Origin of the sequence: Pseudomonas sp. IAC-BECa141 (assembly GCF_020544405.1) — a bacterium.
GTDB lineage: Bacteria > Pseudomonadota > Gammaproteobacteria > Pseudomonadales > Pseudomonadaceae > Aquipseudomonas.
The window spans coordinates 1,778,720-1,891,100 of sequence record NZ_CP065410.1; the positions used below are offsets into that span (position 1 = coordinate 1,778,720).

The 112,381-nt window shown below is 59.8% G+C and carries 102 protein-coding genes, 4 tRNA genes, 4 pseudogenes and 1 riboswitch (2 of these 111 cut by a window edge); of the genes and pseudogenes, 68 read left to right on the forward strand and 42 right to left on the reverse strand.

Annotation, left to right across the window (positions count from 1 at the left end):
* The 3 genes from I5961_RS08080 to gcl all read right to left on the reverse strand — a co-directional run.
* On the reverse strand, window positions 1–477 hold the 5' portion of the coding sequence (locus I5961_RS08080; RefSeq protein WP_227234870.1) for a 2-hydroxy-3-oxopropionate reductase. It extends 417 nt beyond the left edge of the window; only the first 477 of its 894 coding nucleotides appear in the window; its start codon is at window positions 475–477; the stop codon falls past the left edge of the window.
* A 43-nt stretch (window positions 478–520) separates the two neighbouring features.
* The gene (gene hyi, locus I5961_RS08085; protein ID WP_025111893.1) at window positions 521–1,303 is read right to left on the reverse strand and encodes a hydroxypyruvate isomerase; all 783 of its coding nucleotides are present in this window, start codon (window positions 1,301–1,303) and stop codon (window positions 521–523) included.
* 138 nt (window positions 1,304–1,441) lie between these two features.
* Complete coding sequence (gcl, locus tag I5961_RS08090; RefSeq protein WP_085699394.1) at window positions 1,442–3,217, reverse strand: glyoxylate carboligase; 1,776 nt, start codon at window positions 3,215–3,217, stop codon at window positions 1,442–1,444.
* A gap of 268 nt (window positions 3,218–3,485) precedes the next feature.
* Between gcl and I5961_RS08095 the strand changes: the two genes are divergently transcribed.
* Together I5961_RS08095 and I5961_RS08100 are read left to right on the forward strand one after the other, a co-directional pair.
* Complete coding sequence (locus I5961_RS08095; protein ID WP_227234872.1) at window positions 3,486–3,926, forward strand: GlcG/HbpS family heme-binding protein; 441 nt, start codon at window positions 3,486–3,488, stop codon at window positions 3,924–3,926.
* A gap of 210 nt (window positions 3,927–4,136) precedes the next feature.
* On the forward strand, window positions 4,137–4,601 hold the full coding sequence (locus tag I5961_RS08100) for an REP-associated tyrosine transposase (RefSeq protein WP_227234874.1): 465 nt from the start codon (window positions 4,137–4,139) through the stop codon (window positions 4,599–4,601).
* A 107-nt stretch (window positions 4,602–4,708) separates the two neighbouring features.
* On the opposite strand, the gene I5961_RS08105 is transcribed toward I5961_RS08100, so the two are convergent.
* Entirely contained in the window at window positions 4,709–5,314 is a 606-nt protein-coding gene (locus tag I5961_RS08105; protein WP_085699390.1) for a TetR/AcrR family transcriptional regulator, read from the reverse strand.
* A gap of 134 nt (window positions 5,315–5,448) precedes the next feature.
* Between I5961_RS08105 and I5961_RS08110 the strand changes: the two genes are divergently transcribed.
* A complete protein-coding gene (locus I5961_RS08110; RefSeq protein ID WP_085703361.1) occupies window positions 5,449–6,363 on the forward strand; it encodes a DUF808 domain-containing protein in 915 nt (304 codons plus the stop codon).
* A 65-nt stretch (window positions 6,364–6,428) separates the two neighbouring features.
* Here the strand turns inward: I5961_RS08110 and I5961_RS08115 are convergent, their stop codons facing one another.
* Both I5961_RS08115 and I5961_RS08120 read right to left on the reverse strand, forming a co-directional pair.
* The gene (locus I5961_RS08115; RefSeq protein ID WP_085699386.1) at window positions 6,429–7,217 is read right to left on the reverse strand and encodes a VacJ family lipoprotein; all 789 of its coding nucleotides are present in this window, start codon (window positions 7,215–7,217) and stop codon (window positions 6,429–6,431) included.
* On the reverse strand, window positions 7,210–8,508 hold the full coding sequence (locus I5961_RS08120) for a serine protein kinase PrkA (protein ID WP_007959293.1): 1,299 nt from the start codon (window positions 8,506–8,508) through the stop codon (window positions 7,210–7,212). The genes I5961_RS08115 and I5961_RS08120 overlap by 8 nt, the downstream gene beginning before the upstream one ends.
* Before the next feature lie 223 nt (window positions 8,509–8,731).
* Here I5961_RS08120 and I5961_RS08125 point away from each other — a divergent pair, with 223 nt between their 5' ends.
* A complete protein-coding gene (locus I5961_RS08125; RefSeq protein ID WP_227234875.1) occupies window positions 8,732–9,100 on the forward strand; it encodes a hypothetical protein in 369 nt (122 codons plus the stop codon).
* A gap of 101 nt (window positions 9,101–9,201) precedes the next feature.
* Window positions 9,202–11,913 (forward strand): RHS repeat-associated core domain-containing protein, encoded by a 2,712-nt coding sequence (locus I5961_RS08130; protein ID WP_227234877.1) that lies wholly within the window; start codon window positions 9,202–9,204, stop codon window positions 11,911–11,913.
* 99 nt (window positions 11,914–12,012) lie between these two features.
* Here I5961_RS08130 and I5961_RS08135 read toward each other — a convergent pair whose 3' ends face one another.
* Window positions 12,013–13,608 (reverse strand): beta (1-6) glucans synthase, encoded by a 1,596-nt coding sequence (locus tag I5961_RS08135; RefSeq protein WP_227234879.1) that lies wholly within the window; start codon window positions 13,606–13,608, stop codon window positions 12,013–12,015.
* Window positions 13,609–13,895: 287 nt separating this feature from the next.
* Here I5961_RS08135 and I5961_RS08140 point away from each other — a divergent pair, with 287 nt between their 5' ends.
* The 3 genes from I5961_RS08140 to I5961_RS08150 all read left to right on the forward strand — a co-directional run bounded on the left by I5961_RS08140 (window position 13,896) and on the right by I5961_RS08150 (window position 16,944).
* Window positions 13,896–14,747, forward strand: a complete 852-nt coding sequence (locus tag I5961_RS08140) for a glycine betaine ABC transporter substrate-binding protein (protein ID WP_085699378.1) — start codon at window positions 13,896–13,898, stop codon at window positions 14,745–14,747.
* A 230-nt stretch (window positions 14,748–14,977) separates the two neighbouring features.
* Complete coding sequence (locus I5961_RS08145; RefSeq protein ID WP_085682951.1) at window positions 14,978–15,289, forward strand: DUF485 domain-containing protein; 312 nt, start codon at window positions 14,978–14,980, stop codon at window positions 15,287–15,289.
* Window positions 15,286–16,944, forward strand: a complete 1,659-nt coding sequence (locus I5961_RS08150) for a cation acetate symporter (RefSeq protein WP_085699376.1) — start codon at window positions 15,286–15,288, stop codon at window positions 16,942–16,944. Before I5961_RS08145 ends, I5961_RS08150 begins: the two co-directional genes overlap by 4 nt.
* 270 nt (window positions 16,945–17,214) lie before the next feature.
* On the opposite strand, the gene gltA is transcribed toward I5961_RS08150, so the two are convergent.
* Window positions 17,215–18,504, reverse strand: a complete 1,290-nt coding sequence (gene gltA, locus I5961_RS08155) for a citrate synthase (RefSeq protein WP_007959044.1) — start codon at window positions 18,502–18,504, stop codon at window positions 17,215–17,217.
* 364 nt (window positions 18,505–18,868) lie between these two features.
* On the opposite strand from gltA, the gene sdhC reads away from it, so the two are divergent.
* The 12 genes and pseudogenes from sdhC (at window position 18,869) to I5961_RS08215 (ending at window position 33,169) form a co-directional block, all read left to right on the forward strand.
* A complete protein-coding gene (gene sdhC, locus I5961_RS08160; protein ID WP_011333113.1) occupies window positions 18,869–19,243 on the forward strand; it encodes a succinate dehydrogenase, cytochrome b556 subunit in 375 nt (124 codons plus the stop codon).
* Window positions 19,237–19,605 carry a succinate dehydrogenase, hydrophobic membrane anchor protein gene (gene sdhD / locus I5961_RS08165; RefSeq protein WP_007977503.1) on the forward strand — a complete coding sequence of 123 codons (369 nt, stop codon included), beginning with the start codon at window positions 19,237–19,239 and terminating at the stop codon, window positions 19,603–19,605. Before sdhC ends, sdhD begins: the two co-directional genes overlap by 7 nt.
* Window positions 19,606–19,608: 3 nt before the next feature.
* On the forward strand, window positions 19,609–21,381 hold the full coding sequence (sdhA, locus tag I5961_RS08170) for a succinate dehydrogenase flavoprotein subunit (protein ID WP_085682949.1): 1,773 nt from the start codon (window positions 19,609–19,611) through the stop codon (window positions 21,379–21,381).
* Window positions 21,382–21,446: 65 nt separating this feature from the next.
* Window positions 21,447–22,009: pseudogene (locus tag I5961_RS08175) on the forward strand (succinate dehydrogenase iron-sulfur subunit); the annotation flags it as partial.
* A 340-nt stretch (window positions 22,010–22,349) separates the two neighbouring features.
* On the forward strand, window positions 22,350–25,181 hold the full coding sequence (locus tag I5961_RS08180; RefSeq protein WP_085699374.1) for a 2-oxoglutarate dehydrogenase E1 component: 2,832 nt from the start codon (window positions 22,350–22,352) through the stop codon (window positions 25,179–25,181).
* Between the two features lie 42 nt (window positions 25,182–25,223).
* The gene (gene odhB, locus I5961_RS08185) at window positions 25,224–26,450 is read left to right on the forward strand and encodes a 2-oxoglutarate dehydrogenase complex dihydrolipoyllysine-residue succinyltransferase (protein ID WP_085699372.1); all 1,227 of its coding nucleotides are present in this window, start codon (window positions 25,224–25,226) and stop codon (window positions 26,448–26,450) included.
* Window positions 26,451–26,547: 97 nt separating this feature from the next.
* Window positions 26,548–27,984, forward strand: coding sequence for a dihydrolipoyl dehydrogenase (gene lpdA, locus I5961_RS08190; protein ID WP_085682946.1), 1,437 nt, complete (start codon window positions 26,548–26,550; stop codon window positions 27,982–27,984).
* Between the two features lie 201 nt (window positions 27,985–28,185).
* Entirely contained in the window at window positions 28,186–29,352 is a 1,167-nt protein-coding gene (gene sucC, locus I5961_RS08195) for an ADP-forming succinate--CoA ligase subunit beta (protein WP_007959029.1), read from the forward strand.
* Entirely contained in the window at window positions 29,352–30,236 is an 885-nt protein-coding gene (gene sucD, locus I5961_RS08200; protein WP_011333119.1) for a succinate--CoA ligase subunit alpha, read from the forward strand. The genes sucC and sucD overlap by 1 nt, the downstream gene beginning before the upstream one ends.
* A gap of 329 nt (window positions 30,237–30,565) precedes the next feature.
* The gene (gene brnQ, locus I5961_RS08205) at window positions 30,566–31,879 is read left to right on the forward strand and encodes a branched-chain amino acid transport system II carrier protein (protein ID WP_227234881.1); all 1,314 of its coding nucleotides are present in this window, start codon (window positions 30,566–30,568) and stop codon (window positions 31,877–31,879) included.
* Window positions 31,880–32,030: 151 nt separating this feature from the next.
* Window positions 32,031–32,768, forward strand: coding sequence for a DUF599 domain-containing protein (locus I5961_RS08210; RefSeq protein WP_085699368.1), 738 nt, complete (start codon window positions 32,031–32,033; stop codon window positions 32,766–32,768).
* Window positions 32,768–33,169 (forward strand): MAPEG family protein, encoded by a 402-nt coding sequence (locus I5961_RS08215; RefSeq protein WP_085699366.1) that lies wholly within the window; start codon window positions 32,768–32,770, stop codon window positions 33,167–33,169. The genes I5961_RS08210 and I5961_RS08215 overlap by 1 nt, the downstream gene beginning before the upstream one ends.
* Window positions 33,170–33,246: 77 nt before the next feature.
* Here the strand turns inward: I5961_RS08215 and I5961_RS08220 are convergent, their stop codons facing one another.
* Complete coding sequence (locus I5961_RS08220; RefSeq protein WP_011333123.1) at window positions 33,247–33,483, reverse strand: hypothetical protein; 237 nt, start codon at window positions 33,481–33,483, stop codon at window positions 33,247–33,249.
* Window positions 33,484–33,641: 158 nt separating this feature from the next.
* On the opposite strand from I5961_RS08220, the gene I5961_RS08225 reads away from it, so the two are divergent.
* The 4 genes from I5961_RS08225 to I5961_RS08240 all read left to right on the forward strand — a co-directional run bounded on the left by I5961_RS08225 (window position 33,642) and on the right by I5961_RS08240 (window position 37,350).
* Window positions 33,642–34,118 carry a PaaI family thioesterase gene (locus I5961_RS08225; RefSeq protein ID WP_085703368.1) on the forward strand — a complete coding sequence of 159 codons (477 nt, stop codon included), beginning with the start codon at window positions 33,642–33,644 and terminating at the stop codon, window positions 34,116–34,118.
* A complete protein-coding gene (locus I5961_RS08230) occupies window positions 34,115–34,567 on the forward strand; it encodes a PaaI family thioesterase (protein WP_007959014.1) in 453 nt (150 codons plus the stop codon). The genes I5961_RS08225 and I5961_RS08230 overlap by 4 nt, the downstream gene beginning before the upstream one ends.
* 81 nt (window positions 34,568–34,648) lie before the next feature.
* A complete protein-coding gene (gene htpG, locus I5961_RS08235) occupies window positions 34,649–36,553 on the forward strand; it encodes a molecular chaperone HtpG (protein ID WP_085703395.1) in 1,905 nt (634 codons plus the stop codon).
* 68 nt (window positions 36,554–36,621) lie between these two features.
* Window positions 36,622–37,350 (forward strand): dienelactone hydrolase family protein, encoded by a 729-nt coding sequence (locus tag I5961_RS08240; protein WP_085703369.1) that lies wholly within the window; start codon window positions 36,622–36,624, stop codon window positions 37,348–37,350.
* Between the two features lie 42 nt (window positions 37,351–37,392).
* Here the strand turns inward: I5961_RS08240 and I5961_RS08245 are convergent, their stop codons facing one another.
* Window positions 37,393–38,283, reverse strand: a complete 891-nt coding sequence (locus I5961_RS08245; protein ID WP_085703370.1) for a pirin family protein — start codon at window positions 38,281–38,283, stop codon at window positions 37,393–37,395.
* A 60-nt stretch (window positions 38,284–38,343) separates the two neighbouring features.
* A complete protein-coding gene (locus tag I5961_RS08250) occupies window positions 38,344–38,760 on the reverse strand; it encodes an OsmC family protein (protein WP_085703371.1) in 417 nt (138 codons plus the stop codon).
* A 148-nt stretch (window positions 38,761–38,908) separates the two neighbouring features.
* Between I5961_RS08250 and I5961_RS08255 the strand changes: the two genes are divergently transcribed.
* Both I5961_RS08255 and I5961_RS08260 read left to right on the forward strand, forming a co-directional pair.
* Window positions 38,909–39,946 (forward strand): amidohydrolase family protein, encoded by a 1,038-nt coding sequence (locus I5961_RS08255; RefSeq protein WP_371918975.1) that lies wholly within the window; start codon window positions 38,909–38,911, stop codon window positions 39,944–39,946.
* 130 nt (window positions 39,947–40,076) lie between these two features.
* Entirely contained in the window at window positions 40,077–41,702 is a 1,626-nt protein-coding gene (locus I5961_RS08260; protein WP_227234883.1) for a methyl-accepting chemotaxis protein, read from the forward strand.
* 61 nt (window positions 41,703–41,763) lie between these two features.
* Here I5961_RS08260 and I5961_RS08265 read toward each other — a convergent pair whose 3' ends face one another.
* Genes I5961_RS08265 through purM form a run of 3 tightly spaced genes read right to left on the reverse strand, consistent with a single transcriptional unit; the run spans window position 41,764 to window position 44,194 of the window.
* Complete coding sequence (locus I5961_RS08265; protein WP_085699349.1) at window positions 41,764–42,477, reverse strand: DUF3108 domain-containing protein; 714 nt, start codon at window positions 42,475–42,477, stop codon at window positions 41,764–41,766.
* Between the two features lie 8 nt (window positions 42,478–42,485).
* Window positions 42,486–43,136, reverse strand: a complete 651-nt coding sequence (gene purN, locus I5961_RS08270; RefSeq protein WP_085703373.1) for a phosphoribosylglycinamide formyltransferase — start codon at window positions 43,134–43,136, stop codon at window positions 42,486–42,488.
* A complete protein-coding gene (gene purM, locus I5961_RS08275; RefSeq protein WP_085703374.1) occupies window positions 43,136–44,194 on the reverse strand; it encodes a phosphoribosylformylglycinamidine cyclo-ligase in 1,059 nt (352 codons plus the stop codon). Before purM ends, purN begins: the two co-directional genes overlap by 1 nt.
* A gap of 374 nt (window positions 44,195–44,568) precedes the next feature.
* On the opposite strand from purM, the gene I5961_RS08280 reads away from it, so the two are divergent.
* The 5 genes from I5961_RS08280 (at window position 44,569) to I5961_RS08300 (ending at window position 49,242) form a co-directional block, all read left to right on the forward strand.
* Complete coding sequence (locus I5961_RS08280; protein ID WP_085699342.1) at window positions 44,569–45,627, forward strand: DUF2066 domain-containing protein; 1,059 nt, start codon at window positions 44,569–44,571, stop codon at window positions 45,625–45,627.
* A 35-nt stretch (window positions 45,628–45,662) separates the two neighbouring features.
* Window positions 45,663–46,736, forward strand: coding sequence for an AI-2E family transporter (locus I5961_RS08285; protein ID WP_085699340.1), 1,074 nt, complete (start codon window positions 45,663–45,665; stop codon window positions 46,734–46,736).
* 210 nt (window positions 46,737–46,946) lie between these two features.
* Window positions 46,947–47,651: a DnaA regulatory inactivator Hda gene (hda, locus tag I5961_RS08290; RefSeq protein WP_007950396.1), complete on the forward strand. Its 705-nt coding sequence runs from the start codon at window positions 46,947–46,949 to the stop codon at window positions 47,649–47,651.
* A 214-nt stretch (window positions 47,652–47,865) separates the two neighbouring features.
* A complete protein-coding gene (locus I5961_RS08295) occupies window positions 47,866–48,486 on the forward strand; it encodes a C40 family peptidase (RefSeq protein WP_007950397.1) in 621 nt (206 codons plus the stop codon).
* A 219-nt stretch (window positions 48,487–48,705) separates the two neighbouring features.
* The gene (locus I5961_RS08300; protein ID WP_011333136.1) at window positions 48,706–49,242 is read left to right on the forward strand and encodes a C40 family peptidase; all 537 of its coding nucleotides are present in this window, start codon (window positions 48,706–48,708) and stop codon (window positions 49,240–49,242) included.
* A gap of 65 nt (window positions 49,243–49,307) precedes the next feature.
* Here I5961_RS08300 and I5961_RS08305 read toward each other — a convergent pair whose 3' ends face one another.
* The gene (locus I5961_RS08305) at window positions 49,308–50,621 is read right to left on the reverse strand and encodes a PQQ-dependent sugar dehydrogenase (protein WP_085699336.1); all 1,314 of its coding nucleotides are present in this window, start codon (window positions 50,619–50,621) and stop codon (window positions 49,308–49,310) included.
* Between the two features lie 65 nt (window positions 50,622–50,686).
* Window positions 50,687–51,271 carry a hypothetical protein gene (locus I5961_RS08310; RefSeq protein WP_085699334.1) on the reverse strand — a complete coding sequence of 195 codons (585 nt, stop codon included), beginning with the start codon at window positions 51,269–51,271 and terminating at the stop codon, window positions 50,687–50,689.
* 166 nt (window positions 51,272–51,437) lie between these two features.
* A riboswitch (cobalamin riboswitch) is annotated at window positions 51,438–51,664 on the forward strand.
* Window positions 51,665–51,744: 80 nt separating this feature from the next.
* Between I5961_RS08310 and cobO the strand changes: the two genes are divergently transcribed.
* The 14 genes from cobO to I5961_RS08375 all read left to right on the forward strand — a co-directional run bounded on the left by cobO (window position 51,745) and on the right by I5961_RS08375 (window position 63,197).
* Window positions 51,745–52,356 carry a cob(I)yrinic acid a,c-diamide adenosyltransferase gene (cobO, locus tag I5961_RS08315; RefSeq protein WP_085699332.1) on the forward strand — a complete coding sequence of 204 codons (612 nt, stop codon included), beginning with the start codon at window positions 51,745–51,747 and terminating at the stop codon, window positions 52,354–52,356.
* Entirely contained in the window at window positions 52,353–53,753 is a 1,401-nt protein-coding gene (locus tag I5961_RS08320) for a cobyrinate a,c-diamide synthase (protein WP_085699330.1), read from the forward strand. The genes cobO and I5961_RS08320 overlap by 4 nt, the downstream gene beginning before the upstream one ends.
* Window positions 53,750–54,400, forward strand: a complete 651-nt coding sequence (bluB, locus tag I5961_RS08325) for a 5,6-dimethylbenzimidazole synthase (RefSeq protein ID WP_227234885.1) — start codon at window positions 53,750–53,752, stop codon at window positions 54,398–54,400. Before I5961_RS08320 ends, bluB begins: the two co-directional genes overlap by 4 nt.
* Complete coding sequence (gene cbiB / locus I5961_RS08330; RefSeq protein ID WP_227234887.1) at window positions 54,397–55,305, forward strand: adenosylcobinamide-phosphate synthase CbiB; 909 nt, start codon at window positions 54,397–54,399, stop codon at window positions 55,303–55,305. Before bluB ends, cbiB begins: the two co-directional genes overlap by 4 nt.
* Window positions 55,298–56,305: a threonine-phosphate decarboxylase CobD gene (gene cobD, locus I5961_RS08335; RefSeq protein ID WP_085699324.1), complete on the forward strand. Its 1,008-nt coding sequence runs from the start codon at window positions 55,298–55,300 to the stop codon at window positions 56,303–56,305. The genes cbiB and cobD overlap by 8 nt, the downstream gene beginning before the upstream one ends.
* On the forward strand, window positions 56,302–57,753 hold the full coding sequence (locus I5961_RS08340; protein ID WP_227234888.1) for a cobyric acid synthase: 1,452 nt from the start codon (window positions 56,302–56,304) through the stop codon (window positions 57,751–57,753). The genes cobD and I5961_RS08340 overlap by 4 nt, the downstream gene beginning before the upstream one ends.
* A 120-nt stretch (window positions 57,754–57,873) precedes the next feature.
* A complete protein-coding gene (gene cobU, locus I5961_RS08345) occupies window positions 57,874–58,395 on the forward strand; it encodes a bifunctional adenosylcobinamide kinase/adenosylcobinamide-phosphate guanylyltransferase (RefSeq protein WP_227234889.1) in 522 nt (173 codons plus the stop codon).
* Window positions 58,392–59,447 carry a nicotinate-nucleotide--dimethylbenzimidazole phosphoribosyltransferase gene (gene cobT / locus I5961_RS08350; RefSeq protein WP_227234891.1) on the forward strand — a complete coding sequence of 352 codons (1,056 nt, stop codon included), beginning with the start codon at window positions 58,392–58,394 and terminating at the stop codon, window positions 59,445–59,447. Before cobU ends, cobT begins: the two co-directional genes overlap by 4 nt.
* Window positions 59,444–60,019, forward strand: a complete 576-nt coding sequence (gene cobC / locus I5961_RS08355) for an alpha-ribazole phosphatase family protein (protein WP_227234893.1) — start codon at window positions 59,444–59,446, stop codon at window positions 60,017–60,019. Before cobT ends, cobC begins: the two co-directional genes overlap by 4 nt.
* A 1-nt stretch (window position 60,020) precedes the next feature.
* Window positions 60,021–60,752 (forward strand): adenosylcobinamide-GDP ribazoletransferase, encoded by a 732-nt coding sequence (locus I5961_RS08360; RefSeq protein ID WP_227234895.1) that lies wholly within the window; start codon window positions 60,021–60,023, stop codon window positions 60,750–60,752.
* Window positions 60,753–60,795: 43 nt separating this feature from the next.
* On the forward strand, window positions 60,796–61,200 hold the full coding sequence (locus I5961_RS08365; protein WP_007950413.1) for a MarR family winged helix-turn-helix transcriptional regulator: 405 nt from the start codon (window positions 60,796–60,798) through the stop codon (window positions 61,198–61,200).
* Between the two features lie 53 nt (window positions 61,201–61,253).
* Window positions 61,254–62,462 carry an MFS transporter gene (locus I5961_RS08370; RefSeq protein ID WP_085699312.1) on the forward strand — a complete coding sequence of 403 codons (1,209 nt, stop codon included), beginning with the start codon at window positions 61,254–61,256 and terminating at the stop codon, window positions 62,460–62,462.
* A complete protein-coding gene (locus I5961_RS28605; protein WP_256574712.1) occupies window positions 62,459–62,581 on the forward strand; it encodes a hypothetical protein in 123 nt (40 codons plus the stop codon). Before I5961_RS08370 ends, I5961_RS28605 begins: the two co-directional genes overlap by 4 nt.
* Before the next feature lie 55 nt (window positions 62,582–62,636).
* Window positions 62,637–63,197, forward strand: coding sequence for a glutathione peroxidase (locus I5961_RS08375; protein WP_085699310.1), 561 nt, complete (start codon window positions 62,637–62,639; stop codon window positions 63,195–63,197).
* Window positions 63,198–63,294: 97 nt separating this feature from the next.
* On the opposite strand, the gene I5961_RS08380 is transcribed toward I5961_RS08375, so the two are convergent.
* The 3 genes from I5961_RS08380 to I5961_RS08390 form a co-directional block, all read right to left on the reverse strand.
* Window positions 63,295–64,566 (reverse strand): OmpP1/FadL family transporter, encoded by a 1,272-nt coding sequence (locus I5961_RS08380; protein ID WP_085703382.1) that lies wholly within the window; start codon window positions 64,564–64,566, stop codon window positions 63,295–63,297.
* Between the two features lie 146 nt (window positions 64,567–64,712).
* Entirely contained in the window at window positions 64,713–65,195 is a 483-nt protein-coding gene (locus I5961_RS08385) for a hypothetical protein (protein ID WP_085699307.1), read from the reverse strand.
* Between the two features lie 276 nt (window positions 65,196–65,471).
* Complete coding sequence (locus I5961_RS08390) at window positions 65,472–65,696, reverse strand: hypothetical protein (RefSeq protein ID WP_007950419.1); 225 nt, start codon at window positions 65,694–65,696, stop codon at window positions 65,472–65,474.
* 953 nt (window positions 65,697–66,649) lie between these two features.
* On the opposite strand from I5961_RS08390, the gene I5961_RS08395 reads away from it, so the two are divergent.
* Window positions 66,650–66,973, forward strand: coding sequence for a hypothetical protein (locus I5961_RS08395; RefSeq protein ID WP_081493545.1), 324 nt, complete (start codon window positions 66,650–66,652; stop codon window positions 66,971–66,973).
* 175 nt (window positions 66,974–67,148) lie between these two features.
* Window positions 67,149–68,513: a DNA recombination protein RmuC gene (gene rmuC / locus I5961_RS08400; RefSeq protein ID WP_170929749.1), complete on the forward strand. Its 1,365-nt coding sequence runs from the start codon at window positions 67,149–67,151 to the stop codon at window positions 68,511–68,513.
* A gap of 9 nt (window positions 68,514–68,522) precedes the next feature.
* Here the strand turns inward: rmuC and I5961_RS08405 are convergent, their stop codons facing one another.
* Together I5961_RS08405 and I5961_RS08410 are read right to left on the reverse strand one after the other, a co-directional pair.
* Window positions 68,523–71,993, reverse strand: a complete 3,471-nt coding sequence (locus tag I5961_RS08405) for a hybrid sensor histidine kinase/response regulator (protein ID WP_227234897.1) — start codon at window positions 71,991–71,993, stop codon at window positions 68,523–68,525.
* A 134-nt stretch (window positions 71,994–72,127) separates the two neighbouring features.
* Window positions 72,128–72,670 (reverse strand): TetR/AcrR family transcriptional regulator, encoded by a 543-nt coding sequence (locus I5961_RS08410; RefSeq protein ID WP_085699301.1) that lies wholly within the window; start codon window positions 72,668–72,670, stop codon window positions 72,128–72,130.
* Window positions 72,671–72,761: 91 nt separating this feature from the next.
* Between I5961_RS08410 and I5961_RS08415 the strand changes: the two genes are divergently transcribed.
* The 4 genes from I5961_RS08415 (at window position 72,762) to I5961_RS08430 (ending at window position 77,544) form a co-directional block, all read left to right on the forward strand.
* Window positions 72,762–73,949, forward strand: coding sequence for an MFS transporter (locus tag I5961_RS08415; protein WP_085699299.1), 1,188 nt, complete (start codon window positions 72,762–72,764; stop codon window positions 73,947–73,949).
* Between the two features lie 53 nt (window positions 73,950–74,002).
* On the forward strand, window positions 74,003–74,314 hold the full coding sequence (locus tag I5961_RS08420; protein WP_085699297.1) for a cupin domain-containing protein: 312 nt from the start codon (window positions 74,003–74,005) through the stop codon (window positions 74,312–74,314).
* A gap of 105 nt (window positions 74,315–74,419) precedes the next feature.
* Window positions 74,420–75,571, forward strand: a complete 1,152-nt coding sequence (locus I5961_RS08425) for a TDT family transporter (RefSeq protein ID WP_085703386.1) — start codon at window positions 74,420–74,422, stop codon at window positions 75,569–75,571.
* A gap of 98 nt (window positions 75,572–75,669) precedes the next feature.
* Complete coding sequence (locus I5961_RS08430; protein WP_085699293.1) at window positions 75,670–77,544, forward strand: MFS transporter; 1,875 nt, start codon at window positions 75,670–75,672, stop codon at window positions 77,542–77,544.
* A 42-nt stretch (window positions 77,545–77,586) separates the two neighbouring features.
* Here I5961_RS08430 and sugE read toward each other — a convergent pair whose 3' ends face one another.
* The 3 genes from sugE to rdgC form a co-directional block, all read right to left on the reverse strand.
* Window positions 77,587–77,901, reverse strand: a complete 315-nt coding sequence (gene sugE / locus I5961_RS08435; protein WP_011333160.1) for a quaternary ammonium compound efflux SMR transporter SugE — start codon at window positions 77,899–77,901, stop codon at window positions 77,587–77,589.
* 118 nt (window positions 77,902–78,019) lie between these two features.
* Complete coding sequence (locus I5961_RS08440; RefSeq protein ID WP_085699291.1) at window positions 78,020–78,985, reverse strand: bile acid:sodium symporter family protein; 966 nt, start codon at window positions 78,983–78,985, stop codon at window positions 78,020–78,022.
* Window positions 78,986–79,059: 74 nt separating this feature from the next.
* Window positions 79,060–79,980 (reverse strand): recombination-associated protein RdgC, encoded by a 921-nt coding sequence (rdgC, locus tag I5961_RS08445; RefSeq protein ID WP_085703388.1) that lies wholly within the window; start codon window positions 79,978–79,980, stop codon window positions 79,060–79,062.
* 158 nt (window positions 79,981–80,138) lie between these two features.
* On the opposite strand from rdgC, the gene I5961_RS08450 reads away from it, so the two are divergent.
* The 4 genes from I5961_RS08450 to I5961_RS08465 all read left to right on the forward strand — a co-directional run bounded on the left by I5961_RS08450 (window position 80,139) and on the right by I5961_RS08465 (window position 80,672).
* Window positions 80,139–80,214: transfer RNA gene (locus I5961_RS08450), tRNA-Val, on the forward strand.
* Window positions 80,215–80,233: 19 nt separating this feature from the next.
* Window positions 80,234–80,310 (forward strand) — tRNA-Asp (locus tag I5961_RS08455).
* A 190-nt stretch (window positions 80,311–80,500) separates the two neighbouring features.
* A tRNA-Val gene (locus I5961_RS08460) sits at window positions 80,501–80,576 on the forward strand.
* 19 nt (window positions 80,577–80,595) lie between these two features.
* A tRNA-Asp gene (locus I5961_RS08465) sits at window positions 80,596–80,672 on the forward strand.
* A 145-nt stretch (window positions 80,673–80,817) separates the two neighbouring features.
* Here the strand turns inward: I5961_RS08465 and I5961_RS08470 are convergent.
* Window positions 80,818–81,954, reverse strand: a complete 1,137-nt coding sequence (locus I5961_RS08470) for a catalase family protein (protein WP_227235568.1) — start codon at window positions 81,952–81,954, stop codon at window positions 80,818–80,820.
* A 26-nt stretch (window positions 81,955–81,980) separates the two neighbouring features.
* Window positions 81,981–83,789 carry a di-heme-cytochrome C peroxidase gene (locus I5961_RS08475; RefSeq protein WP_227234899.1) on the reverse strand — a complete coding sequence of 603 codons (1,809 nt, stop codon included), beginning with the start codon at window positions 83,787–83,789 and terminating at the stop codon, window positions 81,981–81,983.
* A 270-nt stretch (window positions 83,790–84,059) separates the two neighbouring features.
* On the opposite strand from I5961_RS08475, the gene I5961_RS08480 reads away from it, so the two are divergent.
* The 9 genes and pseudogenes from I5961_RS08480 to I5961_RS08520 all read left to right on the forward strand — a co-directional run bounded on the left by I5961_RS08480 (window position 84,060) and on the right by I5961_RS08520 (window position 92,857).
* Window positions 84,060–84,773: an FKBP-type peptidyl-prolyl cis-trans isomerase gene (locus I5961_RS08480; protein ID WP_085699285.1), complete on the forward strand. Its 714-nt coding sequence runs from the start codon at window positions 84,060–84,062 to the stop codon at window positions 84,771–84,773.
* 293 nt (window positions 84,774–85,066) lie between these two features.
* Complete coding sequence (locus I5961_RS08485) at window positions 85,067–85,522, forward strand: YkvA family protein (RefSeq protein WP_085699283.1); 456 nt, start codon at window positions 85,067–85,069, stop codon at window positions 85,520–85,522.
* 114 nt (window positions 85,523–85,636) lie between these two features.
* Window positions 85,637–85,978 (forward strand): helix-turn-helix domain-containing protein, encoded by a 342-nt coding sequence (locus tag I5961_RS08490; protein ID WP_007950435.1) that lies wholly within the window; start codon window positions 85,637–85,639, stop codon window positions 85,976–85,978.
* Window positions 85,975–86,346, forward strand: a complete 372-nt coding sequence (locus I5961_RS08495; RefSeq protein ID WP_003223109.1) for a hypothetical protein — start codon at window positions 85,975–85,977, stop codon at window positions 86,344–86,346. The genes I5961_RS08490 and I5961_RS08495 overlap by 4 nt, the downstream gene beginning before the upstream one ends.
* On the forward strand, window positions 86,347–86,754 hold the full coding sequence (locus I5961_RS08500; protein WP_085699281.1) for an SEL1-like repeat protein: 408 nt from the start codon (window positions 86,347–86,349) through the stop codon (window positions 86,752–86,754).
* A 226-nt stretch (window positions 86,755–86,980) separates the two neighbouring features.
* Window positions 86,981–91,617, forward strand: a pseudogene (locus I5961_RS08505) (RHS repeat-associated core domain-containing protein).
* Window positions 91,607–91,921 (forward strand): contact-dependent growth inhibition system immunity protein, encoded by a 315-nt coding sequence (locus I5961_RS08510; protein ID WP_085701111.1) that lies wholly within the window; start codon window positions 91,607–91,609, stop codon window positions 91,919–91,921. Before I5961_RS08505 ends, I5961_RS08510 begins: the two are co-directional and overlap by 11 nt.
* A 67-nt stretch (window positions 91,922–91,988) precedes the next feature.
* Window positions 91,989–92,441, forward strand: a complete 453-nt coding sequence (locus I5961_RS08515; RefSeq protein WP_227234901.1) for a hypothetical protein — start codon at window positions 91,989–91,991, stop codon at window positions 92,439–92,441.
* The gene (locus I5961_RS08520; protein WP_227234903.1) at window positions 92,441–92,857 is read left to right on the forward strand and encodes a hypothetical protein; all 417 of its coding nucleotides are present in this window, start codon (window positions 92,441–92,443) and stop codon (window positions 92,855–92,857) included. The genes I5961_RS08515 and I5961_RS08520 overlap by 1 nt, the downstream gene beginning before the upstream one ends.
* Window positions 92,858–92,945: 88 nt before the next feature.
* Here I5961_RS08520 and I5961_RS08525 read toward each other — a convergent pair whose 3' ends face one another.
* On the reverse strand, window positions 92,946–94,736 hold the full coding sequence (locus I5961_RS08525; RefSeq protein WP_227234905.1) for a bifunctional diguanylate cyclase/phosphodiesterase: 1,791 nt from the start codon (window positions 94,734–94,736) through the stop codon (window positions 92,946–92,948).
* Window positions 94,737–94,869: 133 nt separating this feature from the next.
* Window positions 94,870–96,954 carry a carboxy terminal-processing peptidase gene (locus I5961_RS08530; protein WP_176247780.1) on the reverse strand — a complete coding sequence of 695 codons (2,085 nt, stop codon included), beginning with the start codon at window positions 96,952–96,954 and terminating at the stop codon, window positions 94,870–94,872.
* Window positions 96,955–97,135: 181 nt separating this feature from the next.
* Between I5961_RS08530 and I5961_RS08535 the strand changes: the two genes are divergently transcribed.
* The gene (locus tag I5961_RS08535; RefSeq protein WP_085705337.1) at window positions 97,136–98,098 is read left to right on the forward strand and encodes a zinc-binding dehydrogenase; all 963 of its coding nucleotides are present in this window, start codon (window positions 97,136–97,138) and stop codon (window positions 98,096–98,098) included.
* Between the two features lie 45 nt (window positions 98,099–98,143).
* On the opposite strand, the gene I5961_RS08540 is transcribed toward I5961_RS08535, so the two are convergent.
* Genes I5961_RS08540 through I5961_RS08560 form a run of 5 tightly spaced genes read right to left on the reverse strand, consistent with a single transcriptional unit; the run spans window position 98,144 to window position 102,253 of the window.
* Window positions 98,144–98,797 carry an HAD family hydrolase gene (locus I5961_RS08540; RefSeq protein WP_085705335.1) on the reverse strand — a complete coding sequence of 218 codons (654 nt, stop codon included), beginning with the start codon at window positions 98,795–98,797 and terminating at the stop codon, window positions 98,144–98,146.
* A 34-nt stretch (window positions 98,798–98,831) separates the two neighbouring features.
* A complete protein-coding gene (locus I5961_RS08545) occupies window positions 98,832–99,821 on the reverse strand; it encodes an ABC transporter ATP-binding protein (protein ID WP_011333173.1) in 990 nt (329 codons plus the stop codon).
* Window positions 99,818–100,618, reverse strand: coding sequence for an ABC transporter permease (locus I5961_RS08550; RefSeq protein WP_085690467.1), 801 nt, complete (start codon window positions 100,616–100,618; stop codon window positions 99,818–99,820). Before I5961_RS08550 ends, I5961_RS08545 begins: the two co-directional genes overlap by 4 nt.
* Window positions 100,605–101,441 carry an ABC transporter permease gene (locus I5961_RS08555; RefSeq protein WP_170929806.1) on the reverse strand — a complete coding sequence of 279 codons (837 nt, stop codon included), beginning with the start codon at window positions 101,439–101,441 and terminating at the stop codon, window positions 100,605–100,607. The genes I5961_RS08550 and I5961_RS08555 overlap by 14 nt, the downstream gene beginning before the upstream one ends.
* A gap of 5 nt (window positions 101,442–101,446) precedes the next feature.
* Complete coding sequence (locus tag I5961_RS08560) at window positions 101,447–102,253, reverse strand: alkaline phosphatase family protein (RefSeq protein WP_085701119.1); 807 nt, start codon at window positions 102,251–102,253, stop codon at window positions 101,447–101,449.
* A 27-nt stretch (window positions 102,254–102,280) separates the two neighbouring features.
* Here I5961_RS08560 and I5961_RS28785 point away from each other — a divergent pair.
* Window positions 102,281–102,398, forward strand: a pseudogene (locus I5961_RS28785) (metal ABC transporter ATP-binding protein); the annotation flags it as partial.
* 33 nt (window positions 102,399–102,431) lie between these two features.
* Here I5961_RS28785 and I5961_RS08565 read toward each other — a convergent pair.
* Window positions 102,432–103,496, reverse strand: coding sequence for an ABC transporter substrate-binding protein (locus I5961_RS08565; RefSeq protein ID WP_227234907.1), 1,065 nt, complete (start codon window positions 103,494–103,496; stop codon window positions 102,432–102,434).
* Window positions 103,497–103,847: 351 nt separating this feature from the next.
* Here I5961_RS08565 and I5961_RS08570 point away from each other — a divergent pair, with 351 nt between their 5' ends.
* A complete protein-coding gene (locus I5961_RS08570; protein ID WP_085701120.1) occupies window positions 103,848–104,561 on the forward strand; it encodes a UTRA domain-containing protein in 714 nt (237 codons plus the stop codon).
* A gap of 409 nt (window positions 104,562–104,970) precedes the next feature.
* Here I5961_RS08570 and I5961_RS08575 read toward each other — a convergent pair whose 3' ends face one another.
* The 8 genes and pseudogenes from I5961_RS08575 to minC form a co-directional block, all read right to left on the reverse strand.
* Complete coding sequence (locus I5961_RS08575) at window positions 104,971–107,130, reverse strand: mechanosensitive ion channel family protein (RefSeq protein ID WP_227234909.1); 2,160 nt, start codon at window positions 107,128–107,130, stop codon at window positions 104,971–104,973.
* Window positions 107,131–107,206: 76 nt separating this feature from the next.
* Window positions 107,207–107,383 carry a hypothetical protein gene (locus I5961_RS08580; RefSeq protein WP_007960078.1) on the reverse strand — a complete coding sequence of 59 codons (177 nt, stop codon included), beginning with the start codon at window positions 107,381–107,383 and terminating at the stop codon, window positions 107,207–107,209.
* A 132-nt stretch (window positions 107,384–107,515) separates the two neighbouring features.
* Window positions 107,516–108,805, reverse strand: coding sequence for a M18 family aminopeptidase (locus tag I5961_RS08585; protein WP_007960074.1), 1,290 nt, complete (start codon window positions 108,803–108,805; stop codon window positions 107,516–107,518).
* A gap of 76 nt (window positions 108,806–108,881) precedes the next feature.
* Window positions 108,882–109,476: pseudogene (locus I5961_RS08595) on the reverse strand (hypothetical protein).
* 46 nt (window positions 109,477–109,522) lie between these two features.
* Complete coding sequence (locus I5961_RS08600; RefSeq protein WP_007960072.1) at window positions 109,523–110,158, reverse strand: RluA family pseudouridine synthase; 636 nt, start codon at window positions 110,156–110,158, stop codon at window positions 109,523–109,525.
* Window positions 110,159–110,249: 91 nt separating this feature from the next.
* Complete coding sequence (gene minE / locus I5961_RS08605) at window positions 110,250–110,504, reverse strand: cell division topological specificity factor MinE (RefSeq protein ID WP_007960071.1); 255 nt, start codon at window positions 110,502–110,504, stop codon at window positions 110,250–110,252.
* The gene (gene minD / locus I5961_RS08610) at window positions 110,504–111,316 is read right to left on the reverse strand and encodes a septum site-determining protein MinD (RefSeq protein ID WP_085690474.1); all 813 of its coding nucleotides are present in this window, start codon (window positions 111,314–111,316) and stop codon (window positions 110,504–110,506) included. The genes minE and minD overlap by 1 nt, the downstream gene beginning before the upstream one ends.
* A 169-nt stretch (window positions 111,317–111,485) precedes the next feature.
* On the reverse strand, window positions 111,486–112,223 hold the full coding sequence (gene minC / locus I5961_RS08615; protein ID WP_085701203.1) for a septum site-determining protein MinC: 738 nt from the start codon (window positions 112,221–112,223) through the stop codon (window positions 111,486–111,488).
* A gap of 117 nt (window positions 112,224–112,340) precedes the next feature.
* On the opposite strand from minC, the gene I5961_RS08620 reads away from it, so the two are divergent.
* On the forward strand, window positions 112,341–112,381 hold the start of the coding sequence (locus tag I5961_RS08620; RefSeq protein WP_085701123.1) for a lipid A biosynthesis lauroyl acyltransferase. The gene runs 892 nt beyond the window's last position; the window shows 41 of its 933 coding nt (coding positions 1–41); its start codon is at window positions 112,341–112,343; its stop codon lies off the right edge, out of view.

The following is a 112,381-nucleotide window of genomic DNA, read 5'->3' on the forward strand; positions in this document are numbered from 1 at the left end:
GGTGATGTTCTTGCCCATGGCCTGGAACAGCGGCAGTGCGCGTTCGAAGGCATCGGCGTCGCCACCGACCATGATGCTCAGGGTCGCAGCCTTGGCGCCGACTTCACCACCGGACACCGGGGCGTCGAGGTATTGTGCGCCTTTCTCGTTGATCTTCGCGGCGAAAGCCTTGGTGGCGGTCGGCGAGATCGAGCTCATGTCGATCACGACCTTGCCTTTGCCGATGCCGGCCGCAACGCCGTCGGCGCGGAACAGCACGTCTTCGACCTGCGGGGTATCCGGCACCATGACGATGATGAATTCGGCTTCCTGGGCCACTTCTTTCGGGTTGGCCAGAGCGACGGCGCCATTAGCGACCAGGTCGTCAGGGGCCGCGTCGTGGTGCGCCGACAGGAACAGGCTGTGACCGGCTTTCTGCAGGTTCGCCGCCATTGGGTGGCCCATGATGCCGGTGCCGATGAATCCGATTTTAGCCATGAGAAAATCCTCTTGTTTTTGTCTTGCTCAAGCAAATAGGGGGTCAGATCGCGTTGTGGGTCTTCAGCCAGCCGAGGCCTGCTTCAGTGGTGGTCAGCGGTTTGTACTCGCAGCCGACCCAGCCCTGATAACCGATGCGATCGAGGTGTTCGAACAGGAAGCGGTAGTTGATCTCGCCAGTGCCCGGCTCGTTGCGGCCCGGGTTGTCGGCCAACTGCACATGGTTGATCTCGCCCAGGTGCGATTGCAGGGTGCGGGCCAGATCGCCTTCCATGATTTGCATGTGATAGATGTCGTATTGCAGGAACAGATTGGCGCTGCCGACCTGCTCGCGAATCGACAGGGCCTGCGCCGTGTTGTTCAGGTAGAAGCCCGGGATGTCGCGGGTGTTGATCGCTTCCATCACCAGTTTGATGCCGGCGGCTTGCAGCTTGTCGGCGGCGTATTTGAGGTTGGCGACGAAGGTCTTTTCAACGGTGGCGTCGTCCACGCCCTGCGGGCGGATGCCGGCCAGGCAGTTGACCTGGGTATTGCCCAGGACCTGTGCGTAGGCGATGGCCAGATCGACCCCGGCGCGGAACTCTTCGACCCGGTCCGGCAGGCACGCGATACCGCGCTCGCCCTTGGCCCAGTCACCCGCCGGCAGGTTGAACAGCACTTGGGTCAGACCGTTGGCGTCGAGTTTGGCCTTGATCTCGGCAGAGCTGAAATCGTACGGGAACAGGTACTCGACACCGCTGAAGCCGGCCTTGGCGGCGGCATCGAAACGGGCAAGGAAATCCTGTTCGGTGAACAGCATGGACAGGTTGGCTGCGAAACGCGGCATGGTGGTCTCCCGTTCTAGATTCTCGTTCCCACGCTCTGCGTGGGAATGCCTCTATGGACGCTCTGCGTCCGCTTTGGGACGCGGAGCGTCCCTGGCTGCATTCCCACGCAAAGCGTGGGAACGATCAAGCAAAAGCAATCAATCGAGCAGCGAAATCGCGGTAGGCGCATCGTTGCCGACCAGCGCCAGGTCTTCGAATTCGTTGACGGCGTTGATCTCGGTGCCCATGGAGATGTTGGTCACACGCTCCAGAATGATCTCGACGATCACCGGCACCTTGAACTCTTCGATCAGCTCTTCGGCCTTGCGCAGGGCAGGGGCGATGTCAGCCGGTTCGAACACACGCAGTGCCTTGCAGCCCAGGCCTTCGGCGACTGCGACGTGGTCGACACCGTAACCGTTGAGTTCCGGCGCGTTCAGGTTATCGAAGGACAGCTGCACGCAGTAGTCCATTTCGAACCCGCGCTGGGCCTGACGGATCAGCCCCAGGTACGAGTTGTTCACCACGACGTGGATGTACGGCAGATTGAACTGAGCGCCGACCGCCAGTTCTTCGATCATGAACTGGAAGTCATAGTCCCCCGACAGGGCCACGACTTTCCGGTTCGGATCGGCCTTCACCACACCCAGCGCTGCCGGAATGGTCCAGCCCAACGGGCCGGCCTGGCCGCAGTTGATCCAGTGACGCGGCTTGTAGACGTGCAGGAACTGCGCGCCGGCAATCTGCGACAGACCAATGGTGCTGACGTAGCAGGTGTCTTTGCCGAACACCTGGTTCATTTCTTCGTAAACGCGCTGCGGTTTGACCGGCACGTTGTCGAAGTGGGTCTTGCGTTGCAGGCTGGACTTGCGCTGCTGGCAGTCCTGCAGCCATGCGCTGCGGTTTTTCAACTTGCCGGCGGCTTGCCATTCACGGGCGACTTCGATGAACACGGTCAGCGCGGCAGCGGCGTCGGACACGATGCCCAGGTCCGGGGTGAACACGCGGCCGATCTGGGTCGGTTCGATGTCGACGTGAATGAACTTGCGGCCTTCGGTGTAAACGTCGACCGAGCCGGTGTGACGGTTGGCCCAGCGGTTGCCGACGCCCAGTACCACATCGGATTTGAGCAGGGTGGCGTTGCCGTAGCGGTGCGAAGTCTGCAGACCGACCATGCCGACCATCAGCGGGTGATCGTCCGGGATGGTGCCCCAGCCCATCAGGGTCGGGATGACTGGAATACCTGTCAGCTCGGCGAACTCGACCAGCAGCTCGCTGGCGTCAGCGTTGATGATGCCGCCACCGGCGACCAGCAACGGACGTTCGGCCTGATCCAGCATCGCCAGGGCTTTTTCGACTTGCACGCGGGTCGCGCTCGGCTTGGCCAGCGGCAGTGGCTGATAGGCGTCGATGTCGAATTCGATTTCAGCCATCTGCACGTCGAACGGCAGGTCAATCAGCACCGGGCCCGGACGGCCGGAACGCATTTCATAGAAGGCTTTCTGGAAGGCGTAAGGCACTTGGCCCGGCTCCAGAACAGTGGTCGCCCACTTGGTCACCGGCTTGACGATGCTGGTGATGTCGACGGCCTGGAAGTCTTCCTTGTGCATACGGGCGCGGGGTGCCTGGCCGGTAATGCAGAGGATCGGGATCGAGTCTGCGGAGGCGCTGTACAGACCGGTGACCATGTCGGTACCGGCCGGGCCGGAAGTGCCGATGCACACGCCGATGTTGCCGGCCTTGGTGCGGGTGTAGCCCTCGGCCATGTGCGAGGCGCCTTCAACGTGGCGAGCGAGGACGTGATCGATGCCACCGACTTTCTTCAGGGCGGAATACAGCGGGTTGATCGCAGCACCCGGAATGCCAAAAGCGGTATCGACCCCTTCACGGCGCATCACCAGAACGGCGGCTTCGATTGCTCTCATTTTGCTCATGGTTTTGTGCCTCTTTACGTTTTGTAATTGTATACAAGTGGCTTTGCGCAGAGTGTATTCACGGCGGACGGCGCAGGTCAATCCATTTTCTCAAGCACCTGTTTCATTCGTCGGAAGCCGATTCTGCTGTGGCTTTTCGTCGCATGAGGCGCTTTTCGGCGATTATTGTATACAAAAAAATAATTCATTGTGTTCTATTTGTTGCATCGGGCTGCGACGCAAGCGCGCAGCCCAACGACTTTCCCAATAACAAAATGAGGACGGCACCATGAGCGCTTTAACCTTGAAAGTCGCAGTCAAGCTGGTCAACGAAGCCATCAGTGCAGGGCGGGCCATTTGCGCTGCACCGCTGACCATCGCGGTACTGGATACCGGCGGCCATCTGGTCACCCTGCAACGCGAAGACGGCGCCAGCCTGCTGCGTCCGAACATCGCCATCGGCAAAGCCTGGGGCGCCATCGCCCTGGGCAAGGGCTCACGCCTGCTGGCGCTGGACGCGCAACAACGCCCGGCGTTCATCGCCGCGCTCAACAGCATGGGACAGGGCAGTGTCGTGCCGGCACCGGGCGGTGTGCTGATTCGTGATCAGGCGGGCAACGTGCTGGGTGCGATCGGCATCAGCGGCGATCTGTCGGACATCGATGAGCAGGTCGCGATCAAGGCCGTAGAGGCCCTGGACCTGCGGGCGGATGCGGGGGTGGCTGCGTGATTTGCGGCGTTTGAACTGACGCCATCGCTGACTGGCTCGCTCCCCATTGATTCGAAGTGTCGGACACAAAATGTCTAACACTGCGAGCCCACTGTGGGAGCGAGCTTGCTCGCGAAGGCGATTCAACAGACACATCCTGCCAAAGTCATCCGCAGTCTAATTCTGTTCGCGGATCTAACCTTTCAAATCTTCTATTGAAATGGCAACGGAATGCCAAAATCATCAGCCTCACATCGACTGCGCTTGGGGCGTTATGACGAACCCAATCGCATTTATCTGCTGACTGCCAATACGTTGAGACGTGCTCCTTTTTTCAGGGGCTACATGTTGGGTAGATTGGTCGCAGATCAGTTTCAAAGTGCTCAGGAGCAAGGCTTGGTTGATTCATTGGCCTGGGTGGTCATGCCTGATCACTTGCACTGGTTGATCAATCTGAAGCAGGGATCGCTCCGTGAGCTGATGCAGAAAACCAAATCCTTGAGTGCGCGGGCTGTGAATCTAAGCGCCGGGAGAAGCGGAAGTATTTGGCAGCCGGGGTTTCATGATCACGCGCTGCGTCGGGACGAGGATTTGGTGAAAATGGCCCGGTATGTGGTGGCCAACCCATTGCGGGCCGGTTTGGTGAAAAAGCTGGCTCAGTACCCGTTGTGGGATGCGGTCTGGGCCTGTCGGTAAGACTGAGTCGCCCCGTTCGCGAGCAAGCTCGCTCCCACACTGGATCTGTGGCGTTCACAAATCTTCTGTGGGAGCGAGCTTGCTCGCGAACGGGGCATCGCAGTATTTCAGTCCGGCTCGCAGCCTTTGAGCACCAACCGGATGATGGTTTGTGCTGCCGCTTCATAGTCGGCTTCGTCGAGCTTTTCCTTGCCGGTCACGGCGGAGATCTGCCAGTCGAAGTCGGCGTAGGTCTGGGTCGCGGCCCAGATGCTGAACATCAGGTGGTTGGGGTCGATCGGGGCGATCTGGCCGCGCTCGATCCAGGTCTGGATGCAGTCGATGTTGTGCTTGGCCTGGCCGTTGAGCTGCTCGACCAGGTCGGCGCTCAGGTGCGGGGCGCCGTGCATGATTTCGCTGGCGAACACCTTGGAGGCGAAGGGCAGGTCGCGGGAGATGCGGATCTTCGAGCGGATGTAGCCGCTCAGTACTTCGCTCGGTACACCGTCCGGGTTGAACGGGGTCGAGGCCTGCAGGATCGGCACGATGATACTTTCCAGTACCTCGCGGTAGAGGTTTTCCTTGGACTTGAAGTAGTAATAGACGTTGGGCTTGGGCAGTCCTGCCTTGGCGGCGATGTCGCTGGTTTTGGTCGCAGCGAAGCCCTTGTCGGCAAACTCTTCACTGGCTGCACGCAGGATCAGTTCTTTGTTGCGCTCGCGGATTGTGCTCATAAACCCGGTGGTTCCTTGCCTGTTCTGGCGGTTGCGCATGGTAGCACCGGCCTCGCGCGGCGCTCAACAATGCCCCGTGTGGCCTGCAGTCGCGGTATGCTGCGCGGCATTATTCACATAAGGAAACAAGATTCATGGCAGGAAGCAGTTTGCTGGTGCTGATCGACGACATCGCCACCGTTCTGGACGACGTTGCGTTGATGACCAAAATGGCTGCCAAGAAAACCGCCGGCGTGCTCGGCGACGACTTGGCGCTCAATGCCCAGCAGGTCTCCGGCGTACGCGCGGAGCGGGAAATCCCGGTGGTCTGGGCGGTGGCCAAGGGCTCATTCGTCAACAAGCTGATCCTGGTGCCGTCGGCGCTGGCGATCAGCGCGTTCGTGCCGTGGCTGGTGACGCCGCTGTTGATGGTCGGTGGCGCCTACCTGTGTTTCGAAGGTTTCGAGAAACTCGCGCACAAGTTTCTGCACAGCAAGGCTGAAGACGAGGCCGAGCACGCCCAGTTGGTCGAAGCCGTTGCTGATCCGGCAACCGATCTGGTGGCCTACGAGAAAGACAAGATCAAGGGCGCGATCCGCACCGACTTCATCCTCTCGGCGGAAATCATCGCCATCACCCTCGGTACCGTGGCCGATGCTTCGCTGACCCAGCAAGTGATCGTGATGTCGGGCATCGCCATCGTCATGACCGTGGGTGTTTACGGTCTGGTGGCCGGTATCGTCAAGCTCGATGACCTCGGCCTGTGGCTGACGCAGAAGCCCGGCGCTGCGGCGAAGCGTATCGGTAACGCTATCCTGCGTGCCGCGCCTTACATGATGAAAGGCCTGTCGGTGATCGGCACCGCAGCGATGTTCCTGGTCGGTGGCGGCATCCTGACCCACGGCGTACCGGTGGTGCATCACTGGATCGAAAGCGTCGGCGCAGCGGCCGGTGGCGCCGGGTTTGTGGTGCCGATGCTGTTGAACGGCGTGGCGGGGATCATCGCGGGTGCGGTGGTGCTGGCGGGCGTGTCCGTGATCGGCAAAGTCTGGAAAGCCCTGAAGGGTTGAATCCTGAGGCAAACAAAAAGGCCATTCGACTCGCATCGAATGGCCTTTTTTTGTAGCTGGCGTTTTTACTCGGCGATCTGCAACTTGCGCGACTCGGTGTAGACGTAGCGCACCTTCTCGTACTCGAACGGTGAGTTCAGCTGACCGTAGCGGAAGCTGGTCTGGTAACGCTTGTCGACCGCGCGCAATGCCCAGACTTCCGGATGGTTGGAGCTGACTTCCGAAACATTGAGAAAGTTGATCGCGGACTCGGCTGAGAAATCCACCGCAAGGCCGGCGGTATCGCGCAGGTTCGACGGGCCGAGAATCGGCAGCACGAAATAGGCGCCGCCCGGTACGCCGTAGAAGCCCAGGGTCTGACCGAAGTCTTCGTTCTGGCGCGGCAGGCCCATGGCGGTGGCCGGGTCCCAGAGCCCGGCGATGCCGATGGTGGTGTTGAGCAGCAGGCGCGCGGTGGTTTCCATCGAGCGTTTGCCCTTGAACTGCAACAGGCTGTTGACCAGATTCGGCACATCGCCAAGGTTGTTGAAGAAGTTGCTCACGCCGGTGCGCACGAAGCTCGGGGTGATGTAGCGATAACCATCGACCACCGGCAGGAACACCCATTGGTCGAAGCGGTAGTTGAAGTGGTAGACGCGCCGGTTCCACTCTTCCAGCGGGTCGTAGACGTTCAGCGCGCTGAGGGTCGAGCGCTCGAACTCGCGCTGATCCAGCCCCGGGTTGAACTTGAGTTTGGACAGCGGCTCCTTGAAGCCGTCGCTGTCGATGACCACCGGTGCATTGGCTTTGCTGTTGTCGGCCTGGGCCATACCTGCACTGAGGAGCGCTGCAATCAGCAGGAGATATTTAGCCACGGAAGAACTCCAGCATGGCGTCGCTGTTGACGCGATAGTTAAGGTTGCCGCAATGGCCGCCCAGTGGGTAAACGGTCAGGCGATCACCGAAGGTCCGACGCAGGAAACCGAGATCGCCCGGACCGAGGATCACGTCGTCGGCGTTGTGCATGACGGCGATTTTCGGGCTGTCGTGCAGGTAATCCTTCAATGCGTACAGGCTCACCTGATCGATCAGTTGCAGCAGGCTGCCGCCGTCGGTGCGGGCGCGCCACATCGGGATCACCTGTTCGGTGAGGTAGCAGTCGAAGTCACATTGCAGCGCACGCTTGAGGAACGGCGTGAGGCTGGTGCCTTCGGTGATCGGGAATTTCGGCGGGGTGATCAGGCCACGGCGGTTGATCAGGTCCGAAGTGAACGCGATGTCCGCCGCCGAGAAGCGGAACGAGGTGCCGATCAGCATCGCCATCTGCTCGTTGCTCAGATGCTGCTTGGACTGCTGGAAGTCGTAGAGCAACGCATCGTTGAGGTCGATGTAGCCTTTTTGCTGGAAGTAGCGGGTCAGTTTGCTCAGCACCAGTTCATAGAAGGTGGTGCTGTTATTGATGCCCTTGACCTCGGTCTGCACCAGCTTGTCGAGGTTGGTGATCGAGGTATAGAGGTTGACCGGTGGATTGAGCAGCAGGACTTTCTTGAAGTTGAAGCTGCGACGGGTTTCATCCAGATGGGCAACGAACGCTGCGTCCAGTGCGCCGAGGCTGTAGCCGCTGAGGTAATAGTCGGTGACCGGCAGTTTCGGGTTCTGCGCCCGCACGGCCTGCATCACCCGATACATGTCTTCGGCGTCTTCCTTGGTCACGCCGGGGGTGGCGAAACGCGAGGCGGCGCTCATGAAGTCGAAGCTGGTCGGCGACGACAGCTGCACGACGTGGTAGCCGGCCTTGTAATAAAGCTTCTTCAGGTATTCGTTGAGCGTGCTGTCGTAGCGCGCGCCAGTGCCGGCGATCAGGAAGATCAGCGGCGCGGCCTTGTCCTGGGTGGCGATGCGATAGGTCAGTTTTTTCACCGGCCAGAAATTGTCCGGCAGGATGAATTCGCGCTCGGGGCGCAGGGTGACGCTGCGATCGGTCTGATCGATGTCGTCGTCCAGTGGCAGTTCAGGGCGCAAGTCCGGCGGCGTGGTGGCGATGGTCGCCTCGAACGGATTGGTCAGGGGATAGCCATAGCTGGCGGCGTCGATATCCACCGCCAGCGCGGACGCACTCAGAATAAGGCCGCCAAACAGGGCGGCGAAGCGCAAGGAACGGAGCATGACTGGATCCCTTAGAGGAAGGTGCCGAATGAAGTTCGCAGGCTATGACCACCGGGTTTGCGCCAAAGTGCCATGCCACGGCATCTATCTGACGGAATTCGGAGTAATAGTAGCCGGACGATACACTTTGCAAGGAATGAATGACCAGTTAAGAGTTGTTAGTCCTTGCGTATGCGCGGCGGCGGATTAAGCTGGCCGCCGATTTCATCGATTGGAGTGTTCCATGTCCCGCCGCTTGCCTGTGATTCTGCTGCTCGTTCTGTTGCCGTTGTGGCTGGCCGCCAGTTATGGCGCGCGTTATGGCTTCATGGAGGACGCGCAGTGGGTGGGCATCTGCGTGGATGAGGCGAGCCGTTGGGAATGCTCGGTGCGCTCGAACCTGGGCCTGATCATTCATTTCCAGATGCTGGGCTGGGCGGCGGTCACGGCCGCGGTGATCGGTTTTGTCGTGCCGGGACGGGCAGGGCGGTGGCTGGCGGTGCTGGCGCTGATGTTCGGGTTGCCGGCGCTGGCGCTGTACAACACGACGCTGGCGGTGTTTGCGGTGGTGATTGCCGGGTTGCGGTTGGTAAGAAAGTCGATGATGCGCTAAGCAGGTTTGCATGACCTGTTATTTCTGACAGTTGACGATGTCTGCGGCACCGAACATATTCAAGCCGTCGTAGAGGGTTGATCCTGTCGGGAGATTCCGCGATGCATTCACATACGCCTGTGATGACCGTGACGGATCCACGAGGTTTGGTGGTGCGTGATGTCGCCTATTACAGGGCTGCTGTCGGGAACCTCATTGAACGACGGGTCACCCATCAGGCCTACGATGCTTCCAGGCGTGCAACCAAGCGCTATGACCCTCGTCTGTTCCTGCTTCTCGATATGGAGCCCGATATCCCCGCAAGCCTGCGAACGGTATTCAACCTCGCGGGGGAAGAACTGCTGACCGATAACGTCGACATCGGCTGTCGCGTGCAATTGTCAGGGCCTGCTGGCCAGAACGTCGATAGCTGGGACAGCAGGTCAACGCATTTTCATACGGTTTACGATGAGCTTATTCGTCCTGTAAAGGAAACCGTGCGTGTGCCCGGCCAGGCTGAACGGACCTGTACGTATTTTTCGTATGGTGGCAGCGGAGTGCCGTTTGCCGAGCGCAATCAATGCGGGCAACTCATTCGGCAAGATGATAATGCCGGAACAAAATTTCATCGCTCGTATTCACTCAAAGGCGAGTTACTCGAAAGTACTCAACACTTTCTAGAGATCGTGGCACCACCGGATTGGCCTTCTTCAGAGATTGATCGCGATCTACTTCATGAGTCAGGCACTGGTGCAACGACCCGCTCTAGTTACAGCGCGACGTCTCAACTGCTTAGCGAAATCGATGCCAAGAGCAATGCCCGCATCTTCAATTATCAAGTGGATGGGCAGGCTCTCGGAATAAAAGTGAAAGTAGGAAAGGACGGGGCGTCAACTGATGTGGTCACCGAGATTCGGTACAACGCTTTCAATAAAGTCGAGCAGCAAACTCTGGCCAATGGGCTGGTCTGCTCTGCCTCTTATTCTCCGGTCGATGGAAGACTGTATGAGCTGAGATCACGGATCCCGGGCCATTCGCCTCTGCAGCACCTTGTTTACCGATACGACCCGGTGGGTAACGTAGTCGCTATCGAAAACCGCGCGTTGCGCGTTCGCTACTTCGGTAATCAGAAGATTGATCCTGTCAGGACGTTCCGTTACGACACAAATTACCAACTCATCGGTGCTACTGGATGGCAGGTGATTGGAGGGAGTGCAGGCCCGAGCCTGCCTGCGTTTCAGTCCCCGGCGGATCCGGGGCAGTTGGAAAACTACACGGAGTCGTTTGATTACGATTGCAGCGGAAATCTGATCAAGCAAGTTATCAGCGCAGCGATTGGAAGTCGCACTCAGCAGATGGTTGTCTCGAAGTACAGTAATCGTGCACTGGTGCAAAAAGAAAATGGAGATTTACCAACGGAAGCTGAAATTGCACAGGGGCACGATTTGGCTGGCAACAAGCTTATTCTGCTACCGGGGCAGCAACTGGAATGGGATGAGCGCAATCGATTGTGCAGAGTAGGGACGGTAGTGCGCCCTGATTTGCCAAACGATGATGAGGCATACGTTTACGATCATGGCGGGCAGAGACTGCGAAAAATTCGCACGACTCTGCGCGGTCGTTTGGCAATTCCCCAGGAGGTTCGTTATCTGGGAGCGCTGGAAGTGCGAACCAGCAGTTCAAGCCTGCTGCAAGTCATCAACGTGCAGGCAGAACTGTGCGATGTCCGTGTGCTCAACCGAAAAGATCCGCGGTCAGGTAAAGCCACTGTCACTATCCGGTTTGCAGTGACTGATCAGATTGGCTCTTGCTGCCTGGAACTTGATGAGACCGGCGCGCTTATCAGTGAAGAAGTTTTTTCTGCCTTTGGCCGCACAGTCTGGTGGGCGGGCAGCGACCAGATTAAAGCCAGTGACAAGACCCGGCGTTTTTCGGGCAAGGAACGGGACTTAACAGGACTGTATTACTACGGAGTGAGATATTACGTGCCTTGGTGGCACCAATGGCTCAGCCCGGATCCTGGCGGTGTGGTGGATGGTTTGAATTTGTACCGTATGGTTGGTAATAACCCGGTTACTTTTTTTGATGACGCAGGGTTTGCCGGTACTGATATCAATGTAAGTAGCCAGGGCAATTATGAGAGTCTGGTTGCCAGCTTTTCAGCGGGCGATATTCTGTTCGGGCTGCGAGAACCTCGTGATGCTGCGCTGAAAGCCCTGGAAAAGGTCGGGTTCAAGGAATTTTCAAGAGTGCCTTTGTGGAGAGGCGGGTTAACGAGGGTGCTTTGGGAGAAAAAACGCAATGTCCTGAAGCAGAATGACCTGACCGATGCTGCGTTTGGCCCGACGGTTACGGCGGGTATTTACAGAACGAACGAGCAGATCAAGTCAGAGCTGGTCGATGTGGATCGTGGTATTGGTTACAAAGAGTTTGCAATGACCAATCGGTATTTTCAAAAGGATGAAAAAGGCACCGGCAACTTCTTTGAAATAAACGTTCCGATGTGGCGTCGCTCAAGTAAAGCAGGTTTGGAGTACCAGATTTTCGGGCGAAATAAAAAAGTCCTCTTTGCGATCGATAACTTGATGGAGACGCTGGATGACATTGTTGCAAAAACGGCAGGAGCAGGAACCAGTGTGACGGCCTCTGAAATAAGATATGTGTATCGGCGAAAAGACACGCCTGAAGTCAAAAACAATGTGAAATTTTTTGTGGCTGACAGAGAAGTGCCGCAGGCAGAGTTCTTTGCATTGCCGGCCTGGAAGAATTATCAACCCAAGAAAACGTTCAAAAGCGTTGCTGTACCGCGTCGAGCAACGCAAAACATGCATTAGTCGCGGGCTTTCAGGTTAGCGGGATAAGTTGGTACATGAGGGGGGAGCGCAAATCCTGTTCTCCAGGCTGGAGACAGGATTTGCGTGCAGTCCTGAATATCAGTTCTTGCGAACCCGCAAGCAGCGCCATAGCGCAGCCACCATCAACACGCTGACCAGCGCCCAGCCCCACGCCTGCTGATTCTGCAAACCTTCGCGGAACAGTTGCGGCGCAATGCCGGCGCCGATGATGAAGGTCAGCAGGGCGATCTCCCGACGGGCCACATTTACCGGGCGGCACAGGTAAACCAGCGCCGGCAGGATGAATGCCACACTCGGAAAGCTTCGGTAGCGCGGATCGAACACCAGCTCCAGCATCATCACCGCAGCGGCGAAACCGGTTGCCGCGACCAGCCAGCCGGCCCGTCGCTCGAAAGCGTTGAACGCCCGTTCACGCCAGCCGCTGCGGGCGCTCAAGGTCAGCGCGGCATGGGCCAGCACCAACAGATTCAGAGCCGTCAGTAACCCGACCCACAGCCATTCGCTGGCAAACCGCGTGGTCACTCGCGCCAGATCACCCCAGGCGCCAATCGAACAGGCGGCGAGGGCGCCGAGCAGCGGCAGGATCAGCGCCGAGCGCGTCGTGCGAACCCGGCCACCCAGCAGCAATGTTCCGAGGAAAATCAGCCCGCCGACCGCCAGCCACTGCGACCAGTACGGCACGTTCGACACCGGCCCGGCCAGCACGCCTTTGTCCTGGCGATCAGCATCGAACAGTCCCCAATAACCGCCGACCGCCCCCTCGCTGCCGCGCTTCCACGGCTGGTCGAACGCTTCGATCAGGTTGTACCGCCAGCCTTCCTGTTCGGCGAGGGTGACAAAACCACGTATGAACCTGGCTTCGTTGACCCGGCTCGGCAGTGCGGTCTCACGCTGGCGGCCTTCACTCGGCCAACCGGTTTCGCCGATCATCACGTCCTTGGGCGCGAACTTGTTGCCGAATACTTGGCGCACTTGCGCTACATGATGCAGCGCGACGTCAATGTTCGACGGATCGTCTTCCCAGTACGGCAGCAAGTGAATGGTCAGAAAATCCACCGCCGGCGCGACTTCCGGGTGTTTGAGCCAGAACTCCCAGACATCCGCGTAGGTGACTGGTTGCTTGATGTGGCTCTTGACCTTGTTGATCAGCTTCGCCAGTTGCGCGCCGGTCACTTCCTTGCGCAGCAGGGCTTCGTTGCCGACGATCACGGCGCTGACCACGTCCGGGTTGGCATTGGCCGAGGCAATCAGTAGGTCGACTTCCTTCTCGGTGTCCACCGGGTTGCTGTTGACCCACGCGCCGATCATCAACTTCAGGCCATGCTTGCGCGCCAGATCCGGCAGCGCTTCGAGGCCGGTCATCGAGTAGGTGCGAATGCATTCGAAGCGGGTGGCGAGCAGGGCGAGGTCGGCGTCCATGCGCTCCGGGCGCAGTTTGAACGGGACGTCGAACGGCGACTGGTCCTTGTCGAACGGGGTGTAGGAGGCGCATTGCAGCTTGTGGGTCGGGGTGGTGACGTCCGGCAGGATCACCGGTTTGCCGAGTCCGTACCAGAAGCCGCACAGGGCAAACAGCCCGAGCAGGCAGGCGAACAGATAAGGAAGAAAGGGGAAGCGGGAGGTCGCGGACATGGTCAGGCCGAGTGGCTGCAAAGCGACGCATGTTACCTGCATTTATGAGCAGGTTGGTGGCCCGCACGATTTTGACATGCAAAGTTCGGGCGGATTGTCTGGCGCCAAATATCCGAATGCAGTTAATGGCTTTCTGATGTCGTTTCTCGTTGCCTTGAGGTCGCTGACAGAGCAGGTCTTATCGGGCGTCGGGTTGATGATCGGAGCCATCAGTACTCCGCTGATGTTCTAACGAGTTTGCGGTCGGGCGTGATGGGGGCGCTGTGCACCATAACAATACGTTGACGATGCCCGGCATCCGTCGGGCGCAGCATTTCGGGGAAGTAACGATGAAGATGCGACGACTTTTAGGCGCAGGTGCCGCTCTGGTGCTTGCGATGGGCTCCACTTTCGCCAGCGCTGAAAAACAGACCCTGAACATCGGTTACGTTGACGGTTGGTCCGACAGTGTCGCGACCACCCACGTGGCGGCCGAAGTGATCAAGCAGAAGCTCGGCTACGACGTGAAACTGCAAGCCGTCGCCACCGGCATCATGTGGCAGGGTGTCGCCACCGGCAAACTCGACGCCATGCTCTCGGCCTGGCTGCCAGTGACCCACGGCGAATACTGGGCCAAGAACAAGGATCAGGTCGTCGATTACGGCCCGAACTTCAAGGATGCGAAAATCGGTCTGATCGTGCCGGAGTACGTCAAGGCCAAGACCATCGAAGATCTGAAAACCGACGACTCCTTCAAAAAACGTATCGTCGGCATCGACGCCGGTTCAGGCGTGATGCTCAAGACTGATCAGGCGATCAAGGATTACGACCTGACCGGCTATCAACTCAAGGCCAGTTCCGGCGCCGGCATGATTGCCGAGCTGACCCGCGCCGAGAAGAAAAACGAATCCATCGCCGTCACCGGCTGGGTGCCGCACTGGATGTTCGCCAAGTGGAAACTGCGCTTCCTCGACGACCCGAAAGGTGTGTATGGCGCGGCTGAAACCGTGAACAGCATCGGCAGCAAGGAGCTGGCGACCAAGGCGCCGGAAGTGGCCAAGTTCCTGAAAAACTTCCAATGGGCTTCGAAAGACGAAATCGGCGAAGTCATGCTGGCGATTCAGGACGGTGCAAAACCTGACGTAGCGGCCAAGGATTGGGTGGCCAAGCACCCTGAGCGTGTTGCCGACTGGACCAAGTGATTTAAGCCGAAGCGTCTAATCTGCGCTTCCCAGGGCCGCCCGACATGACTGTCGGGCGGCCTTTTTTGTTTGCCCACTATTAATAAGCAGGGATGGGCGTTTTCGGCGGGTCTGGAAATTGGCAAAAACGTCATGGCGTTCTACTACTAAGGTCGTCTGGAACCCGGCTCGCAGCCGCATACAGTGGATATGTTCCAAAAATAAAAATCTGTGCTGCGAGGATAAAAACAATGAACGACAGCATTTACCTCTCGATTCAGAACAGCCCGCGCTTCAAGGAGCTGGTCAAGAAAAGAGAAAGGTTCGCCTGGATACTCTCGGCGATCATGCTCGGGCTCTACTCCGGCTTCATCCTTCTGATCGCGTACGGGCCGCAAGTGCTCGGGACGAAAATCAGTGCCGAATCATCCATCACCTGGGGCATCCCGATCGGTGTCGGACTGATTGTCTCGGCCTTCATCCTGACCGGCATTTACGTGCGCCGCGCCAATGGCGAGTTCGACGACCTGAACAACGCGATTCTCAAGGAGGCTCAGCAATGATCCGGCGTCTACTGGCTCTTTTGAGCATCGCAGCGTTCGCTCCCGCCGTCTGGGCCGCTGACGCCCTGACCGGTGAAGTCCACAAGCAACCGCTTAACGTTTCCGCGATCGTCATGTTCGTGGCGTTCGTTGGTGCGACCCTGTGCATCACTTACTGGGCATCCAAACGCAATAACTCGGCAGCCGACTACTATGCGGCGGGCGGCAAGATCACCGGTTTCCAGAACGGTCTGGCAATTGCCGGTGACTACATGTCGGCGGCGTCCTTCCTGGGTATTTCCGCGCTGGTGTTCACCTCCGGCTACGACGGCCTGATCTACTCGATCGGCTTCCTCGTGGGCTGGCCGATCATTCTGTTCCTGATCGCCGAGCGTCTGCGCAACCTGGGTAAATACACCTTTGCCGACGTGGCGTCCTACCGTCTCGGGCAAACCCAGATCCGCACCCTGTCTGCCTGCGGTTCGCTGGTGGTGGTGGCGTTCTACCTGATCGCGCAAATGGTCGGTGCCGGCAAGCTGATCCAGCTGCTGTTCGGTCTCGACTACCACGTTGCGGTGATTCTGGTCGGTATCCTGATGTGCCTGTACGTGCTGTTCGGCGGCATGCTGGCGACCACCTGGGTACAGATCATCAAGGCTGTGCTGTTGTTGTCCGGTGCCTCGTTCATGGCGCTGATGGTGATGAAGCATGTCAACTTCGACTTCAACACCCTGTTCTCCGAAGCCATCAAGGTTCACGCCAAGGGCGAAGCGATCATGAGCCCGGGCGGTCTGGTAAAAGACCCGATCTCGGCATTCTCCCTGGGTCTGGCACTGATGTTCGGTACCGCCGGCCTGCCGCACATCCTGATGCGCTTCTTCACCGTAAGCGACGCGAAAGAAGCTCGTAAAAGCGTGCTGTACGCGACCGGTTTCATTGGCTACTTCTACATCCTGACCTTCATCATCGGCTTCGGCGCGATCCTTCTGGTCAGCACCAACCCGGCCTTTAAAGATGCGGCGGGCGCTCTGCTCGGCGGCAACAACATGGCGGCAGTGCACCTGGCGAACGCCGTGGGCGGCAGCGTGTTCCTCGGCTTCATCTCGGCGGTGGCGTTCGCGACCATCCTGGCGGTGGTGGCCGGCCTGACTTTGGCCGGTGCTTCGGCGGTGTCTCACGACCTGTACGCCAGCGTGATCAAGAAGGGCAAGGCCAACGAGAAGGATGAGATTCGCGTTTCGAAGATCACCACCATCGCGCTGGGCGTTCTGGCCATCGGCCTGGGCATCCTGTTCGAAAGCCAGAACATCGCGTTCATGGTCGGTCTGGCGTTCTCCATCGCGGCAAGCTGCAACTTCCCGGTGCTGCTGCTTTCGATGTACTGGAAGAAGCTGACCACTCGTGGCGCCATGATTGGTGGCTGGCTGGGGCTGGTGAGCGCGGTGGGGCTGATGATTCTTGGCCCGACCATCTGGGTGCAGATCCTGCATCACGAGAAGGCGATTTTCCCTTACGAGTATCCGGCTCTGTTTTCGATGATCATTGCGTTCATCGGGATCTGGTTCTTCTCGATCACCGACAAGTCGGCTGAGGCCGAGAACGAGCGGGCGCTGTTCTTCCCGCAGTTTGTGCGTTCGCAGACCGGGTTGGGAGCGAGTGGGGCGGTATCGCACTGAGGATCTTGTGTAGGTTGAGTTGAATGAAAATGCCCTGGTCGAGAGATTGGGGCATTTTTTTGTGGGCGGTTATCGGACTTTCTTTGGGGTGGGATATCCGTTGCTGCGGTAATGGGCACCAGCGGTGGCACCCGAAGAAACGGCTATGTACCCAATCAACAATAAACCAGTCGGTCCAAAGGCCGCTGAAATGCCCCAAACAAAAAACGGCCCCCATTCTCATGGAGGCCGTTCCCGGTACAGCGCTAAGACGCTATCGCTAGACAGCTCTTATTTGCGGTCTTCCAGCTTGGTGATGTCCCGCGACTCGTAGCCAGTGTAAAGCTGGCGCGGACGGCCGATCTTGTACGGGCTGGAGAGCATTTCCTTCCAGTGCGAGATCCAGCCGACAGTACGTGCCAGGGCGAAAATCACGGTGAACATGCTGGTCGGAATGCCGATCGCCTTGAGGATGATCCCCGAGTAGAAGTCGACGTTCGGATACAGCGAGCGCTCGATGAAGTACGGGTCGGTCAGCGCGATCTCTTCCAGGCGCATGGCCAGTTCGAGTTGCGGATCGTTCTGGATGCCCAGTTCCTTCAGCACTTCGTCGCAGGTCTGCTTCATTACAGTCGCGCGAGGGTCGCGGTTCTTGTAGACGCGGTGACCGAAGCCCATCAGCTTGAACGGATCGTTCTTGTCCTTGGCCTTGGCGATGAACTTGTCGATGTTCGAAACATCGCCGATTTCATCGAGCATGGTCAGCACGGCTTCGTTCGCACCGCCGTGGGCAGGGCCCCACAGTGCGGCGATACCGGCGGCGATACAGGCGAATGGGTTGGCACCCGAGGAGCCCGCCAGACGCACGGTGGAGGTCGATGCGTTCTGCTCGTGGTCGGCGTGGAGGATGAAGATCCGGTCCATGGCCTTGGCGAGTACCGGGCTGATCGGTTTGATCTCGCACGGGGTGTTGAACATCATGTGCAGGAAGTTTTCCGCGTACGACAGGTCGTTGCGCGGGTACATCATGGGTTGACCCATGGAGTACTTGTAAACCATCGCGGCCAGGGTCGGCATCTTGGCAACCAGGCGGATCGCGGAGATTTCGCGATGCTGCGGGTTATTGATGTCGAGGGAGTCGTGGTAGAAGGCCGAGAGGGCGCCGACTACACCACACATGACGGCCATCGGGTGGGCGTCACGGCGGAAGCCGTTGAAGAAGGTTTTCAGCTGCTCGTGAACCATGGTGTGGTTCTTTACGGTGCCGACGAACTGGGCCTTTTGCTCTGCAGTTGGCAGTTCGCCGTTCAGCAGCAGGTAGCAGGTTTCCAGGTAGTCCGACTTTTCAGCCAGCTGTTCGATCGGGTAGCCGCGGTGCAGCAGGATGCCGTTGTCGCCGTCGATATAGGTAATCTTCGATTCGCAGGAAGCGGTCGACATGAAACCGGGGTCGAAAGTGAAGCGGCCCGTGGCCGTCAGGCCCCGAACATCGATAACATCGGGACCAACGGTGCCGGTTAAAATGGGCAGCTCGACGGGGGCTGCGCCCTCGATGATCAACTGCGCTTTTTTGTCAGCCATGTGGCCTCCTATTTATGCTTGAAATCATCAGACAGACCCCCCACGCAGGGCCCGCACCACTATAGTGAGATAAATTCGAATGTCAATTTGCCTAAAGTCTTGCTCCAGAAGGCTTTAACCGTACTTTTTCCTCGAAATTGCCTGCCATTTACGCCTTTTATACGACTTGTGCAATCCGCTATTGGGGGTAGGCGATTGCGTTGTCATTAGTAGCCTAACTGTCTATACTCGGCGACCGACCGCCAAGGGCTTTTGGGCTCGCTTTCATTGGGGGTCGCATCCCTGGGTGGTGGTTACCTGACCAGTGCACTCCCCAACAACTTTGCCCTGATTGTTAGGGGCTCTTCAGTGTGAAAAAAAAGCCGTGAAAAGCCAACGACCTGTAAACCTAGACCTAAGGACCATCAAACTCCCCATCACCGGCGTTACGTCGTTTCTTCACCGTGTTTCCGGCATCATCCTCTTCCTGGGCCTCGGCATCATGCTTTATGCATTGGGCAAATCCCTGGGTTCCGAGGAAGGTTATGTCGAGGTGAAGGCATGCTTGACCAGCCCGCTGGCCAAGTTCGTAGCATGGGGCCTCCTGTCCGCTCTTCTGTATCACCTGGTTGCCGGTGTGCGCCACTTGATCATGGACATGGGCATCGGTGAGACGCTGGAAGGCGGCCGCCTGGGCTCGAAACTGATCATCGCCGTTTCCGTGGTGCTGATCGTTCTGGCAGGAGTTTGGATATGGTAACCAGCGTTACAAACCTTTCGCGTTCGGGCCTCTATGACTGGATGGCACAACGTGTGTCTGCGGTCGTTCTCGCGGCTTATTTCATTTTCCTGATCGGCTACCTCGCCGCGAACCCGGGCATTGGCTACGACCAATGGCACGGCCTGTTCGCCCACAACGGAATGCGTATCTTCAGTCTGCTGGCACTGGTTGCCCTGGGCGCTCACGCCTGGGTCGGCATGTGGACCATCGCGACCGACTACCTGACGCCAATGGCGCTGGGCAAGTCCGCGACTGCAGTACGTTTCCTTTTCCAGGCAGTATGCGGCGTCGCGATGTTCGCTTACTTCGTCTGGGGTGTGCAGATTCTCTGGGGTATCTGATTCATGGCTAACATTCCAACGATTTCTTTCGACGCCATCATTATTGGTGGCGGCGGTGCCGGCATGCGCGCTGCGCTGCAACTGGCACAGGGCGGTCACAAGACTGCCGTGATCACCAAGGTTTTCCCGACCCGCTCGCACACTGTGTCCGCACAGGGCGGCATCACTTGCGCCATCGCATCGGCCGACCCGAACGATGACTGGCGCTGGCACATGTACGATACCGTCAAGGGTTCCGACTACATCGGTGACCAGGACGCTATCGAATACATGTGTCAGGAAGGCCCGGCTGCCGTTTTCGAGCTGGACCACATGGGTCTGCCGTTCTCGCGTACCGAAACCGGCCGTATCTACCAGCGTCCATTCGGCGGTCAGTCGAAGGATTACGGCAAGGGCGGGCAGGCTGCCCGTACCTGCGCCGCTTCCGACCGTACCGGTCACGCGCTGCTGCACACTCTTTATCAGGGCAACCTGAAAGCCGGTACCACGTTCCTGAACGAGTACTACGCAGTCGACCTGGTGAAAAACCAGGAAGGCGAATTCGTCGGTGTGATCGCAATCTGCATCGAAACCGGCGAAACCACCTACATCCGCGCCAAAGCCACCGTACTGGCTACCGGCGGTGCAGGTCGTATCTATGCATCCACCACCAACGCCCTGATCAACACCGGTGACGGCGTCGGCATGGCTCTGCGTGCCGGCGTGCCGGTACAAGACATCGAAATGTGGCAGTTCCACCCGACCGGCATCGCCGGCGCCGGTGTACTGGTTACCGAAGGTTGCCGTGGTGAAGGTGGTTACCTGATCAACAAGCACGGCGAGCGTTTCATGGAGCGTTATGCTCCGAACGCCAAAGACCTTGCCGGTCGTGACGTGGTTGCGCGTTCGATGGTTAAAGAAATCATCGCCGGCAATGGTTGCGGTCCGAATGGCGACCACGTAATGCTCAAACTCGACCACCTGGGCGAGGAAGTGCTGCACAGCCGTCTGCCAGGCATCTGCGAACTGTCGAAGACTTTCGCACACGTTGATCCGGTGGTTGCTCCGGTTCCGGTTGTTCCGACTTGCCACTACATGATGGGCGGCGTTGCCACCAACATTCACGGCCAGGCGATCACTCAGGACGCCGAAGGCGTGGATCAGATCATTCCTGGTCTGTTCGCAGTCGGTGAAGTGGCTTGCGTATCGGTTCACGGTGCCAACCGTCTGGGCGGCAACTCGCTGCTCGACCTGGTGGTATTCGGCCGCGCTGCCGGCCTGCACCTGGAGAAGGCGCTGACCGACGGCATCGAATATGACGACGCTACCGAAGCCGACATCGAAGCTGCCCTGGCGCGTCTGAACGCCCTGAACAACCGTACCGACGGCGAAGACGTCGCTACCCTGCGTCGCGAGCTGCAAAGCTGCATGCAGAACTACTTCGGTGTATTCCGTACCGGCGAATACATGCAGAAGGGTATTGCCCAGCTGGCAGATCTGCGCAAGCGCATTGCCAACGTGAAGATCAACGATAAGTCGCAGGCGTTCAACACTGCACGTATCGAAGCGCTGGAACTGCAAAACCTGCTGGAAGTGGCTGAAGCTACCGCCATCGCTGCCGAAGTACGTAAAGAGTCCCGTGGTGCTCACGCCCGTGAAGACTTCGAAGACCGTGACGACGAAAACTGGCTGTGCCACACCCTGTACTTCCCGGGTGAGAAACGTGTCGCCAAGCGTGCCGTGAACTTCTCGCCGAAGACTGTTCCGACTTTCGAACCTAAAGTCCGGACTTATTAAGGGTGACCGCCATGTTGAAAGTCAGTGTTTATCGTTACAACCCTGATCAGGACGCTGCGCCGTTCATGCAGGAATTCCAGGTCGATACCGGTGGTAAAGACCTGATGGTGCTGGACGTGCTGGCCCTCATCAAGGAACAGGACGAAGGTTTCTCCTATCGTCGCTCCTGCCGTGAAGGCGTCTGCGGCTCCGACGGCATGAACATCAACGGCAAGAACGGCCTGGCGTGCATCACGCCGCTGTCCGCTGTCGTGAAAGGTAACAAGCTGGTCATTCGGCCGCTGCCAGGTTTGCCGGTTATCCGTGACCTGGTTGTCGATATGAGCATCTTCTACAAGCAATACGAGAAGGTTAAGCCATTCCTGCAGAACGACACGCCGGCTCCGGCCATCGAGCGTCTGCAGTCCCTGAAGAGCGTGAAAAGCTCGACGGTCTGTACGAGTGCATCCTGTGCGCTTGCTGCTCGACCTCTTGCCCGTCCTTCTGGTGGAACCCGGACAAGTTCCTGGGTCCGGCTGCCCTGCTGCAAGCGTACCGCTTCCTGGCAGACAGCCGTGACACCAAGACGTCCGAGCGTCTGGCGTCCCTCGATGACCCGTTCAGCGTCTTCCGCTGCCGGGGCATCATGAACTGCGTCAACGTATGTCCGAAAGGCCTGAACCCGACTAAGGCCATCGGTCACATCCGTAACATGTTGCTTTCGAGCGGCGTGTGATTCAGCTGCTGTAACCGCTGTACCCGAAGAAGGCTTAGGCGCGGGCTTCAACCCGCGCCATGGCTATAACCAGAGCAGCAGCCATAAGCTGCGGCTCTTATTTTGAAGAAATGAGACAAGCAGGGGCATCCGGGCTGGTACCCGGACTATCAGTGTGATCCTAAGTGGCTTGTTTTGGTCGCTGCATTCGGACTTCTGCAAGCTTGCTCGGTGTCGACACCGGTGGTGTTCCCCTAACCGAGGGTGACCAAGCATGCAAGAAAGCGTGATGCAGCGCATGTGGAACAGCGCCTACCTTTCCGGAGGTAACGCTGCCTATGTGGAAGAGCTTTATGAGCTCTACCTGCACGACCCTAACGCTGTGCCAGAAGAGTGGCGCAACTACTTCCAGAAGTTGCCTGCCGACGGCAACTCCTCCACCGATGTTTCGCACTCCACGATTCGCGATCATTTCGTGCTGCTGGCAAAGAACCAGCGCCGCGCCCAGCCGGTTTCCGCCGGTAGCGTGAGCACTGAGCACGAGAAGAAGCAAGTTGAAGTGCTGCGATTGATCCAGGCCTACCGTATGCGTGGCCACCAGGCAGCCCAGCTTGACCCGCTGGGACTGTGGCAGCGTCCTGCACCTGCAGACCTGTCGATCAATCACTACGGCTTGACCAATGCCGATCTTGATACGACCTTCCGTGCCGGCGACCTGTTCATCGGCAAAGAGGAAGCGAGCCTACGCGAAATTCACGAAGCGTTGCAGCAGACATATTGCCGCACCATCGGCGCTGAATTTACGCACATCACCGATTCCGAGCAGCGCCAGTGGTTCCAGCAGCGTCTGGAAAGCGTACGTGGCCGTCCGGAATACTCCGCCGACATCAAGAGCCACCTGCTCGAGCGTGTGACGGCCGGTGAAGGTCTGGAAAAATACCTGGGTACCAAATACCCGGGCACCAAGCGTTTCGGTCTGGAAGGCGGCGAAAGCCTGATTCCGATGCTCGACGAACTGATCCAGCGTTCCGGTTCCTACGGCACCAAGGAAGTCGTCATCGGCATGGCCCACCGTGGCCGTCTGAACGTACTGGTCAACACCTTCGGCAAGAACCCGCGCGAGCTGTTCGATGAGTTCGAAGGCAAGAAGAAGGTCGAGCTGGGTTCCGGTGACGTTAAATACCACCAGGGCTTCTCGTCCAACGTAATGACCACCGGCGGTGAAGTTCACCTGGCCATGGCGTTCAACCCGTCCCACCTGGAAATCGTTTCCCCGGTGGTCGAGGGTTCGGTTCGCGCCCGTCAGGATCGTCGCAACGACCCTACCGGTGAAAAGGTTCTGCCGATCTCCATCCACGGTGACGCGGCATTCGCCGGTCAGGGCGTGGTGATGGAAACCTTCCAGATGTCGCAGACCCGCGGTTTCAAGACCGGCGGTACCGTGCACATCGTGATCAACAACCAGGTTGGTTTCACCATCAGCAACCCGCTGGACTCGCGCTCCACCGAGTACGCGACCGACGTTGCGAAAATGATCCAGGCGCCGATCCTCCATGTGAATGGTGATGATCCGGAAGCCGTATTGTTCGTGACCCAGCTGGCCATCGACTACCGCATGCAGTTCAAGCGTGACGTGGTGATTGACCTGGTCTGCTACCGTCGTCGCGGCCACAACGAGGCCGACGAGCCAAGCGGCACCCAGCCTCTGATGTATCAGCAGATCACCAAGCAGCGCACCACCCGTGAGCTGTACGCTGATCGTCTGACCCAGGCCGGTGTATTGGATGCAGAGCGTGTTCAGGCGAAAGTCGACGAATACCGCAACGCGCTGGACAACGGTCTGCACGTGGTGAAGTCGCTGGTCAAGGAGCCGAACAAAGAGCTGTTCGTGGACTGGCGTCCGTATCTGGGCCACACCTGGACTGCGCGTCACGACACACGCTTCGATCTGAAGACCCTGCAGGAACTGTCTGCCAAGCTGCTGGAAATTCCGGAAGGCTTCGTGGTTCAGCGTCAGGTCGCGAAGATCTACGAAGACCGTCAGAAGATGCAAGCCGGCGGCCTGCCGATCAACTGGGGTTATGCCGAAACCATGGCGTACGCGACCCTGGCGTTCGAAGGTCACCCGATCCGCATGACCGGTCAGGACATCGGCCGCGGTACGTTCTCGCACCGTCACGCTGTGCTGCACAACCAGAAAGATGCCGGTACATACGTGCCGTTGAAGCATCTGTTCGAAGGTCAGCCGCGTTTCGAACTGTACGACTCGTTCCTGTCGGAAGAAGCCGTACTGGCGTTCGAATACGGTTACTCGACCACCACGCCGAACGCGCTGGTGATCTGGGAAGCCCAGTTCGGCGACTTCGCCAACGGTGCGCAGGTCGTGATCGACCAGTTCATCACCAGCGGTGAACACAAGTGGGGCCGTCTCTGCGGTCTGACCATGTTGCTGCCACACGGTTATGAAGGTCAGGGCCCTGAGCACAGCTCGGCGCGTCTTGAGCGTTACCTGCAGTTGTGCGCCGAGCACAACATTCAGGTGTGCATGCCGACCACCCCGGCCCAGATCTACCACTTGCTGCGTCGTCAGGTGATTCGTCCGCTGCGCAAGCCACTGGTCGTTCTGACTCCAAAGTCGCTGCTGCGCCACAAACTGGCCATCTCGACCCTGGAAGATCTGGCCGAAGGTTCGTTCCAGACCGTTATCCCGGAAATCGATGCCCTGGACCCGAAAAAGGTCGAGCGCGTTGTTCTGTGCAGCGGCAAGGTCTACTACGACCTGCTGGAAAAACGTCGTGCCGAAGGCCGCGAAGATATCGCCATCGTGCGTATCGAGCAGCTGTATCCGTTCCCTGAGGACGACTTGAAAGAAGTCCTGGCTCCTTACACCAATGCCAAAGCGGCCGTGTGGTGTCAGGAAGAGCCGATGAACCAGGGCGCCTGGTACTGCAGTCAGCACCACCTGCGTCGCAGCATCAGCAACCTCAACAAATCTCTCGTACTCGAGTACGCGGGCCGTGAGGCTTCTGCTGCACCAGCATGTGGTTACGCATCGATGCACGCCGAGCAGCAGGAACAACTGCTGCAAGACGCGTTTACCGTTTAACGCCTTCGCGCACCTGAAACCGAATTTAAGGAACCACAGATAATGGCTATCGAGATCAAAGCCCCCACTTTCCCGGAATCGGTTGCCGATGGCACCGTTGCCACCTGGCACAAACAACCGGGCGACGCCGTCAAGCGTGACGAACTGATCGTCGACATCGAAACCGACAAAGTCGTACTGGAAGTGCTGGCTACCGCCGACGGCGTGCTGGGCGCAATCGTCAAGGGCGAGGGCGAAACCGTCCTGTCCGACGAAGTTCTGGGCTCCATCGTTGAAGGCGGCGCTGCTGCCGCCGCTCCGGCTGCCGCTGCTGCTCCGGCCGCTGCTGCCGCTACCGCTGCTCCGGCCGCCGATGGCGAAGACGACCCGATCGCTGCTCCTGCCGCACGCAAGCTGGCTGAAGAGAACGGCATCAACATCGCTTCCGTTGCCGGCACCGGCAAGGGCGGTCGCGTGACCAAGGAAGACGTGGTTGCAGCCGTTGCTGCCAAGAAAGCCGCTCCGGCTGCCGCGCCTGCCAAGGCTGCTGCTCCGGCCGCCGCCGCTCCTGTGTTCGCCGCTGGCGACCGCATCGAGAAGCGCGTTCCGATGACCCGCGTGCGTGCCACCGTTGCCAAGCGTCTGGTTGAAGCTCAATCGAACATGGCGATGCTGACCACTTTCAACGAAGTCGACATGACCGAAGTCATGGCCCTGCGTTCGAAGTACAAGGACCTGTTCGAGAAGTCCCACAACGGCGTACGCCTGGGCTTCATGTCGTTCTTCGTGAAGGCTGCCACCGAAGCGCTGAAGCGCTTCCCGGCGGTCAACGCCTCGATCGATGGCAACGACATCGTTTACCACGGTTATGCCGACATCGGCGTTGCTGTTTCCAGCGACCGTGGCCTGGTGGTTCCGGTTCTGCGTAACGCCGAACACATGAGCCTGGCTGAAATCGAAGGCGGCATCGCCACTTTCGGCAAGAAAGCCCGTGACGGCAAACTGTCGATGGACGAAATGACCGGCGGTACTTTCACCATCACCAACGGTGGTACCTTCGGTTCGATGATGTCGACCCCGATCGTCAACCCGCCGCAGGCAGCGATTCTGGGCATGCACAACATCATCCAGCGTCCGATGGCCATCAACGGTCAGGTCGTGATCCGTCCGATGATGTACCTGGCACTGTCCTACGATCACCGTCTGATCGATGGCAAAGAAGCTGTAACCTTCCTGGTGACCATCAAGAACCTGCTGGAAGATCCGGCTCGTCTGTTGCTGGATATCTGATAGAAGCAGTCGCGCGCTGCAAGCTTCAAGCTGCGGGATAACGCAGCCTGGCTTGCAGCGCGCGGCTTGAAGCTTTTCGCTAAAGAGGATTTTTTGAATGTCGCAGAAATTTGACGTAGTAGTGATCGGTGCTGGCCCTGGCGGCTACGTGGCAGCTATCAAGGCCGCGCAACTCGGCCTGAGCACTGCCTGCATCGAGAAGTACACCGATGCTGAAGGCAAGCAAGCCCTGGGCGGCACCTGCCTGAACGTAGGCTGCATTCCTTCCAAGGCGCTGCTGGACAGCTCCTGGAAATACAAGGAAGCGAAAGAAAGCTTCAACGTCCACGGTATCTCGACCGGCGAAGTCAAAATGGACGTCGCTGCGATGGTTGGCCGCAAGGCCGGCATCGTCAAGAACCTGACCGGCGGCGTTGCCACCCTGTTCAAGGCCAACGGCGTTACTTCGATCCAGGGCCACGGCAAGCTGCTGGCTGGCAAGAAAGTCGAAGTCACCAAGCCGGACGGCTCGGTTGAAGTCATTGAAGCCGAAAACGTCATCCTGGCTCCAGGTTCGCGTCCGATCGACATTCCACCGGCTCCGGTCGATCAGAAAGTCATCGTTGATTCGACTGGCGCTCTGGAATTCCAAACCGTACCGAAGCGTCTGGGCGTAATCGGCGCTGGCGTGATCGGTCTGGAACTGGGTTCGGTCTGGTCGCGTCTGGGTGCAGAAGTGACTGTCCTGGAAGCGCTGGACACCTTCCTGATGGCAGCGGACACCGCTGTTTCCAAGGAAGCGCTGAAAACCCTGACCAAACAGGGTCTGGACATCAAGCTGGGCGCTCGCGTGACCGGTTCCAAAGTGAACGGCGACGAAGTCGTTGTGAACTACACCGATGCCAACGGCGAACAGACCATCACTTTCGACAAGCTGATCGTAGCCGTCGGTCGTCGTCCGGTGACCACTGATCTGCTGGCTGCCGACAGCGGTGTGACCCTGGACGAGCGCGGTTTCGTGCATGTTGACGATCACTGCGCTACCACCGTACCGGGCGTTTACGCGATCGGTGACGTGGTTCGCGGCATGATGCTGGCGCACAAGGCCTCGGAAGAGGGCATCATGGTTGTCGAGCGCATCAAGGGCCACAAGGCCCAGATGAACTATGACCTGATCCCTTCGGTTATTTATACTCACCCGGAAATCGCATGGGTCGGTAAAACCGAGCAGGCCTTGAAAGCTGAAGGCGTTGAAGTTAACGTCGGCACCTTCCCGTTCGCAGCATCCGGCCGTGCCATGGCCGCCAACGATACCGGTGGTTTCGTCAAGGTCATCGCCGATGCCAAGACTGACCGCGTATTGGGCGTGCACGTGATTGGCCCGAGCGCTGCAGAACTGGTTCAGCAGGGCGCGATCGGTATGGAATTCGGCACCAGCGCTGAAGACCTGGGCATGATGGTTTTCTCCCATCCGACCCTGTCTGAAGCCTTGCACGAAGCAGCTTTGGCAGTGAATGGCGGCGCCATCCACATTGCCAACCGCAAGAAGCGTTAAGACACACAATAAGAAACCACGGCGGTACGGCCCGTCGTGAGCCTTGCGTGCAAGACTCACCGCGGAATGTCCGCTGGACGCAGCCTTGCGTAGCTGCACCGGGTATCCGGAAACGCTACGCAAGCAGCAGTCACAGGTGGCGCGGCACTCATAAAGAGCGCAGCGCCGAATGCGCAGTACCTAACGAAGACGGTAAAAAGCATGAATCTTCACGAGTATCAGGGTAAGCAGCTGTTCGCTGAATACGGCCTGCCAGTTTCCACTGGTTTCGCAGTAGACACCCCGGAAGCAGCAGCAGAAGCTTGCGACAAAATCGGCGGCAACGAGTGGGTTGTCAAAGCCCAGGTTCACGCCGGTGGTCGCGGTAAAGCGGGCGGCGTCAAGCTGGTTCGCAGCAAAGAAGACGCCAAAGCCTTCGCACAGCAGTGGCTGGGCAAGCGTCTGGTGACTTACCAGACTGACGCCAACGGCCAGCCAGTCACCAAGATCCTGGTTGAATCGTGCACTGATATCGCTAAAGAGCTGTACCTGGGCGCTGTCGTTGACCGTTCGAGCCGTCGCATCGTGTTCATGGCTTCCACCGAAGGTGGCGTGGACATCGAGAAAATCGCTCACGACACTCCAGAAAAAATTCTGAAAGCCACTATCGATCCACTGGTTGGCGCTCAGCCATTCCAGGGTCGCGAGCTGGCATTCCAGCTGGGTCTGGAAGGCAAGCAGGTTGCTCAGTTCGCCAAGATCTTCGTAGGTCTGGCCAAGCTGTTCAAGGATCACGACCTGGCTCTGCTGGAAGTGAACCCGCTGGTGATCAAGGCTGACGGCGATCTGCACTGCCTGGACGCCAAGATCAACATCGACGCCAACGCAATGTACCGTCAGCCTAAGCTGAAGACTTTCCACGATCCGTCGCAGGACGATCCGCGCGAAGCGCACGCTGCCAAGTTCGAACTGAACTATGTAGCGCTGGAAGGCAACATCGGCTGCATGGTGAACGGTGCCGGCCTGGCCATGGGTACCATGGACATCGTCAACCTGCACGGCGGCAAGCCAGCCAACTTCCTCGACGTAGGTGGTGGTGCTACCAAAGAACGCGTAACCGAAGCTTTCAAAATCATTCTGTCCGACAGCAATGTCGCTGCAGTACTGGTTAACATCTTCGGCGGCATCGTTCGTTGCGACATGATTGCCGAAGGCATCATCGGTGCAGTGAAAGAAGTCGGCGTGAAAATCCCGGTTGTTGTTCGTCTTGAAGGCAACAACGCTGAACTGGGCGCTAAAGTACTGGCAGAAAGCGGTTTGAACATCATCGCTGCTACCAGCCTGACCGACGCTGCTCAACAAGTCGTTAAAGCTGCGGAGGGCAAGTAATGAGCGTCCTGATCAATAAAGACACCAAAGTAATCTGCCAGGGCTTCACCGGTGCGCAGGGTACTTTCCACTCCGAACAAGCCATTGCCTACGGCACCAAAATGGTTGGCGGCGTGACGCCAGGCAAAGGTGGCACCACTCACCTGAACCTGCCTGTGTTCAACACCGTGAAAGAAGCTGTAGAAGCCACTGGCGCCACCGCCAGCGTGATCTACGTTCCGGCTCCTTTCTGCAAGGACTCGATCCTGGAAGCGGCGTTCGGCGGCATCAAGCTGATCGTCTGCATCACCGAAGGCATTCCTACCCTGGACATGCTGGACGCCAAAGTTAAGTGCGACGAGCTGGGTGTTACCCTGATCGGCCCTAACTGCCCAGGCGTGATCACTCCTGGCGAATGCAAGATCGGCATCATGCCAGGTCACATTCACTTGCCAGGCAAGGTCGGTATCGTTTCCCGTTCCGGCACCCTGACCTACGAAGCTGTCAAGCAGACTACTGACGCCGGTTTCGGTCAGTCGACTTGCGTCGGCATCGGTGGTGACCCGATTCCGGGTTCGAACTTCATCGACATCCTGAAGCTGTTCCAGGAAGACCCGAAGACCGAAGCGATCGTAATGATCGGCGAGATCGGCGGTTCGGCTGAAGAAGAAGCGGCTGCCTACATCAAGGCCAACGTGACCAAGCCGGTTGTTTCCTACATCGCTGGTGTGACTGCTCCTCCGGGCAAGCGCATGGGCCATGCTGGCGCAATCATCTCCGGCGGCAAAGGCACTGCAGACGAGAAATTCGCTGCTCTGCAAGACGCTGGCGTGAAAACCGTGCGTTCGCTGGCAGACATCGGCAAGGCCCTGGCCGAGCTGACTGGCTGGGAAGTGAAGAAGTAAGCTTCGGCTGACTCCTCTGCTCCAGCAACAAAGGCCACCCTCGGGTGGCCTTTGTCGTTTCTGGCGTTCGGGTAGGCGATGGCAATTTATAAGCACTCACCCAATAACATGCAAAAACGCGACACGGAAACGTCGCGTATCGGATAGTTCGCCCTCTAACAGTGCGTTTGTCAGGCAAATTCGTTAGGCTAGCAGCCATTTTTGCGTCTGCCGCCCACAAGGCATGCAACGCGCTAAACGGGTCAGTCTTATACGGATTGACAGCATTTCCCTAACCCCACAGGGAAATCCCCCTCTAAATTCCGATTCAGTAGTGTGGTATTTCCTTAATGAAAGTTTTGAAAGGTCAGGACATCCTGGCACTTGGCTTTATGACATTCGCCCTGTTCGTCGGGGCCGGCAACATCATTTTCCCGCCTATCGTCGGTTTGCAGTCCGGGCCCAACGTCTGGATAGCGGCGCTGGGCTTCCTGATCACGGCGGTCGGTTTGCCCGTGGTCACCGTGGTCGCACTGGCCAAGGTCGGTGGAGCAATGGACGCTCTGAGCAGCCCGATCGGCAAGATCGCCGGCGGCGTACTGGCAGCCGCTTGCTATCTGGCGGTCGGCCCGTTGTTCGCCACCCCGCGTACCGCGACCGTTTCCTTTGAAGTAGGCCTGGCGCCGCTGACCGGAGAGAGCCCACTGGCGCTGTTCCTCTACAGTTCGGTGTACTTCCTGCTGGTGTTCTTCATTTCGCTCTACCCTGGACGTCTGCTGGATACCGTCGGTCGCTTCCTCGCGCCGCTGAAGATCATCGCCCTGGCCGTCCTCGGCATCGCTGCGTTCGCACTGCCTGCCGGTGACATCGGCGTGGCGACTCCGGAATACGTTGCGGCACCTTTCTCCCAAGGGTTCATCAATGGTTACCTGACCATGGATACCCTCGGCGCGCTGGTGTTCGGCATCGTCATCGTCAACGCGATCCGCTCCCGTGGCGTCGAATCGCCGGCGCTGATCACCCGTTACGCGATCATTGCCGGGCTGATTGCCGGTGTCGGTCTGGCGCTGGTGTATGTCAGCCTGTTTCGTCTTGGTTCCGGCAGCCATGAAGTGGCGGCGGGCGCGACCAACGGCGCCGCGGTGCTGCATGCGTATGTGCAACACACCTTCGGTTCGCTGGGCAGTGGCTTCCTTGCCGTGCTGATTTCCCTGGCGTGCCTGGTGACCGCGGTTGGCCTGACCTGCGCCTGTGCCGAATACTTCAGCCGCGTACTGCCGCTGTCGTACAAGACCCTGGTAATCATCCTCGCGGCGTTCTCGCTGCTGGTGTCCAACCTGGGTCTGACCAAGCTGATCGCGTTCTCGATCCCGGTACTGACCGCGATCTACCCGCCGTGCATCGTGCTGGTGGCCCTGAGTTTCTGCGCTGCGTTCTGGCATGAGCAGAGCCGCATCATGGGCCCGGTGATGCTGGTGTCGTTCGTGTTCGGCACCATCGATGCGTTGAAAGGCGCCGGTCTGGCGGACTGGATGCCATCGCAACTGGCCCACCTGCCGCTGAGCGAGCAAGGTCTGGCGTGGCTGGTGCCGTGCGTGATGACCCTGGCGGTTGCCGTGGTGTGCGACCGCCTGCTGGGCAAGCGCGCCGAAGCACTCGCCTAAGATTGCCGGGCCGCCACAAGCGGTCGCCGAGCGATTAAACAGAAATGCCCCGTATCAATCGATACGGGGCATTTTTTATGGGCTTCAGGCAGTGTCTTTTTCCCTCGACTAACGTCGAAGGGGAGCCGAAATCTTCATCACAGGGAATTGCATGTCGTTCATCCAAGCCAACCTGATCCACCTGCTGGCCGCGCTCTGGTTTGTCATCTGCTGGGCCGGCTACACCCGTTATGCCACCTGGAAAGGTCGTGATACCGCGTGCCTGGCCAGCGTGCTGCACCTGTACCGCGAAGACTGGATGCGCCGCATGCTGCTGCGTGACAACCGTATCGCCGACGCCAGTGTGATCGGTAACCTGGAACGCAACGCCTCGTTCTTCGCCTCCAGTACGCTGATTATCCTGGCGGGCATTCTGACCGTGCTCGGCGCTTCCGAGCGCGCGGTGTCGCTGCTGGCGGATATTCCGATGGTGCAACAGGCCTCGCAGGGCATGTCGGAGATCAAATTGCTGTGCCTGGCGCTGGTGTTCGTCTATGCCTTCTTCACCTTCAGCTGGTGCATGCGTCAGTACAACTTCGCCGCCATTCTGGTCGGCTCGGCCCCGATGATCGGTGAGCGGCAAGTGTCGGAGCAGGAGCGCAAGGCATTCGCCTCGCGGGCGGCGCGGGTGATCTCGATGGCGGCCAACCAGTTCAACTTTGGTCTGCGTTCCTACTACTTCGGAATGAGCATGCTGGCGTGGTTCGTCAGCCCGTGGCTGTTCATGTTGATGAGTGCAGGCGTGGTGCTGGTGTTGTATCGCCGCGAGTTTCATTCCGACGTACTCGATGTAATGGTCTATACCCCTACAGAGGCGCCATTGCCCGAAGCGAACAAAGAGGCTGCTTGATGAGTATTCCGTTCTGGTGTGTGTTTATCAGTGCTTTGTTGATCTACGTGGCGCGTATGCCGGTCGGCAAGGCCATGAAAGAACAGGGCGGTTACAACAACCACCTGCCACGTCAGCAACAGGCGCAACTCACCGGTTACGGGGCCCGTGCGCTGGCGGCACATCAGAACAGCATCGAAGCGTTCATCCTGTTTGCCGTTGGCGTGCTGATGGCGCATACCACGCAGACGGCGGGATGGCTGATCGATGCATTGGCGATCATCTTCGTGATCTCGCGAATTCTCTATCTGTGGTTCTACCTGGCGGATATTCCTACGCTGCGCAGTCTGGTCTGGCTGGTCGGCTTAGTGTGTTCATTGTTGCTGATGATTAGTCCGACTTTTAGAACCGTCTTGCTCTAAGACGGCATTGGCAAAAAATCACAGGCAAAAGAAAACCCGCACTTGACGGGTTTTCTTTTTTGCTATCGAGAAGCAGCTTATTGCTTCTTGGCAGCTTCTTCTTGCGCTGCAGCGTTCGATTCGGCCTGATCTTTGGCGGCTTCGGCGTTTTCTTTCGCCGCGTCGTTCACTTTATCCTGAGCTTCGTTCATTTTTTGCTGAGCTTGTTCAGCATGTTGGTTGGCATCTTGAGCTTTGTCCTCGGATTTTTTATCGCAGGCAGCGAGACCGAGGGAAGCGGTCAACATCAAGGCAATAGCTAAAGTCTTACGCATGGGGTGTTTCTCCTTATGGAAAATAACTACTGGCCTTAAGAGCTCAGGCCCTTGGGTTAAGTTCCTCATTTCTTTCAGATATATAAGTTTGTTTTGCAATGGAACTTTTGCTGTTCTTTCCACTACGGCGAACAGTGATTAACAAGAGTAATTATCAAATGGCCGAAAGCCCCGTTTTTGAGCGTGCGACACGGTTTCTCTCGGCCTTGCGCCACTGTCAGGTGCTGGGATTGAAGGTGCATAGCGCAAGTCGCGAAGGCCTGACGGTGGTGCTGCCGTACAGTGCACAAATCGTCGGCAATCCGCTGACCGGCGTAGTCCATGGCGGGGCGATCACGTCGCTGATGGACACGGCGTGCGGCATGTCGACCCTGTGCGTCCTGCCGGAATTCGAAGTCTGCCCGACCCTCGATCTGCGCATCGACTACATGCACGCCGCCGAGCCGAATAAAGACGTGTATGGCTTCGCCCAATGTTATCGAGTCACCACCGATGTGATCTTCGCCCGCGGCTTCGCTTATCAGGACGATCCCGAGCAACCGATTGCCCACGTTGTCGGCACCTTCATGCGCATGGGCAAGGGGCTTAAAGGCACCAAAGGCTTTGGTGGCGCGATCAAGGGAGAAAACCCATGAGCGATGATTTCAAGCAGCAACTGCAAGAGGCCCACGAGAAGGGGGACTACGCGCCGCTGCTGAAACTGATCCCCTACGCCGGACTCATCGGCGTCGAGTGTTCGCGGGTCGGTGACGACTTGCTGTTCAAGCTGCCGGCAAACAAGGACAACATTGGTAACCCTTTATTGCCGGCGATTCACGGCGGGGTGATCGCCGGGTTCATGGAGCTGTCTGCGGCCCTGCATCTGTTGATTTTCACCGGTGCGCCCGGTGTGCCGAAGATTATCGATTTCTCCCTTGATTACCTGCGAGCCGGGCAGTTTCGCGATACCTGGGCCCGGTGTCAGGTCTGCCGTCAGGGCCGGCGGGTGGCCAACGTCGCGGTCACGGCCTGGCAAAGCACTGAAAGCGAACCGATTGCCACTGCCCGCGCGCACTTCAAAATCGATGAGCCCTTGAAATCCTGAAGCACGCCCCCAATTCACAGATCAACCCGCCGCCGACCAGCAAGGTCGCGGCCAATGCCATCTGATTGGAGTTTGATGACCATGAGTGTGGAAACTCAAAAGGAAACCCTGGGCTTCCAGACCGAGGTGAAGCAGCTGCTGCACCTCATGATCCATTCGCTGTATTCCAACAAGGAAATCTTCCTTCGCGAATTGATCTCGAACGCCTCTGACGCCGTCGACAAATTGCGCTTCGAAGCCCTGGCCAAGCCAGAGTTGCTCGAAGATGGCGCTGAACTGAAAATCCGTGTGAGCTTCGACAAGGACGCCAAGACCGTCACCCTCGAAGACAACGGCATCGGCATGAACCGCGACGATGTGATCACCCACCTGGGTACCATCGCCAAATCCGGCACCGCCGATTTCATGAAAAACCTGTCCGGCGATCAGAAGAAGGATTCGCACCTGATCGGTCAGTTCGGTGTGGGCTTCTACTCGGCCTTCATCGTCGCTGACAAAGTTGACGTGTACAGCCGTCGCGCCGGCACCGCCGCCAGCGAAGGCGTGCACTGGTCGTCGAAAGGTGAGGGCGAATTCGAAGTCGCCACCATCGACAAGCCAGAACGCGGCACCCGCATCGTCCTGCATCTGAAAAAAGGTGAAGACGAATTCGCCGATGGCTGGCGTCTGCGCAACATCATCAAGAAATACTCCGACCACATCGCGCTGCCGATCGAGCTGCCGAAAGAAGTGGCCGCTGCCGAAGGCGAAGAAAAGCCTGAAGCCGAATGGGAAACCGTCAACCGCGCCAGCGCCCTGTGGACCCGTCCTCGCACTGAAGTGAAGGATGAGGAATACCAGGAGTTCTACAAACACATCGCCCACGACTTCGAAAATCCGCTGTCGTGGAGCCACAACAAGGTCGAAGGCAAGCTCGAATACAGCTCGCTGCTGTACGTGCCGGCCCGCGCACCGTTCGATCTGTACCAGCGTGAAGCGCCGAAAGGCCTGAAGCTGTACGTACAGCGCGTGTTCGTGATGGATCAGGCCGAGTCGTTCCTGCCGCTGTACCTGCGCTTCATCAAGGGTGTGGTCGACTCTAACGACCTGTCGCTGAACGTGTCGCGGGAAATCCTGCAGAAAGACCCGATCATCGACTCGATGAAGTCGGCGCTGACCAAGCGCGTGCTGGACATGCTGGAAAAACTGGCGAAGAACGAGCCTGAGCAATACAAGGGCTTCTGGAAAAACTTCGGTCAGGTCATGAAAGAAGGCCCGGCAGAAGATTTCGCCAACAAGGAAAAAATTGCCGGTCTGCTGCGTTTCGCATCGACCAATGGCACCGATGGCGAGCAGATCGTCGGTCTGGCCGAGTACCTGGCGCGTGCCAAGGAAGGTCAGGACAAGATCTACTACCTCACCGGCGAAACCTACGCGCAGGTCAAGAACAGCCCGCACCTGGAAGTCTTCCGCAAGAAAGGCATCGAAGTGCTGCTGTTGACCGACCGCATCGACGAGTGGCTGATGAGCTACCTCAGCGAGTTCGACGGCAAGAACTTTGTCGACGTCGCGCGCGGTGACCTGGACCTGGGCAACCTGGACTCGGAAGAGGACAAGAAGGCCGCAGAAGAAGTCGCCAAGTCGAAAGAAGGTCTGGTCGAGCGTCTGAAAACCGCACTGGGCGACTCCGTTGCCGAAGTCCGGGTTTCCCATCGCCTGACCGACTCGCCGGCCATTCTGGCCATCGGTGAGCAGGACCTGGGTCTGCAAATGCGTCAGATCCTCGAGGCCAGCGGGCAGAAGGTGCCGGATTCGAAGCCGATCTTCGAATTCAACCCGAGCCACCCGCTGATCGAGAAGCTCGACAACGAGGCCAGCGACGATCGCTTCAGCGACTTGTCGCACATCCTCTTCGACCAGGCCGCCCTGGCGGCTGGCGACAGCTTGAAAGACCCGGCCGCTTACGTGAGCCGCCTGAACAAGCTGCTGGTCGAACTGTCTGCTTGATCAAGCTTTAGAAAAACCCGCTTCGGCGGGTTTTTTCATTCTGGTGTTCAACCACTCTGGAGTCAGAAATGAGCCAAGTCACTGTACGTTCCGTGGTCTATCAGATTGACGGCCAGCCATATGAAGGTCGTCTGGCGTTCGACGCCGAGCACACAGGCGCACGCCCGGGCCTGTTGATGGCGCCGAACTGGATGGGTGTCAGCGCTGGCGCTGAAGAGATCGCCAAATCGGTGGCGGCCAAGGGTTATGTGGTACTGATCGCTGACGTTTACGGCCAGGCCGTGCGTCCGCAGAATGCCGATCAGGCCGGTGCGGCAATGATGCCGCTGAAGAATGACCGTGCGCAGTTGCGCAAGCGTATGCAGGCCGCGTTCGAACAATTGCAGAAACAGGGCGAGGCGGCGGTTGATACCTCGAAACTGGCTGTGTTCGGTTTCTGCTTCGGCGGCTGCTGTGCGCTGGATCTGGCGCGCACCGGTGCGGCAGTGAAAGCGGCGGTGTCGTTCCACGGCACGCTGGATTCGCCGAACCCTGCGGACGCGAAGAACATCAAGGGCTCGGTGCTGGTGCTGCACGGTGCTTCGGACCCGCTGGTGCCGAAAGAGCAGTTGCCGGCATTCGAAGACGAGATGAACGCCGCCGGTGTCGACTGGCAGCTGCTGAGCTACGGCGGCGCGGTGCACTCGTTCACCGATCCGCACGCCAACGTGCCGGGCAAGATGATGTACGACGCGAAGACCGCAGCGCGGGCGTTCAAGTCGATGCATGACTTGCTGGATGAAGTGTTCAAAGGCTGATTCGGTTGAAAACACTCCCACGCCTGGCGTGGGAGTGCTGGTTTAAAGCGGTGTCGGCTCGCTGCGTGATTTCGGCAGCTCTATCCGCTCGACTTCTCCCGGCACTGTCGGCCAGTCACCGGCCGCCCACTTGCGCCGCGCCTCATCGATTGCCGCCGGATCGCTCGCAACAAAGTTCCAGTTGATCCGCCGTGGCCCATCCAGTGGTGCGCCGCCGAACAGCACCGCGTGGCTGTCGCTCTCGGCGAACAGACTCATCTCTTCCCCGGTAGGCAATACCACAAGCGCGTGGGGTTCGACCGCTTCGCCGTTCAACTGCACATCACCACTCAACACATACAAAGCCCGTTCCTCATGCTCAGTCGGAATCAGCAGCGTGGTTGCGGTCTGCATCTTCAGTTCGGCATAGAGCGTAGGAGAAAGCACCGGCACCGGCGATTCCAGGCAAAAGCCTGACCCGGCAATCATGCGGATCTGCACGCCAAGGTTATCGCTGACCGGCAATGTCGAGGCCGGGTGATGGCTGTAATGTCCCGGGCCTTGTTCGTGATCTTTGGGTGAGGCGAGCCAGATTTGCAGGCCGTGCATCTTGAAGCTCTGATCCCATAGCGGTTCGGGCGTGCGCTCGACGTGAGCGATCGCCGTGCCGGCCGTCATCCAGCTGACATCGCCGGCGCTGACCACCTGATCCGAACCCAGGCTGTCCTTGTGCTGAATCTGTCCTTCGAACAGGTACGTGAGGGTCGAGAGACCGATGTGCGGGTGCTGTCGGATATTCATGCCTTTGCCCGCCGGATAAACCGTTTCGAGCATGTGGTCGAAAAACACGAAAGGCCCGACGCTGCGGCATTTGGCTGACGGCAGCGGGCGCAGAATCGGCTGGCCTTCGACGTCTTCGGCGCGCGGGCGGATGATCAGGGGTTGGGTGTCCATGGTCCATTCCAGGCTGAGCGGGTGATGCGTGGAGCATAACCCGCCGGTGTCGTCGGGTGATTACTGGCTGTCGAAGCCGACGGGTGCGTGAGTCTCGATAGTGACTTCGCTGGTGGTCATCAGCTTGTGGATCGGGCAGCGATCGGCCACGCGCAGCAGTTCTTCGCGCTGGGCATCGGTGAGCACGCCCTTCAGGGTGAGGGTTACGTGCAGGGCGTATTTGCCTTTCTGTTCCTGGCTGTTGTCGCGTTTGACCTCAACGCCGACGCCGGTCAGCGGGATGTCCTTTTTCTTCGCGTACAGCTTCAAGGTCAGGGCCTTGCAGGCGCCGAGGGCGGCGTCGAAGTAATCGTGCGGCTCCGGAGCCGAGCCTTCGCCGCCGGCGGTCGTCGGGACATCGGCAAACAGCTCATGCTCATCGATCTGTACGGTGTGGCGAAAACCATCGGCGGACACGGTATTGACGGTAACGGTCATGTGAACCTCGCATGCGGTAGGAAAAAGGGATTCGATCAAAAAAGACCTTTGCAGGTATAGAGCATTCCCACACAGGCGCGTTCCACTTTCTTGCCGGGTGAACCCTCGTCGCCCGACAAGGGTCTAGGCTATGCCTGTCTGCCGGAGAATGCTTGTGTCCGTGTTTCGTTTGAGCCTTGCCTGCCTGATAGTTTTCACCGGCGCCGCCAGTGCCCGGGATTACACCTACAGTGATGCGCACCTGCATTACGTGGATTTTTTCCAGGAAACCGCCGGCATGCCGAAATTGCTGACGGCCATGAAGGAAAACTCCATCGAGCACGTGATGATTTCCGGCATTCCCGTGGCGAAGAAATGGCACGAAGACGAGCCGAAACGCCCGCGTTATTACGCAGGCGATGACGCCGATGCCTATTGGTACAGCGCGACTGACGTGATCGTCGCCGACGCGGTGCAGAAGCTCACGCCGGAGCAGCGCCAGTACTTTCACCCGTTTCTTTCAGGCTTCAACCCCAACGACAAGAACTCCGCCGCGCACATCCAGCGCATGCTCGATCTGTATCCCGGCTTGTGGCAGGGCATCGGCGAAGTCTTCACCCGTCACGACGACCTTACGGCGCTGACCTCCGGCGACACGCCACGTGCCAACAACGAAGCCATGACCCGCGTCTATCACCTGGCCGCCGAAAACGATCTGCCGGTGATGCTGCATTCCAACATCACCTCCAAGCGTGAGAAAAATCCGCTGTACCTGAAGGAAATCGAAGAGCCGCTGCGCAATCATCCGCACACCCGGTTCATCTGGGCGCATGCCGGTACCAGTGCCGAAATCCATCGTCATCAGACGCAGCTGGATTTTTTGCTGCCGACCCTTGCGCGAATGCTGGAGGCGTACCCGAACCTGTTCATCGATTTGTCGTGGAGCCTGCTGACGCCTTATCTGCTGGACGAAAAGGGTCAGCCGCGAGCGGAATGGGTGCAACTGGTGGAGCGTTATCCGGATCGCTTCATGATCGGTTCGGATGTGGTCGGGCGATTCAATAAACTCGGCAAGGAAATCCACGGCTTCAAGCCGTTTCTCGACGCCTTGCCGGAGGCGGTGGCGAAAAAAGTCGCGCGAGACAACTTCCTGGCGATCTTGCCGCGAACAGCGCTCAAGTCCGGCAAATCCGCGCTGAATCGTTAATGCCGATGGTTCGGAGTATCAAGGCTATTTGATATCACGTTTTGGTCTTACGCATTTTTCCAAAGGGCCGATACCTTCTAGAGCAACCAGCTGCAGGGTTGATGCAGCGCTTTTGGAAGGAACCAGAGCAATGAGTATCCGTAGTCTCAATATTGCGCCTCGGGCCGGCCTGGGTTTTGGGGTGCTGGCGCTGATGGTGTTTGCCCTTGGCGCGTTCGCCCTGTTGCAGATGTCGAACATGCGCGCGCAATCCGACGAGGTCGACAATAACTGGTTGCCCAGCGTGATGGCGGTGGGCGAGATGAGCCAGGACATGCTGCGCCTGCGCGCGCTGACCATGCGCCTGTTGCTCAATCGCGATCCGCAGGCGCTGGATCAGAATGTGGCCAAGCTCAACGATTTGCGCGGTGTGCTGAGCGAAGCCCAGCAGCGTTACGACATCCTGATCGTGCTGCCCGAAGAGCGCGAGCTGTTCGAGCGCTTCAAGGTCGCCGAACACAAATACCTGGAGCTTCAGGCGCAGGTGATGACGTTATCCGCTCAGGGACGAGTGGAGGAGGCGGCCGCCATTCTCAACGGGCAGATGAGCCCACTGGCGGATGATATTGCAGTGACCCTGCGGGAGCTGGTGGAACTGAATAAACACAACGCCAATCTCGCCACTGAGGCCGCACGGCTGGTGTTCACCAACTCGCGGGTGTGGGTCGGGGTGATGATCGGCATCACCGCGCTGATTACCATCGCGCTGGCGTTATTGCTGACCCGCAGCATCGTGCTGCCGCTGTCGCAATCGCTCGACGTCGCGCAAGTGGTGGCCAGTGGCGATCTGACCGGCGATATCAGCATTTGCGGCAAGGACGAACCGGCGCGGCTGCTCCACGCGCTCAAGAGCATGCAGCACAACCTGCGCGACACCATCCGCCGCATCTCGGAGTCCTCCAGTCAACTGGCTTCGGCCTCGGAAGAGTTGAGTTGCGTCACCGAGGACGCGACGCGAGGACTGCACCAGCAGAGTCTGGAAATTGAACAAGCCGCCACGGCAGTCAATCAGATGACCGCCGCCGTGGAAGAGGTGGCGAGCAATGCCGTCGCCACTTCAGAGGCTTCCCGTGAGTCTGATCGCATAGCCCAGCATGGCCGCGAGCAGGTGCAGCAGACAGTGTCGTCCATCGAGCTGCTGGCGGACGATGTCACTGCCAATGCCGCGCAGGTGGAAGATCTGGCGCAGAAGGTCTACAGCATCAGCAAGGTGCTGGATGTGATCCGCTCGATTGCCGAGCAAACCAATCTGTTGGCCCTGAACGCGGCAATCGAAGCCGCGCGGGCGGGGGATGCCGGACGGGGTTTTGCGGTGGTGGCGGACGAAGTGCGGGCGCTGGCCCATCGCACTCAGCAATCGACGCAGGAGATCGAGCAGATGATTGGCGGCATCCAGCAGGGCACCGATTCGGCGGTCAGCTCGATGCAGCAGAGCAACGTCCGGGCGCGCTCGACCCTGGAGCTGGCAAAGGCTGCTGGCGTGGCGCTGGAGGAAATCGCTTCGGCATTCACCTTGATCAACGAGCGCAATCTGGTGATCGCCAGTGCGTCGGAGGAGCAGGCTGCCGTGGCGCGGGAGGTCGATCGCAACCTGATGAATATTCGTGATCTGGCGATGCAGACGTCTGCGGGGGCCAATCAGACCAGTGCCGCGAGTCAGGAGCTGTCGCGGCTGGCGGTGGACCTGAACAGCATGGTCGCCAGGTTCTCGGTCTGATCACCGTTCGACAGGCGAAAAAAAGCCCCGCGTTTGCGGGGCTTTTTGATGTTGCGTCGGATCAACTGCCTTTGACCGTCTTGCCGTTGACCGTGCCGTCGAGGAGCATGATGTTGTACTCCTTGCCGTCGGTTTCGACCTGTTGCAGGCGAACCAGCAGGTAATCCCAGTCCTTGGCGAACCACAGGACAGTGATGCGCTTGCTTTGTGTCGGATCGCGGACGCGTTCGACCTTGATCGCATCGATCTGGCCGGCCTTGGTTTCGACTTTTTCCGAGCCCAGCACGCGGAAGTCGTAGGTATCGACTTCGCCATCATCGACGACCTGATAGCTCATGCTTTTCTTGCCGGCAGCCACATCATGCTGCAGCGCCAGCTGATAGGTGGATTTGTCGACCATGCCGCGGTTGAGCGGGATTTTCACCGCATCGCCGCGGTCGGTGCCGGTCACCAGCTTGTTGGCCCAGTCGAAGTCCAGGTCAGCTTTTTTCGCTTTGCCCAGGCCACCGCGTTCGAAGTGGTAGGACTGTGGCAGCAGGGTGTCCTTGTCCAGGGTCAGCGTGCTTTCCTCGGACAGGCTGGCAATCATCATCGACGCCTTGAAGCTGAGCTTCCAGACGCCGTTGGCTTCCTTGGTCAGGCTGCGTGAAGCGGTGCCGCTCATGGGCAGTTGCTTCCAGTCGGCGGTGTAGCTGGCGGAGAACGGTTGAAGGTCTGCCGCCTGGGCGAAAGGCAGGGCGAGCAGAGCGCAAGCGAAGAGCAGGGCGCGACGCATAAAATCTCCTAGTTTCGAATCAAGTGACCGCTGGCCCCGAGTAACTGGCCATCCAGTAAAGCACCTTGCTCGCCGAGGCTCAGCCGTCCTTCGGCGAACCAGCGTACGGCCATCGGGTAGATCAGGTGTTCCTGAATGTGAACCCGTTGCGCCAGACTTTGCGGCGAATCGTGCAACTCTACCGGTATTACTGCCTGTACGACCAGTGGTCCGCCATCGAGTTCCTCGGTGACGAAGTGCACGGAGCAGCCGTGTTCGGCATCGCCGGCCTCCAGCGCGCGCTGATGCGTGTGTAACCCTTTGTATTTGGGGAGCAGCGACGGGTGGATGTTGAGCAGGCGACCCTGGTAGTGACGGACGAAGTCAGCGCTGAGAATGCGCATGAAGCCGGCCAGTACCACGAGTTTGGGGTTGAATTCGTCGATCAGTTCGATCAGAGCGGTATCGAAGGCCTCGCGGCCCTCGAATCCCTTGTGATCCAGCGAGCGGGTGGCGATACCCGCGTCACTGGCGCGTTGCAGGCCGTAGGCGTCGGCGCGGTTGGAAATCACCGCAGCGATGCGGACCGGGCTGTCGCCGGTCCGCGTGCTGTCGATCAGGGCCTGCAAGTTACTGCCGGTGCCGGACAACAGCACCACGACATCACAGGTGTTTGGCATCAGTGAGCCTTGAGGTTCTTCAGTTCGACCTGAGCCGCGCCTTCGGCAGCGTCGGCGATCTGACCGATGACCCAAGGCTGCTCGCCGGCGTCACGCAGGGTGTTCAGGGCAACTTCAACGTGCTCTTGAGCCACGCAGATCACCATGCCCACGCCGCAGTTCAGCACGCGGTGCATTTCGGTTTCGTCGACGTTGCCTTTCTCTTGCAGCCAGTCGAAGACAGCCGGGCGGTTCCAGCTGGCCACGTCAACCACGGCCTGAGCGCCTTTTGGCAGGACGCGCGGGATGTTGTCGAGCAGACCGCCACCGGTGATGTGGGCCATGGCTTTGACCGCGCCGGTTTCCTTGATCAGCTTGAGCAGCGGCTTCACGTAGATGCGGGTCGGGGCCATCAGCAGTTCGGTCAGCGGCTTGCCGTCGAGCTGAACGCTTTCGATGTCGGCACCGGACACTTCGATGATCTTGCGGATCAGCGAGTAGCCGTTGGAGTGCGGGCCGGACGATGGCAGGGCGATCAGGGCATCACCGGTGGCGACTTTCGAGCCGTCGATGATTTCGGCTTTTTCCACGACGCCGACGCAGAAGCCGGCCAGATCGTAGTCTTCGCCTTCGTACATGCCAGGCATTTCAGCGGTTTCGCCGCCAACCAGCGAGCAGCCAGCCAGTTCGCAGCCTGCACCGATACCGGTAACCACGGTGGCGGCCACGTCGACGTTCAGCTTGCCGGTGGCGTAGTAGTCGAGGAAGAACAGCGGCTCGGCGCCGCACACCACCAGATCGTTGACGCACATGGCGACCAGATCCTGGCCGATGCTGTCGTGCTTGTTCAGGTTCAGCGCCAGGCGCAGCTTGGTGCCGACGCCGTCAGTACCGGAAACCAGCACCGGTTGTTTGTAACCGGCCGGGATCTCGCAGAGGGCGCCGAAACCGCCCAGGCCGCCCATGACTTCCGGGCGCGCAGTGCGCTTGGCGACGCTCTTGATGCGTTCGACCAATGCTTCACCGGCGTCGATGTCTACACCGGCGTCCTTGTAGCTCAGGGAGGGTTGCTTGCTCATGATCCAGGCCTTTAGGGGAGGGGATTCAGGGGTAACGACCGAGTTCAGCGGGAACGCCGAATCCGACAGGGGCGATTGCCTCACGCGAAGTTCGGGGTGCCCGGCTGTTGCCGGTCTGCGAAGGCGCGCGATTTTATCAGGCTTGAGGGGCAGCGGCCATCCTCACGCCGACGGGCAGGGGCATATCGGTGGAAAAATTTTGCAATTGACACTGTGGGTGACATCACGGGTGCCTGTATAAGGAACCGTCTATCGTTAGGACTGTGCGAAAACTTACCGACCGCTTGTGAATGTTTTGCGACGGCCTGTGGTCACAGGCTTGCAGAACGGTTCACGCGGCCTGTTCCAGCCGCTCTTGTCGACGGGAATTCTCCATGCGTTTTTGTAAATTGCTGTTAGTGGGTGGCTTGTCTCTGATCAGCCTGGCGAGTCAGGCCGAAAATCTCAAAAGTCTTTATCAGGTGCGCGAACCGGTCACTGGCCAGTCGCCAGAGGAACGTGATCGTGCCACCCAGGCCGCGCTGGATACGCTGGTGCTGCGCCTGACCGGCGACCCGAAAGCCCCGCAGAACCCGGGGCTGGCGCCGGTTCGCAAGGATCCACAGCAGATCATGAGCCAGTTCGGTTTCGATGCCGGGCCGCCGGAAGTGCTGAAAGTCGATTTCGATCCGGGAACCACCGAGCAGGCGTTGCGCCGTGCCGGACTGGCGCTGTGGGGTGCCAACCGGCCCTCGATCCTGAGCTGGTGGCTGAATGATTCGACCGAGGGCTCGAGCCTGGTCGGCGACGGTCAGGCCAGTGCCGCGCCTTTGCGTCGCGCCGCTCAGCACCGTGGGTTGCCGTTGCGCCTGCCGCTGGCGGACTTGAGCGAGCAATTGGTTGCCACGGCACCCGCGCTTGAGGGTGCTGACCCGGCGCCATTGCGCAACGCTTCCGAACGCTACAACGCAGACGCTTTGCTCGCCGTGCATGCCCGCGAAGAAGGCGGGCAATGGCAAGCCAAATGGCAGCTGTGGCTCGGCGACAAAAAAGAGGCGGGCAATGTGCAGGGCGCGGATCAGGCCGCCGTGGCCGATGCAGTGATGCTGGCGGTGACTGAACGGTTGGCGCCACGCTTTGTAGCCAAGCCGGGTGCGTCCGGCCAGCAGACCCTGGAAGTGCAGGGCATGAATCTGGAGCACTACGCGGCGCTGTTGCGGTTACTCGAACCGTTTGGCGTGCGTCTGCAGAGTGTCGATGCCGATCGCATTCTGTATCGGGTCAATGGCAGCGCCGATCAGTTGCGAGCGCAGTTGTCGCTGGCGAAGTTGCAGGAACTGCCGGCCGAGGCGCCCGCTCCGGTGGCTGCGCCGCAACCTGCGGTCGCCGGGACGCCGCCAGTCGTTGCGCCGACGCCGACACCGGCGGCGCCGTCGTTGCGGTTCCGCTGGTAGATTTTCTTTCTTATATATAAGCAATGGAGTGTTACATGGCCGATACGCGGCGTTGGTTCTGGCTCGGTGGGGTGCTCCTGCTTTGCGCGTTTGTCTGGTTGCTGCATCCGATTCTCACGCCGTTCCTGGTGGCGCTGCTGCTCGCCTATCTGTTCGATCCGCTCGTCGATCGTCTGGAGCGCCTGGGGCTGTCGCGCACCTGGGGTGTGATTGCGGTGTTCGCCTTGTTCACCCTGATCGTCACCGCATTGTTGCTGGTGCTGGTGCCGATGCTCGCCAGGCAATTGCTGCGGCTGTACGAACTGGCGCCACAAATGCTCGACTGGTTGCAGCACACTGCTGTGCCATGGGCGCAATCGAAACTGGGGTTGTCGGACGGCTTCTGGAAGTTCGACAAGGTCAAGGCCGCGATCAGCGAACACATGGGTCAGACCACCGACATCGTCGGTGTGGTGCTGAGTCAGGCGACGGCGTCGAGTCTGGCGCTGATCGGCTGGCTGGCAAATCTGGTGCTGATCCCGGTGGTGAGCTTTTACCTGCTGCGTGACTGGGACGTGATGATGGCCAAGATCCGTGGTCTGCTGCCCCGTGATCGCGAAGAGCGTGTGGTGGCGCTGGCGGGTGAGTGCCATGAAGTGCTGGGCGCGTTCGTGCGCGGGCAGTTGCTGGTGATGCTGGCGCTGGGCGTGATTTATGCGGCGGGCTTGATGATTGTCGGGCTGGAGCTGGGTCTGTTGATCGGTCTGATCGCGGGGCTGGCGGCGATTGTGCCGTACATGGGGTTCGTGATCGGTATCGGTGCGGCGTTGATTGCCGGGTTGTTCCAGTTCGGTGGCGATCTGTATCCAATGATCGGCATCGTGGCGGTGTTCATGGTCGGTCAGGCCCTGGAAGGCATGGTGCTGACGCCCTTGCTGGTGGGGGACCGGATCGGCCTGCACCCGGTGGCGGTGATCTTTGCGATTCTGGCCGGTGGCGAGCTGTTCGGCTTCACTGGTGTGCTGCTGGCATTGCCGGTGGCGGCGGTGATCATGGTGCTGGTGCGGCATGTCCACGATCTGTACAAGGATTCGGACATCTATAGCGGGGCGGATGAGCCGGAGTTGTAATCGTGACGTGCGGGCCGCCCGGTGGATTACCGGGTTGGCCCGTCTCATGCAGGCCATGGCGCCAAAGAAACTGTCATAAAACCAGCACGTTAACGCAAACCTTTGATTTTGCTTGGGGTCTGTCGCATTGTGCGCTCCGCTTCACGGGTATAAACTTCGCTCACTTTACACAGAGGCCACTAACGGTTCCTTGGGAACTGTTCAGTCAGCATGAAACCGATTCAGCTGCCCCTAGGTGTGCGTCTGCGTGACGACGCCACCTTCATCAACTACTACCCAGGCGCCAATGCCGCTGCACTCGGCTATGTCGAGCGTCTATGCGAAGCCGACGCCGGCTGGACCGAAAGCCTGATCTATCTGTGGGGCAAGCACGGGGTGGGGCGTACGCATCTGTTGCAGGCCGCGTGCCTGCGCTTCGAACAGATGGGCGAGCCGGCGGTGTACCTGCCGCTGGCCGAGTTGATGGATCGCGGCATCGAAATTCTCGACAACCTCGAACAGTACGAACTGGTCTGCCTGGACGACTTGCAGGTGATTGCCGGCAAGGCGGACTGGGAAGAGGCGATGTTTCATCTGTTCAACCGTCTGCGTGACAGCGGTCGCCGTTTGCTGATCGCCGCCTCGACCTCGCCGCGTGAACTGCCGATCAAGCTTGCCGACCTGAAATCGCGCCTGACCCTGGCGCTGATTTTCCAGATGCGTCCTCTCTCCGATGAAGACAAATTGCGTGCCCTGCAATTGCGCGCATCCCGTCGTGGTCTGCACCTGACCGACGAGGTCGGGCATTTTATTCTGACTCGCGGTACCCGCAGCATGAGCGCGCTTTTCGATCTGCTGGAACAGCTCGATCAGGCCTCTTTGCAGGCTCAGCGCAAGCTGACCATTCCCTTCCTGAAAGAAACCCTGGGCTGGTAAAACCGGGGCTTTCAGCCGGTTTCGGCATATTTCAGGCGCCAGAAAACCCGCTTTCCAGTGCGTTGCGCAGGCTGCGTCTCGATTCAAATAGGCTTAAGCGCTTAGATGTTAACGAGAAACCGGGAAGTCACAAAAAGATCGATTGAATTTGCAAATGAGGCTGATAGCGGGCATAGTCTCGGCTTCTTTACAACTATCAGCCACGGTCGTGCCCATGCTAAAGCGCTTCGCACCCCTCGTGCCTCTCGCACTCGTCACCCTGTTGTTCGGTTGCGCTGCTCATTCACCTGTTAATCAAGAGCAGCAACAACAGGCTAAAAATTCCGCCACCGCCCAGTCTTCCGTTATTTACCAGGAAGAGCTGGACACCGAAAAAGAACTCGCCGACTTCAACGGCAAGAAGCCTTACCAGCTTCCGGTTCTGGCCGACAGCATCCTCGAACGCGGCATGTCCCTGATCGGTACCCGTTACCGTTTCGGCGGTACCTCTGAAGCCGGTTTCGATTGCAGCGGTTTCATCGGCTACCTGTTCCGCGAAGAAGCCGGCATGAACCTGCCGCGCTCCACCCGCGAAATGATCAACGTTGATGCGCCACTGGTTTCGCGCAGCAACCTCGAGCCGGGCGACCTGCTGTTCTTCGCCACCAATGGTCGTCGCGGTCGTGTAAGCCACGCCGGGATCTACCTGGGCGACAACCAGTTCATCCACTCCAGCTCTCGTCGCAGCGGCGGTGTTCGCATCGACAGCCTGGGCGACAGCTACTGGAGCAAGACCTTCATCGAAGCCAAGCGCGCTTTGGCGAACGCTCCAACCGTGGTTACCGCTCGCAAGTAACTACGCATTTGTCGCCACGCTCGTGGCGTCAAAGCGGCCTTTCAGAGGCAATAGACCTAAACTTTACAAGGTGAAGTTAAAGTCTTACTTGAAGTTTGCCGCGTAGCCGCTAGAATCCTGATCTATATTGATGGCAAACCGCCTGCGTTCCACCGCAGGCGGTTTTGTTTTCTGTCGAATCGGCAGTCAAAGCCTCAGCCAGATCAGGATGTTCTGCATATGACGATGTCGGCCCGCTTTGCCTTGATGTTCTTCGCTGCGCTGCTCAGCGCCTGCGCCAGCCGCACTCCGCCGCCTGCACCGGTGGTTCGCGCTCCGATCGTGTTCGGATCCTCCCAGGCCTTTTCACCCGCTGCCGAAGACGTGCTGTTTCGCGCGCTCGGGCTGGTGGGCACGCCTTATCGCTGGGGTGGCAACACGCCGGATTCGGGCTTCGATTGCAGCGGTCTGATCGGTTTCGTCTACCGTGATGCCGCCGGTATCAGCCTGCCGCGTTCGACCCGCGAGATGATCGTCATGCAGGCGCCGAATGTCGGCAAGGAAGGGCTGCAAACCGGCGACCTGATCTTCTTCGCCACCAACGGCGGCTCTCAGGTCAGTCATGCAGGGATCTACGTCGGGGAAGGGCGCTTCGTGCATGCCCCGGCCACCGGCGGTACGGTGAAGCTGGACAGCCTGTCGAAAGCGTATTGGCAGAAAGCCTATCTGAGCGCCAAGCGCGTTCTGCAGCCGGAGCACCTGGCACATAACCCGTAGCCCAGATACATAAAAACCCGTGGGAGTCGAACGACTCCCACGGGTTTTTTAATGCCTGCAATACGTTAGCGGGTCGCTGACACCCGCCACACCTTGTTCCCCACGTCATCGGCTACCAGCAATCCACCTTGTTGGTCGATCACCACGCCGACCGGGCGACCCAAAGCGTTCTCGTCCTTGTCCAGGAAACCGGTCAGCACATCCACTGGCGTGCCGCTCGGCTTGCCAGCGGCGAACGGCACGAAGATCACCTTGTAGCCACTGTGCGGTTTGCGGTTCCACGAGCCGTGCTGACCGATGAATGCACCTTCCTTGAACTGCGCCGGCAGGCGATTGCCTTCGGCGAAGGTCAGGCCCAGTGATGCGGTGTGCGGGCCGACGGCGTAGTCGGGGGCGATGGCCTTGGCCACCATGTCCGGTCGCTGTGGTTCCACGCGCACGTCGATGTGCTGGCCGTAGTAGCTGAACGGCCAGCCATAGAAACCACCGTCCTTGACCGAAGTGATGTAGTCCGGCACCAGATCGCTGCCGATTTCGTCGCGCTCGTTGACGGCTGTCCACAGCGCGCCGGTTTGTGGCTCCCAGGCCAGGCCGTTGGGATTACGGATGCCCGAGGCAAAGATCCGGTGATTGCCAGTGGCGCGGTCCACTTCCCAGATCGCCGCACGACCTTCTTCCTGATCGAGGCCGTTTTCACCGACGTTGCTGTTCGAGCCGACGGTGACGTACAGCTTGCTGCCGTCCTTGCTGGCGATGACGTTCTTGGTCCAGTGGTGGTTGAGCGTGCCGCCCGGCAAGTCCACGACCTTGATCGGCTGGCTCTTGATTTCGGTCGCGCCGGGCTCGTAGTTGAAGCGCAACAGGCGATCGGTATCGGCCACGTACAGATCGTTGCCGACCAGAGTCATGCCGAACGGCGAGTTGAGGTTCTGCAGGAACACCGTGCGGGTCTCGGCCACGCCATCATGATCGGCATCGCGCAGCAGGGTGATGCGGTTCGGGCTGGGGACACCGGCACCCGCGCGGCCCATGACTTTTTTCATCACCCAGCCGCGAATGCCCTTGCTGTCGTCCGGTTTCGGCGGAGCGTTGGTTTCCGCCACCAGCACGTCGCCATTGGGCAGTACATACAGCCAACGCGGATGATCGAGATTTTCGGCGAAGGCTGCCACCTGAGTACCTGCCGCTGCCGTCGGTTTCGCGCCGGCCGGCCAGCCGATGGCCGGGGCGATGTTCACCGTCGGAATCAGGGTCTTGTTCGGTTCGGGCAGTTTCGGTGACGGGCCAGTGCCGTCGGAGACTTGCAGGCTGGAGGATTCACCACAGGCGGCGAGCCCTCCGGCGAGCACGATGACGAAAACGAGCTGGGGCTTGCGCATTGCTGATCTTCCCTATGAATGCATTCTTAGTCATAGAGAAGCGCACAAGCCCGATGGTTCAACCCTCAGCCGCGGGCTTCCTTGAAAAGCACGGCAATGCCGGGGTGATAGTTGCCGGCTTCGCTGCGCAATTTGCGGTAGGCGTAGGGAAAGTACCAGGCGACGGCGCAGGTGTGTTCCTTTTGCAGGTCGTCGACCATGTCCTGCAACTCTTCCGGGCTGGCGCTGTGCTGGGCTTTTTGCGGGGCGACGAACAGGCAGCCGAGTTTCAGGTCGCTGGCGTAGCTGATGCGCCTGGCGTCGCTGGTGATATCCACCAAAGCCTGCGTCAGATTCAGGTTGGTGACACGCGGCCAGCGTTGAGTGGCCTGGATGAAGGCGCGATCTTCGGCGCCAGCAATGAACAGGTCGGCGCGGGCATTGCGCTCGCCTTCTTCGTTTTGTTTGCGGGTGGCGGTGTCGCTCAAGGTCACCAATTCGGCCATCCAGGCAGCGGCGGACAGCAGGCCGAGGTTGGCTTTTTCGTCGTGCCAGTAAGGAGTGTCATTGTCGCCGCGCACGGCGTTGTAGCGGTCGATACAGTCAAACCAGCGTTCCAGCACCGGGCGCAGGAATTCCAGCCGCGGATTGCTGATGATCATGCCTTGCATGGTGCTCTCCCTTGTTATTGTGATGTGCTCTCTGCAGTCAAAAAGCATGGCTCTTTGATATCACTGCTGACAGTGTGGCACAAGATTGGCGTCAGTTAATTGATCAGCGGCAGTTATTCGCCGCACGAGACCCTCTTCAATTGACGCTCCACCCCCAACCCTCTAACCTTCGCGGCTTGTTTCAGGTGCTCTGTGGCGCATGTCGACAGAGTGAAACAGGGAAGCCGGTGAGGCGGGTCTCCAAGTGATGAACCCTCACGATCCCGGCGCTGCCCCCGCAACGGTAAATGAGTAAAAGCTGCGTCTGATGCCACTGCGTAAAAGCGGGAAGGCGCGCAGCCAGGCGCAAACCGCTCATGAGCCCGGAGACCGGCCTGATCCATCCAGCGGCATCACGGTGGGCGATGCCAGGCTTGTTGCCGTCTATTCTTGTGCCTGCCCGCCGTTATCCAGCCTCAACGGAGAGCTCCCCCATGACTGATTCCCCCGAACGCGACGAGCGCCACCTGGCGCGCATGCAGCGCAAAAAAGCCGTGATCGACGAGCGCATCGCCAATTCGCCGGACGAATGTGGCCTGGTTCTGGTGCTGACCGGCAATGGCAAAGGCAAAAGCAGCTCGGCGTTCGGCATGCTCGCCCGCGCCATGGGCCACGGCATGCAGTGTGGTGTGGTGCAGTTCATCAAGGGCCGCAACAGTACTGGCGAAGAGCTTTTCTTTCGTCGTTTCCCCGAGCAAGTGCGCTTCCATGTAATGGGCGAGGGCTTCACCTGGGAAACACAGGACCGTCAGCGTGACATCGCCGCCGCCGAAGCGGCCTGGGCAGTCTCCCGCGAGCTGCTGCGTGATCCGTCGATCGGTCTGGTGGTGCTCGATGAACTGAACATCGCCCTCAAGCACGGTTACCTCGATCTGGATCAGGTGCTCAGCGATCTGCAGGCCCGTCCGCCGATGCAGCATGTGATCGTCACCGGTCGCGCCGCCAAACCGGAAATGCTCGAGATGGGCGACACTGTTACCGAAATGGGCATGATCAAGCACGCCTTCCAGGCCGGCATCAAAGCGCAGAAAGGCGTCGAACTTTGAATCAACCACGTCACTGCCCGGCGGTCCTGATCGCCGCGCCGGCTTCCGGTCAGGGCAAGACCACCGTCACCGCCGCGCTGGCCCGTTTGCATCGCAATCAGGGGCGCAAGGTTCGCGTGTTCAAATGCGGCCCGGACTTTCTCGACCCGATGATCCTCGAGCGCGCCAGCGGTGCGCCGGTCTATCAACTGGACATGTGGATGGTCGGCGAGCAGGAAAGTCGACGCCTGTTGTGGGAAGCCGCCGCCGAAGCCGATCTGATTCTGATTGAGGGCGTGATGGGCTTGTTCGACGGCACGCCGTCGAGCGCCGATCTGGCCCGGCATTTCGGCGTGCCGGTACTCGGCGTGATCGACGGCACCGCGATGGCCCAGACCTTCGGCGCATTGGCCCTGGGACTGGCGCGCTATCAGCCGGACTTGCCGTTCGCCGGCGTGCTGGCCAACCGTGTCGGCACCGTGCGTCATGCGCAGTTGCTCGAAGGCAGCCTCACCGAAGGCCTGCGCTGGTACGGCGCGTTGTCCCGGGAAACCGGGATCGAACTGCCGAGCCGCCATCTCGGTCTGGTGCAGGCCAGCGAACTCAATGACCTCGACGTGCGCCTCGACGCCGCCGCCGAAGCGCTGGCCGGCACTTGCGAGGTAGCGCTGCCACCGGCCGTGGAGTTCGCCGCGCCTGAAATCGGCAAGACCGAAAGGCTGCTCGAAGGCGTGCGAATCGCTGTCGCTCGCGACGAAGCTTTCGCCTTTACCTACGGCGCCAGTCTCGACTTGCTTCGGGCGATGGGCGCCGAATTGAGTTTCTTCTCGCCGATCCGCGATAGGCAATTGCCCGACGCCGACAGCTTGTACCTGCCCGGCGGCTATCCGGAATTGCACCACGTTGCCTTGTCGCAGAACGCCGACATGCTCAAAGCGATCCGCGCGCACCATGCGGCCGGCAAACCGCTGCTCGCCGAATGTGGCGGCATGCTGTACCTGCTCGACTCGCTGACTGATGTCGAAGGCACCCGCGCTGATCTGGTCGGCCTGCTGAGTGGCGACGCCGTGATGCAAAAGCGCCTCGCCGCGCTGGCGCTGCAAGAAGTCGACTTGCCGGAAGGCCAGTTGCGCGGCCACACCTATCACCATTCCCTGACCACCACCGAACTGACGCCAATCGCCCGTGGCCACAGCCCCAATGGCGGGCGCGGCGCGGAAGCGGTTTACAGGCAAGGGCGGATGACCGCCTCGTACGTGCATTTCTATTTCCCGTCCAATCCTGCAGCTATCGCAATATTATTTGCGCCGGACCATAAGGCCCCCATCGCTGGCAAGCCAGCTCCCACAGTGGGCGGTGTGATGTCTGAAGAAACGCAATCCGTTGTGGGAGCTGGCTTGCCAGCGATGGGGCCATGACCGACAACGCCTTCACTGACGCCGAGCGCGAAGCGGTCTACCGCGCCATCGCCGAACGCCGCGACATGCGCCACTTCTGCGGTGGCACGGTCGAGCCGGAACTGTTGCGCCGATTGCTTGAGGCTGCACATCAGGCACCGAGCGTCGGCCTGATGCAGCCGTGGCGCTTCATCCGCATCAGCGACCGCGCCTTGCGTGGCCAGATCCAGAACCTTGTTGAAGAAGAACGCGTGCGCACCGCCGAAGCCCTCGGCGAGCGCAGCGACGAGTTCATGAAGCTCAAGGTCGAAGGCATCAGCGACTGCGCCGAAGTGCTGGTGGCTGCGTTGATGGACGATCGCGAACGACACATTTTTGGCCGCCGTACGCTGCCGGAAATGGACATGGCGTCGCTGTCCTGCGCGATCCAGAACCTGTGGCTGGCCGCGCGTGCCGAAGGCCTGGGCATGGGCTGGGTGTCGCTGTTCGAGCCGCAGGCACTGGCCGATCTGCTGAAACTGCCGGCCGGGGCCAAGCCGCTGGCGGTGCTTTGCCTGGGGCCGGTCAAGAAATTCTATCCGGCGCCGATGCTGGTACTCGAAGGTTGGGCGCAGGAGCGTCCGCTCAATGAGTTGCTGTATGAAAATTTCTGGGGAGTGAGTCAATGAGTGTGGCGTTGTTGAGTGTCGCCGCAGTTGCGCTGGATGCGCTGCTGGGTGAGCCGAAGCGCTGGCATCCGCTGGTGGCGTTCGGCAATTTCGCCGGGCGCATCGAGCAACGTTTCAACAGCGCCGGTCGTGGTTGGCGCAGCCATGGCGTCACCGCGTGGGTGATCGCGGTGTTGCCGCTGACCCTGCTGGCCACCGCGTTGTCCTGGGCGCCGTATGTGGGCTGGATCGTCGAGATTCTTGCGCTGTATTGCGCCCTCGGCATGCGCAGCCTGGGTGAGCACGTCGAGCCGGTCGCCAAGGCCCTGCGCAGCGATGATCTGGAGGAGGCGCGCAAGCGTGTGGGTTATCTGGTCAGTCGACAGACCGATGAGCTGGACAGCACCGCCGTCGCCCGGGCCGCCACCGAATCGGTACTGGAAAACGGTAGCGATGCGGTGTTCGCCGCGCTGTTCTGGTTTGTCGTGGCCGGTGCGCCGGGCGTGGTGCTTTATCGTCTGAGCAATACACTTGATGCGATGTGGGGCTATCGCAACGAGCGCTTCGAGCGATTCGGCTGGGCGGCGGCAAAAATCGACGACATCCTCAACTACATTCCTGCGCGGCTGGTGGCGTTGACCTACGCGCTGCTGGGCAAGACCCGACTCGCGTTGAAATGCTGGCGCACTCAGGCGCCGAAATGGGACAGCCCGAACGCCGGCCCGGTGATGGCTGCCGGCGCAGGTGCCTTGGGCGTCGAGCTGGGTGGCCCGGCGATCTACCACGGCGAGCTGCACGAGCGTCCGCAACTGGGCGAGGGCGCGCCGGCGGATGCCGATTCCATTGATCGCGGCTGGCAATTGGTCCGGCGCGGGGTATGGTTATGGCTGCTGATTCTCTGCGTGGGGGCTGAATTCTATGCTTGAGCACGGTGGCCGGTTGCGCAGGGCGGCGCTCGAATACGGTATCGCGGAAGAAGACTGGCTCGACCTGTCCACAGGCCTGGCGCCGTGGCCGTTTCCGGTCCCGGAGATTCCGCTGCGAGCCTGGGCACGTTTGCCGGAGAACGATGACGGTCTGGAGCAGGCTGCCTGCGATTACTATGGGGCCAACAGTTTGCTACCGGTGGCCGGTTCACAGATGGCCATTCAGTTGTTGCCGCGATTGCGCCGGGCCGGCAAGGTCGGCGTGCTGTCGCCATGTTACGCCGAGCATGCCGAAGCCTGGCGGCGCAGTGGTTACATCGTGCGTGAGGTGCTGGAGCAGGAAGTCGATTTCTTTCTCGACAGTCTCGACGTCCTGGTAGTCGTCAATCCGAACAATCCAACAGGCCTGAATCTGACCCCGGCGCGTTTGCTCGACTGGCATGCGCGGCTGGCCCAGCGCGGTGGCTGGCTGGTGGTCGACGAAGCGTTCATGGACAACACACCGCAGCTGAGTCTCGCCCCCCATGCGCATCAAGTGGGGTTGATCGTGCTGCGCTCGTTCGGCAAGTTTTTTGGTCTGGCCGGTGTGCGGCTGGGGTTCGTGCTGGCCGAGCGCAAGTTGCTCCGGTTGCTGGCCGAACAGGTCGGGCCCTGGGCAGTCAGCGGGCCGACGCGTGTGCTGGGGCAGGCCTGTCTGCGCGACACCGAAGGCCATACGCGTCAGCGCATTCGCAGCGACGAGGCCAGCGAGCGGCTGGCTGCGCTGCTCGAACGTTATGGCTTCAAACCGCAAGGCGGCTGCGCGCTGTTTCAGTGGTTGATCACCGAACAGGCCGCCGCGCTGCATGAATTCATGGCTCGACGCGGCATTCTTCTGCGCCTGTTCGCGCACAACAGCAGCCTGCGATTCGGGTTGCCCGCCGATGCCGCGGACGAGGCGCGCCTTGAGCAAGCCCTGCAAGCATTCGCCAAGCATTGCTCCAAGGAAAAAACCGCATGACCACATTGATGGTGCAGGGCACCACCTCCGATGCCGGCAAAAGCACGCTGGTGACGGCACTGTGCCGCTGGGCGACCCGTCAGGGCGTTGCCGTGGTGCCGTTCAAACCGCAGAACATGGCGCTCAACAGCGCGGTGACTGCCGACGGCGGCGAGATCGGCCGCGCGCAAGCGGTGCAGGCCCAGGCGGCGTTTCTCGAACCGCACACCGACATGAACCCGGTGCTGCTCAAGCCCAACAGCGACACTGGTGCCCAGGTCATCATCCACGGCCGTGCGGTCACCAGCATGAACGCCGTCGCCTATCACGACTACAAAGCCATCGCCATGCAGGCCGTGCTCGCTTCCCATGAGCGCTTGAGCGCCGCGTATCCGCTGGTGATGGTCGAAGGCGCAGGCTCGCCGGCAGAGATCAATCTGCGCGCCGGCGACATCGCCAACATGGGCTTCGCCGAAGCGGTGGACTGCCCGGTGCTGTTGATCGCCGACATCAATCGTGGCGGCGTGTTTGCCCATCTGGTAGGCACGCTGGAACTGCTGTCGCCGAGCGAGCAGGCGCGAGTCAAGGGCTTCATCATCAACCGTTTTCGCGGCGACATCGCCTTGCTGCAACCGGGCCTCGACTGGCTGGAACAGCGCACCGGAAAACCGGTGGTGGGCGTGCTGCCGTATGTGATGGATCTGCATCTGGAGGCCGAGGACGGCATTGATCAGCGTCAGACTGACAAGGTCGAGCAAGTCCTGAAAGTAGTGGTGCCGGTGTTGCCGCGCATCAGCAACCACACCGATTTCGATCCGCTGCGTCTGCATCCTCAGGTGGATCTGCAATTCTTCGGCCCGGGGCAGGCGATTCCGCCGGCCGACCTGATCATTCTGCCGGGCTCGAAAAGCGTGCGCAGCGATCTGGCCTATCTGCGCGCCAATGGCTGGGAGACCGCCATCAGCCGGCATTTGCGCTATGGCGGCAAGTTGCTGGGGATTTGCGGCGGTCTGCAAATGCTCGGCGAGCAGGTGCACGATCCGTTGGGCCTGGAAGGCGCGCCGGGTTCCAGCGCCGGTCTGGGGTTGCTGGCGTTTGAAACGCAGCTCGAAGCCGAAAAACAGTTGCGCAATGTGCGCGGGCGTCTGGCGCTGGAAGATGCCGAGGTCAGTGGCTATGAAATTCATGCGGGCGTGACGACGGGAGCGGCGCTGGAAAATGCGGCTGTGCGTCTGGACGACGGTCGCTGCGACGGCGCGCAAAGTCTCGACGGGCAGATTTTCGGCACTTACCTGCACGGCCTGTTCGAATCGCCGGCGGCCAGTGCGGCCCTGTTGCGCTGGGCCGGACTGAGCGATGTGCAGGAGGTGGATTATCACGGCCTGCGCGAACGCGATATCGAGCGGCTGGCGGATCTGGTGGAAAAACATCTGGACACTGATTTGTTGCGTCAACTCTGTGGAATGTGATTTGCCCATGCCGGCCCCTTCGCGAGCGAGCTCGCTCCCACATTGAAATGCGTTCCATTGTGGGAGCGAGCTTGCTCGCGAAGACGGTAGCTGTAGCACTGATATTTATAGGATTTATCCATGCTCCAACTGATCCTCGGCGGCGCCCGCTCCGGCAAAAGTCGCCTGGCCGAAAAACTCGCCACTGACAGCGCGCTGGCCGTCACTTACATCGCCACCAGCCAGCCGCTGGATGGCGAGATGAATGAACGCGTCGCCCATCATCGCGCGCGGCGTCCAGCCGAGTGGGCGTTGATCGAAGAGCCGCTGGAGCTGGCTCGGGTGCTGCGCGAAACCGCCAGCCCCGACCGTTGCCTGCTGGTGGATTGCCTGACCCTGTGGCTGACCAATCTGCTGATGCTCGAAGACGTCGAACGCCTCGCCGCCGAACGCGAAGCGTTGCTTGAATGCCTGGCGTCGCTGCCGGGTGAAATCATTTTTGTCAGCAACGAGACCGGAATGGGTGTCGTGCCGCTGGGCGAATTGACTCGCCGCTACGTCGATGAAGCCGGTTGGCTGCATCAAGCTCTGGCCGAGCGTTGTCAGCGAGTCGTCCTGACGGTCGCCGGCCTGCCCCTGACTTTGAAAGGACCTGCGTTATGACCCAAGCCTGGTGGCTGAATCCGTGCAAACCGGTGGATGCGCAAGCCGTTGAAAGCGCGGCGGCGCGTCAGCAGCAATTGACCAAACCCGCCGGTTCCCTCGGGCAGCTCGAATCGGTGGCGGTGCAACTGGCCGGATTGCAGGGCCGGATCAAGCCGAACCTCGATCAGGTCTGGATCACGATTTTTGCCGGCGACCACGGCGTTGTCGCCGAAGGCGTTTCTGCGTTTCCGCAGGAAGTCACCGGGCAGATGCTGCTGAACTTCGTCAGCGGCGGCGCGGCGATCAGCGTGCTGGCGCGGCAACTCGGCGCGCAGCTGGAAGTGGTGGATCTGGGCACCGTGACCCCGTCGTTGAACCTGCCAGGTGTGCGTCACCTGAACATCGGTCCGGGCACGGCGAATTTCGCCAAGGGCGCAGCGATGACTCGGGCCCAGGGCGAACTCGCCTTGCAGGGCGGCCGCGACAGCGTGCTGCGCGCGAAGGCGGCGGGCGCGCAATTGTTCATCGGCGGTGAAATGGGCATTGGCAACACTACCGCCGCCAGTGCGCTGGCTTGTGCTTTGCTGGATTGCCCGGTGGCGCACCTGACCGGCCCCGGCACCGGGCTGAATGCCGAAGGCGTCAGCCATAAGGCGCAGGTGATCGAGCGGGCGCTGGCGCTGCATGCGGCACAGCGCGGTGATGCGTTGCAGACCCTGTTCAATCTCGGCGGCTTCGAGATTGCAGCGTTGGTTGGCGCGTATCTGGCGTGTGCTCAGGAAGGTGTGGCGGTGCTGGTGGACGGTTTCATCTGCACGGTCGCCGCGTTGGTGGCGGTACGCCTGAATCCGGCCTGCCGTGAATGGTTGCTGTTCGGTCATCGCGGTGCGGAGCCGGGCCATCGCCATGTGCTGGAAACCCTTGGCGCTGAACCGCTGCTCGAACTGGCTCTGCGTCTGGGGGAGGGTAGTGGTGCGGCGCTGGCAGTGCCGTTGTTGCGTCTGGCCTGCGACCTGCACGGCCAGATGGCGACCTTCGCCGAAGCGGCGGTGGCGGATCGCCCGGCATGATTTTGCGTCTGGACCTCCTGCGCCACGGTGAAACCGAGCTCGGCGGCGGCCTGCGCGGCAGTCTTGACGATGCGCTGACCGAAAAAGGCTGGGCGCAAATGCGCGAAGCGGTGATCGGAAAAGGGCCGTGGGATCGGCTGGTCAGCTCGCCCTTGCAGCGTTGCGCGCGATTCGCTGAGGAGTTGAGCGCGCAGCGGGATCTGCCGGTATCTCAGGACAAAAATCTGCAGGAGCTGCATTTCGGTGCCTGGGAAGGGCAGAGTGCGGCGGCGTTGATGGAAACCGATGCCGAGGCGCTGGGTCTGTTCTGGGCGGATCCCTACGGGTTTACCCCGCCGCAGGGTGAGCCGGTCAGCGATTTCTCTGCAAGGGTGCTGGCGGCGGTGATGCGACTGCACGCGGCACACGCCGGCGAGCGGGTGTTGCTGGTCAGTCATGGCGGCGTCATCCGTCTGCTGCTGGCGCGGGCCCGTGGTTTGCCCCGTGAACAACTGCTCAATGTCGAAGTCGCTCATGGCGCACTGTTTTCGCTGATCGTCTCGGCTGATGGTTCGCTCAAGGAGGTGTGCTGACATGCTGCCTCTGTGGATCGCCCTGCAATTTCTCAGCAGCCTGCCGATTCGTCTGCCGGGCATGCCGACCCCTGAACAGCTCGGCCGCTCGCTACTGTTTTATCCGCTGGTGGGGTTGTTGTTCGGTGTGATTCTCTGGGCGCTCAACCTTGCGCTGGCGGGCGCGCCGTTGCTGCTGCATGCGGCGCTGTTGCTGACGGTGTGGGTGCTGCTCAGCGGCGCGTTGCACCTTGATGGCCTGGCGGACAGCGCCGATGCGTGGCTCGGCGGTTTCGGTGATCGCGAGCGCACGCTGACGATTATGAAGGATCCGCGCAGCGGGCCGATCGCCGTAGTGACGCTGGTGCTGGTGTTGCTGCTCAAGTTCGCCGCGTTGCTGGCCTTGATCGAGCAGAAGCAGGGTATGGCGTTGATCGTCGTGCCGCTGATTGGCCGAGCGGCGCTGCTCGGGCTGTTCCTCACCACTGCCTATGTGCGGGCCGGTGGATTGGGGCAGGCGCTGGCCGATCATCTGCCGCGCAAGACGGGTTGGCAGGTGCTGGCGCTGAGTGCAGCGGCATGTGTGGTGATCGCCGGGCTTAACGCGGTCGTGGCGTTGTTGCTGGCGGTCGTCGTGTTCATCTGGCTAAGGCATCTGATGGTGCGGCGACTGGGCGGAACCACGGGCGATACGGCGGGTGCGTTGCTGGAATTATTGGAGATGTCGGTGCTGGTCGGGCTGGCTTTGTTTTGATCTGTAACTTGATTTAACAGACTTGCGGGTATATACACGCATCATGCTTCCTTCTCAGTGTTTGTGCACCAACCTGCGACGCGCCGCCCGTGGCGTCAGCAGGCATTACGACGGCGCTCTCGACGGCTTCGGGATCAACGTTGCCCAGTATTCTTTGCTGTGCAATCTGCAGCGCCTGGATCAACCGAGCATTTCCGAACTGGCCGAAGCGATGGGGCTGGATCGCAGCACCCTCGGGCGCAATCTGCGGGTGCTGGAAGGCGAAGGGCTGGTGGCGCTGGCCGAGGGCGAAGACATGCGCAACCGCATCGTCCGGCTCACCGAAACCGGTGCGCAACGACTGGCAGCGGCTTTGCCGGCCTGGGAAGCGGCGCAGCAGCGGTTGATCGACCGACTGGGTGCCGAGAAGCGTGAAACCTTGCTGCGGCTGTTGGATGAACTGGCCTGAGGGCCGGTTTTTCCGAATCTAAGCGGGTATATACCCGCGACTGGAGAATAACAATGAGTTCGATGTGGCGTACGTGCGGTTGGGTGTTGCTGGGGAGTGCGCTGATTCTGGCGTTGTCATTGGGCGTGCGTCACGGTTTCGGGCTGTTTCTGTCGCCGATGAGCGCGCAGTTCGGCTGGGGCCGTGAAGTGTTCGCGTTCGCCATCGCCTTGCAGAACCTGATCTGGGGTCTGGCGCAGCCGTTTACCGGCGCACTGGCCGACCGCTTCGGCGCGGCAAAAGTGGTATTGATCGGTGGTGTGCTGTACGCCTTGGGCCTTGTGTTCATGGGCCTGTCGGAGACTGCGTTGGGCCTGTCTCTGAGTGCCGGTCTGCTGATCGGCATCGGGCTCTCCGGCACCTCGTTCTCGGTGATCCTCGGCGTGGTCGGCCGTGCTGTGCCGCCGGAAAAACGCAGCATGGGCATGGGCATCGCCAGTGCTGCCGGCTCTTTCGGCCAGTTCGCCATGCTGCCCGGCACCCTCGGGCTGATTGGCTGGCTCGGCTGGTCGGCGGCATTGCTGGTGCTGGGCCTGCTGGTGGCGCTGATCGTGCCGCTGGTGAGCATGCTCAAGGACAAACCGCTGCCGGTGCTGGGTCATGAACAAACCCTGTCCGAAGCCCTGCGTGAGGCTTGCTCGCATTCCGGTTTCTGGCTGCTGGCGTTCGGCTTTTTCGTCTGCGGATTTCAGGTGGTGTTCATCGGCGTCCACCTGCCGGCGTATCTGGTCGATCAGCATCTGCCTGCAAGTGTCGGCACCACGGTGCTGGCGTTGATCGGTCTATTCAATATCTTCGGCACTTACACCGCCGGTTGGCTCGGCGGGCGCATGTCCAAGCCGCGTCTGCTGACCGGACTTTATCTGTTGCGCGCCGTGGTGATCGTGCTGTTCCTGTGGCTGCCGGTGACGACGACCTCGGCCTATCTGTTCGGCATGGCCATGGGCTTCCTGTGGCTGTCGACGGTGCCGTTGACCAACGGTACGGTGGCGACCTTGTTTGGTGTGCGGAATCTGTCCATGCTCGGCGGTATCGTGTTCCTGTTCCATCAATTGGGTTCGTTCCTTGGCGGCTGGCTGGGCGGGGTGGTGTACGACCGGACCGGGAGTTATGACTTGATCTGGCAAGTGGCGATTCTCTTGAGCCTGCTGGCGGCGGCGCTGAACTGGCCGGTGCGCGAGCGCCCGGTCGAGCGCCTGCAAACGCGTGCGAGCGCTGCATGAACCGTTATTGGCCGCAGATCGTCATCACCGCACTCGGTGCCGCGTTGCTGGCGCTGGTGTGGTGGGGCTGGCATCGGGGCGGGCTGGCGCTGATGCAGTTGGGCATGGGTGCTTGCTAGACCGGCGGGAGGGCGAGTAACGTCGAGGTCTGACGATTGCTCAAGGATGCCCGACATGCTCAAGCGCTGGTGTGCTGTTCCCGCTTTGCTGATGGCGTTGACCGGACTGGCCCAGGCCGCGGATTGTCCGGATCTGTTGCAAGGTTCGTTGCCCAAGTTGCGGGCCAAGGAATCCATCGACCTGTGTCAGCGTTACGCCGACAAACCGCTGGTGGTAATCAACACGGCCAGCTTCTGTGGTTTCGCGCCGCAGTTCGAGGGGCTCGAAGCGCTCAATCAGCGCTACAAGGCCCAGGGCCTGGAAATGCTCGGCGTGCCTTCCAATGACTTCAAGCAGGAATCCAAGGACAGCGCCGAGACCGCCAAGGTCTGTTACGCCAACTACGGCGTGACGTTCACCATGACCGAGCCACAGAAGGTGCGGGGCGACGATGCCACCCACCTGTTCCAGGTGCTGGCCAGACAGAGCAGCGCGCCGAAGTGGAATTTCTACAAATACGTCATCGACCGTCAGGGCAAGGTCATTGCCAACTTCTCCAGCCTGACCAAGCCGGATGATCCGGAATTTCTGGCAGCCATTGAAAAAGCCATTGCCTCCAAGCCGCTGAAACCCTGATCGACGCCCACTAAAAAGCCCCGCCTCTGTGAAGAGAGCGGGGCTTTTTAGTGGGCGAGGCCTCAAACGCTAAAGAGATCAGCTTCGCCGTACAGCATCAGAAGCGGTAGGTTGCGCCGACACCGAAGCCGTTTGCCGAGTTTTCGTACTGCGAGTTGTAGCTCTGGCCACGATCGTTTTCGTTGCGGATGTTGACCTTCTCTTCCTTCAGGTACGAGTAGGCAACGTCGATGGTCAGGTCTTCGGTCGGGCTCCAGCCGGCACCGATGCTGAAGATGGTCCGGTCGCCGGTCGGGATGCGTGGCGAACGGTCGACGTTGTTGGTCGGGGCCTGGTCGAACGTCAGACCGGTACGCAGTACCCATTCCTTGTTCAGCTGGTAGGACGTACCGATGGCGTAAGCCCAGGTGTCATGCCAGTTCTGCTCTTCGGTGATCTCGCCGAACTGGCCAGCCAGCAGAGGCTGTACACCGGAGTTCTTGACGGTGATCTTTTCCAGCTGGCTCCAGCGGGTCCAGGTGGTACCGGCGTAGACGTTCCAGCGGTCGTTGATCGCCTGAGTGACCGAGAAGTCCACGGATTCAGGCGTGGTGATCTTCAGCGAAGCGTCGTATTTCTGGTTCGCACCCAGGCCGACCGCGCCCAGCACACCGTAGTTGACCTTGGTGTTGCCTTCGAGCTTGTAGTCGACTTTCGAGTGGTAGGTCAGACCCAGGCGAGTGGTGTCGGTAGCCTGTACCAGAACGCCGATGTTGTAGCCCAGTGCGGTGTCGTCACCCTTGATCTTGACCTTGCCGTCCGGCGCAGCCTGAGTGATCGACAGGTTGGATTCCAGCGAGCCGTCGATGCGGTTGATGGTCGGACCGAAACCGATCGACACCACGTCGTTGAATTTGTAGCTGACAGTCGGCTGGAAGGTAATGACCTTGACTTCGGACTTGCTGCCGAAGTAGCGGCCGGCAAAGCCGTTTTCATAGTCGGTGATCAGGCCGAAGGGTACGTACACACCCAGGCCGAATGCCCAATGCTCGTCGATCGGCTTGACGTAGTAGCCCATAGGTACGGAGGTGAAGGGCACCATGTCGCCTTTGTTGCTGCCGCCGTTCGGGCTGGAGCTGGCGTCATTGATATCGGTTTTTGCGTCGAGGAATGCAACACCGCCAGTGACTTGTTCGCGCGTGATGCGCGACATGCCGGCAGGGTTGCCATAAACAGTGCTTGCGTCGTCGGCAGAAGAAGATCGCCCGGCGTACCCAGTCCCCATCCCGCTGATGCTGTGTTCGTTGATGGCAAAGCCAGCTGCGAAGATCTGGGTGGATGCCACGGTTACGGCAAGGCTAAGGGTGGTTTTGAGCATGACTTTTTTCATTATTAGAACTCCTGGTGATCACCGGGGCGAAAATTACCAACATTTTCGTCCTAGCGCTATAGGCCGTATGCCTTGAGTTAGAGCGGTTTTGTAGGACAATCCGACCAGATTCGCTACTCGTTGGACGATGTTGCGAAACCGGCGGATCAGCAAGCGACCTGATTCAGCGGTGAAACACAGGTTTGCCAGGCGCAGGTGAAATCGCGCAGACGACCTTGAGGCTGGAAGGTCTGACGCCAGATGCGCGCCATGCCCAGCAGGTCATCCGACTCGGGGAGGACGGGGTTTTGTTCTTCGACCAGCAGCCAGGCAATGGCCGTGGCGTAACGCAGGTTGACGGTCAGTTCGAGGTGCGGGCCGCTGAGGAAGGCATGCTGGCTTGCGAGGCCGCGAACCAGGCTGGCGCGTTCGGGATCCAGTGCCAGGTAATGATCCCAGAGCGCCTGGTGACGGTGTTCGGCAATCCGGTACAGGCCGTGGCCACGGCGGTCATGCAGGGCCGAACCGAGGGCGGACTGGCTGGCGGCGATGCCCAGCAACAGGGATTCGGCGGTGGCGCAGTGACGTCCCAGATAAATCAGCGTGGGACGGATCACATGGCGGCACAGTTCGCTGGCAGCGATACCCATAAAACCCTCGGATCTTGTTATTTGGCGGCGAGACCTGAAGGGGAGCTTGGCAGCTGTGGATCGAATCAGGCCCGCCGGAAGCGGATCACGCCGCTTGAGTTGAAGTGTAGTGTCATATTCGCGACGTAAAGGCCTGTTTTTAAAATATTTCCGGCGGGGCGTTATAACCGTTATATCAGTTGGTGCTTAAGCGGAAAGTCGCAAAAGCGAAACATCGGGCAATAAAAAGCCCCGCGTTTTAAGCGGGGCTTTTGCTTTTGCAGCCATTTCGGCCTCTCAGGCGATCAATGCCTGACGGGTGCGATCAATTACGGCCTGCAGCGGTTCGGCGCTGGAGTATTGATCGGGATACAGACGCTCGCTGTGGCGGGCGATCCCGTGTTCATTGACCACGGTGAAGCTGAAGCAGCCTTTGCGAGCGGCCATGATCAGGCAGTTCATTGGAGCAAAAGCGTTGGTTAGGGTGCGAATGGCATCCTGAGTCTGGATTTGAGTCGACATAGTTATTAGGTGTTCCTACAAATGACACGGATAAGAACCGTGCAACGTTAAAACGTTCCAGTAACGTCAACCACCATTGGTCGAACGAAGAACCCGACTGGAACAAGGCAGCCAGTTCGAGCGCTATAAAAGTGGGCGCGCTTGGGCTGGCAGGTAGGTACTTAGGAGGACAGGCAACACATCGAGGGCAGAGGTTCTGGGCCCGGGGTGAAGATCCTGATCAATTTGCAGGTTGGTTCGGTCAGAGTAAGTGGTCTTCGCAACACCCTTTGCATTCGATTCAAAGGCTGTGTTGTCGCAAGATTTACCTGGAAACCATCGAGGGGTCGATCCCGCTTTTGTCGGTGGAGGCTTCTGTGAAAGAAGGCTGACCGTGGGGTGTGTTCGACCGGAATTGACTTTCAGCTTGGTACTAACGCCGCGGATACTAACGGAACGATCCCCGAAAGGCAAACCCGCTGATCAAAAATAAATCAGGAGACATTGCCAGGCCCGTAACCTGCCCCGATCTGGCTCACACAATGACCGTCGGTCGCCACGACGTGACCGGCGCTGAAGCTCGGCGCAGGGGCTTGTCCCCAGCCTGAATGCCAAAACGACCCGAAAAGGCGCATCGATATAACCGCGTAACAGGTACTTGTGCACATTAGTTGCGCAGACGGTAACGGCGCTGTCATAACGATCCTGACCCCGATGGCTGCCTGCATCGAAAGTTTAAGTCAATGAAAAACATCGCTTTTTTTAACTGGTGAAAAAATCGTCAGTTTGACTGCGAGCCCCGTTCCACAAGGCTTTGCGGCGACTGGAAGGCGGTTGTCCACTGAGTTATCCACAGCTTCTGTGGATTGTCCCGAGCGCTTGCTCTAGCACGGGCGTGCCGGGTTTTTTTCGACTTTACCTGTGCGAAAAAAAGAGTAGAGTGGCGCGCCTTCCGATCTGTCCCACAGTGCTTTATGAAGTTTCGTTCAGCTCCAGAATCTGTTACCTCCCAACCCCCTCGTGTTACCGCTCCCAAGCGATTTTCCGTACGCGTGGCCGAATGGCTGCTGGACAGCCCGCGTTTGGGCGACAGCCAGAATGCCAAGCACCTCGCCGGCCGCCTGCTCAAGCAACCGGCCCGGGAAGGGGTGGTCGCGGCGCAAAGTCGTCTCGGCCAGTTGATGTGCCGCGAGTGCGGCAATGCCCGGGATCGCCGCATCGGCCAGGACCTGCTGCGTCAGGCCGCCCGCGCGGGTGACCGACGTGCGCAACAGGAACTCGGCCTGATCGAAGACTGAGCTGTCCAAGACCTGGCGCCTTGGTTAACCTTCAGGCTTTATCGGATTGGCGAGAATCACTATGGCGATTGACTTGACCGGCATCCTGCTGGGACTGGCAGGCGCGGCGGTGCCGCTGCTGGCACTGGCGTGGCAACTGCAACGTCGGGCCAGTCAGAGCCGGTCTGAAGTCGCGTTGCTCGAGGAGCGGCTGGCCATGGCGCAGATGGCCCAGGACGGTCTCACTGCTCAATTAGAAGCCTGCCGCGATGAAGTCGCCGACCTCGGCCAGGCCAACGCCTCCAGACAAGCGGATCTCGCGGCCGTGCGCCGGGAAGTCGAGCTGTTGCAGATCGAGCGCGATGACGCCCGTGACGCCGCCCATGCCTGGAACATTGAACGCGCCAACAAGGAAGCCGAATTGCGGCGCCTGGACGCCCAGGCGGCTTCGCTGAATGCCGAATTGCGCGAGCAACAGGAAAGCCATCAACAACGCCTGGATGACCTGCAAGGTTCCCGCGACGAGCTGCGCGCCCAGTTCGCCGAACTGGCCGGCAAGATCTTCGATGAGCGCGAGCAACGCTTCGCCGAAACCAGCCAGCAACGCCTCGGTCAATTGCTCGACCCGTTGAAGGAACGCATCCAGTCGTTTGAAAAACGCGTCGAGGAAAGCTATCAGGCCGAAGCCCGCGAGCGTTTCTCGCTGGCCAAGGAGCTGGAGCGCTTGCAGCAACTGAACCTGCGTCTGAGCGACGAAGCGACCAATCTGACCCGCGCCCTGAAGGGCCAGAAAACCCAGGGCAACTGGGGCGAGCTGATTCTTGAGCGCGTGCTTGAACATGCCGGGCTGGAGAAGGGCCGCGAGTACCAGACTCAGGTCAATCTCAAGGGGCCGGACGGCGAGCGTTTCCAGCCGGACGTGATCATTTACCTGCCGGGCGACAAGCAGGTGGTGGTCGACTCCAAGGTCAGCCTCACCGCGTATCAGCAGTACGTGGCGGCGGACGACGACGCCATTGGCCAGATCGCCATGAAGCAGCATGTGCTGTCCTTGCGCAGTCACGTCAAAGGCCTGGCCGGCAAGGATTACAAGCGTCTGGAAGGCTTGCACAGCCTCGATTTCGTCTTGCTGTTCGTGCCCATAGAAGCGGCGTTTTCCGCTGCATTGCAAGCCGAACCGGCGCTGTTCCAGGAAGCTTTCGATCGCAACATCGTGATTGTCAGCCCGACCACATTGCTGGCGACGCTGCGGGTCATCGACAGTCTGTGGAAGCAAGAGCGCCAGAGCCAGAACGCCCGGGAAATCGCCGAGCGCGCCGGTTGGCTGTATGACAAATTCGTGTTGTTCATTCAGGATCTGGACGAAGTCGGCAATCGCTTGCAGCAACTGGACAAAGCCTACAGCGCGGCGCGCAACAAGCTGACGGAAGGACGGGGCAACCTGGTCAGCCGCAGCGAACAGCTCAAGTTGCTCGGTGCGCGGGCCAGCAAGAGCCTGCCGGCCGATTTGCTGGAACGCGCGATGACCGATGCCGACGGGTTGGTCGAACTGCCTGAATAAGCTGCTCTTCTAGAGCGGCAAATAGCGACTCAACAACGCCCGCAATGCCGCCGGTTTCACCGGTTTGGCCAGATAATCCAGCCCCGCTGCATGAACCTGCGCCACGGTTTCCGGATGCCCGTCGGCGCTGATCACCACTCCCGGCACCGGCTCGCCCAGTCTTGTGCGCAACCAGGCCATCAGATCAGTGCCGGTTTCGCCGTGATCCAGGTGATAGTCCACCAGCGCCAATTGTGGCCGCACGCCGTCGTCGAGCAGTGCCGCGCATTCTTCGCGGTTGCGCGCGGTCCAGACCTGACAGCCCCAGCGTGTGAGCAGGCTGTTCATGCCGATCAGAATGCTGTCTTCGTTGTCGATGCACAGCACCTGCGCGCCGCTGTGCAGTTTGCCATTCATTTCCACCGCCGCTGGCGGCTGCACGGTCTGCGCTTTGGCCAACGGCACGCGGACACTGAATACGCTGCCACGCCCCGGCCATGAACGTACGCGCAAAGTATGACCGAGCACTCGGCACAGGCCGTCGGCGATCGCCAGGCCCAGACCCAGACCTTTTTCGGCGCGGGTCTGGTGGCTGTCGAGGCGTTTGAATTCCTCGAAGATCACTTGCTGTTTGTCCTCCGGAATCCCCGGCCCGCGATCCCACACTTCCAGACAGATTTCGCCTTGTCGCCGACGCACGCCCAGCAGCACCGGGCCTTTTGCGTAGCGGAACGCATTGGTGAGGAAGTTCTGCAGAATGCGCCGCAGCAACTTGATGTCACTGTCGATGCGCAACTGACTGCCTCGTACCCGGAAACTCAGACCCTGTTCCTGGGCCAGTGCCTTGAATTCCGCGCCGAGGGTATCGAACAGCTCATTGATCGCGAACGACTTGCGATCCGGGTTGATCTTGCCGTTTTCCAGGCGCGAGATGTCCAGCAGGTCGCTGATCAGGTCTTCGGCCGAACGCAGCGAACTGTCCAGATGCTGCACCAGTTTCTGCGCCTCGCCGCTCAAGCCGTCGTTCTGATGGGAGAGGGCGGCGGAGAACAGCCGCGCGGCGTTCAACGGCTGCATCAGGTCGTGACTGACGGCGGCGAGGAAGCGGGTCTTGGACTGGTTGGCCGCCTCGGCATTGCCTTTGGCCTCGGTCAGCGCGACGTTGAGTTGCGACAGTTCTTGCGTCCGTTCGCTGACCCGTTGCTCCAGGCCTTCGTTGGCCTCGGTCAGCGCCTGCTCGGCTTCGCGGAACGCGGTGATGTCGGTGAAGCTCATGACAAAACCGCCGCCGGGCATCGGGTTGCCGATCAGCTCGATCACCCGGCCGTTGGGGAACAGTCGCTCGGAGGTGTGGGCACGGCCCTGACGCATCCAGTGCAGGCGCCGGGCAACGTGAACTTCCGCTTCGCCGGGGCCGCACAAACCGCGTTCGGCGTTGTGGCGAATGATGTCGGCAATCGGGCGGCCAACGCTGATCAAGCCGTCCGGATAGTTGAACAGCTCCAGATAGCGACGGTTCCAGGCCACCAGTTTCAGCGACTGGTCGACCACGCTGATGCCCTGGGTAATGTTCTCGATGGCGCCTTGCAACAGTGCGCGGTTGAACTGCAGCACTTCCGACGCTTCGTCGGCGATCCGGACCACGTCCTCCAGCTGCATTTCCCGACCTTCGATGGCGGCTTTTACTACAGCACGCGTCGAAGAGGCACCGAGGACACCTGCCAGCAAGCGCTCGGTGTGGGCGATCCATTCGCCGTCGGCATTCTGATTCGGGTTGAAGCCTTTGCCCTGGCGGTAGGCGAAGCGGATGAAACTCTGCCGCGCGCGTTCTTCACCGACAAAACGCGCGGCCAGTTGCAGCAAGTCGTCGATCTGCACCGCCAGCATCGAGCGTGCGCTCGGCCGGGCGCTGATTTCCTGGCCGATAAAACGTCCGGCCTGCCAGTGCTCCGAGACCCGTGTACGGGACAGCACCGAGACCCAGGCGAACAACGTGAAGTTGCCCGCCAGCGACAGCACCACGCCTTGGGTCAGCGGGGTGATCGGCAGGTTCAGCGGGTTGCTGTGCAGCCAGGCGAGGCCGGGAAAACTGTCCAGCGACCAGCCGAGGCTGCGGGCAGCGATCGGCAGGATCAGGGTGTAGAACCACAGGAACGTGCCGGCGGCCAGGCCGGCGAACACGCCGCGACGGTTGGCCTGTTTCCAGTACAGCGCGCCGAGCATCGCCGGGGCCAGTTGGGTCACAGCGGCGAAGGCAATCTGGCCGATGGTCGCCAGGCTCGCGGTCGAGCCGAGCAAACGGTAGCTGACGTAGGCCAGCAACAAAATCACCACAATGCTGACCCGGCGCACCGAGAGCATCCACTGGCGGAACACTTCGAACGGGCGCTCGGCATTGTTGCGGCGCAGCAGCCATGGCAACAGCATGTCGTTGGAGACCATGGTCGACAGCGCCACACTCGCCACGATCACCATGCCGGTAGCCGCCGATGCACCGCCGATAAACGCCAGCATCGCCAGCGCCGGGTGGGCCTGGGCCAACGGTAGGCTGATCACGAAAGAGTCGGGGATGACCGAGCTGGGCAGCATCATCTGACCGGCCAGGGCGATCGGGACTACAAACAGCGCTGCCAGGGCGAGGTAGGTCGGGAACACCCATTTGGCCAGGCGCAGATCCTGCGGGTCGATGTTCTCGACCACTGTCACGTGGAACTGCCGGGGCAGGCAGATGATTGCCATCATCGCCACGCCGGTCTGCACCACCATCGATGGCCAGTTGATGGTTTCCTGCCAGTATTCCTCGAGGCGCGGTGCGAGCATTGCCTGATTGAACAAATCGTCGAAGCCGTCATACAGCCCATAGGTGACGAAGGCGCCGACGGCGAGGAAGGCGAACAGTTTCACCAGCGACTCGAACGCAATCGCCAGCACCATGCCCCGGTGGTGCTCCGTGGCGTCGAGGTTGCGCGTACCGAAGACGATGGTGAACAGGGCCAGCACCAGCGACACGATCAGGGCCGTGTCCTGGGCGCGGGTGCCCATGGCGTCGGCACCGGCACCGATCAGCAGGTTCACGCCGAGGACGATGCCTTTGAGTTGCAAGGCGATATAGGGCAGAACGCCGACCAGACAGATCAACGCGACCACCACCGCCAGCGATTGGGATTTACCGTAGCGGGCGGCGATGAAGTCGGCGATGGAGGTAATGTTCTCCTGTTTGCTGATCATCACCATTTTCTGCAGCACCCACGGCGCGCCCAGCAATAGCAGGATCGGCCCGAGGTAGATCGGCAGGAACGACCACAGTTGTTCGGCGGCCTGACCGACCGCGCCGAAAAACGTCCAGCTGGTGCAGTAGACGGCCAGCGACAGGCTGTACACCCAGGCACGCACCCGTGGCGGCAGCGGTGTGCTGCGACGGTCGCCGTAGAAGGCGATGGCGAACATGATGGCCATATAGGCCAGGGCGACGGCGGCGATCAGCCCGGTGGACAACGACATGGAACACTCCCGACAGAAAACGACCGGACTTGCGCCCGGTCAGACAGTCTCGCACGGGCGCGACAGTTAGTCAGTGTCGACCAAGGTCGTGGCGCGGCGGGGTGTCGCAGTCACGGAACCGGGCGGTTCTGTGGTCAATCCGGTTTGAGCGCGAGGTCGATCAAACGGTGCAGTTCATCGACTTCCAGCGGCGCCGCCGAAAACAGAATGCGGAACACCACCGGGGACACCACCAGATTGATCAGCCGATCCACGCTCGGCGCCGTTTCCTCTGGGTGGCGCTCGATGATGGTCTGCAATTGCGCACCGATGATCGTCACGCAATACCCCGGCGTCGCGCTTGCCTGCACATCGCGCATCATGTTGCGCCCGGGTTCAGAACTCATTTCGTCGAGATATTGTTCGGCCCATGCGCGGATATCGCTGCGCAGGCTGCCGGTTTCTGCCGGCTCGCTGTCGGGGCGCATGCGGGCGAGGGCGACGTCCGCGAGCAAGGCCGCCAGATCTCCCCAGCGTCGATAAATCGTCGACGGCGTCACGCCTGCACGCGCCGCGATTTGCGGGACGGTCACCGTTGAGCGCTCCTGTTCTTGCAGAAGCGCGCGGACTGCCGAGTGAATCGACTCTTGCACCCGGGCACTGCGACCGCCGGGGCGTAAACCTTCTTTAATAGCCATGCGCCAGACCTTAACACAAAGAATTTGCTTTAAGCGCAAGCCGAGAGCACACTCCGCAAAAGCAAAAAATTAGCTTTTGCGGAGTGTGCCCATGACCAGCCTTGCTTCCAACCGATCCAGCCTGTGGTTTCTGGCGATCACCTTACTGAGTTTTCTCGCCGCTTCCACTGCGCCGACGCCGTTGTATCACCTGTATCAGGATCAGCTGCATTTTTCGGCAGCGGTGCTGACCCTGATTTTCGGCGTTTACGCGCTGAGTCTGCTGGCCGCGTTGCTGACAGTCGGGTCGCTGTCGGATCACCTGGGACGCAAACCGGTGATCTTCACCGCCGTGACGCTCAATTCGCTGGCGATGCTGCTGTTTATCTACGCCGACAGCGTGGGTTGGCTGATCGGCGCGCGAGTGCTGCAAGGCTTCGCCACCGGCATGGCCACCGCGGTGTTGAGCGCGACGCTGCTGGACACCGACCGTCAGCAGGGCCCGCTGATTAACAGTGTCGCTCCGTTGCTGGGCATGGCGTTGGGCGGCATGGGCTGCGGCTTGTTGGCCGAGTTCGCTCCGGCGCCGTTGCAGTTGACCTATTGGTTGCTGCTCGCGCTGTTTGTGTTGCAGGGGATTTATGTCTGGCGCTTGCCGGAAAGCGTCTCGCCGCAAGCCGGGGCATGGGCCTCGTTGCGGCCAACCCTGCATGTGCCTGTTCAGGCGCGTTCGACGCTGTGGCGGGTCTTGCCGCTGAACACCGCGACTTGGGCGCTCGGTGGTTTCTATGCCTCGCTGGCCCCATCGCTGGTGCGCACGGCCACTGGCTCCACCTCCAACCTGATCGGCGGCGCGACTGTGGCGGCACTGACCGTCACCGGTGCGTTGATGATCTTCACGTTGCGCAATCGTCCTGCTTCCCGGGCACTGCAACTCGGCGCGAGCCTGCTGCCAGCCGGGCTCGTGTTGGTTCTGCTGGGCGTGCACAGCGCCAGTCTGTCGCTGTTCTTCTTCGGTACGCTGGTGGCCGGTTGTGGGTTTGGCTCCGGTTTTCTTGGAGCGGTGCGCAGTCTGGTGCCGCTGGCGTTGCCGCATGAGCGCGCCGGGTTGATGTCGGCATTCTATGTGCTGAGTTACCTGGCGTTCTGCCTGCCGGCTCTGCTGGCCGGGCACTTCACCCATAGCGTGGGCCTGCTGGCCACCACCGATGTGTATGGCGCGGTATTGATCGTGCTGGCGGTCGGAGCGCTGCTGATGAGTTTTCGGGCGCAAGCGGCGAAGACCTGCAGCGCGCCATAAGCCTGCGGATTCGGTTAGCCTTGGCCAGCCATAACTTTTTCACGGATCGACGCATGAAGATTATTCGCAGCAAGACCTTCACCGCCGAGCGCGCCTGGGGCGCGCTCGACATCGCCAACATGAACGGCATCACCACGCGTCTGCACTGGACCGATCAGCCCTACAAATGGCACGTCAATGACGGCGAAGAAGTGTTCGTGGTGCTCGACGGTCAGGTGCTCATGCACTATCGAGAAGAAGGCGAGGAGAAGCAGGCATTGCTGGAGGTTGGCGACATCTTTTATGCGTCCATCGGCACTGAACATGTCGCTCATCCTCAGGGCGCGGCGCGAATTCTTGTCATTGAAACCGAAGGCAGTGTCTGACTGCATATCTACTAAATAGATAACAGTTAGAGATATTACCCGTTATATAGATATTCGATTCGGTTCTACCATGAGCTCAACCTCACCTGAGGACAGGAGTTCATGATGATTTGCCCCAACAGCGCCAAACCCGGCATCAAGCCATTCAGCCAGCTTCAGCACCCGCGCGAAGTGATCCGCCAATTCACCCCGAACTGGTTCGCCGCCACCATGGGCACCGGCGTGCTGGCGTTGGCGCTGGCGCAATTGCCGGTGTCCGTTCCCGGATTGCACGCCGTGGCCGAAGGGCTGTGGCTGTTCAACATTCTGTTGTTCGTGCTGTTTACTGCTGCCTACGCCGCCCGCTGGATTCTGTTCTTTGACGAAGCGCAGCGGATCTTCGGCCACTCCACGGTTTCGATGTTCTTCGGCACCATTCCCATGGGCCTGGCGACGATCATCAACGGCTTTCTGCTGTTCGGTCTGCCACGCTGGGGTGAAGGAGTCATTCAACTGGCCGAAGTGTTGTGGTGGCTGGACGTGGCGATGTCGCTGGCCTGCGGCGTGCTGATCCCTTACATGATGTTCACCCGTCAGGCGCACAGCATCGATCAGATGACTGCCGTCTGGTTGCTGCCGGTGGTGGCGGCGGAAGTGGCGGCAGCCAGTGGCGGACTGCTCGCGCCGCACTTGGCCGACGCGCACTCGCAACTGGTAGTGCTGACGACCAGCTACGTGCTCTGGGCGTTTTCCCTGCCGGTGGCGTTCAGCATCCTGACCATCCTGTTGCTGCGTATGGCCTTGCACAAATTGCCCCACGAAAACATGGCGGCTTCGAGCTGGCTGGCGCTGGGGCCGATCGGCACCGGGGCGCTGGGCATGTTGCTGCTGGGCGGCGATGCGCCAGCGATCTTCGCGGCCAACGGTCTGCCAGGCATCGGCGAAATCGCCTCGGGCCTGGGCCTGATAGCAGGGATCACGCTCTGGGGGTTTGGTCTCTGGTGGATGTTGATGGCGCTGCTGATCACCGTGCGTTACCTGCGTGATGGCATCCCGTTCAATCTCGGCTGGTGGGGCTTTACCTTCCCGTTGGGCGTGTATTCGCTGGCGACTCTGAAGCTGGGCAGCACCTTGCACCTGACGTTCTTCAGCGTGGCCGGTTGTGTACTGGTGACGTTGCTGGCGGCGATGTGGCTGATTGTAGGTAAACGCACGCTGCAAGGCGCATGGCGCGGCGAGCTGTTTGTTTCTCCGTGCATTGCAGGTTTGAAGAAATAACCTGAAAAGTTTAGGTAAGGTGTGGCCTGGATCGCGGATTGACATTCCAATAAGCGTATCCAGGCCACTCGTTACCCAACATCAGGGACACACGGAAGATGAGTCACCCCTCACAGTTCAACCTGCTGCGTACCCGGCGCTTCCTGCCGTTCTTCATCACCCAGTCGCTGGGCGCGTTCAACGACAACGTGTTCAAGCAGTCGTTGATCCTCGCCATTCTCTATCGGCTGACCATCGAAGGTGACCGCTCGATCTGGGTCAACCTGTGTGCGCTGCTGTTTATTCTGCCGTTCTTCCTGTTTTCGGCGCTGGCCGGGCAGTTCGGGGAAAAATTCGCCAAGGACGCGTTGATCCGTCTGATCAAACTGGCTGAAATCGTCATCATGGCCGTGGGATCTGTCGGCTTCCTGTTCGATCACCTGTCATTGATGCTGGTGGCGCTGTTTGCCATGGGCACGCACTCGGCACTGTTCGGGCCGGTGAAATATTCGATCCTGCCGCAGGCGTTGCGCGAGGACGAACTGGTCGGTGGCAACGGGCTGGTGGAGATGGGTACATTCCTGGCGATCCTGGCCGGGACCATCGGCGCCGGGGTGATGATGTCATCGGCCAATTACGCGCCAGTGGTGTCCGCCGCGATTGTCGGCATCGCCGTGTTGGGTTACCTGGCCAGTCGCAGCATTCCCCGCGCCGCGGCGGCCTCGCCGCAGATGCGCCTGAACTGGAACATCTTCAGTCAATCATGGGCAACCTTGAAACTGGGGCTGGGGCAGACACCAGCAGTTTCGCGCTCGATTGTCGGCAACTCGTGGTTCTGGTTTGTCGGGGCGATTTATCTGACGCAGATTCCGGCTTACGCCAAGGAATGGATGCACGGCGACGAAACCGTAGTCACCCTGATCCTGACTGTCTTCTCGGTCGGCATCGCACTGGGTTCGATGCTGTGCGAGAAGCTTTCAGGGCGTAAGGTCGAGATCGGCCTGGTGCCTTTTGGCTCGTTCGGCCTGACTGTTTTCGGTCTGTTGCTGTGGTGGCATTCCGGTGGAATTCCGGAAAGCGCCGTCGGCCATAGCTGGATCGAAGTGCTGAGTTTCGGCCATGCCTGGGCGGTGTTGCTCGATGTGCTGGGCCTCGGGATCTTCGGTGGGTTCTACATCGTGCCGCTGTACGCGCTGATCCAGTCGCGCACCGCCGAGAACGAGCGGGCGCGGGTGATTGCCGCCAACAACATTCTCAACGCGCTGTTCATGGTGATTTCGGCGATTGTCACCATCGTGTTGTTGAGCGTGGTCAAGCTATCGATCCCGCAGCTGTTCCTGGTGGTGTCGCTGCTGAACATCGGCGTCAACGCCTACATCTTCAAGATCGTTCCCGAGTTCAGCATGCGTTTCATGATCTGGCTGCTCAGCCATTCCATGTACCGCGTCGAGCATCGCAACCTTGAGGCGATTCCCGATGAGGGCGCGGCGTTGCTGGTGTGCAACCACGTTTCGTTCGTCGATGCCTTGCTGATTGGTGGTGCGGTACGTCGGCCGATTCGCTTTGTCATGTACTACAAGATCTACAACCTGCCGGTGCTGAACTTTATCTTTCGTACAGCGGGGACGATTCCCATCGCCGGACGCCAGGAAGACATCCAGATCTACGAAAAGGCCTTCACCCGGATTGCCCGGTATCTGAAGGAAGGTGAGCTGGTTTGCATCTTCCCGGAGGGCAAGTTGACCGCCGATGGCGAGATCAACGAGTTCAAGGGCGGGCTGACGCGGATTCTCGAAGAGACACCGGTGCCGGTGATTCCGCTGGCGTTGCAGGGGTTATGGGGGAGTTTTTTCAGTCGCGATCCGAACAAAGGGGTGTTCCGGCGCTTGTGGTCGCGGGTGACGCTGGTGGCGGGTAAGCCGGTCGCCGTTGACGCGGCGCAACCAGCGGAGCTTCAGGCGATGGTCGGGGAATTGCGCGGGACTGTCAGGTAGTTATCAAGAAAGCCGCCATCCCTGACGGATGGCGGCAACGGCTCAGGCGCTGACCTTGAGCCCGATCAGCCCTGCGACGATCAACGCCACACTGGCCAGGCGGATCAGCGCCATCGATTCGCCAAACAAAATGATCCCGGCAATCACCGTGCCCACGGCACCGACCCCGGTCCAGATCGCATAAGCCGTGCCCAGCGGTAGTTCCTTCATCGCCAGCCCCAGCAAGCCCAAGCTGACTGCCATGGCGGCAACGGTGAGAACGGTCGGAAGCGGACGGGTGAACCCATCGGTGTATTTCAGGCCGACGGCCCAGCCGACTTCGAACAGGCCGGCGAAAAACAGAATGATCCAGGACATGAAAGACCTCCATCGATTGACGGGGCCGTCCCCAGATTGAAAACTCGATTGAGCCGCGGGGTCGTCCCCGCGTGGCGCACATACTACCGAAAATTGTGCGCCGCGCCTTGATCCGGGATCAGTCGGCCGCCTGTTGCGCCAGCGTTTCACGGTCTTGTTTTTCGCTCATCCGCCGGAAGTACGTCGAAAGCAGTGCTCCGGAAATGTTGTGCCACACACTGAACAACGCGCTCGGCACCGCCGCCAGCGGCGAGAAATGCGCACTGGCCAGCGCGGCACCCAATCCCGAGTTCTGCATGCCGACTTCCAGCGCCAGGGATTTGCGCTGCGGCAGCGGCAGGCCGAACAGGCGCCCGGTGAAATAACCCAGCAGATAACCGAAGCTGTTGTGCAACATCACCACGGCCATGATCAGCAGGCCGGATTCGGCGATTTTCGCCTGACTGGCGGCCACCACGGCGGCGACGATGATCACGATGCTGACCACCGACACCAGCGGCAATACTTCCACCGCGTGGCGCACCTTGTCACCGAGCACACGTTGCGCGACCACACCGAGGACGATTGGCAGCAGCACCACTTGCAGGATCGACCAGAACAATTCCATGAACGAAACCGGCAACCAGGCCGAGGCCAGCAGCCAGATCAGCGCCGGTGTCAGCAGCGGGGCGAGGAGGGTGGTGACGGCGGCGATGGCCACCGACAGTGCCAGGTCGCCACGGGCCAGCCAGGTCATGACGTTCGATGAGGTGCCGCTCGGGCAGCAGCCGACCAGAATAACCCCGACGGCAATTTCCGGCGGCAGATGAAAAATCTGGCACAGCAACCACGCCATCCCCGGCATGATCACGAAATGCGCGACCACGCCCAGGGCCACACGCCACGGATGGCGGGCGACAGCGGCGAAGTCGTCGAGTTTGAGGGTCAGGCCCATGCCAAACATCACCAGCCCGAGCAGCGGTACGATCGCGCTTTTCAGACCGAGGAACCAGGCCGGTTGCAGGAACGCGAGCACCGCGAAAATCAGAACCCAGTAAGCGAAGGTGTTGCCGACAAAACGACTCAGTGCAGCCAGTGCGCGCATGGTCTGTTCCTTATTATGTGAAAACGCCACCGAAGCGGTGGCGTTTGAAGATAACCCAAAGACTGCGCAGAGACTCAGATCCCCTGCGGAGTCTCTTCACCGCCCAGTGCTTCAACCAGCGCCGGCAGGAAGTCGCCGAACGTCAGCATCATCAGGGTGAAGCTGGCGTCCAGTTGGCCGAGGGCTTCGTCGCCGCCGTCCTGTTCTGCCTGATCCTGCAACAGATCTTCGAATTTCAGGCGCTTGACGGTCATCTTGTCGTCGAGCATGAACGACAGTTTGTCCTGCCAGGCCAGCGACAGTTGAGTCACAACCTTGCCGGTGCTCAGGTGCAGCTGGATTTCTTCGCTGGTCAGATCCTGACGCTTGCAACGCACGATGCCGCCGTCTTCGTGGGTGTCGCGCAGTTCGCACTCGTCCAGCACGAAGAAGTCCGGAGCGGCTTGCTGGGTGGTGACCCATTCAGTCATCACGGCGGTCGGCGCGGTTTTCACGGTCAGTGGGCGAACCGGCAGGGTGCCGATCACTTCACGCAGCGTGGAGAGCAGGTCTTCGGCGCGTTTCGGGCTGGCCGAGTTGACCAGGATCAGACCCTGTTTCGGCGCGATGGCGGCGAAAGTCGACGAGCGGCGGATAAAGGCGCGCGGCAGGAAGGCCTGGATGATTTCATCCTTGATTTGATCGCGTTCCTTCTTATAGACCTTGCGCATCTGCTCGGCTTCGATCTCTTCGACCTTTTCCTTGACCGCATCGCGCACGACGCTGCCCGGCAGGATGCGTTCTTCTTTACGGGCGCAGATCAGCAGGAAGTCACCGCTGACGTGCACCAGTGGCGCATCTTCGCCCTTGCCGAACGGCGCCACGAAACCGTAGGTGGTCAACTCCTGGCTTGCACATGGACGCGCCAGTTTGGTGGCCAGTGCAGTTTCCAGCGCCTCGGCATCGACAGGCAGGTCTTGGGTCAGGCGATAGATAAGCAGGTTCTTGAACCACATGGGGTGAGTCTCTCCTTTATACAAAGGGGGCATTATTGTCTTCGCCGGGTCATAGGCCAACCCTTCTCTAAGCCTTTGGAAGGGCTAAGAAAATTAATTAAAAAAGTGCTTGCCAGAGGTTGGGTCGCTCCGTAGAATGCGCGCCACACCGAAGCGAAGGGTGATTAGCTCAGCTGGGAGAGCGTCTGCCTTACAAGCAGAATGTCGGCGGTTCGATCCCGTCATCACCCACCATTCGTTTCAAGTGTTTAGCGCAGCGGTAGTTCAGTCGGTTAGAATACCGGCCTGTCACGCCGGGGGTCGCGGGTTCGAGTCCCGTCCGCTGCGCCATATTCGGTAACCTGGAACACTGAACGCCAGGTCACCACGGAAAAACCCGCCGAGGCGGGTTTTTTTCTGCCTCGAGTTGTACCTGCGGGATGTATCGTTTCACCGGTTTTCGGATTTATTTGAAAAAAACTTCAATTAAATCAACACGTTACGAAAATCTGTGGAATAATGCGCCCCGTAACGAAGCGAAGGGTGATTAGCTCAGCTGGGAGAGCGTCTGCCTTACAAGCAGAATGTCGGCGGTTCGATCCCGTCATCACCCACCATTCGTTTCAAGCGTTTCGCGCAGCGGTAGTTCAGTCGGTTAGAATACCGGCCTGTCACGCCGGGGGTCGCGGGTTCGAGTCCCGTCCGCTGCGCCATATTCGGTAATCTGGAACACTGAACGCCAGATCACCTCAGAAAGCCCGCCTTGTGCGGGCTTTTTGCTGCCTGGGATTTGGCTTTCGCTGAGTCTGTCCATGAGAAAGCGACCGTTGACGGTCGCTTTTTTCGTTTCTGGCGCTGCTATTGCGCCGAGTTGCGGCTGTGGCGGTAATCGCTGACCGCTTCATATACCGCTTTGCGCAGCCGGTTGATTCCGCCAATCGGGCGATGGGCTTCGATGCCGAACCAGGGATTGAACGACAGGTTGTCGCATTGCAGGTTCAGCGCCGGGGTGTCGAAGTCCTGCGGGGGCAGAGTGATCCTGGCCACAGTCTGGAACGGACTGTCCTGCTCGCGCCATTCGATGCTGGTGTCTTCGATCGGCATGAACTTGTTCGCGTCCTGCCGCTGGATCTGCAACACAAAGCACGCCGGCATCCGGTCGGTGGACAGTTGCTGGTTCAATGCGCTGCGCAGGAAGTTCGGCAGATCCTGGTTCTGTTTCGGCAAGGTATAAGCGGGGCAACGCTCCGGATCCGGCATCACCCGGAACTTGGCATTGGCCTCGCCGAACTTGTAGGGCGATACCGAGAAATATGTCGTGCGGGTCGGGCTTTCGGGCGGTGGCGATAAGGTTGCCAGTGCAATGAACAGATGCCGGATTTGCCAACTACGCGGATCCCACCCCGGAAAAAACGCCATGACTTTCTTGCCGTCAGCCTGCGCCGCCACATTCTGACGATACTCGGCGACATTGCTGACAAAGAAGTTCGGGTGACTGAACATCACGAAATCCTGTTCGCGCAGCTCCTGACGATCGGCCAGCAAGGATTTGCCCGGCACATCGAGCAATTTGATCGCCATGCCCCGGGCATCGCGGATGCTGTCGAATTGCGGATAGGCGTTGCCGTTGGACAGGCGCATCGTTGCTTTCCACAGCTTGCCCGGTTCGCTGAATACGCCCTGGCGCAATTCCTGAGCCAGATCCGGCAACACTTGCACATCGGCTTTCACGCAGCCATGGGCCTTGGCATGGGCATCGCGCAGGTAGCGGGTGCTTTCGCGGTGCTGATCGACGATGCGCACGGCGGTCTGGATCACGTCCTGGGTCATGGCGGCTTCGCCGTCCGGAATCTGCTCCAGCGCTGATACCGGACCCCGGTGCTGCCAGGCAAACCACGCGGTGGTCAGGGCCCAGCCGATCAGGCCGATCACCAGCAGGAACAACAGGGTTTTGCCCAGTAACCGTCCCAGCCATAGCCAGAAACGCGCCAGCATCGAAGGTCTTTTAAAGGAATTGAAGATCATGGCAGTTGTGCCTCCAGCGGGCCGCCCAGCACTTTCAGGTATTCGAGCAGCGCCCAACGTTCTTCTGGCTGCAACAGTCGGCCGATCACCCCGTTGCCGCGTTCGCCGGCGCGGAATTCATGGCCACTGTTGTGGTTGCCGGTGATGCGGGTGTCGAACAGGAAACCGTTGGTGAAAGCCTCGGTCCGGTACCCAAGATGGCGTGGATCGTATTCAAGCGTGCCTTTATAGAAGGTCGTGGCGCGCTCGTCCTGAGGCGACAGCAACTGATAAAGGCTCGGGACCGAGCCGTTGTGCAGGAACGGGGCCGTGGCCCATACCCCGGCGAGCGGACGGGCCTTGTAGGCGACTTTTTCGCGAACGCCGATCGGCAGCCCGAAGCCATCGAGTTGTGGCTTCTCGGCAGCGGTAACGCCCGCTTCACGGTACGCACGGTTTTCCACGAAGGCGGTGACGTAAGCCAGTCCCTTGGCCACTGACAACTGGCTGAGGTCCAGCGGCTCCTTGGGTTTGGGGTGCAACTTCACGTCCATTTGTTCGAGTTCCGCCGGGTTCCATTGCAGAGCGGTCAGGTCGAAACGGTGATTGGCGATGTTGTTGGCGGCGTTCGGGTCGGTGCCGATAACGTCCACCGGGAGCATGTGCAGGTGTTGCACCCAACGCTCGCCTTCCTGGGTTTGACGCGGGACGTGGCATCCGGCGCAATTCTCGGCGAACAGGGTTCGCCCCTTGGCTGCCAAGGGTTTGTCGACGACGCCCAGCACCTCTTCAGGCCATGCCGGCGGTTGCAGTTTTTGCAGGGTTTCTTCGATTTTGTGCAGATCACGCACACGTACGCTGGAGGCATAGCGCTCATCGCCCTGCAGCGGTTGGCCGTTGGCGTCGAAGAAATTCAGAGTGGCGCCGACACCCAGTGCCTCGCCGATATTGCGTGCCATCGGCTGCTGCGCCGAACCGTTCCACTGCACCCAGTCGAAGGTCCACATGTCCCACAGCTGCGGGTAATCCACGGGAGCGTTGGCCACGCGGTAATTGCTCGGGGAGATCGCATCGCCGAAGGTCGCGTTGGCGATACGGCCGAAGGCATCGGTGCGGCCCGGGCCTTCTTCGGTGGGGTAGAGGCCGCGGTGGGTGTCGTTCCACGCCACTTTGATGAAGGTGTTCAGTGAGCTTTTGAAGTCTTTGCGCAGTTGTTCATTGCGTGCGTCGTAGTCGTTGCCCAGCACATTGCGGGCGAAGCGCTCGAATTTCCACGGGTTGTAGTAAGTCGAGGTGAGACTGGCAACCAATGCCTGTCCGAAACTGCCGCCGCGCAATGTAGGAACGCTGGAAGGCAACACGTGTTGGGCCGTGCCCCCGTCGATGCGTATCGCCTGGCCATTGAAATGCAGCTCGCCGGTGTGGCAGGCCGCGCAAGTGATGTCGAGATATTGCTCGGCGCTGCCGGGATTTTGATGCCGGGCGAAACCTACCGGCAGATTGCCCGGGTTTTCGGGCGTGGCTTTCTGCTGCGGATCGATCAGAAAACCAAAGCGTGCAAGGTATTCCGGGGAGGCAAAGCGTTGCTGCGAGAACGGCAGCTCCAGCGCTTGAAACCATTCGTAACGAAGGCCTTTGACCTGCGTCCCCTGCGGGGTGAAGTAGTAGGTCTGGCGCTCTTGCTCAGTCCACTGGTTCAGGTAGTGCACCTGCTTGGCGGGCGTCGGGAAGGGCAATTTTGGATTGGCGACGTAATAAAGAACCACCGCCAGGATTAGTCCCAGCAGCACCACGATCAGCGTCAACACACGGTATAAGAGGCGCAAGATAAACATCCTTGTCGAGTTGTTGCGCTGTTATGCCTGAGCCAGGCCGTGTGCGGCAAGTGGCCATTACGCCAAGTGTTGTGGGAAGCGGCATCAATCACTGTCGGCGAAAGATGACAGAAGCTTCATCGTGCCTTTCGCCAAATGCTTTTTAATCCCTGAACTTATCGGAAGATTCCTGCTCTCATGCCGGTAGCCATTGGTCGTGGCGGCCTGATAAGCTCGCGGCTTTACTCGATTGCCCTTTCGGCGCATGAACAAGGAAATAGCATGAAACAGCATCGGTTGGCGGCGGCGGTTGCCTTGGTTAGCCTGGTACTCGCGGGTTGTGATTCGCAGACCAGCGTAGAGCTGAAAACCCCGGCGCAAAAAGCTTCCTACGGTATCGGCCTGAACATGGGCAAGAGCCTTGCTCAGGAAGGCATGGATGATCTGGACTCCAAAGCGGTAGCCCAGGGCATCGAAGATGCCGTCGGCAAGAAAGAACAGAAGCTGAAAGATGAAGAACTGGTCGAAGCCTTCGCCGCGCTGCAAAAGCGTGCCGAAGAGCGTATGGCCAAGATGAGTGAAGAGTCGGCAGCCGCCGGCAAGAAATTCCTCGAAGAAAACGGCAAGAAAGCCGGCGTGACCACCACCGCTTCCGGTCTGCAGTACGAAGTGGTCAAGAAGGCCGACGGCCCACAGCCTAAGCCTACCGATGTCGTGACCGTTCACTACACCGGCAAGCTGACCAACGGCACCGTTTTCGACAGCTCCGTCGAACGCGGCAGCCCGATCGATCTGCCGGTCAGCGGTGTGATCCCGGGTTGGGTCGAAGGCCTGCAACTGATGCACGTTGGCGAGAAGTACAAGCTGTACATCCCTAGCGATCTGGCTTACGGCGCACAATCGCCAAGCCCGGCAATCCCGGCCAACTCGGTTCTGGTTTTCGACCTGGAACTGCTGGGTATCAAGGATCCAGCCAAAGAAGACGCCGCCAAGTAATCTGCGTCGGTTTCAACAACAACGCCTCGCTTATGCGGGGCGTTGTTGCATCTGGACGATGGTCAGCGTAAACAGACCGAACCGATGCCGGTCCTGGCAGTCCTAGACTTTAAGGTTGCCGCGCTAGACGTCTGGAGCCGCCAAGTCAATGAAATATTGGGATTTTTTATGTGAGTAAAAAACGCCCGATCTGAGCGCAACCCTTATGAAACGGGGCTCTCAGCGCTTAAATGCAGCTCTGTTCACAAGGTTATCCACAATTTGTGTGGATAACATTTCAACGGGAGAAATAAATGAAAGCGCCATGGAATTTCGCCCGATTCCTTCCTCTGGCCGGACGATTGCTGGCGCGAGGCCGCTTGCCGACCCTGTTGTTTGCCGTGGCCAGCAAAGGCGCCGCGCAAGGCAATCGCCTCGGCAAGCTGAAGGATGATTTGCGTCTGTTGCAGGCACTGTGCCTGGCCTATTGGCGCGGCGAGTACCGCGCAATCAGCGCCAAGGCGATCGTATCGGTGGTTGCCGGTCTGATGTATTTCCTCAGTCCGGTCGATGCAATTCCCGATTTCATTCCCATGTTCGGCATGCTTGATGACATCGCCGTCCTCGCCTGGCTGATGAAAACCCTCGACGATGAACTGAATGCTTTCCGCCTGTGGCGTCAGCGCCAGACGCCGGAAAAGCTTAGAGTGGTCGAGCGCCTGCCCGATACCCCCGAGCAACTTCAGCTTCAGGGCCCGAAAAAGTCCTGAATTGCGACAGCCTCTTATTCAGATAGATACCCCCCACGACCTTGGCCGCTGTTAGGATTACACTTCTAGGGAAAAGTGCCGACTCGCTAAGTGTTGTTGTCCTACGGGGTAGTCATGGATATTCAGATAATTGCACGCGATGGCGAACCCGAATATGCGGTTCTGCCATGGGCTCAGTATCAGGCTCTACTGAAAGCAGCAGGCATTAACGAAGCACCGTCGCAACCGGCTCCAGCGCCGCTTGCGGCAACCCCGGACCCGATTCTTCCAGGTCTGGATCAGTTACGCAGTTTGCGCGAAGGGAAGGGCATCGCCATCGAGGCGCTGGCCCGCACGGTAGGCATCAGCCCGTCTTACCTGGCCATGATTGAAAGTGGCGAGCGTCTGCCCGACGCCGCGATTCGCCGCAGCCTGGCCTGGGAGTTGACGGTGCCAGGGTGGAGGGAACAATCGTGAGCGTACGCATCAGTCGTCAACATTGGGACGGATTGCTGGGGGAACTGGATCAGGCGCGCAGGCAGCGCCATCTTTTGACTTATCGAGCCTTGCTCGAACGCCTGCAACTGCCCACGCCGGCCATGCAGACATTGACCGCTGCACTGGAGCATCTCGCGGCACTGGACGCGAAAGCCGAACAGCCGTTGCGCAGCTCGCTGGTGATCAGCCAGGGTGCCAGTCGCCTGCCACGCACCGGTTTCTTTGAATGTGTCGAGCGCCTGGGGCGTTTTTCCGGGCCGTCCGACGGTGTCGCCGCCGCCTCCTGGCATGCTTCGGAAGTGGTGCGGGTCTTTGAGTACGAGTACCCGGAATCGGCGGAGGCCTGAGTGTTTTTACGACTCAAGGCGCGGGCCAGTTACTGGCTGGCCCGCAGGCTGTTTCACTGGGCGTGGTTTGTCCGTCAGCCCCGCGGCTGGCGCTGGCTCGAAGGGCAGTTTGCGCGCATGGCCAATCTGGGCGATGTCGGCGCGCAAAGTTTTTACGGGCACATCCTGACGTTTCGCGGGGTTGGCCTGGGCGCACGTGAGGAAGGTGTACGTTTGTTGCGACTGGCGGCGCTGGCCGGGGATGGCAAAGCGGCATATCAAGTCGGTGTCATCAGTCTTGCAGGTACGCCGAGCAAAGCGCCAGATCCTTCGGAAGCCGCTCGCTGGTGGACCATGGCCGCGAAGGCCGGGCATCCGTTGGCCGAGCTCAAGTTGAAAGAGCTGGCCGGCCGAGACGCTTTTAAATAAGCAAATCATCTGTTCCGTGAACGGGGCGTGAGGTAAACCTCCCGCCCCGTTTTTGCGTCTGCCGTGCGATAAAAAATCAGTTACAGACTTCTCCTACATCCTCCGCCTACTCGCCTGACTTCTTTTCTGTTTGATCCCCCGCAAAGTCCCTCGCCTGATTTTTGCGCGAGGGAACGCATATGTTCGACCCGGTTTTTCGTTTCGCCATGCGCATGGGATTGCGCTGATGGATGCCGTCACCCGCATCGAGCAAGAACTCGACAGCTTTCCCCGCACTCTCGATCTCTATCGCGAACAACTGAAGCACTGGCTCAGTCGCTCGGCAGATGGTGTCAGTCATGCGGCCGATCTGCCGTCGCTGATGGGAATGGAGCGGATCATCCGTTTCGGCGAGCACAGCACGGCGGTCGCGATTGACGACAACCGTTTCTCTTCTGCGGTCGTGCAATGCCCGGAATCCGGGCCGGTGGAGATCGAGAGCAAGTTCGAGTCGGTATACGACATTCCATTGGGCGGCATCGTAGTCGATGTGGTAGCGATGGACGGTGGCGAGGTCAACTCCGTCACCCTCGATGCTCAAGGCAAGGGTGTGTTTACCGGTGAAGCAGGCAAGTTCTACCGGGTGGTGGTGCACAGCGAGGCCAGCGAGCAGCAGATTGATGCACTTTTCGAGTCCTACGACGGCCTGAGTCGGCAGCTGGATGGCTGGCTGCGCAGCGAGTGGCAAGGATTCAAGCCGCAGTGGTCGCAGTCGGTGGTGACGGCGGCGGGCAACGGCATGCTCGCCGGGAGCTGGGCGGCGATCGAGGGGGTGTGGGACAGCATCGGGTTGTTGTCGGAAATTCTCAAGGACCCCGGAAAGTTTGCCGAGCGGTTGGGCAGTGGCGCCGCACAGCTGATTGCGCTGGCAGAAACAGCGCCTGAAATGATGGAGAAGCTTCAGTTACTGGTCAGTGACGAGGCGGCGCTGTGTTTGTTGCTGCGTACTGCGAGCCTCTGGCTGGAAATGTTGCCCGGCACTGAAATCGCCGGGAAAACCGCCGAGGTAGTGTCGATGGTAGTGGTGCAACTGCTGATCGATGTGTTGATCGGCGTTGTGCTGACTTTTGTTGGCGCCGGGGCAGGGATCGCTTATCTGACCTTGCGTCTGGCGGAGCGTGGCGCTCAGTTGTTGTCGGCGGTGACGCGACTGGTGAAGGCGATGTTCGGCATCGTCAGCACCTTTATCGGTTATGTGAACCACTACAAGTCCGTCGCCGCAAGGGGCATCGCCGCCGGGGTGAAAAAGGGTCGCATGCAATTGCGCTGGGATGCCCGGCGTAATGCTTCCCTGAAAAAAGACGAGCAGCACGACGACACGCCGGATCAGGCGAAAAATCCCAACGGCGACAGCGCCGATTGTGCGCCGCTGACCTGCACCAACGGCTGTCCGGTGTCGATGGTCACCGGGGAAGAACTGCTGACGTTGACTGACGGTGTACTCGATGGGCTGTTGCCGTTCGAGTTCCGCCGCTTGTATCGCAGCAGTGCGGCCGAGATCGATGCTGGATTGGGGTTTGGCTGGAGCCATTCGCTGGCGCATCGATTGGAGGTTGATGGCGCGGCGGTGGTCTGGGTCGACCATGAAAACCGGCGCACGCAGTTTCCGTTGCCGAGCGTTGAGCGGCCGGCGATTCACAACAGTCTGTCGCGGGCGGCGATCTTTCTCGGGGATGAACCGGAAGAGCTGATCGTTGCGCTGGCGGGTGAGGCCGCGCGGTTTTATCACTTTCGGGTTGGGCGTCTGACCGCCATCAGCGATGCGTACGGCAATCGTCTGACGGTGCATCGGGATCTTTCCGACCGGATTCAGCGCCTGGATAACGGGGCCGGTCGGTCGTTGTTGCTGCGCTATGAGCGGGCGCATCTGGTCGCGGTCGATTATCAGGTCTGGCGCGAGGCGGCCTGGCGTACCGAGCAGACGCTGGCCAGTTACCGCTTTGATGCCCGCCATCGATTGATCGAGGCGATCAACGCGGTCGGCGAAAGCGAGCGTTACGACTACGACGACCGGCACGTCATCCTGCAACGGCAACTGGCTGGCGGTGCGAGCTTCTTCTGGGCATGGGAGCGGTCCGGCAAGGCGGCGCGTTGCGTGCGGCACTGGGCGTCGTTTTCGCAGATGGACACGCGTTACGTGTGGGATGACGCCGGCAGCGTCACCGTGCATTACGTCGATGGGACTGAAGAAACTTACGTCCACGACGACACGGCGCGGCTGGTGCGTCAGGTGTCGGCGGACGGGGGCGAGCAGCTCAAGGCCTACGATTCGGCGGGCCGGCTGGTTGCCGAGCAGGATGCGCTGGGCGCGGTCACCGAGTACCGCTACGACGATGCCGGACGGCTGATCGCGCTGATTCCGCCGGACGATGCACCGACGTCCTACGAGTACCGCAACGGTTTCCTGCACAGCCGTTCACGCGGCGATGCCGTTTGGACGTACCGGCGCAATGCTCAGGGTGACGTCACCGAGGCGGTCGATCCCGACGGTCATGTCACCCATTACCACTTTGACGCGCAGGGGCGGTTGCGGTCGATCCGTTATCCGGACAGCGGTCGCCATGTGTTCGTCTGGAACGACCTCGGGCAACTGGTCGAGGAAAGTCTGCCGGACGGCGGGGTTCGGAAGTTTTCCTACGACGCCTTGGGGCGGCGGACGACGGTTCAGGACGAGCATGGTGCGGTCACTCGCCACGCCTGGGACGCCGTTGGCCGGCTGATCCAGACGACGCTGCCTACCGGAGCCACCCGCGCCTGGTCCTACAGCGCCTATGGCCAGATCACCGCCGAACGCGATGAACAGGGGCGCATCACCCGTTACGAGTATGACGACGACCTGCACCTGGTCAGCCGCCGGATCAACCCGGACGGTACACGAGTGCAGTACCGCTACGACCATGCGCAGCTGCTGCTCACGGAAATCGAGAACGAGTCCGGCGAAAAGTACCGGCTGGACTACACGCCGACCGGACTGATCCGACAGGAAACCGGCTTCGATGGGCGGCGCACCGCGTACGTCTATGACCGCAACGGCCATCTGCTGGAAAAGACCGAGTTTGGCGACGACGGCTCGACGCTGGTCACCATTTACCAACGCGACAGCGCCGGACGTCTGCTGCTCAAGACCCTGCCGGACGGGGTCGAGGTCAGCTATCGCTATGACCGCTTAGGCCGTCTGGTCGGGGTGGACGACGGCCAGGATCACCCGCTGGCCTTTGAATACGACCTGCAGGATCGGCTGGTGCGCGAGCATCAGGGCTGGGGCACCCTGCGTTACACCTATGACGCCTGCGGCCAACTGACCCGCCTGCGCCTGCCGGACAACAGCAAGCTCGATTACCACTACGCCAAGGGCGGTGCGCTGACCGCGATCGACCTCAACGGCGCCTTGCTGACCCGCCACGTCTACCAGAACGGCCGCGAACAACAGCGCCAGCAAGGCCTGCTGCTCAGCGAATATGCCTACGACGAACAGGGCCGCTTGCAGTCCCACGCCGTAGGCCATCAACGCAGCGCGCTGTACCGCCGCGACTTTGCCTACAGCGCCAACGGCAACCTCGAACACATTGCCGACACCCGCCACGGCCAGCGCAGCTACACCTACGACGCCCTCGACCGGCTGATTCGCGTGCGCCACACCCGCGACGATGTGCCGGAAAACTTCGCCCACGACCCGGCCGGCAACCTGCTGATGCAGGACCGCCCCGGCCCGACCCAGATCAAGGGCAACCGCCTGTTGATGCAGGGCGACCGCCATTACGACTACGACGCCTTCGGCAACCTGATCCGCGAACGCCGCGGCCAACAACTCGTCACCGAATACCGCTACGACAGCCAGCACCGCCTGATCGGCCTTACCCGCCCCGACGGCACCAGCGCGACCTACCAATACGACGCCTTCGGCCGGCGCATCCGCAAGACCGTCGACGGCCAGACCACCGAGTTCTTCTGGCAAGGCGACCACCTGATCGCCGAAAGCAGCGAACAACAACACCGCAGCTTCATCTACGAACCGGGAACCTTCCGCCCGCTGGCGATGCTCGACGGCAAAGGCCCGAAACGCGCCTGCCCGTTCTACTACCAGCTCGACCACCTCGGCACGCCGCAGGAGTTGACCGACTACAGCGGCGAGATCGTCTGGTCAGCCAAATACAGCGCCTACGGCAAGGTCACCTCGCTGGAACTGGCGACCGAGGACTACCTGAACCAGCCGCTGCGCTTTCAGGGGCAGTACTTCGATGACGAAAGCGGACTGCATTACAACCGGCATCGGTATTACGACCCGGAGGTGGGCCGGTACCTGACGCCGGATCCGGTGAAGCTGGCCGGGGGCTGAACCAGTACCGGTACGTGCCGAATCCCACGGGGTGGGTGGATCCGTTGGGGTTGAGTTGTAACTGTCCAGGAGCCATTTCTGCTGAGGGGCCGTATAGCGAAATTGTTCCAGGTGGTGGCTTAGAGGCTCACGAATCTCGAGGTGGGCATGCTATTGCGAGACATGTAAATAGGTCGGAAGCCCAACTCAGAGCTAGACTAGCGGCTGAACCGCACATACCTATTGCATCAACATTCCTTAGTAGGGCAGAAGCTGAGGCTGCACTCTCTAATGTTATAAAAAACAACAAACTCACAATTGATAACTTTGTGCAGGGTAACGCAAGCAAACTTGTGATTAATGAGCAAGTGTCTACTCCTGCTGGCGTAGGTGTGGTGAGACAGAGTGGAAGCCTGGAGCCACTGTCTAGTATTAGGTTGGTGTTGCGGCGAGATACAAGCTCACCGCTTGGCTATTTTATCTTGACGGGGTTTGTAAATGACAACTGAAGATTTTCCTAGCTTATTTCAATTTCTCGGAGCCTATTTTCATGAGGACTGGATGTGTGAGCTTGAATCAGCAGATGATGTTGTTAAATCTTTCATAGCGGACTCGGAATGTTGCGTGCTTGAGGCGGTGGTAAAGGAAATTGATTTAATTTTAGCGATGAAAATTAAAGAGAGTGAAGTTCGAGATTTTTTGCTGAAGAAAAATGGGTGTTGCTATTGTTATTGGAATGAGTGGCAAGACGGAATTGCGTGGTTGAAGCACATTTCTGTAATTATCAGTGAGGCGTTACACAAAAATATTTAAGCTGTTTATTTGTCTTGTTCTGATTGTTCTTCGAGTGAGAAGGTGGCTTTCAAGGAGGTTGGTTATTGTGGTTGCGCGTAATCGTAAAGTTAGATTGCTGTTAAGGTTTTGGTTTTGGTGTAAAGGTATCGGGATGTTTTTAGTGCAGCGGGCGAAGTGTCAGGCTCAGAAGGTTGGATATTCTGCTAGCAAGCGGCAAGAATCAAATGAAGGGCCGGTTGCTGAAGTTAGAAAATTTCGAGGGGTTCATAGCTCTCGATTTTTGAGTCACAGAGCCCAGATGAGTGCATATAACGATGCAATGACGAGAGAGTCTAGAAAAATGCCACGTTTCACCGGAGAGGATAGTATGGGAAATCTGGTAGTGAGAGTGGAAACTGAAAATATAGGTGAAGGATATGAGCCAAATCCTGCAGACCCATCTGATCCACGCTACATCCCTGAAATGCATGGTTTTGAAATGAGGTTTGATTTCGAGACTCTGGAGCCTTGGGCTCTATATCCGATAGAGAAAGTATAATGTTGATGCATCCTTATCTTGATATTCCTTATCGCCCACGGCTGTCTCACTTTCTCGGTGGGTTTGATACATATGATCGCGAGGAGAGCTTGGGTGAAGCACTGGCCGCGTACGATCCTGAAAATCAATCAGATAGAAGTATTTTAATATCTAAGTACGTAATCAAGCGATTTTCAAAATTGAGCCATCGGCATAAATTTGTTTTGTTTACTGTGTTGGGGGAAGCACTTGAGAAAAGTGATGATGTCTTCCAAGAAGTGCTGGAGCATGATCCATACTCTCACTCCTTGTTACCAGACGGCTGGGATGAGATGAATGATCCAAAGGCGTTTTTCGAAAACATGTACTTTCAGTTGTCTGAAGCATGGATGGACGAACTTTACAAAGCCAGTCAAGAAGACTCATCAACTTGGTAGGCGCGAATTGGTGCTCACTGCGATTTTTGTAAGCTTTGGGGCATTTATACGATGAAAATACGGTTTGCATGAGATTCGTATATTCGAATCACCGATGTCCGAGTGTGAGTGTTTCGACGGGTGTCTGCGCGAACAGGCTATCAATCAAATGCACACTATACCCCGGCACATTCTTCGCATGATGCTTCGCCTGCGAAGCCATTTCCGCCAATTGACTCGCATCCAGTTGCGCACAAGCTTCAGGATGCAAATGCACCACACCAATGGACAATGACAGCAATGGAAACTCCTGACGAATACCCTGGCGGTTCGGCGCAATAAAACAACCAGCGTCTAGATGTTCGGGGCGGTAGAAGCGACGGCATTGGCTCTGGAAATCATCAAGCAATTGGTTCAGCCGTTTGCGCCAATCTTCCGGGCCGAGCACCAACAGGAAATCGTCACCACCGATGTGGCCAACAAAATCGCGGGACGGGTCGACGCGTTCGTTTAGGCATTGCGCCAGACACAACAACACCTCATCCCCACGCCCATACCCATAGATATCGTTAAAGGGTTTGAAACTGTCGATGTCGACATAGCAAATGACCGACTCGCGCCCCTGTTGTAGTAGTCGGGTGAGGCATTGCTGAATCGGCACATTCCCCGGCAGCAAGGTCAGCGGATTGGCATACCGAGCCTGCTGGATTTTCAGTTCGGTAATCAGTTTGAGCACGTCGATCACCCTGCCCAGACCCAGATAGCTGCCGTTGAGGGTGATGATGAAGTCTTCTTCGATGCGTTGTCGGGCGCGGCTGGTGATCAGACGGCTGACCTGTTGCAGTGACTGGCTCATTTCCACGGCGAGGAAGTCGTCGTTCATCAGTCGGCTGATCGGTTTGCGAGCGAACAGGTCGGTGGCGAACGGCTTGAGAAGGGCATCGGACAATGAATGACGATGAACGATGCCGCACGGCTGACCCTGTTCGTCGAGCACCGCCAGTGAGTTCAGGTTGGCCTGGCGGCGGAAGGCTTCCAGTACGGTGGCGGTCGGTGTGTCGCGATTCACGGCCGGTTGATCGATGAGCAGGGCGCTCAGGTCGCTGCCTTCGTCATTCAGCGCCACGGCGCTACTGTCGTGTTTGGGCATCAGGGTCCGGGCGTCGCGTGACGGATGTTCCTGCGGGCGCCCCAGCAAATAGCCCTGGACCAGATCAACGCCCATCTCGGTCAGCACCGCCAACTCTTCCGGCAACTCGATGCCCTCGGCAATCACCTGCGCCCGCGAGGCCTTGGCGATTTGCAGGATCGATCCGACGAACTCACGCTTCAACGCGTCCTGATGAATGCCGTCGATAAAGTGCCGGTCGATCTTCACGTAATCCGGCCGCAACTCCGACCACAGGCGCAGGCTCGAGTAACCCGCGCCCAGATCGTCGAGAGCAATCGAAAAACCCATCGCCCGGTAGTGATGCAGCGCGGTTTGCAGCAACTGAAAGTCGTCGATCGGTGTCTGTTCGGTGAGTTCGATCACGACCTGACTCGGCGGAATACCAAAATCCTGTAGCAACTGCAGTGTCCGCCCCGGCTGGTGCGCGGCTTCGAGGAGGGATTCGGGAGAGACGTTGAGAAACAGTTTGCCCGGCAATTGCTGTTCGTTGAAACGACGACAGGCACTCTGGCGGCAGGCGATTTCCAGTTCGCTCAAGCGGCCGGCCTGGCGGGCCACGGCGAACAGGGCGATGGGGGAGTGCAGCGGGCTGTTGGACGGGCCGCGGGTCAAGGCTTCGTAGCCGAGAATGCGCCGTTCGGAGAGGCAAATGATCGGCTGGAACAGGCTGTGTAAACCGCTTTGAGTCAGGATCGAGCTCAAGGCACTCAGCTGTTCGGTCGTGGTCATGGCAATCTCTGGCGATAAAAAAGGACTGGGAGCGTTCTCGATGAAGAGAACCGCTCCCAGTCCTTTATTGCACGACAGAATGATGACTGTTTGATGACGACCCGGGGATCGTCAGCATTAAATTGCCATCACCTTATTTCTTTGCGACCTGGTTGCTCAGCTTCAGGTAATCCAGCAGTACACGCCCGGTCTCGCTCAGGTAGGCGTCGTCTTCCGGTTTGACCTTGTCCGGCTCGGCGGCTGCCAGGGCGTCGTCGTCTTCTTTCTTCAGCTCTTTGAGCGGTTCTTCGCCTTTGGCCTTGCGACGGATGTTCTCCATCGCCAGTTGCTTGGCGTCGATATCGGCGTGCTGGGCACGGCGTTCGGCTTCATTGAGGCTGACGGTTTTCTCTTCCAGCAGCTTCTGCGCCAGGGCCAGCTTGTCGCGGATGAACACGAACTCCGCGTCCTTGGCGGAACGGGTGTCATGCTCGGATTTCAGCTGGGCCAGGTACGGTTTGAACGGATCGCTCGCCGGTTTGATCGCCGCGCGGATGGTGTCCCACGGCATGGCTTCCGGCAGGGCGCTTTCGCCGATTTCCTTGGTGTCGATGATCGACGGGTAGTCGATGTCCGGCAGGACGCCCTGATGCTGGGTGCTCTGACCGGAAACCCGGTAGAACTTGGCCAGAGTGAGTTTCAGTTCGCCATGGTTCAGCGGCTGAATGGTCTGCACGGTGCCTTTGCCGAAGGTCTGGCCACCGATGATCAGCGCACGGTGGTAGTCCTGCATGGCGCCGGCGAAGATCTCCGAAGCCGAGGCGGACAGGCGGTTGACCAGCAACGCCATCGGGCCTTTGTAGAACGCGCCCGGGTTTTCATCTTCAAGTACATCGACCCGGCCATCGGCGTTGCGCACGAGCACGGTAGGGCCCTTGTCGATGAACAGGCTGGTCAGCTCGGTGGCTTCCTGCAGGGAACCGCCGCCGTTGTTGCGCAGGTCGATGACCACGCCGTCGACTTTATCTTTCTGCAGTTCGGTCAGCAGCTTCTTGACGTCGCGGGTGGTGCTCTTGTAGTCCGGATCGCCGGCACGGAAGGCCTTGAAGTCGAGGTAGAACGCCGGAATCTCGATCACGCCGAGCTTGTAGTCGCGGCCGTCCTGTTTCAGGTTCAGCACGGACTTCTTCACGGCCTGGTCTTCGAGCTTCACCGCTTCACGGGTGATCGGCACGATCTTGCTGGTCTGGTCGTTCGGCGCATTGCTGGCCGGAATCACTTCCAGACGCACCACGGTGCCTTTCGGGCCACGGATCAGCTTGACCACTTCGTCCAGACGCCAGCCGACCACGTCTACCATCTCTTTGTTGCCCTGGGCAACACCGATGATCTTGTCGGCCGGAGCAACCTGCTTGGTCTTGTCGGCCGGGCCTGCGGGCACCAGACGCACGACTTTCACCTGGTCGTTGTCGCTCTGCAACACGGCGCCGATGCCCTCGAGGGACAGGCTCATGTTGATGTCGAAGTTCTCCGCGTTATCCGGCGACAGATAGTTGGTGTGCGGATCGTAAGACATCGCGAAGGTGTTGATGTACGCCTGGAAGATGTCTTCGGCGCGGGTCTGGTCCAGACGCGCCAGTTGATTCTTGTAGCGCTTGGTCAGGGTTTCCTGGATCTGCTTCGGGTCTTTGCCGGCGATCTTCTGCCGCAGCACTTCGTCCTTGACGCGTTTGCGCCACAGGTCATCGAGTTCGGCGGTGGACTTGAGCCAAGGAGCGTCCTTGCGATCGATCAGCAAGGTTTCCTTGGTGGTGAAGTCCATCTTGTCGACGCCTTTGTTCAGCTCGGCAAGGGCGAAGTCCAGACGCGCCTTCACGCGGTCCAGATAGCGCTTGTAGATGGTGAACCCGGCGTTGAGGTCGCCGCTCTTGAGGAAGTCGTCGAACTGGGTCTTCCACTTGTCGAATTCGGCGATGTCGCTGGCCATGAAATAGCTGCGCGACGGGTCGAGCAGCTTGATGTAGCTGTCGTAGATGATCACCGAGCGCGCATCGTCGAGCGGCGGCTTGCTGTAGTGGTGACGCTTGAGCAACTCGACGACGTTCAGACTGGCGATCACTTCGTCGCGATCAGGCTGCAACTTGTCCCAGCTGTTGGCTGCGAAGGTGGTGCCCGACACCGGCAACAGGCCGATACCGATGAAAAGAGCGAGGGCGGTGCTGGGGAGCAGATGCTTCATGCTGATTCGACGCGGGGACAATTGATAACGCATATTAGGCCGTCTTTGAAGTCGCCGGTACCTCTACGCTCTGTACGATAACTGCTGTTCAGCGTTCGTTCAGACCCCAGGGCCGGTCGCATAATGCAAAAAGCCCGGCGCTACAGCTTCGGGCTCAGTCCAGACTCACTATGGAGGCACTGTGAAGGCATTGCAAGGCGTTGAAGGTCAAGTGGCATGGGTTGATGAACCAAGTCCTACATGTGATGTAGGACAAGTTCGCATCCGAGTAGCGGCAGCGGGCCTCAATCGTGCGGATTTATTACAGAAAGCCGGACTTTATCCGCCCCCTCCGGGTGCCAGCCAGGTGCTGGGTCTTGAGTGCTCCGGGGTGATCAGCGAGGTCGGCGCGGGCTCTTCCTGGCAGGTCGGTGACCGGGTCTGCGCCCTGCTGGCCGGGGGCGGGATGGCGCAAGAGGTGGTCGTCGACGGACGGCATGTGCTACCGGTTCCGGAAGGTGTATCGCTGATCGAGGCCGCTGCCTTGCCCGAGGTGTACGCGACCGTCTGGCTGAATGTGTTTCAACTCGCTGCGCTCAAACCGGGTGAGAAAGTTCTTCTGCACGCCGGGGCCAGTGGCATCGGCTCAGCCGCGATTCAACTGTGCAAGGCTTTCGGCAATCCATGCTGGGTCAGCGTCGGCTCGGCTGAGCGACTGGCCTATTGCGAATCGCTGGGTGCCCAGGGCGGGGTGGTGCGCACCGATGATCTGGAAAGTCTCCGGGATTTCGGGCCGTTCGATGTGATTCTGGATCCGGTCGGCGGCAATTATTCAGCGCTGAATCTGAAGCTGATGGCTCAAGACGGCCGCTGGGTGCTGATCGGTCTGATGGGTGGCCGTGAAGCGAAACTGGATCTGGCCCAGGTGCTGGCCAAGCGCGTGCAACTGCTGGGCTCGACCCTGCGCAGCCGTGAGGATCAGTTCAAGGCCGATCTGTTCAGCGATCTAAGCCAGCACGTGTGGCCGCTGTTTTCCGAAGGGCGCCTGAAGCCGCAACTGGCCAAGGCGTTCCCGATCAAGGATGCGGAGGCGGCGTTCGCCGAGCTGGCGAGCAACACGGTGGCGGGGAAGCTGGTGCTGGTGATCGACGAAAGCCTGAGTTGATCATCGATGCTTGTGGGAGCAGGCCTGCTCCCACAAGGCAATCGCTTACTTCCAGAGGTGAATCGGCCAGCCGGATTTCTCGGCCTGCGCAAGCAACACCGGATCCGGATTGACCACATGCGGGTAATCCACTTTCAGCAGCAGCGGCAGGTCATTGCGTGAGTCGGAATAGAAACTCGCGCCCTCAAGATTTTCTTCTTCGGCGTCCAGCCATTCCAGCAACCGGGTGATTTTGCCTTCGCGGTAGGTCAGGGTGCCTACGGTCTGGCCGCTGTACACGCCATGCGCCACTTCCAGTTCGATGGCCAGAACTTCGTCGATACCCAGCCGTTCGGCAATCGGTTTCACCAGGTGCGTGCCCGAGGCCGAGATCACCAGAATCCGGTCGCCGGCCTGGCGGTGGGCGGCGATGGTTTTGGTGGCATCGCTGAAGATGATGGGTTCTATGAAGTCTTCAACCCACGGCGCGACCAGATGCTCGACTTCTTCCGAGGTGCGGCCGATCAGCGGCTCGAGGCTGAAGTCCATGTAGTCCTCCATGCGCAACTTGCCATGGCTGTAGGCGTCCATCAGCTCATTGTTCCTGCGCATGAACGACTCGGGATCGACCCAGCCCAGGCGCCCCATCTGCTCGCACCATAGCGTTGCGCAGTCACCATGAATCAGCGTGTCGTCCAGATCAAAAATTGCCAGGGCCATCAGTTCAGTTCCCTCTTGGGTGTCAGCAAAGTCATCAGGCTACCTCACACAGGGCGGTGGGATCGATGGAAAGTGACAGGCGCTGACCGTCGGGATGCAGATCCGCTGCCGAACGGTTGAGCACATCCACCACCAGTTCCACGCCTCGGGCTTCGACGCGGTAGCGAATCACGTTGCCCAGCAGGCTGTGGCTGCGGATTTGCGCGTCGGGCTCACCGCTCAGACTCAATTCGATGGCCTCCGGGCGAATCGCGATGCGGTGGTTGATCGGCCGCTGCAACAGCTTCGACGCACTTTCGGCATCCAGCAGATTGTAGTTGCCGATGAAGCCGGCAGCGAACACGTCGACCGGCGCGGTGTAGAGGGTTTCGGCGTCGCCGCTTTGTACGATCTTTCCCTGATTCATCAGGAAAATCCGGTCAGACATGGTCAGCGCTTCTTCCTGATCGTGTGTGACGAAAATCGTGGTCAGGCCGAGTTCGCGCTGGATCTGACGGATCTGCTCACGCAGGTGTTTGCGAATCCGTGCATCGAGGGCCGACAGCGGTTCATCCAGCAGCAACAGGCGCGGACGGGTGACCAGCGAGCGGGCGAGGGCGACACGCTGGCATTGACCGCCGGACAGCTGATGCGGATAGCGGCTGGCGAAATCGTTGAGTTCAACCAGTTTCAACACTTCGGCAACCCGCTTGTGGCTGTCGTCGGCGTTGACCTTTTGCATGCGCAAACCGAAGGCGACGTTCTGTTCAACGGTCATGTTGGGAAACAGCGCGTAGCTCTGGAACACCATGCCGATCCCGCGTTTCTGCGGGGTGAGCGGCACGATGTCGACGCCATCGAGCAGAATCTTGCCGCCATCCACCGGCGTCAGGCCGGCGATGCAGCGCAGCAAGGTGGATTTGCCGCAACCCGATGGGCCGAGCAGGGTGACGAATTCACCCTTCTGGATTTCGCAGTTGATGTCGCTGAACACCGTGGTGCCCGCGTAGTTTTTCTGAAGGTGTTGGACGCTGACATAGCTCATTCGCTTTTGTCCTTGTTCAAGATGTTGGCGACCCAGGTCAGGACCAGCACGAAAAAGAAGTAGGAGATCACCAGCGCACTGGTGAAGTGGCCGCTGCTGTTACGCATGTTGTTGAGGTAGACCTGCAGGGTTTCGTAGCGGGTGCCGACCAGAATGTTGGCGAACACGAACTCACCGAACAGGAACGAGAACGACAACAGCAAGGCGACCATCAGGCCTTTGCGCAGGTTCGGCAGCACCACCAGGAAAGCTGCCTGAAAGGTGCTGGCGCCGAGCAGTTGGGCGGCGTCCATCAAGTCGCGCAGGTTGATCGCTTGCAGGTTGTTGGTGATCGCCCGGTACATGAACGGCAGGGCAACGGTGAAGTAGCAACCGATCAGGATCCACGGCGTGCCGACCATCGCGAACGGCCCGGAACCGTAAAGCTGCAACAGCCCCACCGACGACACCACCGGCGGCACCGCAAAGGGCAGCAGGATCAGGATGTTCATCAGCGCATCGAGTTTCGGGAAGTGGTAATGCACCACGAACAGCAGCGGCAGGATCAGCACCACCGACAGGATCAGCGCGCCGACGCACACCAGCAGCGACTGGCCGAAGGCGTGCAGGAAGCGCGGGTCGCTCCACAACTGGACGTACCACTTGAAAGTGAAACCGCTGGGCAGGATGGTGGCCGACCAGCTGCTGGCGATCGAGTAGATCAGCGTGCCCAGCAGCGGCAGAAGCAGGATGGCGAACAGCAGATACACCACGACGCGGTGGTAGACGCCGGCCGGGCCGGATTCAGCGCGAGACATGGTAGCTCCTCTTCAGCAACAGTTGATGCACGACGGTCACCAGGGTCATCAGCGCCACCAGCACGACGGCCAGGGCGCTGGCCAGGTTCGGATCGAGGGAAATGTCGCCGGACACCATCGCCGCAATCCGGATCGGCAATACGTTGAAGTTGCCGGTGGTCAGCGCGTAAACCGTGGCGTAGGCGCCGAGGGCATTGGCCAGCAGGATCACGAAGGTGCCGAGCAGGGCCGGGGTCAGCACCGGCAGGCCGATGTGGCGCCAGAACTGCCAGCTGTCAGCGCCGAGCAGGGCGGCGGATTCGCGCCAGTCTTCACGCAGCGCATCGAATGCCGGGTACAGCAGCAGGACGCCGAGGGGAATCTGGAAGTAGGTGTAGAGGATGATCAACCCGGTTTTCGAGTACAGGTTGAAGTCTTCGATGATCCCGGCCTGCTTCAACATGATGGTGATGCTGCCGTTGAAGCCGAGCAGGATGATGAAGGCAAACGCCAGAGGCACGCCGGCGAAGTTGCTGGTCATGTTGGCGAAGGCATTGACGAAGTTGCGCAGTTTCGAATCGACCCGGCGCAGGGAGTACGCACCCAGCACCGCGATGATGATCCCGAACACACTCGACCAGAAACTGATTTCGAGGCTGTACTGAATCGCCTGCAGGTAGAACTTCGAGCTGAAGATCCTGCTGAAGTTGGCGAAGCCCCAACCGAATTCTTCCGATTGCAGGCTGTTGATCATCACCCAGATCAGCGGGGCGATTTCGAACGCGATAAAGAACAGCGCGAAAGGCACCAGGCACAGGGCGGCCAGCCATTTGCCGCGAGTCATTGAGTTCACTTGAGCAACTCCCGGCAAACAGGTTTGTCGTGGGGTACGCCGAGCAGTTCGCAGACGGTTCCGCAGATGTCGGTCTGCTTCGGCGTGGCGCCGGCGTGCAGGCTGAAAGCGTCACCGAGTACGAACAACGGCACCTGGCGTTCTTCCGGCAGCAGGCCGTTGTGCGAGCGGTCGTTGTTCATGCCGTGGTCGGCAGTCACCAGCACTTGGTAACCGGCGTCGAGCCAGCCTTGCAGGTAGTCGGCGAGGATGATGTCGGCGCTGCGCGCGCTGTTGCGGTATTGCGGGGTGTCGAGGCCGTGCTTGTGGCCGGCGTCGTCGATGTTCATCGGATGGATCAGCAGAAAATCCGGGGCGTGGCGCAGGCGCAGGTTTTCGGCGTCGGCGAACAGGTGCGAGTCCGGGTAGTGATCGTTCCAGTAGAAGTGGCCGTGCTGGATCGGTAGCGTCGGGTCATCGGTATGCCGATCCCGAGCCGCCACGAACGGCGAGCGGTTGTAGAGCTCGCTGACCCAGTGGTACGCCGCGGCGGCGGTTTTCAGACCGGCATCGCGGGCGTAGTGATAAATGCTGCGCTGGTTGGACAGGCGCGAGACGTTGTTGTGGACGATGCCGCTCTCGATCGGTGGCACGCCGGTGAGGATGCATTCGTAAAGCGGTCGGGACAGGGCCGGCAGCTCGCACTCCAGCTGGTAGAGCGCGGCGCGTCCTGCGCCAACGTAAGCCTGCAGATGCCCCATGGCGTGACACGCAACCTCGTAACTGAGGCCGTCGAGCACGACAAGGATGACGGTGTGCTTCATAGGGGCAAAAACTCCGCGAAACAGAAAATTTCAGATTCAGTCGGGAGCCCTTGTGGGAGCGAGCTTGCTCGCGAAGGCGTCGTGTCAGCCAACATCAATGTTGAATGAAAGACCGCATTCGCGAGCAAGCTCGCTCCCACAGGGATCTCCAGCAATCCCGGAAGCGGGACTTACGGGCTTACTTCATCTCTACGATGACTTCTTCGTTCCACTTCTGCGGCAGGGCCTTGGAGGTTTTTTCCCACGCATCGGCGTCCTTGATCGGCGTGACCTTCTTGTACTGCTCGTTCGGCAGCAGTTTGGCTTTCACGTCTTCCGGCAATTGCAGGTGCTCGGCGCGGATCGGGCGAGCGTTGCCGCGGGCGAGGTTGGTCTGGCCGGCGTCACTGAAGATGTATTCGCGGGTCAGCTTGGCGGCGTTCGGGTTCTTCGCGTATTTGTTGATGATGGTGGTGTAGCCGGAAATCACCGAGCCGTCAGACGGAATCAGCACCACGTAGTCATCCGGGTTGGCCATCTTGGACTTGTAGCTCAGGCCGTTGAAGTCCCAGACCACGCCGACTTCGATCTCGCCTTTTTCCATGGTGGCGATGGTCGGGTTGGCCATCGACAGGCGACCCTGCTTGGCGATGTCTGCGAACAGCAGCAGGGCAGGCTGGAGGTTTTTCTCGTCGCCGCCGTTGGCCAGCGCAGCGGCGAGTACACCGTTGGCAGCTTGTGCAGCGGTGCTCACGTCACCGATGGAAACCTTGTATTTGCCGCCCTTGAGGTCAGCCCATTTGGTCGGAACTTCGGAGCCGTGCAGCAGCTTCTTGTTGACGATGAAAGCGATGGTGCCGGTGTAGGCCAGTGCCCAGTTGCCGTCCTTGTCCTTGGCCCAGTCCGGTACTTGATCCCAGGTGGTCGGCTTGTACGGTTGCACCACGCCTTGCTTGACCGCGATCGGGCCGAAAGCCGCGCCGACGTCGCCGATGTCGGCGGTGGCGTTGTCTTTCTCGGCGGCGAACTTGGCGATTTCCTGGGCCGAACTCATGTCGGTGTCGATGTGTTTCAGGCCGTAGTTCTTGGCCAGGTCTTCCCAGGTGCCTTTCCAGTTGGCCCAGTCATCGGGCATGCCGACGCTGTTGACGGCGCCTTCCGCTTTCGCAGCGGCTTCGAGGGTTTTCAGATCATCAGCCGCCATGGCGGCGGTGCACATGGCAATGGTCGAGCCTAACAGTGTTGCCAGGAAAAGCTGTTTCATTCCGAAGCTCCTTGGTCGTGTTCAACGCTGCGATTGCGGTTTGTGTTGGTCTAGGTCAGCAATACCTGAGCCAATGTAGGGGGGCTGGATGACACTTTGATGTCGGCGGATACCTGACCCGCCCTTTATTTCGCCGATATCGTCGGCTGCCCGCTAAGCGTAGACCACCCTCAAAGTCCCGGTGGGCAAGGGACTTGGCCGATGTATTGCAAGTTGTCAGGGCGACCGTTCGGTAGTTTTGTCATCTCTCGGTCATCTGCACTGCCTAGGCTTGCAACACGACCGAATGGCGCAATAGCTGTGCGGTTTTGCCCCGAAACAGTGCTGGTCTAGTCCAGATAGGTAACGTTGATGCGCGATGAGGCAACAAAAGCGGTGACAGCGATTGGCCAGATCCTTCAGGAGCAGCTCGATCACGGGTTGCTGGCGGCGGGGAGCAAGTTGCCGGCCGAGCGCAAGCTCAGTGAGTTGTTCGGCACGACGCGGATTACGGTGCGTGAAGCCTTGTTGCAACTGGAGGCGCAAGGGCAGATTTATCGCGAGGAGCGGCGGGGCTGGTTCGTGTCGCCACCGCGTCTGGCCTACAACCTGATGCAGCGCAGTCACTTTCACGCGATGGTCAGTGCGCAGGGGCGGGTGCCGTCGACCGAGGTGATTTCGGCGCGGTTGCAACCGGCTTCAGCGGCGGTGTGTGCCTGGTTGCAGTTGCCGGCGTTGTCGAGCGTGATTCAGATTTGCCGGTCGCGGCGGATCGATGGGCGGTTGGTGTTGTATGTGGAGCATTATCTGAATCCGCAGTTTTTTCCGGGGATTCTGGAGTTTGATTTGAATCAGTCGATTACCGAGCTGTATGCGCGGCATTACGACTTGCACTATGGGCGGGTGCGGTTCGAGATTGTGCCGACGTCGTTGTCGGTGGATGCGGCAGCGGCTTTACGGGTTTCGGTGGGGAGTCCGGGGTTGAGGATTGCTCGGGTTAATTATGATCAGGCCGGGCGGTTGATTGATTGTGATCTGGAGTTTTGGCGGCATGATGCGATTCACGTGGGGGTTGATGTGGTTTGACCTTGGCGGCCTCTGGGCCGACCAGGTTTTGGGTTGTTTTGGGTGAATATCCGTTGCTTCGGGTGCTGCCGCTGACGGTTTCGCCCTTACGGCGAGTCACTTTGGCAAACGCCCCAAAGTAACCAAAACGCTGGGCCCCTGCGTTCGGCACCTCGCTGAGGCTCGGTGTTCCTTCGTTCCGGGATTCATCCGGGGGCATCGCCTACGGTTTGCTTCGCTGCACCTCCTCTCGATGCATGCGGCTGCGCCGCACGGTCGCTGCGCTCCCACCCCCGGATAAATCCCTCCACTCAGCCTTCCGATGGGGCCAAAAGATCAAAAGCTTTACTCGAGCTAACGCTCATCGTGGTGAGTGGTGGGAGTTAGCTTGCCAGCGATGGCGGCCGGAAGTCGGTCAGATTCGCCGGATCTATTCTTGAGTTTGGCCACCACCGCCTGCGGTGATCACTTGCACATTCATCCTCGGCGTCGCCAGATCCAGGCCGGCCTCATCCAGATGCCGTTTCAGCGACAGGTTGAACGCCCGTGAAACTTCCCACTGTTTGATCGGTGCTGTCTTGAACCTTGCGCGCAGTATCGCGTTGCCGGATTCGAAGCTTTCCACGCCCTGAAATTCCAGCGGCGACCAGATGTTGCGGCGTTGCAGCGGATCTGTGCGCATTTTCTGGCCGACGTCGCGCATCAGTTTGATGGCTTCATCGATGCTCATGTTGAACGGCACGGCCACGCGGAAGATCGCGTAGCCGAATTCGCGGGAGTAGTTTTTGATGCTTTTGATTTCGCTGAACGGGATGGTGTGGACGATGCCGTCAATGTCCCGCAGGCGAACGGTGCGGATGGTCAGGCCTTCGACGGTGCCCAGGTGGCCGCCGACGTCGACGTAGTCGTCGATGGCCAGGGAGTCTTCGATGATGATGAACAGGCCGGTGATCAGATCCGCTACGAGCGACTGGGCGCCGAAGCCGATGGCCAGACCGATCACGCCGGCACCGGCCAGCAGGGGCGTGACGTTCATGCCCATGTTTGCCAGGGCGACGATCAGGGCGATGATGAAGATCGCCACGAAAAGCACGTTGCGGATCAGCGGCATCATGGTTTGCGCGCGGGCGTTGGCCAGGCCTTTGCGGGAGCGGGTGAGGGCGTGGTGGACGGCGGTGTCGCTGAGAATCCAGATCAGCCACGCGAAGATCAGCGTACCGATCAGGCTGAAGATTTTTACGCTGACGTCGTGGCCTTCGCCTTCGGTGAAGCCGATCAGTGACATGCCCCAGACCCGCAGGCCGAGTTCGATGAAAGCCAGCCACACCAGTAAATGGGCGAGGGTGTAGAAAAAGCTTTTCAGGCGCTCGGAATACAACGCATGACGTTTCGGGCCACGTTGGGGTCTGAGGGCGTGGCGGCGGACGAGGCCGTTGATGACCATGCACAACACCAGCAGCACGGTGCAGATCAGTGACTGGCGCAGTGCGGTGCTGGTGTCGCCGGCGGAGATGAAGGTGGCGAAGAGGGAAATGCCTACCAGCACCAGTGCCGGGACGTACCAGAAGGTGCCGAGGATTTCGATGGTGTCGCTGAGGGCGCGGCGGGTCAGGCGCCGGGACAACGGCTGGTTGCGGATCAGGTGGGCGATCGGCCGGCGGAAGCGCAGGATGAACAGCCCGGTCGACAGCGCCGCAAGGACATTGGCGACGGTGGCGGCGGTGTGGGCCAGGTGCACACCGAGGCCGGCCACCAGTCGCGGATCGCTCAGGGCTTCACCGAAGGCGGCGAAACTGCCGATCAGCCATAACGGGCGGAAGGCCTGGTGACGCAGGATGTACAACGCGCGATGGCGGTGCGGGCCGTCGAGTACGGAAAAGGCGATCACGCAGATGGCCGAGAAACAGGTGCCGACCACCAGCGCATACGCCAGCACCATCGCCAGGCTTTTGCCCAGTGACGAGGGCAGTGCGTAGCTCATGTAAACCGTGATCACCAACGCGATCAGCCAGGGCCCGAGCTTGCGCAGGGCGAAGCGCAACATGTCGAGGGCCCGGGGATTCTGCGGCAGTTCTTCGGTCAGACCGAAGCGCATGCGTACCCGGTGGCCGAGCCAGATCAGCGCGGCGGCGAGCAGGCTCCAGACCGCGAGGATCACGGCGAAGGCGAAGATGATCGGCAGCCATTCGCTGGCCGGCAGCATCAGGCCTTTGAGCTCGTCCTGAGCCATGTCGAATTCGGCGGACCAGCGATTGAGCGGGCTGTCGGCGCCGGTGAACTGTTTTTCGAAGGTGGCGAGGGTGCCGCCGATCAGTCCCAGCACGCCTTCTTCCGGGCTGGCCTGGGCCTTTTTCGTGGCGTCGCGCAGTTTTTTCAGATCAGTCAGCAACTGGGCGCGTTGCTTGTCGTTTTCCAGCGACTTGATGACTTCGTCCAGGGACTGGCCGAGCGGTGCCTGGGCTTCGGGCTGAATATTGCCGGAGCCCGTGAGCAGCCCCGGCAGACCGGCAGCATCGGCAGGTGCCGGCGACATCAGGGTCATCAGGCAAACGAGAAACAGGCAGGGCAGGGCAAAAAGACGAGCGAACACTAGGCGGTCAACCTCGCAAGGGGCGGATCGGGCGAGTGTACGAGCCCGCCAGATTCAATGCGAGCCGGGGGCGGATTTATTCGTTGAGTTTGGCAAGGATCTTGTAGACCACGGTGGCCAGGATCATCAGCATGCCGATCCACATGGCGAACACACCGGCGTTCTTGTCACGGAAGTTGAAGCCGATGGCCAGCAGAATCATTCCGCACAGGATGGGAATGAGCATGGAGTGAAACGCAGACATCGAGATCATGGCGACAGCCTTGTCGAAGGAAATGATTTAAGTCTAGGTGGGATTTGGCCGACCGGTGGTGATCTGTATCAGAACCGAGCCGGTTTTACAGGCCGAGGGATCGCAGCCCGAAGCTGCGATCCCGACTGTGTCCTACGGCAGTTCGCGACTGGCGTAGAACGCGCTCAGCACTTTGACCAGGTGGGCCAGGTCGTGGCTGCCGCACAGTTCGCGGATCGAGTGCATGGCGAACGTCGGCAGGCCGATATCGACGGTGCGCACGCCCAGGTGGCTGGCGGTGATCGGGCCGATGGTCGAGCCGCAACCCATGTCGCTGCGTACCACGAAGCTCTGCACCGGGACTTCTTCGGCCATGCACAGATGGCGGAAGAAACCGGCGGTTTCACTGTTGGTGGCGTAGCGCTGGTTGCTGTTGACCTTGATCACCGGGCCGGCGTTGAGTTTCGGACCGTGATTGGCGTCGTGCTTTTCGGCGTAGTTCGGGTGCACGCCGTGGGCGTTGTCGGCCGAGACCAGCAGGGATTTCTGGATGGTGCGCACGAACTCGTCACCTTCCGGCAACAGACGGCGCAGGGTCTGCTCCAGCATCGGGCCATCAGCGCCGCAGGCAGAGCAGGAACCGACTTCTTCGTGGTCGTTACACACCAGCACGCAGGTCTCTTCGGTGTCGGCGGTCAGCAAGGCTTGCAGGCCGGCGTAGCACGACAGCAGGTTGTCCAGACGCGCACCGGCGATGAAGTCGCCATGCAGGCCGATGACGGCGGCGCTTTGGGTGTCGTAGAAACTCAGCTCGTAATCCAGCACCACGTCGGCGTTGAGGCCATGCTCGCGAGCCAGTTGGTCGGTGAGCACCGCGCGAAAGTCCACCCGCTCATCACCGGCGAACTGCGCGAGAATCGGTGGCAGTTCGGTCTGGGCGTTGATGGCCCAGCCCTGGTTGGCTTCACGGTTGAGGTGAATGGCCAGGTTGGGAATGATCGCGATCGGGGCCTTGAAGTCGATCAATTGGCTTTCGACCTTGCCGTCACGGCGGAAGGTGACGCGGCCGGCCAGCGACAGGTCGCGGTCGAACCACGGTGCGAGCAGCGCACCGCCGTAGACTTCGACGCCGAGCTGCCAGAAGCCCTGGCGCTGCAGCTCAGGTTGTGGTTTGACTCGCAGGCACGGGCTGTCGGTGTGGGCGCCGACCAGACGGATGCCGTCGTGCAGCGGTGAGTTGCGGCCCATCTTGATCGCGACAATCGAGGAGTCGTTACGGGTGACGTAGTAACGACCATTGGCTTCGGTGTGCCAGGTTTCACGCTCGTCGAGGCGCACATAACCGGCGGCCTCCAGCCGTTGAACAAGGCTGGCGGTGGCGTGGAACGGGGTAGGGGAGGCCTTGAGGAAGTCGATCAGGCCTTGGTTCAACTCTTCGCGCATAAGAAGCTCCAGACAGCAATGGGCGGGAGTTTAACGCATCGGCCTGATGCTTGGGACTAGACATGTGCCACTCGCATCAACGAGCGGCGGCCACCCTTTTTTTCAGATAGTTCATGATCACTTTTTCGTCTTCAGGCTTGTCCGGACGAGGCAGTTGTTTTGGCCAGCGGCTCTGATTGAGCAGCTTTTTCTGACGGCTCTCGTCCCAGCGCAGAATCTCCCGCGACGCGCATTCCCACCATTCATGACGACAGGCGCTGTAGTAGGGGTGATCCATCACCGACTGATTCGCATCGATGTATTGGAACAGGCTGCTCGGGGGGGCTGGTGAACAGGGTGTCGGTGTCGACGAACAGGGTTTTCTCGACCAGTTGCATACCGGCGGCAATCGCGCAGGCCTTGCGCCGATGGTGGTAGCCGTTGTGTCCCTGCCAGCGCGTCAGGGTCGCTTCGTCGAGCAACACGGTGTCGACCGGCCAGCCTTCGTAGTCCTGCGGCCGGTCAGTGAGAATTCTGATCGCCGGACGTTTGCCGTTTTTGGCCTGGGACAGGGCGGTGAGGATGCTGAATTTGGCTTCGCGCCGGTAGACATCCTGATTGCCGTAAATCAGGTAGAGCAGTTGATGACGGGTCTTCTTGACGGGTGTTGCCAGGGAATCAGTACAACTCATCCGGAACAAAATCCTTTAAAACGGGCGACTGCCGGTCAGGCAGTGCTTAAAACGGTGCCGGGCATTCGAAGCGCAAGCGTTCGCCGGACTGTGGGTGGGTGAAGCTGAGCATGCTCGCGTGCAGGCACAGTCGTGGCCAGGCCGCGAGGGCTTGCTCGTGGGCGTAGAGGCCGTCACCGAGCAACGGATGGCCGATCGACAGCATGTGCACCCGCAACTGGTGCGAGCGGCCGGTGATCGGCGTGAGTTCGACGCGGCACCAGTCGCCGCAACGCTCCAGTACACGCCAGAAAGTCAGCGCGTGCTTGCCGAGTTCGTGATCCACCACATGGCGCGGTTTGGTCGGCGGGTCGTAGCGCAACGGCAAGTCGATGCTGCCGCTGTCCAGTTCCGGCTGGCCCCAGCAGAGCGCGGTGTAGGCTTTCTCTGTTTCACGATCATGAAACTGGCGTGACAGTTCGCGGTGGGTATCGGCGTCGCGGGCCAGCAGGATGATCCCCGACGTTTCCCAGTCCAGGCGATGGACGATTCGCGCTTCCGGGTAGCCGTTTTCCTGCAGGCGGGTGATCAGGCAGTCCTTGTTGTCGTCGGCCCGGCCGGGGACGGAGAGCAACAGGGTCGGTTTGTTCACCACCAGAACGGCGGCGTCCTGATGAATGATTTGGACGTTGGACAACGGCATTAAAACAGCCTCGTAACAAATGCCAACGGCGGCTCAGGGCCCCTCCACTATCGGAAGGGTCCTGAGCCGCCGTCGTTCCTGCCGGATCGACTCAGCGGTCTGGCAGGGTGATGTTGAGTTCCAGAATCGAGCAGCTGCCCTGGCTCTCCAGTGCCACGTGTACGTCGTCGTTGCCGATGTTGACGTACTTGCGGATCACTTCCACCAGTTCCTTCTGCAAGGATGGCAGGTAGTCAGGGGTGCTGCGCTGGCCGCGTTCATGCGCCACGATGATCTGTAGACGCTCTTTCGCGACCGAGGCGGTACTTGGCTTTTTGTTGGCACGAAAGAAGTCAAAAAGGTTCATTACCTACCTCCAAACAGACGCTCGAAGAATCCCTTCTTCTCGACATTCAGGAACCGGTGTTCTTTTTCCTTGCCCAGCAGGCGATCAACGGTATCGCTGTAGGCCTGGCCGGCGTCGCTTTGATCATCGAGGATCACAGGTACGCCCTGGTTGGAGGCCTTGAGTACGGCCTGGGATTCCGGAATGACGCCCAGCAGGCGTACGGCGAGGATTTCCTTGACGTCTTCGACGCCCAGCATTTCGCCTTTTTCGACGCGCTCCGGGTGGTAGCGGGTGATCAGCAGGTGTTCCTGGATCGGCTCTTCGCCTTTTTCGGCGCGACGGGACTTGCTGGCCAGCAGGCCCAGCATGCGGTCGGAGTCACGTACCGAGGACACTTCCGGGTTGGTCACGACGATCGCTTCGTCAGCGAAGTACATGGCCAGGTGCGCGCCTTTCTCGATGCCCGCCGGGGAGTCGCAGACGACGAACTCGAATTGCTCCTTGAGCTCCATCAGGACTTTTTCCACGCCTTCCTGGGTCAGCGCGTCCTTGTCGCGGGTCTGGCTGGCGGCCAGCACGTAGAGGTTTTCCAGGCGCTTGTCTTTGATCAGGGCCTGTTGCAGGTTGGCTTCGCCGTTCACCACGTTGACGAAGTCATACACCACGCGGCGCTCGCAACCCATGATCAGGTCGAGGTTACGCAAGCCCACGTCGAAGTCGACGATCACTGTTTTGTGGCCGCGCAGAGCGAGGCCGGTACCGATAGCGGCGCTGGTGGTGGTCTTACCCACACCACCCTTGCCGGATGTAACCACGAGAATCTTGGCCAAGGTGTTTCACCCCTAAGGAAGAAGGACTGTTCAGCCCCTGAAAAACATCTCTAGAAAACTACTGCAGTCGGACAGCCTTGGCTGGAATTCGGCTTTTGGCCTTTTTCCTACTTCGTTTGAGCCGTTTTCGCTACGTTTTAGAGATGCTTGGAAAATGCGGCAGTATCCGTTAAAGCCGAATGATGTTCAACACGTCGCCCGACAGGCTGACCTGTACGCCCGAGCCCCACATCGGATCGCGACGCAGGTCCTCGGAAACCTTGTAGTGGCCTGCGATGGAGATCAGTTCAGCGCTCAATTGCTGACAGAAAATCCGCGCCTTGGTGTCGCCCTTGACCCCGGCCAGCGCACGACCGCGCATCGGGCCGTATACATGGATGTTGCCATCGGCGAGAAGTTCCGCCCCCGGGCTGACCGAGGACACCACCACCAGATCGCCACCCTGGGCATATATCTGTTGGCCACCACGTACTGGCGTGGTGATGACGCGGGTCGGTTTGACGGCCGGCTCCGGCGGTTTTTCCGGCTTCTTCGGTGCGACGGGTTCAGCGCTTTCCAGCGGTCGTTCGCGGGCGCCGGACGGCGGCAGCACCGGGATGTCGATGGCGATGGCGGCGGCGATGTCTTCGATGCGGCTGGCGCGGATCGCCAGGGTGCGCAGGCCGTGCTGACGGCACACGCGCATCAGGCCCGGCAGGTCGACAGCGCCTTCGCCTGGCGGCAGTTTGTCCAGCGCCAGAACCAGCGGCGCGTTGCTGAAGAAATTCGGTGCCTGGGCGACTTTGGCGGCCAATTGCCGATCGAGGCTGTCCAGGTCGTTGCGGGACAGCTCCAGCACTGTAATGGCGAGCATGCTGCCCTTCAGCTGGAACACGGGATCTTGGTCTTTCGGTTCGGTTTGGCTCATGTCGGCATACAACGGCTTGTCACTAAAAGTGCCGAGACTTATAACGAGAACGCCCGCAGGCCGCAAGCCGGGTCGAACGATGTAGAATGCGCGGCCACTGTATTTACGGAAGCTTTAATGGATCGCCCGCGTTTTCGAAAAGCATTTCTTGCCCCGCG

What these genes read in the sequence shown, in the direction of transcription:
- I5961_RS08280 (WP_085699342.1), top strand. Translation starts at nt 44,569, where the DNA reads ATGCGTTTTTGTAAATTGCTGTTAGTGGGTGGCTTGTCTCTGATCAGC.
- cobD (WP_085699324.1), top strand. Translation starts at nt 55,298, where the DNA reads ATGCTTGAGCACGGTGGCCGGTTGCGCAGGGCGGCGCTCGAATACGGT.
- I5961_RS08395 (WP_081493545.1), top strand. Translation starts at nt 66,650, where the DNA reads ATGAAGTTTCGTTCAGCTCCAGAATCTGTTACCTCCCAACCCCCTCGT.
- sdhA (WP_085682949.1), top strand. Translation starts at nt 19,609, where the DNA reads ATGGCTAACATTCCAACGATTTCTTTCGACGCCATCATTATTGGTGGC.
- I5961_RS08240 (WP_085703369.1), top strand. Translation starts at nt 36,622, where the DNA reads ATGAGCCAAGTCACTGTACGTTCCGTGGTCTATCAGATTGACGGCCAG.
- I5961_RS08310 (WP_085699334.1), bottom strand. Translation starts at nt 51,271, where the DNA reads ATGCAAGGCATGATCATCAGCAATCCGCGGCTGGAATTCCTGCGCCCG.
- I5961_RS08600 (WP_007960072.1), bottom strand. Translation starts at nt 110,158, where the DNA reads ATGCCGTTGTCCAACGTCCAAATCATTCATCAGGACGCCGCCGTTCTG.
- I5961_RS08530 (WP_176247780.1), bottom strand. Translation starts at nt 96,954, where the DNA reads ATGAAGCATCTGCTCCCCAGCACCGCCCTCGCTCTTTTCATCGGTATC.
- I5961_RS08105 (WP_085699390.1), bottom strand. Translation starts at nt 5,314, where the DNA reads ATGAGCACAATCCGCGAGCGCAACAAAGAACTGATCCTGCGTGCAGCC.
- I5961_RS08230 (WP_007959014.1), top strand. Translation starts at nt 34,115, where the DNA reads ATGAGCGATGATTTCAAGCAGCAACTGCAAGAGGCCCACGAGAAGGGG.
- I5961_RS08375 (WP_085699310.1), top strand. Translation starts at nt 62,637, where the DNA reads ATGCTCAAGCGCTGGTGTGCTGTTCCCGCTTTGCTGATGGCGTTGACC.
- sucC (WP_007959029.1), top strand. Translation starts at nt 28,186, where the DNA reads ATGAATCTTCACGAGTATCAGGGTAAGCAGCTGTTCGCTGAATACGGC.
- I5961_RS08430 (WP_085699293.1), top strand. Translation starts at nt 75,670, where the DNA reads ATGAGTCACCCCTCACAGTTCAACCTGCTGCGTACCCGGCGCTTCCTG.
- I5961_RS08570 (WP_085701120.1), top strand. Translation starts at nt 103,848, where the DNA reads ATGCGCGATGAGGCAACAAAAGCGGTGACAGCGATTGGCCAGATCCTT.
- I5961_RS08225 (WP_085703368.1), top strand. Translation starts at nt 33,642, where the DNA reads ATGGCCGAAAGCCCCGTTTTTGAGCGTGCGACACGGTTTCTCTCGGCC.
- I5961_RS08125 (WP_227234875.1), top strand. Translation starts at nt 8,732, where the DNA reads ATGTCCCGCCGCTTGCCTGTGATTCTGCTGCTCGTTCTGTTGCCGTTG.
- minC (WP_085701203.1), bottom strand. Translation starts at nt 112,223, where the DNA reads ATGAGCCAAACCGAACCGAAAGACCAAGATCCCGTGTTCCAGCTGAAG.
- cobT (WP_227234891.1), top strand. Translation starts at nt 58,392, where the DNA reads ATGACCCAAGCCTGGTGGCTGAATCCGTGCAAACCGGTGGATGCGCAA.
- I5961_RS08140 (WP_085699378.1), top strand. Translation starts at nt 13,896, where the DNA reads ATGAAGATGCGACGACTTTTAGGCGCAGGTGCCGCTCTGGTGCTTGCG.
- I5961_RS08380 (WP_085703382.1), bottom strand. Translation starts at nt 64,566, where the DNA reads ATGAAAAAAGTCATGCTCAAAACCACCCTTAGCCTTGCCGTAACCGTG.
- bluB (WP_227234885.1), top strand. Translation starts at nt 53,750, where the DNA reads ATGACCGACAACGCCTTCACTGACGCCGAGCGCGAAGCGGTCTACCGC.
- lpdA (WP_085682946.1), top strand. Translation starts at nt 26,548, where the DNA reads ATGTCGCAGAAATTTGACGTAGTAGTGATCGGTGCTGGCCCTGGCGGC.
- I5961_RS08550 (WP_085690467.1), bottom strand. Translation starts at nt 100,618, where the DNA reads ATGTCTCGCGCTGAATCCGGCCCGGCCGGCGTCTACCACCGCGTCGTG.
- I5961_RS08150 (WP_085699376.1), top strand. Translation starts at nt 15,286, where the DNA reads ATGATCCGGCGTCTACTGGCTCTTTTGAGCATCGCAGCGTTCGCTCCC.
- I5961_RS28605 (WP_256574712.1), top strand. Translation starts at nt 62,459, where the DNA reads ATGAACCGTTATTGGCCGCAGATCGTCATCACCGCACTCGGTGCCGCG.
- I5961_RS08295 (WP_007950397.1), top strand. Translation starts at nt 47,866, where the DNA reads ATGCTAAAGCGCTTCGCACCCCTCGTGCCTCTCGCACTCGTCACCCTG.
- gcl (WP_085699394.1), bottom strand. Translation starts at nt 3,217, where the DNA reads ATGAGCAAAATGAGAGCAATCGAAGCCGCCGTTCTGGTGATGCGCCGT.
- I5961_RS08340 (WP_227234888.1), top strand. Translation starts at nt 56,302, where the DNA reads ATGACCACATTGATGGTGCAGGGCACCACCTCCGATGCCGGCAAAAGC.
- I5961_RS08130 (WP_227234877.1), top strand. Translation starts at nt 9,202, where the DNA reads ATGCATTCACATACGCCTGTGATGACCGTGACGGATCCACGAGGTTTG.
- I5961_RS08095 (WP_227234872.1), top strand. Translation starts at nt 3,486, where the DNA reads ATGAGCGCTTTAACCTTGAAAGTCGCAGTCAAGCTGGTCAACGAAGCC.
- I5961_RS08135 (WP_227234879.1), bottom strand. Translation starts at nt 13,608, where the DNA reads ATGCAGGTAACATGCGTCGCTTTGCAGCCACTCGGCCTGACCATGTCC.
- sucD (WP_011333119.1), top strand. Translation starts at nt 29,352, where the DNA reads ATGAGCGTCCTGATCAATAAAGACACCAAAGTAATCTGCCAGGGCTTC.
- I5961_RS08245 (WP_085703370.1), bottom strand. Translation starts at nt 38,283, where the DNA reads ATGGACACCCAACCCCTGATCATCCGCCCGCGCGCCGAAGACGTCGAA.
- I5961_RS08300 (WP_011333136.1), top strand. Translation starts at nt 48,706, where the DNA reads ATGACGATGTCGGCCCGCTTTGCCTTGATGTTCTTCGCTGCGCTGCTC.
- sugE (WP_011333160.1), bottom strand. Translation starts at nt 77,901, where the DNA reads ATGTCCTGGATCATTCTGTTTTTCGCCGGCCTGTTCGAAGTCGGCTGG.
- I5961_RS08110 (WP_085703361.1), top strand. Translation starts at nt 5,449, where the DNA reads ATGGCAGGAAGCAGTTTGCTGGTGCTGATCGACGACATCGCCACCGTT.
- I5961_RS08120 (WP_007959293.1), bottom strand. Translation starts at nt 8,508, where the DNA reads ATGCTCCGTTCCTTGCGCTTCGCCGCCCTGTTTGGCGGCCTTATTCTG.
- I5961_RS08100 (WP_227234874.1), top strand. Translation starts at nt 4,137, where the DNA reads ATGCCAAAATCATCAGCCTCACATCGACTGCGCTTGGGGCGTTATGAC.
- I5961_RS08420 (WP_085699297.1), top strand. Translation starts at nt 74,003, where the DNA reads ATGAAGATTATTCGCAGCAAGACCTTCACCGCCGAGCGCGCCTGGGGC.
- I5961_RS08480 (WP_085699285.1), top strand. Translation starts at nt 84,060, where the DNA reads ATGAAACAGCATCGGTTGGCGGCGGCGGTTGCCTTGGTTAGCCTGGTA.
- I5961_RS08215 (WP_085699366.1), top strand. Translation starts at nt 32,768, where the DNA reads ATGAGTATTCCGTTCTGGTGTGTGTTTATCAGTGCTTTGTTGATCTAC.
- I5961_RS08540 (WP_085705335.1), bottom strand. Translation starts at nt 98,797, where the DNA reads ATGGCCCTGGCAATTTTTGATCTGGACGACACGCTGATTCATGGTGAC.
- I5961_RS08440 (WP_085699291.1), bottom strand. Translation starts at nt 78,985, where the DNA reads ATGCGCGCACTGGCTGCACTGAGTCGTTTTGTCGGCAACACCTTCGCT.
- minE (WP_007960071.1), bottom strand. Translation starts at nt 110,504, where the DNA reads ATGAACCTTTTTGACTTCTTTCGTGCCAACAAAAAGCCAAGTACCGCC.
- I5961_RS08365 (WP_007950413.1), top strand. Translation starts at nt 60,796, where the DNA reads ATGCTTCCTTCTCAGTGTTTGTGCACCAACCTGCGACGCGCCGCCCGT.
- purM (WP_085703374.1), bottom strand. Translation starts at nt 44,194, where the DNA reads ATGAGCAAGCAACCCTCCCTGAGCTACAAGGACGCCGGTGTAGACATC.
- I5961_RS08360 (WP_227234895.1), top strand. Translation starts at nt 60,021, where the DNA reads ATGCTGCCTCTGTGGATCGCCCTGCAATTTCTCAGCAGCCTGCCGATT.
- I5961_RS08580 (WP_007960078.1), bottom strand. Translation starts at nt 107,383, where the DNA reads ATGATCTCGATGTCTGCGTTTCACTCCATGCTCATTCCCATCCTGTGC.
- I5961_RS08490 (WP_007950435.1), top strand. Translation starts at nt 85,637, where the DNA reads ATGGATATTCAGATAATTGCACGCGATGGCGAACCCGAATATGCGGTT.
- I5961_RS08470 (WP_227235568.1), bottom strand. Translation starts at nt 81,954, where the DNA reads ATGCTGGCGCGTTTCTGGCTATGGCTGGGACGGTTACTGGGCAAAACC.
- I5961_RS08425 (WP_085703386.1), top strand. Translation starts at nt 74,420, where the DNA reads ATGATTTGCCCCAACAGCGCCAAACCCGGCATCAAGCCATTCAGCCAG.
- hyi (WP_025111893.1), bottom strand. Translation starts at nt 1,303, where the DNA reads ATGCCGCGTTTCGCAGCCAACCTGTCCATGCTGTTCACCGAACAGGAT.
- odhB (WP_085699372.1), top strand. Translation starts at nt 25,224, where the DNA reads ATGGCTATCGAGATCAAAGCCCCCACTTTCCCGGAATCGGTTGCCGAT.
- hda (WP_007950396.1), top strand. Translation starts at nt 46,947, where the DNA reads ATGAAACCGATTCAGCTGCCCCTAGGTGTGCGTCTGCGTGACGACGCC.
- I5961_RS08510 (WP_085701111.1), top strand. Translation starts at nt 91,607, where the DNA reads ATGACAACTGAAGATTTTCCTAGCTTATTTCAATTTCTCGGAGCCTAT.
- I5961_RS08545 (WP_011333173.1), bottom strand. Translation starts at nt 99,821, where the DNA reads ATGAGCTATGTCAGCGTCCAACACCTTCAGAAAAACTACGCGGGCACC.
- I5961_RS08250 (WP_085703371.1), bottom strand. Translation starts at nt 38,760, where the DNA reads ATGACCGTTACCGTCAATACCGTGTCCGCCGATGGTTTTCGCCACACC.
- I5961_RS08180 (WP_085699374.1), top strand. Translation starts at nt 22,350, where the DNA reads ATGCAAGAAAGCGTGATGCAGCGCATGTGGAACAGCGCCTACCTTTCC.
- cbiB (WP_227234887.1), top strand. Translation starts at nt 54,397, where the DNA reads ATGAGTGTGGCGTTGTTGAGTGTCGCCGCAGTTGCGCTGGATGCGCTG.
- rdgC (WP_085703388.1), bottom strand. Translation starts at nt 79,980, where the DNA reads ATGTGGTTCAAGAACCTGCTTATCTATCGCCTGACCCAAGACCTGCCT.
- I5961_RS08555 (WP_170929806.1), bottom strand. Translation starts at nt 101,441, where the DNA reads ATGACTCGCGGCAAATGGCTGGCCGCCCTGTGCCTGGTGCCTTTCGCG.
- I5961_RS08265 (WP_085699349.1), bottom strand. Translation starts at nt 42,477, where the DNA reads ATGCGTCGCGCCCTGCTCTTCGCTTGCGCTCTGCTCGCCCTGCCTTTC.
- I5961_RS08145 (WP_085682951.1), top strand. Translation starts at nt 14,978, where the DNA reads ATGAACGACAGCATTTACCTCTCGATTCAGAACAGCCCGCGCTTCAAG.
- brnQ (WP_227234881.1), top strand. Translation starts at nt 30,566, where the DNA reads ATGAAAGTTTTGAAAGGTCAGGACATCCTGGCACTTGGCTTTATGACA.
- I5961_RS08405 (WP_227234897.1), bottom strand. Translation starts at nt 71,993, where the DNA reads ATGTCGTTGTCCACCGGGCTGATCGCCGCCGTCGCCCTGGCCTATATG.
- cobO (WP_085699332.1), top strand. Translation starts at nt 51,745, where the DNA reads ATGACTGATTCCCCCGAACGCGACGAGCGCCACCTGGCGCGCATGCAG.
- I5961_RS08385 (WP_085699307.1), bottom strand. Translation starts at nt 65,195, where the DNA reads ATGGGTATCGCTGCCAGCGAACTGTGCCGCCATGTGATCCGTCCCACG.
- I5961_RS08520 (WP_227234903.1), top strand. Translation starts at nt 92,441, where the DNA reads ATGTTGATGCATCCTTATCTTGATATTCCTTATCGCCCACGGCTGTCT.
- sdhD (WP_007977503.1), top strand. Translation starts at nt 19,237, where the DNA reads ATGGTAACCAGCGTTACAAACCTTTCGCGTTCGGGCCTCTATGACTGG.
- cobU (WP_227234889.1), top strand. Translation starts at nt 57,874, where the DNA reads ATGCTCCAACTGATCCTCGGCGGCGCCCGCTCCGGCAAAAGTCGCCTG.
- I5961_RS08390 (WP_007950419.1), bottom strand. Translation starts at nt 65,696, where the DNA reads ATGTCGACTCAAATCCAGACTCAGGATGCCATTCGCACCCTAACCAAC.
- htpG (WP_085703395.1), top strand. Translation starts at nt 34,649, where the DNA reads ATGAGTGTGGAAACTCAAAAGGAAACCCTGGGCTTCCAGACCGAGGTG.
- I5961_RS08305 (WP_085699336.1), bottom strand. Translation starts at nt 50,621, where the DNA reads ATGCGCAAGCCCCAGCTCGTTTTCGTCATCGTGCTCGCCGGAGGGCTC.
- I5961_RS08210 (WP_085699368.1), top strand. Translation starts at nt 32,031, where the DNA reads ATGTCGTTCATCCAAGCCAACCTGATCCACCTGCTGGCCGCGCTCTGG.
- I5961_RS08220 (WP_011333123.1), bottom strand. Translation starts at nt 33,483, where the DNA reads ATGCGTAAGACTTTAGCTATTGCCTTGATGTTGACCGCTTCCCTCGGT.
- I5961_RS08485 (WP_085699283.1), top strand. Translation starts at nt 85,067, where the DNA reads ATGAAAGCGCCATGGAATTTCGCCCGATTCCTTCCTCTGGCCGGACGA.
- I5961_RS08415 (WP_085699299.1), top strand. Translation starts at nt 72,762, where the DNA reads ATGACCAGCCTTGCTTCCAACCGATCCAGCCTGTGGTTTCTGGCGATC.
- purN (WP_085703373.1), bottom strand. Translation starts at nt 43,136, where the DNA reads ATGCCAAACACCTGTGATGTCGTGGTGCTGTTGTCCGGCACCGGCAGT.
- gltA (WP_007959044.1), bottom strand. Translation starts at nt 18,504, where the DNA reads ATGGCTGACAAAAAAGCGCAGTTGATCATCGAGGGCGCAGCCCCCGTC.
- I5961_RS08285 (WP_085699340.1), top strand. Translation starts at nt 45,663, where the DNA reads ATGGCCGATACGCGGCGTTGGTTCTGGCTCGGTGGGGTGCTCCTGCTT.
- I5961_RS08585 (WP_007960074.1), bottom strand. Translation starts at nt 108,805, where the DNA reads ATGCGCGAAGAGTTGAACCAAGGCCTGATCGACTTCCTCAAGGCCTCC.
- cobC (WP_227234893.1), top strand. Translation starts at nt 59,444, where the DNA reads ATGATTTTGCGTCTGGACCTCCTGCGCCACGGTGAAACCGAGCTCGGC.
- I5961_RS08260 (WP_227234883.1), top strand. Translation starts at nt 40,077, where the DNA reads ATGAGTATCCGTAGTCTCAATATTGCGCCTCGGGCCGGCCTGGGTTTT.
- I5961_RS08255 (WP_371918975.1), top strand. Translation starts at nt 38,909, where the DNA reads ATGCTTGTGTCCGTGTTTCGTTTGAGCCTTGCCTGCCTGATAGTTTTC.
- I5961_RS08525 (WP_227234905.1), bottom strand. Translation starts at nt 94,736, where the DNA reads ATGACCACGACCGAACAGCTGAGTGCCTTGAGCTCGATCCTGACTCAA.
- I5961_RS08565 (WP_227234907.1), bottom strand. Translation starts at nt 103,496, where the DNA reads ATGAAACAGCTTTTCCTGGCAACACTGTTAGGCTCGACCATTGCCATG.
- I5961_RS08410 (WP_085699301.1), bottom strand. Translation starts at nt 72,670, where the DNA reads ATGGCTATTAAAGAAGGTTTACGCCCCGGCGGTCGCAGTGCCCGGGTG.
- I5961_RS08560 (WP_085701119.1), bottom strand. Translation starts at nt 102,253, where the DNA reads ATGAAGCACACCGTCATCCTTGTCGTGCTCGACGGCCTCAGTTACGAG.
- I5961_RS08370 (WP_085699312.1), top strand. Translation starts at nt 61,254, where the DNA reads ATGAGTTCGATGTGGCGTACGTGCGGTTGGGTGTTGCTGGGGAGTGCG.